Here is a 115,343-nt window from a genome sequence, read left to right as displayed (position 1 = left end):
CCGGGCAAAACGGCTCAAATGGAAATCACGGAAAGCCAGCTCAACATTGACTTCATCTTGGATGAGCGCAGCCGTGAGTTGGCCGGTGAACAGCTTCGCTGGTATGATCTGGTGCGCACGGGCAAGCTAATTGAGCGCGTAAAGAAATACGTGCCGGCCTTGGTTAACTCTAAGCCTTCGCCCATCCCCAACGTGACGGATAACTACGGCTCTAACGCTGCCATTAACATTCAGCCTTACCATGTGTTGCGTCCTATTCCGCGTCAGGAAATCGACCGTACGAGTGGTAAAATCACGCAAAACCCTGGCTATCCTCAATAGTCTGCGTAGTAGCTAGTCTGCTAAGAGTAATGCATTGCCGGCAGTGTACCCGAACCCGAATCCGTTCGGCTAAGGTGTGCTGCCGGCAATATATTTTCGCCGCGAAGGCTATGGGGGCTACGAATTGATTTATCTCACATAGGGTAGTATTCAGCCTCCGCAACGCTACTGGAGTGGCCTAGGCAACCAACTGACTACCGTTAATTCTCACCAGAGTATATGAGACGCACAAACATGAAAGCATTGCTGGGTATCACTACTGCTGTACTCATACAAAGCTCAAGTCTATTTGCACAATCGATTGAGTTGGTTAACCCTATTCTGACGGGTTTTTACCCAGATCCGAGTATTACTAAGGTGGGCGCGGATTATTACCTGGTGAACTCCACTTTCTCTTACTTTCCCGGTATACCGGTCATGCACAGCCGAGACCTTAAGAACTGGAAGCAGGTAGGGAACGTAATTGACCGGCCCTCGCAAATGACCTTTTTGGGCGACCGGATGACCCGTGGGTTGTTCGCGCCAGCCATTGAGTACCACAATGGCACGTACTACGTCACCTGCACGCTCATCGACCACAAGGGCAACTTTGTAGTGACGGCCAAAAACCCAGCCGGGCCGTGGAGCAATCCAACTTTCCTGCCCGAGGTGAAGGGCATTGACCCCTCCCTGTACTTTGAGGGCGATAAGGCCTACGTTATCTACAACAGCGACCCACCCGACAACAAGCCGCTGTATAGCGGTCACCGCTCCATCAAGATTATTGAGCTGAACCCCAAAACGTTGCAGACCGTGGGCGAGGCAAAGATTATAGTGAACGGTGGGGTAGACCTGAGCAAGAAGCCCGTCTGGATTGAAGGCCCACACCTGATGAAGCGAGGCGACTGGTACTACCTGTACGCGGCGGAAGGTGGCACATCGGTCAACCACACGGAGGTGGTATTCCGCGGCAAGGCGCCCCTGGGGCCCTTTGTGCCCTACGAGAAAAACCCTATCCTCTCGCAGCGCGAGCTGCCCAAAGACCGCAAGGATCCCATTACCTCGGCCGGGCACGCCCAGTTTGTAGAGGGCCCCGATGGCAAGACCTACGCTATTTTCCTGGCTGTGCGACCCTACGAGGAAAACTTCTATAACACGGGCCGCGAGACCTTCATTGTGCCCGTGGTGTGGAAAGATGAGTGGCCCGTCATGGACCCAGGACCAAACGGCGTGCAGTATTCCTACAGAGCCAACTTCCCCGAGGTAAAGCAGAAAGGCGCCCTGCCACAAAACGGCAATTTCGCCTATACGCTCACTTTCGAGAAGCAGCTCGACCCGGCGCTCTTGTTCCTACGCACGGTGGATAGCACCAATTTCTCCCTGAGTAAGGCAAAAGGCCTCACTCTGAAACTGAAGCCCGAAACGTGCGCCGAAACCGGCAACCCGGCCTTCATCGGCAAGCGCCAGCAGCACATGTACGGCAGCGCCGAAACCGAGCTGACGTTTGCGGCCAAGGCGGCCAACGAAACGGCGGGACTGGTGGTGTTCCAAGATGAGAAGCACTTCTACTACCTCTGTAAGTCGGTGGAGAATGGCAAGCCCGTTGTGCAACTGCTTAAGAGCACGGCCGATGCGAAGAACACCGAGCTGCTGGCAAAAGCGCTGCTGAAAGCGGCGGCCGGCAAGGTGCAGCTGCGCATTAATGCCGACGGCGACACCTATAGCTTCCGCTTTTCGGAGGATGGCAAAAAGTACACGGTGCTGAAAGACAAGGTAGATGCGCGCTTCCTGAGCACGCAGGTAGCGGGCGGCTTCATTGGCTGCCTCTACGGCATGTACGGCACCTCGGCCGGGCAGCCCACTACCAATACGGCCTCCTTCAAGTGGCTGAAGTACGAGGGCCACGACCCCATGTACAAGAAATAATACGCGGCCCGCTAGCTACGCTTCCACCTTTCCCGATATGCGCTTATTCCCACTCCTTTGCCTGCTCGTGCTACCCCTTGCCGCTGCCCAAGCCGCCAAGCCCATCCAGATTAGTAGCCCCGACGGGGCCGTACAGGTGACGGTAGACGTAACGGCCCAAGGCCAGCCTACCTACACCGTGCGCTACCGCCAGGCCGAGCTGCTACGGCCCTCGCACCTAGGCCTCCGCCTCGCCAGCGCCGACCTCACACAGGGCCTCCAGCTAACGAAAGCCTATAAGCAAACGGTTGTAACTGACGACTATCAGCTGGCCACCGACAAGCGGGCCAATTGCCGCTACCGGGCCAACCGGCGCGTGCTGCACTTTGCCGGGGCGGCCGGGGCGCCGCAGCTCAGCGTAGTGTTTCAGGTATCGAATGATGGGGTAGCGTTTCAGTATCTGTTGGAAGGGCCGAGCAAGGAGGTACAGCGCATCACGGCTGAAGCCACTTCTTTTCATTTGCCAACTAGCGCCAAGGGCTGGCTGCACCCGCACGCCAAGGCTCAAACCGGGTTTGCCAACACGCAGCCCTCGTATGAGGAAAATTACCAGCGCGGTATCGCGGCTGGCACGCCGTCAACTATCGGGCAGGGGTGGTCGTTTCCGGCGTTGTTTCAAACCAACGGGCACTGGGTGCTACTGACTGAGGCCGGCATGGGCCGAACCTACGCCGGTACCCACTTGGCCCACGAGTCGCCCGATGCGGAGTATGCTGTGGCATTTCCGCAGGCCCCCGAAAAAACGACGCCTGATGCGGCCCTGCTGCCCGAAAGCCGCCTGCCATGGAGTACGCCCTGGCGCGTGGTAGTGATAGGCAATTCGCTGGCGCCCATTGTAGAATCGACGCTGACGACGGATTTGAGCGCGCCCGCTAAAACGCCAGTGCTCACCGAGGCGCCCGGCAAATCGTCGTGGTCGTGGGTGCTAATGGGGGATCAGAACACCACCTACGACGTGCAGCGCCGCTTCATCGACTATGCCGCCAACATGGGTTGGCGCTACTGCCTGGTCGATGCGCTCTGGGACAAGCAAATAGGCTACGATAAAACGCAGGAGCTAGCCCAGTATGCGCGCTCCAAAAACGTGGGCCTGCTGGTGTGGTACAATTCGAACGGCCACTGGAACCAGGCCCCGCAAACGCCCACCAACGTGCTATTTGAGTCCGAAAGTCGCCGCAAGGAGTTTGCGCGCATCAAGCAAATGGGTGTGGCAGGAATTAAAGTGGACTTCTTCGGGGGCGATGGACAGTCGTTTATGAACTACTACCAGGACTTGCTCGTCGATGCCGCGCAAGCGGGTCTGCTGGTCAACTTTCACGGCACCACCATCCCGCGGGGCTGGAACCGGACTTACCCCAACCTGATGACGATGGAGGCCGTGAAGGGCTTCGAGTTCCTGACCTTCGACCAGCGCAACACCGACCAGGAGGCTACCCACTGCGCTACGCTACCCTTCACCCGCAACGCCGTGGGGCCGATGGACTTCACGCCCATGGCCTTCTCCGAGATTCGGGGCAAGGAGCGGCGCACGTCTAATGCCTTTGAGCTGGCATTGTCGGTGCTGTTTCAGTCGGGCATTCAGCACTACGCCGAGGTGCCCGAGGGCATGGCCGCGCAGCCCGCTTACGTGCAAGACTTCGTGAAGAAACTACCCCCGCGCTGGGCCGATGTGAAGCTGCTCGACGGCTTCCCTGGCGAGTACGCGGTACTGGCCCGCCAGGCCCCCGGCGGCGAGTGGTACGTGGCCGGCATCAACGCCACCGACGCGCCCAAAACCATCCAGGTTGACCTCGGCAAGCTAGGCCTCAAAAACGGCACGCTCATCACCGACGGCGACACCAACCGCAGCTTCAGCACGCGGGCCGTGGCGGGCAATACTGTCAGCGTGACGCTGCCGGCACGGGGCGGCTTCGTGGTGCAGCCCTAGGGCCTCTCAGCAATTCTTCCTACCCCCATACCGAGCGGAAAACCTGTGCAAAATGCCGCTCCACCGCCCTTTGTCTTCACTCTATGAATGCACGTTTCTCTTTCCTTCACCGCAGTTGGGTTGGCTTGCTGCTGCTAGGCTTGCAATGTGCTGGCCTAGGTAGTGCGTCTGCCCAGCGCACCTCCAAGCCCAAACTGGCACCCAACGCGCAAAAAGGAGCTTTTTACACGGGTAAGTACCCTAGTTTGCTACGGCAGGCAGGCTACAGCCAGGCCGCCATCGACCAGAAAGTAGCCCAGACCTACCACGATGTGTTTGAAGGGCCCAACAAGGTGTACTTCGAGGTGGGCGACTCGATGGCCTACGTGTCGGATGTGAAAAACCACGATGCCCGCACCGAAGGCATGTCGTACGGGATGATGGTGGCGGTGCAGATGAACAAAAAGGAGGTGTTTGACCGTCTCTGGCGCTGGTCAAAAAAGAACTTGCAGCACCAGAGTGGCCCGCTGGAAGGCTACTTCGCCTGGAGTTTCAGCACTACCACCATGAAGCTCAATTCGGAAGGACCCGCTTCGGATGGCGAGCTGTACTTCATCACCAGCCTGCTGTTTGCCGCCAACCGGTGGGGAAATGCCACCGGCATCAACTACTACCAGGAAGCTCGTCGCATTTTAGATGCCTCGTGGAAAAAAGACGGTACGGGCGGCGTGCGCAACCTCTTCAATACTGAGCACAAGCAAATCACCTTTGTGCCGGTAGGGGATATGTATAACTGGACGGACCCCTCGTACCACGTGCCGGCCTTTCTGGAAGTGTGGGCCACCTACGCCAAGGACGGGCACGAGCCGTTTTACCGGGCCTGCGCCGATACGGCGCGGGCGTTTCTGCACCGCGCCTGCGCCGCGCCCACCGGCCTCAACTACGACTACACCGAGTTTAGCGGCCAGCCCCACGCCACCAAGTGGGCGCCGCCCGCCTTCCGCTACGATTCGTGGCGGGTGCCCATGAACATTGCCATGGACTACGTGTGGTTTGGCAAGGACAAGGCCTGGCAGCAGCAGTATGCGCGGCGCTTCCAAGGGTTTTTGCGCAGCAAAGGGGTGAATACCTTCGAAGACCAGTTCAACGTGGACGGCTCACGGCCTGAGTTTATTCTGCAAGCCGGCGACGTCAAGAAGCTGCGGCACTCCCTGGGCCTGGTTGCCACCAGCGCCTCGGCCTCACTCATGCATCAAGACCGGGACCTGGCTTTCGTGCACGCCCTCTGGAACGCCAAGCTGACCCCCTACGAGGACGGCTACTTTGACCCCTACTACGACGGCCTGCTATATCTCTTCAGCTTGCTGCACTTAAGCGGCAAATACCAGGCTATCAAGCCTGCTTAAGTTCGATTCTCTACTCACCTCAGCGTTTGTGGCCTATGCCTTATTCTTTGAAACGGAGTGTTTTAGCTATTGGCGTGTTCTTCGCGGCGGCGGTAGTGGCGCCGCTGACAGCGCAGGTGAAGCAGGCGCAAAACCCCATCATCTTCGCCGACGTGCCGGACCTGTCCATGATTCGGGTAGGAGACACCTATTACATGAGCAGCACCACCATGCACATGACGCCGGGGGTGCCCATCATGAAATCGAAGGACCTGGTGAACTGGCACCTCGTGAGCTACGCCTCCGACACGCTGGGTACCCAAGATGAGCTGACGCTGCGCAACGGCAAGAGCACCTACGGCCGCGGGTCGTGGGCCAGTAGCCTGCGGTTTCACAACGGTACCTACTACGTTTCGACCTTCGCCCAGACCACGGGCAAGACCTACATTTATTCGACCAAGAACATCGAGAAGGGCCCCTGGAAAGCCGTGTCGTTCAAGCCGAGCTACCACGACCACTCCCTGTTTTTTGATGACGATGGCCGTGTGTACCTAGTGTTTGGGGCCGGTAAGCTGCAACTAATTGAGTTGAAGGCCGACGCCTCTGGCGTGAAGCCTGGCGCCACGGAGCAGGTGCTGATTGAAAATGCCAGCACCCCAGCCGGCCCCAACCTAGGTCTACCCGCCGAAGGGTCGCAGCTGTTCAAAATCAAAGGCAAGTACTACCTCTTCAACATCACCTGGCCCAAAGGCGGCATGCGCACCGTGGTGGTGCATCGGGCCGACAAGCTCACTGGCCCCTACGAAGGCCGGGTGGCGCTGCAAGACCTAGGCGTGGCCCAGGGCGGCCTCATCGATACGCCCGATGGCCGGTGGTTTTCCTACCTGTTCCGCGACTACGGCGCCGTGGGCCGCATCCCGTACCTAGTGCCCGTGACCTGGGCCGATGGCTGGCCGGTGCTGGGTAGCCCGGCTGGCAAGGTGCCCCAGACGCTGGCCCTACCCGCCAGTAAAGGCCTGATTCCGGGCATCGTAGCCTCGGATGAGTTTAGCCGGCGCAAGGGCGAGCCCGCCCTACCCTTGGTGTGGCAGTGGAACCACAACCCTGAAAACTCCCTCTGGTCGCTCACCGACCGTGCGGGCTACCTGCGTCTCAAAACCGGCCGCACGGACACTACCTTCCTGCTGGCCCGTAACACGCTCACCCAGCGCACCATCGGCCCGACTTGCGCCGGCACCACCGCCCTGGATGTGTCGCATCTGAAAGACGGCGACTTCGCGGGCCTGGCCCTCCTGCAAAAGCGCTACGGCCTAGTAGGAGTGGAGTCGCGCAACGGCCAGAAGTCCATCGTTATGGTTAGCGCCGAGACGGAGAAACCCGTGGAATTGCAACGCCTGCCGCTGACGCAGAATACGGTGTACTTCAAGGCGGAATGCGACTTTACGGAGCGCAAAGACGTGGCGACGTTTTTCTACAGCCTCGATGGCAAAACGTGGAAAGCCATTGGCGGCCCGCTCAAGATGGCCTACACGCTGCCTCACTTCATGGGCTACCGGTTTGGGCTGTTCAACTACGCCACGAAGCAGGCGGGCGGCTATGCCGATTTCGACTACTTCCGCATTACGGAGACACTTACCGGAGCTAAGTAGCTTTTACCCAACGGTCATGCTTCGGCTGCGCTCAGCATGACGACCTCTTTTGACTTCAAATCCTACTCGAATTCCTACCCACATATGCTGAAACACAAACTATACTGTATCCTGACTGTCCTAGCCTGCCTCGTGGGCGGTGCGGCCCAGGCGCAGAACCCGATTATTACCAACCAATTCACGGCTGACCCCACGGCGCGCCTGTTTAACGGACGGGTGTACGTGTACCCCTCGCACGATATTCCGGCCGCGCCCGGTCGGGGGCGGGCCGGCTGGTTTGTGATGGAAGACTACCACGTGTTTTCCTCCGCTAACCTCACCGACTGGACCGACCACGGCGTCATCGTCACGCAAAACAAAGTGCCCTGGGTGAAGCCCGACAGCTACAGCATGTGGGCGCCCGACTGCATTGCGCGCAACGGCAAGTACTACTTCTACTTCCCGACTACCCCCAAGGACACGACCATCAACAAGGGCTTTACGGTAGGAGTAGCCGTAGCCGATAAGCCCACCGGCCCCTTCATGCCGGAGCCCCAGCCCATTAAGGGGGTGCGCGGCATCGACCCCAACGTATTTATCGACCAGGATGGACAGGCCTACCTGTATTGGTCGCAGGGCAACATCTATGGGGCCAAGCTCAAAGAAAACATGCTGGAGCTGGCCTCCGAGCCCGTGACGCTGGGCGAGCTACCGACCAAAGGCCTGAAGGAAGGACCCTACCTATTCAAGCGCAACGGCACCTACTACCTCACCTACCCGCACGTGGCCAACAAGACCGAGCGGCTTGAATACGCTACCAGCACCAGCCCCCTGGGTCCGTTCACGGTGAAGGGCGTGCTAATGGACGAGTCGCCGACGGGGTGCTGGACCAACCACCACTCCCTGCTAGAGGTTAAGAACCAGTGGTATTTGTTCTACCACCACAACGACCTGTCGCCTACCTTCGACAAGAATCGCTCGGTGCGCATCGACAGCCTGTTTTTTGAGCCCGATGGTACCATTCGCAAAGTAGTGCCCACCCTGCGCGGCGTAGGCCTGACTGATGCCCGCCAGAAAATTCAGCTGGACCGCTACAGTCGCCTGAGCAGCCGTGGCGCTTCCATTGCCTTTCTGGACACGTCCAACACCTTCCAGGGCTGGAAAACGGTGTTTGCCAACAACCAGGGCTGGGTGCAATACAACGACGTGGCCTTCGGCAAGCAGGCCCTTAAAACAGTAACGCTGCGTGTGCAGGCTGCCGCGGGCGCCACAGTGCAACTGCGCACTGATGGGGCTACCGGCCCGCTACTAGCCCAGGTAACCGTGCCGAAGAGCAGCCAGTGGCAGGAGATAAAAGCACCTGTATCAGCCTTCAAGCCCGGCACGCATGCGTTGGTTGTGTCCTCCAAAACCAACACGCCTGTAGCTATTGACTGGGTCAAGTTTGACTAGAGACAAGAAGACTCTCGATTGCACTCTGTCTGATTTACATCCACTATCTGGCCTGCTAGGCCTCTTCCTGAGGTATGAGAAACATAGTCCCCGCCATCCTGAGTGTTGTGGTGCTGAGTGTAAGCAGCGCTTTTGCTCAGAAAATGGTCATGGAAGCTCCCAAGGGCTTCGACCAGCCCACGGCCGGCATTGCTGCGGGTAAAATTGACAGCATCAGCTACTCCTCAAAAACCGTGGGCACGGTGCGTAAGGCGCTGGTGTATACACCGCCGGGTTATTCCAAGCGGAAGAAGTATCCGGTGCTCTACCTGCTGCACGGCATTGGCGGCGACGAAAAGGAGTGGTTGAAGGGAGGGCGTCCGCAGGTGATTCTGGATAACCTATACGCGGCGGGTAAGCTCAAGCCCATGCTGGTGGTGATGCCCAACGGCCGGGCTATGAAAGACGACCGGCCCGTTGGCAATATCTACGGGCCGGATAAGGTAGCCGCATTTGCTAACTTCGAGAAAGACCTGCTGACTGACCTCATTCCCTACATTGAGAAGACGTATCCGGCGCTCAAAAACCGCGAGAACCGGGCCGTGGCTGGCCTGTCGATGGGAGGGGGGCAGTCGTTGAATTTTGGGCTGGGTAACCTGGATACGTTTGCCTGGGTGGGCGGCTTTTCGTCGGCCCCCAACACGAAACAGCCCGAACAGCTGGTGCCCGACCCCGAAAAGGCAAAAAAGCAGCTCAAGCTCCTCTGGATTTCGTGCGGCGACCAGGACGGCCTGCTGCCCATCAGCCAGCGCACCCACGACTACCTCTACGAGCACCGGGTGCCACACGTGTACTACCTCGAAGCTGGCGGGCACGATTTTAAGGTCTGGAAAAACGGACTGTACATGTTCTCGCAGCAGCTGTTTAAGCCCGTTGATGTTGCCGCGCTGCCCACCTACACCGTGCTGGGCACACCAGCCGCCACCAACGTGCGCAACGCCAAATACCCCCAGATTCTGCCCGATAACCGCGCCGTTTTTCGCCTGAAGGCCCCTGGTGTGCAAAAGGCCCAGCTGGACCTAGGCCGCAAGTACGACATGGTGAAGGACAGCAGCGGCACTTGGACCGTAACCACCGATACGCTGAGCCGCGGCCTGCACTACTATTCCCTGGTGCTCGACGGCCTGCCCGTAGCCGACCCCGCCAGCGACACGTTCTATGGCATGGGCCGCATGGCCAGCGGCATTGAGATTCCGGGCCGCGGCACCAGCTTTTACGCCCTGCGCGACGTGCCCCACGGCGAGGTGCGGGAGCGGCGGTACTTCTCTAAAGTCACCAACTCATGGCGGCGGTTTTTCGTGTACACGCCCGCCGGCTACGATGCCAGCACTACCACTACATACCCGGTGCTCTACCTGCTGCATGGCGGCGGCGAAGACGAGACCGGCTGGGCCAGGCAGGGCAAAACCGATGTAATTCTGGACAACCTGATTGCCGACAAAAAAGCCAAGCCCATGCTCGTGGTGATGCTCGACGGTAACATGGGTGGCCCCGGTGGCCTAGCGGGCTTCAACGAGGGTACGCTAAAGCGCTTTGAGGACGAGCTAAAGCAAACCGTGCTGCCCGTGGTGGAAAGCAATTACCGGGTGGCGGCTGGGGCTAATAACCGGGCGCTGGCAGGCCTCTCTCTGGGTGGCCTGCAAACGCTCTACGCGGGCATGAAGAACACGGACATGTTTGCTCACTTAGGCGTGTTCAGCTCAGGCTTCTTGGCCAACAACGCGGCCTTATCTGACCCCCAGTATGCCTACATGAAGGCCAACGCGGGCACCATTAACACCAACCTCAAGCAGCTGTGGCTCTCAATGGGCGGGCCTGAAGACATTGCCTACGCCAACAACAAGGTGATGCGCGCCAAGATGGATGAGCTAGGCATCAAGTATGTGTACAGCGAGTACCCCGGCGGCCATACCTGGCCCGTGTGGCGCCACGACCTGTACCTGTTTGCCCAAGGCCTGTTTTAGGTAGCCCGCCAACCGCACGGCCCTATCAGAGCCTCTATAGCCTTCCCAACCAGTATCCGACCCCAATGAAAAAGAACTGGCTCATTGCCCTGCTGACCCTGCTGGCCTACCTGCCTTCGCAGGCGCAAAACCCCATTATCAAAGATGTATTCACCGCCGACCCCGCGCCCTTGGTGTACCGCGATACGCTGTTTCTTTACACCGGCCATGATACGGCCTCAGTAAGCGAAACAAACTACAAAATGCCCGACTGGCGCATCTATTCCACCACCGACATGGTGCACTGGAAAGACTATGGCACGCGCCTCTCGCCCCGCACGTTTGCCTGGGCCACCGGCGACGCCTACGCGGCTCAGTGCGTGTACCACAACGGCAAGTTCTACTGGTTTGTATCCACGTTTCATAAGAAGGACGGCAACAGCCAGGGCGGCGCGGCAATTGGCGTGGCCGTGTCAGATAGGCCTACCGGGCCGTTCAGGGATGCTATTGGCAAGGCGCTCATCGTGAATGAGATGACCAAGGACAAGCCGCACGCCTGGGACGACATCGACCCCACGGTTTTCGTGGACGACGACAAGCAGGTCTACATGTACTGGGGTAACTTAAGCTGCCGCTGGGTGAAGCTCAAGGACAACCTGACCGAGCTGGCTGGCCCCATCAACTTCATTACGCCCAGAAACTACATCGAAGGCCCTTGGGTGTATAAGCGCAAGAACTTGTATTACCTCGTGTACGCCAGCGCCGGCACCAAGCCCGAAATGATAGAGTACTGCACGGCCCCCAGCGCCACCGGCCCCTGGACGTACCGAGGCATTATTCAGGAGAATGTGCCCAACAGCTTTACTACCCACCCCGGCATCATCGACTACAAGGGTAAGAGCTATTTTTTCTACCACAACGGCTCCCTGCCCACCGGCGGCAGCTACCGTCGCTCCATCTGCGTGGACTACCTGAAGTACAACGCCGATGGCACCATCCAGAAAATAGTGCAGACCACCGAGGGCGTGGCGCCGGTGAAATAGTGGCCTAGGCTGGCCTTCTGCACCTCAACTCCCGATTTACCCAATTCCCATCCATGAGAAAGCTACTTTTTATTCTGCTCCTCCTGAGCACCTCAGCCGGGTTGCGCGCCGAAGACGGGCACCAACTGTGGCTGCGTAAGCAACAGGCCGTGCCCGTTAAGGTAGTGTCCTCCGCGACAAACTCTCCCGTAGTGGCCATGGCCAAGCAGGAATTGCAGCAAGGCTGGCGAGGAAAAGCCGGCGCGTCGGTGTCGCTGACTCTCAAGAAGGATAAAGCCATTAAGTACGATGGGTTTCGACTTATCCCAAACGGGGTGCAGGCGACTACGGAGGCAGGCCTGTTGTACGGCGTGTTTGAGATGCTGCGGCGCCAGCAAACGGGCCAGGCAGTGTCAGAGGGTCTTTTGAATCCATCATATGAGCACCGCCTCCTCAACCATTGGGACAACCCCGACGGGTCGGTGGAGCGCGGGTACGCCGGGCAATCCATCTTCTGGCGCAAGGACAACGCCCTGGTGACTACCGCCGAGGATAAAACCCGCTGGCAGCAGTACGCTCGCGCTAATGCCTCAGTGGGCATCAATGGCGCCGTGATCAATAACGTAAATGCCTCACAGCTGATTTTGACGCCTGAGTACCTGGTCCGGGTGAAAGCCATTGCCGATGCATTCCGCCCGTACGGGGTGAAGGTGTATCTGGCGGTGAAGTTTACCTCGCCGGCGTTGCTGGGTGGCCTAAAGACCTCGGACCCGCTGGACCCAGCTGTGGCGGCCTGGTGGCAAAGCAAGACCAAGGAAATCTACAAGCTGGTTCCGGATTTTGGCGGCTTCCTGGTGAAAGCCAGTAGCGAAGGCCAGCCCGGCCCCCAGGATTACGGCCGCACCCACGCCGACGGCGCCAACATGCTGGCCGATGCGGTAAAGCCCTACGGCGGGATGGTGATGTGGCGCGCCTTTGTGTACAGCCCCAACGACAAGGACCGGGCGAAACAGGCCTACAACGAGTTTGTGCCCCTGGACGGTAAATTCCGCGACAACGTTATCATTCAGGTGAAAAACGGGCCGGTTGATTTCCAGCCCCGCGAGCCGTTCAGTCCGCTGTTCGGGGCGCTGAAGAAGACGTCCGTGATGCCGGAGTTTCAGATAACGCAGGAGTACCTGGGGCACGCCATTGATTTGGTGTTCCTCTCGACGATGTGGGAGGAGTGCCTGCAAAGCGACACCTACCAAGCCGGGACGGGCAGCACCGTGGCCCGCTGCACCGATGGCAGCGTGTACCCGCAAAAACATACGGCCATGGCCGGGGTATCAAACGTCGGCCTGGACACCAACTGGACCGGCCACGATTTTGCCCAAGCCAACTGGTATGCCTTCGGCCGACTGGCCTGGAACAACTCCCTGAAGAGTGCGCAGATAGCCGACGAGTGGCTGAAGCTTACGTTTTACGGTGCCACAGCTCCGCAAAGTGCCGCCCCGAAGTACGCCGCTGATTGGAACACCAATTTTCTGGCTCCGGTAAAGCAGATGATGCTGGATAGCCGCGAAACTGCCGTCAACTACTCCATGCCGCTGGGCTTGCACCATATTATGTCGGCCACCCGCGGGCACTATGGCCCCGGCCCGTGGTGGGCGCCGCCCAAAATGCGCGCCGACTGGACACCGCCTTATTACCACCAAGCTGACTCTACGGGGGTAGGCTTCAACCGAACCAGAACCGGTAGTAATGCGGTTAGCCAGTACCACGAGCCCTTAGCTTCTCAGCTCAACGACCCCCAAACCTGCCCCGATGAGTACCTGCTGTGGTTTCATCACTTGCCCTGGGACTTCAGGATGAAAAGCGGCCACACCCTGTGGGAAGAGCTAGGCTACCACTACGACAAGGGCGTGCAGCAGGTACGCCAGTTTCAAAAAGTGTGGGACAAAGCTCAGCCTTACGTAGACGCCGAGCGGTTTGCCGTGGTGCAATACAAGCTGCGGAGCCAAAGCGGCAACGCTGTGCAGTGGAAAGATGCCTGCCTGCTGTACTTCCAGCAGTTCAGCCATATGCCACTTCCCGCTGCCATAGAGCCGCCAGCGAGTAATCTGGATGCCATTATTGCTAATGACATGCGGCCAAGGAGGCAAGAGAATTAGTGGCCTGGCGGTATGAGTTGGCTGACACAGATTAGCCGCCATACCCCTTCAAGCCCGCTCCATTAACCAGGGGCAGGCACTGCCAGCCGCTAGCTAGGCCTGGTTACTTATTGCGCCGCCTGGCCCTAACCGTGGGCTACGTGGTAAATCAAACCTTATATGTATTAATCAACCCCCTCATATGATGCATTCACTTTTTTCTGGCTCTTTGGTTCCCAAGTCACTTACCCTGGGTCGGAAAGGCCTAGTGCTTGCGGTACTCGGCGGCTATTTGCTGACACCTACCGAAACAATTGCGCAAGTGCGACTGCCGAAGCTGGTCAGCAACGGTATGGTGCTGCAGCGCGACACGAAGGTAAATATTTGGGGCTGGGCCAAACCCAGCGAGAAAGTAGCCCTGAAGTTCAACGGAAAAACCTACCAGGCTACGACTGGCCCCGCTGGTAAGTGGCAGATCAGTCTGCCCGCCCTGAAAGCCGGTGGGCCGTACCAGATGGATATTACGGCCAGCAACAACATCACCCTGAAGGATGTGTATGTGGGTGACGTGTGGCTCTGCTCGGGGCAGTCGAACATGGAAACGCCCATGAGCCGGGTGCGCGACAAGTACCCGCAGGAAGTAGCGCAAGCCAATAACCCGCGCATCCGGCAGTTTACTGTGCCGCTAACCTACGCCTTCAAAGGACCACAGACTGACCTGACGGGTGGTTCCTGGGTGGGCGCTGATCCGCAAAGCATTCTGCAGTTTTCGGCAGTGGCCTACTTCTTCGCCAAGGAGATAAGCGCGAAATACCAGGTGCCGGTGGGTATTATTAAGGATGCAGTGGGCGGCTCGCCGGCCGAGGCCTGGCTGAGTGCCGAGGCGCTCAAGCAGTTCCCCACCTATGAGCAGCAGGGTGCCAAGTACCGGGACAGTGCCCTGGTAGCCGGTATCAAGCAGCGGGAGGGCGCCGCCGTAGCCGACTGGTATAAGCGCCTGCACCAGACCGACCAGGGCGAAGCCCCAGGCCAGACAAAGTGGTCGGCGGTGGGTTACGATGCCAGCAGCTGGGCCACTATGAACGTGCCGGGCTACTGGGCCGATCAAACCCCGCTGGGCCAGGTTAATGGCGTAATGTGGTTTCGGAAAGAGGTAGAGGTGCCCGCCAGTATGGTAGGCAAACCGGCCCGCTTGGAGCTAGGCACGCTCGTTGACGCCGATTCTACCTACATTAATGGCCTACTGGTTGGCACTACAGGCTACCAGTACCCGCCACGTAAATACGACTTTGGGCCCAATGTGCTGAAGGCCGGCAAAAATGTAATAGTAGTGCGCCTGATCAGCAACGGAGGCCGCGGCGGCTTCACAATGGGCAAAAATTACCAGCTCACGGGCGGCGGGCAAACCATTGACCTGCGCGGCCTGTGGCAGTACAAGCTGGGCGCCACCATGCAGCCCACGCCGGGCACTACCACCTTCCAGTACCAACCCGGAGGACTGTATAATGGCATGATTGCGCCCGTGCTGCCCTACGCCGTGAAAGGCGTACTCTGGTATCAGGGCGAGTCGAATGCTGGCCACCCCGAGGACTACCAGGCCCTGCTTACTAGCCTCATCACTGATTGGCGGGCACACAAGCAGCAGCCCAACATGCCCTTCATTTACGCGCAGCTGCCCAACTTTATGGCCGTGAAGAAGGAGCCCAGCGAGAGTGGGTGGGCTGCCCTGCGTGATGCGCAGCGCCGCACGCTAGCCGTGCCCAACACCGGTATGGCCGTGCTCATGGATGTGGGCGAGTGGAACGACATTCACCCCCTTGATAAGCAGACCGTAGGCCACCGCCTCGCGCTGGCAGCGCAATCAGTGGCCTACGGGGAGAAGAAGATTGTAAGCATGGGGCCCCTGTACCAGTCGATGCAGGTGAACGGCAACAAAGTCACGATTTCTTTCACCAACACCGGGAGTGGGCTGGTAGCCAAGGGCGGCGACAACTTGCAGTACTTCGCCATTGCTGGTGCCGATAACAAGTACGTGTGGGCTAACGCCAAAATTGAAGGCAACAAGGTGGTAGTGTGGAGCGACCAGGTGCCGCAGCCGGTATCAGTGCGCTACGCTTGGGCCGACAACCCCGAGGGCACGAAGCTCTATAACAAGGAAGGATTACCCGCCTCCACCTTCCAAACCAAGTAAGCCAGCACGACCTTATCCTCTCTGTGTGGCCTATTGCCAGGTATGCAGACGAAAGCCCCGGCAATAAATCTGAGGCTTCAATCAGCCTGTTCAGCCCGAAGTGGGCTTAATACTTCAGGTTGAACAGGCTGTTTCAGGCCACCTGATGCATAACAGTAATAGCGGACGCCATCAGCCCCTAATAGGCTTTGGTCGTGCCGGAGCACCTATTCTACCCCAGGCTTTGAAATTCCTTATCCATGAAAGCAAGAAACATTTTACTTACTACTGCCTTAGCGGGTGTGGCCCTGGGGTTTGTGCAAAAGGCGCAGCCCACGTTAAAAGACGCGTTCAAAAAGGATTTCTATGTGGGCGCGGCGCTCAACTACCGGCAACTCAACGGCCAGGATGCCAAGGCTACCGCTCTCATTAAGCAGCAGTTCAACACCATCAGCCCCGAAAACCTGCTCAAGTGGGGGCCAGTGCACCCGCAACTCAATACCTATAACTTTAAGCCTGCCGATGACTACGTAGCCTTCGGGCAGCAGAACAACATGTTTATCATTGGGCATACGCTCATGTGGCATCAACAAACGCCGAAATGGGTATTTGAGGATGAGGCCGGCAAGCCCGTAAGCCGGGAGGTGCTACTGAAGCGTCTGGAAGAGCACATCAACACTGTAGTAGGCCGTTACAAGGGAAAGATTGGCGGTTGGGATGTGCTGAATGAAGCCATTGATGACCAGCAGGGAGACCTGCGCAAAACCAAGTGGCTGGAAATCCTCGGTGAAGATTTCGCCGCCAAGGCCTTCGAATATGCTCACAAGGCCGACCCCAAAGCGGAACTCTACTATAACGACTACAGCCTCTTTCGGCCGGAAAAGCGAGAGGGAGTGATTAAACTGGTAAAAAGCCTGCAGGCGAAAGGCGTCAAGGTTACGGCTATCGGGATGCAGGGGCACTATGGCCTGAAACAGCCCAGTATTGAGCAGATTGAGGCCAGCATTGTGGCCTTCTCGAAACTGGGGGTGCACGTTAACTTTACTGAGCTGGACGTTGATGTGCTGCCGAAGCCTAGCCGCCGTCAGGGTGGGGCCGATATTTCCGAAAACTACGCCGCCGCTACCCAATATAATCCTTACCAGGCTGGCCTGCCCGACTCAGTGCAGCAGCAGCTGACCAACCGGTACGCCGACCTGTTTGCCCTGTTTCATAAACACCGCGACGTTATTGACCGCATCACGCTATGGGGCGTGACAGATGCGGATTCCTGGCTCAACGACTGGCCCATCAGAGGGCGCACCAGCTACCCGCTGCTGTTTGGCCGCAACTATGAGGCTAAGCCGGCTTTTCAGAGCGTTGTACAGGCAGCCGCCCAGAAGAGCAAGTAGTAAAGCACTACTGCCTGGTTAAGGGGGTAGCCCTGAGGAAGCCTCAGTCCGGTCTCACCTAAGATTGTTAGGCCACTAAGCCTTGGTATCTAGGGCACCAATGTGTCTATTTAACGGTAGATCTGCTCATGTACTGGCCTAGCGGAATAGAGTAACTATAGCAAATAGTACTATTTATAATAAAGGGCGAGCCGTTTGACAATGACTCGCCCTTTAGGCGTTTGATTATTTGAAGATATTCTACGAAAATAAAATTACAGCTTATTACCTACCGAAACCGTTTTCGGAAACGGTTTCGGTAGTTTTATTTAGATTTTAGCCATTTGAGGGCTTTTTCAATTGTCGTGCGGTATTAGTTGTTGCTGTATATTCGGTAACGAAATGAGGGTAAAGCGCCGGGTGAGTGGTTACACACTCCGGTAAGTCTGACGCTGGAACTTGTATCTAAAATATAACTTTATCATGGGAGTTGGCTGTGCCGCTCCCGTCACCGACGCTTTACTGCAGTTCCACCCATGAAATACCTACTCGGGTTTGATATCGGCAGCTCCTCTATTAAGGTGGCTTTGCTTAGCGCTGAAACGGGCACATGCCTGGCTAGCGTGACGTCGCCTAAAAAGGAGATGGAGATTACCGTGGAGGCAGCCGACTGGGCCGAGCAACGCCCCGAGCGGTGGTGGCAGGAAGCCATTAATGCCACCCAGGAGCTCAGGCACAACTACGGTTTCGATACTTCCCTGGTAGCTGGCATTGGCATTACCTACCAAATGCACGGCCTCGTGCTGCTCAATGAGCAGGGCAAAGTGCTGCGCCCCGCCATTATCTGGTGCGACAGCCGCGCCGTGGACCTGGGCAACCAGGCGTTTGCTGAGCTGGGCGAGGAGCACTGCCTCAGTAACTACCTGAACTCACCAGGCAACTTTACCGCTTCCAAGCTGAAGTGGGTAAAGGAAAACGAGCCCGCTATCTACGCCCAAATCCATAAGATTCAACTGCCCGGCGACTACATTGCCTACCAGATGACCGGCCAGATGCAGACTACGGTCTCGGGCCTATCGGAAGGGGTATTCTGGAACTTCCGGGAGCAGGCTATTGCCCAGGATTTGCTGGATTACTATGGCATCAGCCGCGACCTGTTGCCTGAAGTGGTAGCAACCTTCTCAGAGCAGGGCCGCCTGACGGCCGAAGCGGCGCAGGAGCTAGGTCTGCACGCTGGTACGCCCATCAGCTACCGCGCCGGCGACCAGCCCAACAACGCCTTCTCGCTTAACGTGCTGCACGCCGGCGAAATAGCCGCCACTGCTGGTACCAGCGGCGTGGTGTACGGCATCAGCGAAACGCCCACCGCCGACCCACGCTCCCGCGTGAATGCCTTTGTGCACGTAAACAGCACCCAAGAGCAGCCCAAAAATGGGGTGCTGATGTGCATGAATGGCACCGGCATTCTCAACAGTTGGCTGCGCAAAGTAGTAGGCGAGATACCCTACGACGAGATGAACCAGCTGGCCGCCCAAGCGCCGGTAGGAGCGGAGGGCCTCGTGTTCCTGCCCTTCGGCAACGGTGCCGAGCGCATTCTGGAAAACCGACCAACCAACGCTGAGCTGCGCGGACTGAACTTCAACGTGCACAGCCGCAGCCACGTGCTGCGTGCCGCCCAGGAGGGTATCGTCTTCGCCCTAAACTACGGCATTGACATCATGCGCCAGTCGGGCGTGCAGGTGCGCAAGGTGCGTGCCGGCAACGCCAACATGTTCCTGAGCCCCGTGTTTCGGGAGGCATTTGTGAACTGCGCCGGAGTAGAGCTGGAGCTTTACAACACCGATGCGGCCCAGGGCGCAGCCCGTGGCGCTGGTGTGGGGGCGGGAGTGTACGCCAGCACCGACGACGCCTTCATCGGCCTCGAGCGCATCCTGACGCTGGCACCGCAGCCCGAGCTGCAAGAGCAATACCAGGTGGCCTACGCCCGCTGGCAAGAAAATCTGAATTCTATTCTACCACAACAAACCACCCCACAGCATGTCCACCAACACGCTTTCTAAGACGGAGTTTTTCACCGGCATCGAACCCATCCGTTTTGAAGGCCGCGAGTCTGATAACCCGCTTGCTTTTAAGTGGTACGACGAGAACCGCATGGTAGCGGGTAAGACCATGAAGGAGCATCTGCGCTTTGCAGTATCCTACTGGCACACGTTCACGGGCACGGGCGGCGACCCATTCGGCCCCGGTACCAAGCAGTTTGCCTGGGACGCCCACAGCGAAATCATTGGCCGCGCCAAGGATAAGATGGATGCTGCCTTCGAGTTCTTCACCAAGCTCGGCACGCCCTACTACTGCTTCCACGATATTGACCTGGTAGACGAAGGCTCCTCCCTGCAGGAGTATGAGCGTAACCTCCAGACCATCGTTGATTACGCCAAGGAGCACCAGGCCGCCAGCGGCGTGAAGCTGCTGTGGGGCACGGCCAACGTGTTCTCGAACCCGCGCTACATGAACGGGGCCAGCACTAACCCCGATTTTCAGGTAGTGGCTCACGCGGGTACGCAGGTGCTGAATGCCCTGGATGCTACTATCGCGCTGGGCGGCGAAAACTACGTGTTCTGGGGTGGCCGTGAAGGCTACATGACCCTGCTCAACACCGACATGAAGCGGGAGCAGGCCCACATGGGGCGTTTCCTGACCATGGCCCGCGACTACGCTCGCAAGCAGGGCTTCACCGGTAAGTTCTTCATTGAGCCTAAGCCCGCTGAGCCCACCAAGCACCAGTACGACTTCGACGCCGCTACCGTAATTGGCTTCCTGAAGGAGCACGGCCTGGAGAACGACTTTATGCTGAACCTGGAGGTAAACCACGCCACGCTGGCTGGCCATACTTTCCAGCACGAGCTGCAGGTAGCGGCTGATGCCGGCATGCTGGGCTCAATGGACGCCAACCGCGGCGACTACCAGAACGGCTGGGATACCGACCAGTTCCCCAACAACCTGAACGAGCTGACGGAGTCGATGCTCATCATTCTGGAGGCCGGTGGCATCACGCCCGGCGGCATCAACTTCGACGCTAAAACCCGCCGTAACTCCACCGACCTGGAGGATATCTTCATTGCCCACATCAGCGGCATAGACACCTTCGCTCGGGCCCTGGTAGTAGCCAACGACATCCTGGAAAAGTCGCCTTACCGCAAGTTCCGCACGGAGCGCTACGCCTCGTTCGACTCGGGCGAAGGACAGGCCTACGAGAACGGTCAGCTCACGCTGGAAGACCTGCGCACTATCGCCCTCAAAACCGGCGAGCCAGTGCCTCGCAGCGGCAAGCAGGAGTGGCTGGAAGCCATCATCAACCAGTATATCTAACAGAATAAAACGAAACCGGCTGGCTGCTCAGGGGAAAGGGAATTGGGGGGCCGGCCGGGGCCGTTTTATCTGTAGAAAGTAGGGGTAGCGATACCCGCGAGTAACGTCATGCTGAGCGAAGTCGAAGCATCTCGCGTGCTGACGTTGGGATAGAACCTCAACTTCAGCTTGCCAGGTACCTCAACTTTGCTCAGCATGACGTTTTTTTACGCCCTTTGAATTTCATCCTGTCCATTCCACCCATGCCCTTATCATCTAGCCCATCCCCGACCACTTCTTCGATATCCGCTTTCCGCCGCGTAGGTCTTACGCTAGGCCTAGGCCTGGGCCTGGCCTACGGGTCCGCGGCCCAAACCGTGCAAATGACCGTGCAGCCCGGCGACCCGAAGGTGCAGGTCAGCAAGCACATTTACGGTCACTTTGCGGAGCACCTGGGCCGCTGCGTGTACGATGGGTTTTGGGTGGATGAAAAGCTGAATGTGCCCAAGCAGGGCCGCATTCGGATGGACATTGTGGAGGCCCTGCGTAAGATTAAGGTGCCTAACTTGCGCTGGCCCGGCGGGTGCTTCGCCGATACCTACCACTGGCACGACGGGGTGGGGCCCACGGCCCAGCGCCCCAACATGCTGAACATGTGGTGGGGCAATAATCTGGAGGACAATTCCTTCGGAACGCATGAGTTTCTGGAGCTGTGTAAGCTGCTCGGCACTGAGCCCTACCTGGCGGCTAACGTAGGCAGCGGCACCGTGCAGGAAATGGCCGGCTGGATGGAGTATCTCAACTCCAACAGTAACACGCCCTTGGTAATGGAGCGCCGCAAAAACGGCCACCCGGAACCGTACGGTGTTTCGTGGTGGGGCATTGGCAACGAAAGCTGGGGTTGCGGCGGCAACATGACGGCCGACTATTACACCGACGTGTATAAGCGCTATGCCACCTTCGCGCACAACTACCCCGGCTCACCACCGCTCAAGAAAATTGTGAGCGGTGCCAACGGCGACGACGCCAACTGGACGGAGACGTGCATGAAGAAGATTCCGCTGAACATGATGTGGGGCCTGACGCTGCACCAGTACACGCTACCCACCGGCAGCTGGACGGGTAGCAAGGGCAAGGCCACTGGCTTCAGTGAGCAGGAGTACTTCAACACCATGCGCAACTGCCTGCGAATGGAGGCTATCGTGACCAAGCACTCCGCCATCATGGACAAGTACGACCCTCAGAAAAAGGTGGCGCTGCTGGTAGATGAGTGGGGCGTGTGGACCGACGTGGAACCTGGCACGAACCCCGGCTTCCTGTTTCAGCAGAACAGCCTACGCGATGCGCTGGTGGCGGGCACTACGCTTAACATCTTCAACAATCACGCTGAACGAGTGCGCGGGGCCAACCTGGCCCAGGCTGTAAACGTGCTGCAAGCCCTCGTGCTGACGGACAAGGAGCGCATGCTGCTTACGCCTACCTACCACGTCTTCGACCTGTATCAGGTACACCAAGATGCGCAGCTATTGCCCTTGCAGTTTACTAGTCCCGAGTACGTGATGGGAGCTGAGAAAATCCCGGCACTCAACGCCTCTGCCTCTAAAGACAAAAACGGCGTAGTGCACATTTCCCTGGTCAATCTTGACACGCAGAAAAGCCAGAAGCTGGAAACGGCTTTAGCAGGAGTAAACTGGAAATCGGTTTCGGGCCGCATCCTGACTTCGCCTAAAGTCAATGACTACAACACCTTCGAGAAACCCAACACCGTGAAGCTGGCCAGCTTTAATGGTGCCAAAAAGCGCGGCGAAAAATTGGCTGTGGAGATTCCCCCGCAGTCGGTGGTGGTGCTGGAGCTGAAATAGAACATCAAGCCCATCATGGCAAGCGTGCCGAGACATCTCACATACTGAGGCCTGAACGATGTAGAGACGCAATATTTTGCGTCTCGTCGTTGAACGACTGGCCTAGAACGTCTCCAGGCAAACAACCTCAGCAACGAGCAAACGCAAAATGTTGCGTCTCTACATCACCTAACGTCAGCAGGCCAGCTGTTAAGCAAGCTGCCCCCTTGGCGTTCAGATAATTCTCCTCCTGACCGATATGACATCCACCCCGTTCCCTGTACGCAAACTTTCCCTGGCGGCCCTGCTGGTTGGTGGCCTGGGCCTGCTCAGCAGCCAGCGCCCAGTTGCCGAAAAAACACTTAAAGAGGCCTACAAAAATTACTTCCCGATTGGAGTAGCCGTAGGCGCAAAGCAGCTGAAAGGTGCCGAGGCGGAGCTGATTAAACAGCAGTTCAACAGCATAACGCCGGAAAACGCCATGAAAATGGGCCCGATTCATCCGGAGGAAAACCGCTACTTCTGGACCGATGCCGACGCCATTGTAGACTTCGCCCAGAAGAACAAGCTGCGCGTACGGGGCCACAACCTGCTCTGGCACGAGCAAACGCCCAAGTGGCTGTTCAAGGATGCGGAAGGCAAGCAGGTGAGTAAGGAAGTGCTGTTGAAGCGCCTGCACGACCACATCTTCACGGTGGTAAAGCGCTATAAAGGCAAAATCTACGCCTGGGACGTGGTAAATGAAGCCATTGCCGACAACCCCAACGAGTTCCTGCGCGACACCGAGTGGTACAAGATCTGCGGCGAGGATTTCATCGCCAAAGCCTTCGAATACGCCCACGAAGCCGACCCCAAGGCCGTGCTGTTCTACAACGACTACAACACCGAGCGCCCCGAAAAGCGGGAGCGGGTGTACAAGCTGCTCAAGAAGCTGAAAGACGCTAAAGTACCGATTGATGCGGTAGGCTTGCAGGGACACTGGTCGTTGCAGGAGCCCACGGAGGCCGAGTTGCGCAAGGCTATTGAGCAGTACTCTTCCCTGGGCCTGAAGGTGCAGATTACGGAACTCGACGTGTCTATTTATCCTTGGGAAAAGGAACGCCGCCAGAGACGCCCCGGCGAGTCAGATGCTTATACGCCGGCGCTGGAGCAGAAGCAGGCCGAGCAGTACAAGATGTTCTTCCGCGTGTTTCGCGACTACAAGAACGTGATGACCGGCGTGACCTTCTGGAATGTATCGGACCAATACAGCTGGCTGGATACCTACCCCGTGCCTGGCCGCAAAAACTATCCTCTGCTCTTTGACCAAAACCTAAAGCCCAAGAAGGCTTTTCAGGAAGTAGTGAACTTCTAGGCCTCTGGAATATAGCTTCTAACAGCATCCTCTTTTCCGCGCTTATGCCCACTCCACATTCCCATCTAACCCGTCTCATCAGGCCACCACGCTGGCTGTTTGGGGCCTTCCTATTACTCTTACTGGCCTACGCCCAAAGTTGGGCCGATACACCAACTGGCCTGAGCGAGCAGTACGTTTCGGCTAAGAAGAGCAAAGGCAGCTTTACCCTGGCGGCATCTGGCAAAACGGCGCCGCTGTTTGTCAGCTCCTCTGACTGGTCGGGCGTGCTACGGGCCGCTAAAGACCTGCAGGCCGACATCAACCGCGTAACCAAGCTGCAGCCTACCCTGACGACTGATCAGGCGCCGAAGGGCAAAGAGGTAGTCCTCATTGGCACGCTGGGCAAAAGCTCGCTCATCGATCAACTGGTGCAGAGCAAGAAGCTCGATGTGTCGGGAATTGCCGGGAAGTGGGAGGTGTCGTTGGTGCAGGTGGTGGAGAAGCCCCTGCCCGGCATCGACCGCGCCCTGGTAATTGCCGGCAGTGATAAGCGCGGCACCATCTACGGCATCTATGACGTGTCGCAGCAAATAGGAGTGTCGCCGTGGTATTGGTGGGCTGATGTACCAGTGAAGGAGCAGAAGTCCCTGTACGTAACGGCGGGCCGTCATTCGCAGGGTGAGCCGAAAGTGAAGTACCGTGGCATCTTCCTCAATGATGAAGCTCCGGCGCTTTCTGGCTGGGCAAAGGAGAAGTTTGGTGGCATCAACTCCAAAATGTATGTGCACGTTTTTGAGCTGATTCTGCGCTTGAAAGGCAACTACCTGTGGCCCGCCATGTGGGGCAACGCCTTCAACGATGATGATAAGCAAAGCCCGGTGCTGGCCGATGAGTACGGCATTGTGATGGGTACCTCTCACCACGAGCCCATGCTCCGCGCTCAGCAGGAATGGAAGCGCTATGGCGCGGGCCCCTGGAACTACCAGACCAACCAGAAGACGCTGCAGGATTTCTGGCGCCAAGGCATCGTGAATATGGGTACCCACGAGAGCATCGTGACCATTGGGATGCGTGGTGATGGCGACGAGCCTATGAGCGAGGAAAGCAACATCTCCTTACTGGAGCGTATTGTGGCCGACCAGCGCAAGATTCTGGCTGAAGCCACCGGCAAACCCGCCGAGCAAACGCCTCAGTTATGGGCTCTCTACAAGGAAGTGCAGGACTACTACGACCGCGGCATGCGCGTGCCCGACGACGTAACGCTGCTGCTCTGCGACGACAACTGGGGCAACATCCGGAAGCTGCCCAAGCAAACCGAAAAAGCGCGTAGCGGCGGTTACGGCATCTACTATCACTTCGACTACGTGGGTGGCCCTCGCAACTACAAGTGGCTGAACACGAACCCACTGCCGCGCATCTGGGAGCAAATGCACCTGGCTCATGAGTATGGTGCCAACCAGATCTGGATTGTGAACGTGGGCGACCTGAAGCCCATGGAGCTGCCCATCAGCTTCTTCCTCGACTACGCCTGGAACCCCGACCGGATCAAGGCTACCGACGTGGCGGCCTACACTCAGCACTGGGCAGCCCAGCAGTTTGGCGAGAAGAATGCCGCAGATATTGCCGACATCCTGGCCAAATACGCCAAGTACAACGCCCGCCGCAAGCCAGAGCTTCTGGACCAGAAAACCTACAGCCTGGCCACCGGCGAGTGGGCCACAGTGGTAGCTGACTACAACCAGCTTCTGGCCCGCGCCGAGGCTATTAATCAGAAGATTCCGGCCGCCTCCCGCGACGCCTACTACCAGCTGGTATTGCACCCCGTGCAGGCCTGCGCCAACCTCAACGAGCTCTACTACACGGTGGCGCTGAACCACGATGCTGCGCAGAAGGCGCAGGCTAACACCAATGAGCTAGCCGAGAAAGCCAAGGCCCTGTACGCCAAGGATGCGGAAATCACGAAACGCTACCACGCCGTAGCGGGAGGTAAGTGGAACCACATGATGGACCAGACCCACATCGGTTACACGTATTGGCAGCAGCCCAACGAGCAGAAAATGCCTGAGGTAAAAACCTTAACCAATGCTACTGTCGCAGCTACGCCAGTGGCAGCACCTGCCGCTAGGCCCGTAGCGGCACCAGTGGCCGGAGCTGCCTTCCAGGAGAGCAATGGCTATGTGAGCATGGAGGCTGAGCACTACACGAAGGCGGTGAATGGTGGATCTGTTACCTGGCAAAACCTGCCCGATCTAGGTCGTACGCTGGGCGCCGTAACGGCATTCCCGGTAACGGCCGCGTCGGAAGCTTCACCGGGTGGCCAGTCGCCCCACTTGCAGTATGCCATTACGCTGCAGCAGGCTGGGCCCGTTACGGTGCATGCGTACCTGGCGCCCACGTTGAACTTCACCGCTGGGCAGGGCCTGCGGTACGCTGTTTCTATCGATGACGAAGCGCCTCAGATTGTGAACCTGCATACTGGCCTAGCGGCCGAGAATGGCAACAGACCCTGGCAGCAAGCCGTGGCGGAAAGCATCATCATCAAAACCTCTCAGCACACCGTAGCGGCCGCCGGCACGCACACGCTGAAGTTCTGGCGCGTAGACCCCGGCGTGGTGCTGGAGAAGCTCGTGGTTAGCCGCGGTGAGCTGCCAGCCACCTACCTCGGACCACCGGAAAGTCCTGCAGCCGCCGTTGGCAAAGGCAGCGTAGGCCGCCGATAGTATGGTGTATATTTGAAAGCAGCTTCCGCTCAAATCTGTAGAGAATTGGGTGGAAGCTGCTTTCGCAATTTAATTGCCGGCAACGCCAGGCAGTTCGATGGTCAGAAACAAGTTGAGTGTTATGCAGAATAGGTGGTTGCTTTTGTGTGCTTGGTTAGCCCCGGGGCTCGTTGCTGGCCAGACGAAGTTGTTGGAAACCTTCCCGGTATCGGCAGTGCAGTTGCTGGCCAGCCCTTTTCAGGTGGCTCAGCAAACCGACAAAGCCTACATGCTGGCCCTAAACCCTGATCGGTTGCTGGCACCGTACCTGGCTGAAGCCGGTTTGCCCACCAAGGCTGAGCGTTATGGCAACTGGGAAAATACTGGCCTAGACGGGCACATGGGCGGGCATTACCTCTCGGCACTGGCCTACATGTACGCCGCCACCTCTGACGCGCAGGTGCAGCAGCGGCTCACGTATATGGTTGACCAGCTCGAGCGGTGCCAGCAGCAGAATGGCAATGGCTACCTGGGCGGCGTGCCCGGTGGCCGGGCCATGTGGCAGCAGGTGAAAGAAGGACGCATTAATGCCAATAGCTTCGGTCTCAACCAGAAGTGGGTGCCCCTCTATAATCTGCACAAAACCTACGCGGGCCTGCGTGACGCCTATGTGGTAGGCGGTAACGGAAAGGCGAAGGCAATGCTGATTAAGCTCACGGATTGGTGCCTCGATCTGACGGCCAATCTTTCCGATGAGCAAATACAGGAGATGCTGCGCAGTGAGCACGGTGGCCTAAACGAGATATTTGCTGATGTAGCCCAGCTGACAGGTGATGCAAAATACCTGCGCCTAGCCCAGCGCTTCTCACATCGGGTGGTGCTGGAGCCTTTGCTGGCAGGAAAAGACGTGCTCAATGGCATGCACGCTAACACGCAGATTCCGAAGGTTATTGGTTTTGAGCGAGTTGCGGAAGTGGGCGGCGACCCGGCATGGGCTAATGCAGCGGCGTTCTTCTGGAAGACGGTGGTAGAAAACCGTACGGTATCCATTGGCGGAAACAGCGTGAGTGAGCACTTCAACCCGGCTACCAATTTCACCTCCATGCTGGAAAGTACGGAGGGGCCGGAAACGTGCAACACCTACAACATGCTCAAGCTCAGCAAGCAGCTGTACCTCACTAGTGGCTCCACGCGCTACCTCGACTACTATGAGCGTGCCACCTACAACCACATCCTCTCGACGCAGCATCCGGGGCAGGGTGGGTTCGTGTATTTCACGCCCATGCGCCCCCGCCATTACCGCGTGTATTCGCAGCCGCAGGAAGGGTTTTGGTGCTGCGTAGGCTCGGGGCTGGAGAACCACGGCAAGTACGGCGAGCTAGCCTACGCTCACCGTGGGGAGGATGAATTACTGGTGAATCTGTTCCTGCCCTCGCGCCTCACTTGGCCCCAGCAAGGCCTGACCTTAACCCAGGAAACTACCTTCCCGAAGGAAGAACGCTCACACTTAAAGCTGCAGCTGAAAAAGCCGCGCAAGTTCGCGCTCAGCATTCGGCGACCCAGCTGGCTGCCAGCCGGCCAGATGCAGGTGCAGGTGAACGGCAAGCCGGTAGAAACGAGTATGCCTTCACCTGGCTATGTTACCGTGCAGCGTAAGTGGCGCACCGGCGACGTAGTGACCCTGGCCCTGCCCATGGAAACCAAAGCGGAGTACATGCCCGATCATTCACCCTGGGTCTCGTTCGTGCACGGGCCAGTAGTGCTAGCCGCCGTTACCGATACTACCGATTTGGTGGGGCTGCACGCGAACGGCCAGCGCATGGCCCACGTTGCCAGCGGGCCACTGTACCCGGTAGAGGAAGCGCCGATACTGGTATCGGCTGGGCAAGATGTGGCTGCGGGTATCACGCCCGTACCTGGCCAGGCGCTTACTTTTTCGGCTGCTGGGCTGATTGACTCTGATAAGTACCGCAACGTACACTTGGTGCCGTTTACGCAAATTCACGATGCCCGCTACATGGTGTACTGGCCCGTAACTACTCCCGAAGGCCTGGCAGCGCGCAAGGAAGAAATACGGCGTAAAGACGAAGAGAAACGGGCGCTGGAAGCTCGTACCGTTGACCAGGTGACCCCCGGCGAGCAGCAGCCGGAATCAGACCACGGGTTTCAGGGCGAGAAATCTGAATCGGGCAGCCACCGCAACCGGCACTGGCGGCACGCTACGGGCTGGTTCAGCTACAACCTGCGCAACCCCAACCGCGCCGCTCGCGCCCTGCGCATAACGTACTCTAGCGGCGATAAAGACCGGCGGTTTACCATTCTGCTAAACGGTACGCCGTTGACCAACGTGACCCTACAGGGCAACCCGCAGGGCGACTTTTATGACGTAGAATATGTACTGCCCAAAGCTCTGCAGCAGGCCAACGCACCTACTACACTGGTGGTAAAGTTTGAGGCAGCACCTGGCTCAACAGCCGGTGGCATATTTGATGTGCGCCTGCTGAAATAAGCGGGCGTTCTGCCTAGGCCAGTTGCCAGACGTGCCAGGCCCCCATAGTCCTGCAGTCCGTGCGCTATGCAGTCCAGGTGACTCCGCTTAGGATAATGGTCTTTGTGCCGGAAGCTAAAGCACAAAACGAAAAGGGCGACCAGCTAGCTGGTCGCCCTTTTCGTTTTGTAGAGACTTCTCGGAGTGGCCTAGGCCTGTGCCGACAGCTCTTCAATGAGCTTCTGCACGCCTTGCTCGGGGTTGGCGCCGAGGTCTACGCGCAGGGTGCGGCGGTCATAGTCGCGCAGGGCCTGCAGGTCGCCCTGGGCCTGGGCGTTCTTCAGCGTACCGAAGGTGTACGAACGGCCGGGGAGGGGCAGGTCGTTGGGGTTTTCGGCGGTCAGCTGCAGGAACAGGCCGGTGTTGGGGCCGCCCTTATGGTACTGGCCGGTTGAGTGCAGGAAGCGGGGGCCGTAGCCGAATGTGGTAGCCACGTGCAGGCGCTTCTGCAGCAGGGCACGCAGCTTGTCCATGGCTTCATTCAGGGCCGGAGACTCCGTCAGATACGCCTGGATAGAAACGTAGTCGCCGGGGTTGGTTTGGAAGAACTGCGTGAGTAGCTCGCTTGCTTTACCCGCAGCCGGCACACCGTAGTACGACAAGCCATCGGCTGATAGCGCCTTCTCTTCCTCGGGCAGCTGGCCTTTCTCTGTTACCTCCTTCATGAGCCGGTCGGTAGCAGTTTTGGCGGCCTGCACGTTGGGCTGGTCGAAGGGATTGATGCCGAACACGGCGCTGGCCACGGCCGTAGCCACTTCCCAGCGGTAGAACTCCTGGCCCAGGTCAAGGGGCTCTTGCATCCGGATGCTGATAACCGGGTGGCCAGCCTGCTGCAGGGCCTGCAGCTTTTGCTGGTTGGCTTCGTCGGCTTCGTTTCCATAGCCCACATACACGAATACGCGGTCCTGGCCGTAGAGGCTGGGCTCAGTGAGCGGCTCGCCTGCTACGGGCAGAATACCCTTGCCCAGCTTACCAGTGCTTTCGGCAATAAGCTGCTCCAGCCACAGGCCTAGGTCGTGCAGTGACTGCGGCACTACCAGCGTGAGCTTGTCGCGGCCTTGCTCGGCCAGTACGCCTAAGGCGGCACCCAGCTCCAGGCCGGGGTTCTCCGTTACGGGGCCGTATGCACCACACGCACGCATCATCCGGATGGCGCGCTCCAGCACCTCGCCCACGGAAATACCGTAGAGGGCGGCAGGCACCAGCCCGAAGTAGGTGAGAGCCGAGAAACGACCACCTACTTCCGTGAAGTTCAGGAAGATTTTGCGGTAGCCCTCTTTCGTGGCAGCCTCAATAAACTTGGAACCGGGGTCAGTAATGGCCACGAAGTTCTCGCCGGCTTTGTCGCCTTTCAGCTCCTTGAGGCGGTTGTAGAAGTAGTCGCCGAAAGCCAGGGGCTCCGCCGTGGTGCCCGACTTGCTGGCGACAATGAACAGCGTTTCGGTCAGCGGCACGCTTTCCTCAATCTGGCGAACAGTGCCAGGGTCGGTGGTATCCAGGATCGACAGCTCCAGGCCGTCGGCGCTCCGCTCAAACGACTTCTGGAACACAATAGGGGCCATAGAGCTGCCGCCCATACCCATCACTACCACGTGCTTGAAACCGGCAGTGCGCACTTCCTGCACAAACTGCTCAATTTCGGGCACGGCGCTTACCATGGTTTCAGCTACGCGCAGCCAGCCCATGAAGCTGCGGATGCTCTCCTGCGCTTCGGCATCCTGAGTCCACAGCGAAGCTTCTTTCTGCCAGAAGCCTTCGGTGAAGTTCTGCTCGTTGAACTTCTTGATTTGGGCGTTTACATCTGCCTGGTACTGGCCTAGCTCATAGGTAGCGGGGGCTACGGTTTCGGCTAGCGCTTCTTGGCGCTTCTTCTCCAGGGCAGCCATCAGCTTACCGAAGGGCTCCTTGAATTTCTGGCCACCTTCGTGCTCCAGCTGGTTGGTCAGCTCCTCCAGGTTGATACCAAGTTCGGGCAAGCGACGAATTACGTCGGCGGCTTTGTCGGTGCCTTCTTCCAGGCGAACGGCGGGTTTGCCTTTCTCACGGAAGATATCCATAGTTTCAACCGGAATAGTGTTCACGGTGTGGGGGCCGATCAGCGACTCCACGTACTTCAGATCGTCGTACTTGGGGTTCTTGTTGCCGGTGCTGGCCCACAGTAGGCGCTGGGTGCTGGCATCTTTCTGCTGCAGCTTTTCCCACCGCTCACCGGCAAAAATCTCTTTGTAAATCTGGTAGGCCTGCTTAGCGCTCGACAGGGCTACTTCGCCCACGAGGCTCTGCGCCAGCTCACCTTTCTCGCCGCCTTCGGCCGCCAGCTTTTCCAGCATGGGGTCAATCAGTACATCAATCCGCGAGAGGAAGAAGCTGGCTACGGAGGCAATGTTATTGATGGGCAAGCCGGCCGCGGCGCGGTCTTCCAGGCCCGCGATGTAGGCCTCGGCCACAGCGCGGTAGCGCTCCAGCCCGAAGATGAGGGTCACGTTTACGTTGATGCCCTCTGCAATGAGGCGCCGGATGGCAGGGAGGCCTTCCAGCGTGGCGGGCACCTTAATCATCACGTTGGGGCGGTCTACGGCTTTCCAGAAGCGCATGCCTTCCTCAATGGTACCCTCGGTGTCGTTCACCAGCTCCGGCGATACTTCCAGGCTCACGTAGCCGTCGCCGGAGTTGTCGTTGCTGTCGTAAAGCGGACGAAACAGGTCGCAGGCCAGCTGCACATCGGCAATAGCCAGCTCGGTGTAGATTTCATCAACCGACTTGCCCTGCAGGGCCAGGGAGCGGATGGCCGCGTCGTAGTCGTCGGAGCCGCCAATAGCTTTTTCAAAAATGGCGGGGTTTGACGTCACACCCCGCAGGGAGTCTTCGGAGATGAGCTTCTGCAGCTCGCCATTAACCAGAATCTTGCGACGAATGAAGTCGAGCCAAATGCTTTGGTTGAATTGGCGAATTTCTACTAGTGCGTTCATTAGGAATGAGGTATGTAGGGCAAGATCAAATTACAATACAGAATGCCGGGCAGCGGCCAGGGCAGTAGGTAAAACTCAACCGCCCACGCTATATGGCAAAAAGCCGATTTTCGGCGGAAAGCTACAAAAGTTCAGGGCACTAAAGGAAGCTAAACACGCTCCAATACCCTTTCAACGACTTCTTTGCTTTCAGATGAGCTTGCTTAGAAGCATCAAAACAGCCAACACATAACCGAGTAGGTTTCCTTACCGCTGCCCCCGCTTTTCAGGTGGCTTGGGCAGTTAAGGTACGTGTGGCACGGTGGCAAGTACGCAAAATAACTGGCTAATGTTCACAATCGATTGTGTAATATTAAACGGTTTTATTCAGTAGCCAGCTACCAGCCTACTCATACCTTCTTTCAGACTGGCTGACACGGAGCTAAGTGCTACGGATCTAACTCGTATTTTTGACTTCGGCATAAGCGCTTTACTAAGCCAAAACCGATGCCTGCGTGCATGGTTACCCTGAGCTAAGAGTGTGCGAATAGTGATTTTTGCTCCCTGGGCCACTCCTGCAGCCGAAGCCTTGTCTTCATGAAACACCCGCGTCTATATTTTTCAGTGCGTACCCGGTGAGAGAGTTCCTGCTGTTTGTTGATACCGAAACCACGGGCCTGCCCCAGCGCTGGGACAAGCCCTACACGGCGGAGCGCAACTGGCCCCACATTGCCCAGCTGGCCTGGGGCGTATACACGCCGGAAGGCGAGCTGATAAAATCCGAAAACCACTACCTGCGGGTGCCTGCCGGCCGGATGCAGGCTTCCGCGGTAGCCATTCACGGGCTCACGCCGGAGTTTCTGCAGGAGCAGGGCCAGGAGCCGCGCGAGGTGCTGGAGCGCCTGCGCCAGGACTTGCTGACGTATCAGCCGCTCGTTGTAGGCCACTATCTGCAGCTCGATTTCCATGTGATAGGAGCCGGGTTTCACCGCGCAGGCCTAGAAAATCCGTTGGTTACCTTGCCCACCCTCTGCACTATGCAACTCACGCATATCACCCCACCCAGGCCAGGTCGGCGCTTCCTGCGGTTAGGTGAGCTGCATGAGCAGTTGTTTCATAAGCCCATGGTGCTGCAGCATGATGCCTGGGCCGATGCGCAGGCCACGGCCCACTGCTACTTTGAGATGCAGCGCCAGCACCTGCTCACCGAGGAGCTACTGCAGCAGCAGCGCCCCTTAGTTGTGCCGCTCCCAGCGACGCCGCTAAGGCGCTGGGCGCTGCTAACTGCCGTGCTTACGGCTGTTATAGTGGTTGTACTTTACCTGATCTATGGATAATCGCCTGGCCTTTCTCAAAACCGTAGAACCCTTCAGCCTGCTACCCGAAGAGGTATTGGATGGAGTTGTGGACCTGCTGCAGGAAGTGCAGTACCCCAAAGACGCGCTCATATACCAGCAGGACGTGTCGAAGCTGCGGGGGCTGGATATCATTGTGGAAGGGGAGTACGAGACGTTTTTCTACGACAGTGAGCAGCAAAAGCGTCTGCCTGAGGTGTATGGCCCCGGCACCTGCTACGGGGGCATGTCGATTCTGCTGAATAAGAAACGCTCCCTGCGCACCGTGTTGGCGCACAAGGGTACCAAGGTGCTCTCCCTGCCGCGCCGCGACTTCCGGGCGCTGTGCCTGGCCTACGAGCCCTTCTTTCACTACTTCACGGCCCGCTACGGGCAGCGCATGCTCAATGAGGAGTATGCCCACTTCGTGAAGCCCACGCCCGCCCCCGAGCAGAACTTTATTGCCGCCGACCAGCTCTACTCGCGGCGGCTGGAAACCCTAGAGGCCCGCGACGTTGTATCATGCCCCGGTACCACACCTATTTATGAGGCCGCCCGGCGCATGGCATCCGGCAAGGTCAGTTGCCTGTTCGTGACCGATGAAGCGAGCAAAATTGTGGGCTACGTAACTGATATTACCCTGCGCGACAACGTGGTAGCGCGCCAATTGGATGCCGCTAGGCCAGTCTCGGAGGTCACGGACACGCCCATCGTGTCCATTCGGCGCGATGCCTACGTGTATGAGGCCATCCTGCTGATGTTCCAGACCAAAACGCGCTATTTGCTGGTAGAGCAGGCAGGGGAGTACGTGGGCTTTCTGAGCCGCAACAAGCTGCTGAGTGATTTGGCCCAGTCGCCGTTTATGTTCATTCAGGCCGTGAAGCTGGCTCAGAGCACCCGCGAGCTGAAGCGCCGCTGGGGCATGGTGCCCGACATGGTAAACCAGCTCCTGAGCCGCGGCGTGAAGCCTGAAATCGTGAACCAGGTGATTACCACCGTGGCCGATACCATTGCTCTAAAAGTGATTGAAGGCGTGCTGGCCGAGCAGGGCCCGGCCCCAGCCAAGTTCGTGTTTATAGTGCTGGGCAGCGAAGGCCGCAAAGAGCAGACTCTGGTTACTGACCAGGATAACGCCATCATTTACGAGGACAAGGCCAACGAGCAGCGCGAGCTGGTGCGGGAGTACTTCCTGCGCTTCGCCACGTCGGTTTCCGACCAGCTCAACGACATTGGCCTACACTTCTGCTCGGGGGCTTCATGGCCAAAAACCCCAAGTGGACACATTCTCTCTCGCACTGGAAGCGCAACTACCACCAGTGGATGAGCGAGTCGAACGCCGAAACCGTGATGAAGTTCTCCACCTTCTTCGACTGCCGCTACCTCTACGGGGAGGCCAGCATCATGGAAGAGCTGCGCGAGTTTCTGCACGAGGAGCTGCAGGGGCCGCTTGATCGGTTCCTGTTCCTAATGGCCAAAAACGCCCTGCAATATGAGCCGCCGCTCACGTTCTTCCGCGGCTTCCGCACGTTCACGCAAGGCACCCAGCAGGTGTTCGACCTGAAGAAAACCATGTCGCCGATTGTGGACCTAGTGCGGGTGTACGCCCTAAAAAAACCAGATTTTCGCCACTAACACCGGCGAGCGACTGGCCCAGCTTCGCGACAAAGGCGTGTTCACCACGAAGGAGTACGAAGAACTGCTCCAGGCCTATTACTACCTCATGGGTATGCGCCTCAAAAAGCAAGCCCGCCAAATCAGCGACGACCACACGGCCCCCACTAATTACCTTGACCCCAAACAGCTCACGCAGGTAGAGCAAGTAACGATTAAGGAAATCTTCAAAGTCATCTCCGATTTTCAGCTGAAGATAAAAGTGAGCTTCACGAAAGCACTGTAGGCATAGCCCTCTAACACGTGATATTGAGCACAGCGAAGGATCTTATCAAGCCAGAACGACTGGCCTAGGGCCTCGTGCTGACGTGGTAAAATCCTTCGCTCCGCTCACAAAATGACGTGCCGGGAAGTTGGTAATGGTGACTTTACTTAACCGCCGGTTGGCAAACCGGGCAGGTGTAAGTGGCGCGGCCGCCTACGTAATTCTTGATAATGGCCGTGTCGGGGTGCCGGGGGCAGAACAGGTGCTTATCGGAGCCAGGAGTGGCGGAATCGTCCCACTCGCGGGCATGGATGAGGAAGCTGGCGGGGAAGTGCCGGTAGGTGGCTTCGTGCCTGATGGCTGTAGTCAAGACCAGTTGAATGGCCGCGTGCATGGCTTCAAACTCAGCATCAGTGAGCGTGTTGGCAACCCGCTCCGGATGAATTTTTGCTTGGAATAGCACCTCATCCACAATCCAGTTGCCGAGGCCTGCCGTGATGCTTTGGTCGAGCAGCAAAGGCTTGATGAGCGTTTTGCGGTGGCCTAGCTTGGCCTTGAGCTGCTCGGTGGTAATGTCGAGGGCATCGGGGCCCAGCTTCTTGGCTTTCTGGTAGGCCTCTACGCTTTCTGCCAGCCGGATGCGGCCAAACTTGCGCGGGTCCACGAAGGCCACGCGTAGCCCGGTGTCGAGGTGCAGGGCTACGCGGGTGAAGCGCGGGGCATCGGGCTCGTCGCGGTAGGCACCCACGTCGCCGGTCATTCCGAAGTGCAGCACCAATACCTGGCCGGTGCTTAGCTCCAGGAAGCAATTCTTGCCGAGACGGCGCGTGCCGGTAACCCGGCTCCCCACTACCCCTCGGCGGAGTAAGTCTTCGCTAGCGGCCAGCACGTGCGCGTCCTTTACTTCAAAGGCAACAATGGTTTGCTCCACCACCAGTTCATCAATAAAACGGCGGTAGGTTTCTACTTCGGGTAGTTCGGGCATAACGGAATCTGCATGAGAGGCGGGGCCCTGGCAATACGGCAAAGCGCCCACCGAGGTGGCCTAGAGCGACAACTTGCCCTCCACCACCACCACGCCGGTACCGCCAATCTGTACGCCCTCCATGGCGTTGGGTGGGCCCAGTACCGATACCTGCACGGTGCCGGGGCGGCCCAGCCAGTGGCCCTGTTCAGCTACAAAGTTTGGCCCCGGTAAGTGCCCGTAATGCCACAGATACGCTGCCATTCCGCCGGTGGCCGAGCCTGTTACGGGGTCTTCGGCAATATCGGGTGGGGTGCAGAAGTGGCGGGCAAATGTCTGGCCAGCCGGGGTGGCGCCCTCCAGGCAAAACAGGTGAGGGCTGAAGAAGTCGGAACTAGCGCGGTAGGCGTCTAGGGCGGCGGGGGCGGGGAGGTAGGCGCGGCGTAGCGTGGCGGCATCGCGCAGCAGTACCATGAGCTGGGGCGTGCCGGTGCTTACCGTTTGTACCGGAGCGCCGGGCAGCACGTCATCAGGCGTGAGCCCAAAGAGCGGTAATACCACGGCGGGGTCATGTAGTTGCCCAAACACGGGCTTGCGCTGGGTCATGATGACCTGCGCTAGGCCACTCGGAGCGGCCGGTGGCAGCACATCAATGCGGATGGGGCCTTCCAGAAGTTCCAAGTGCAGCGTGAGCGGCTGATTGGCCGAAGGAGCCAGCCGACCTGAGTGGAGCAAAGCCGTGATGGTAGCAATGGTAGGATGGCCGGCCAGCGGGATTTCCTCGGCTGGCGTAAAGTAGCGCACGCCAAACTCGGTTACTTCGGAGCGGCGCACAAACGCAGTTTCCGACTGGTTGAACTCACGGGCCAGGCGCTGCATCTGCTCCGTGGTGAGGTCGTCGGCGTCTAGCACTACGGCACAGGGGTTGCCGCCCAGCGCTACATCGGTGAAAGCATCAACCAACAAGAAAGGATAAGAAGCCATACGGAAATGCTAAGTGAAGCCCCGAAGGTACACTTCAAGGGCCATTGGGGCAGTTTTACATAGCACGAATGCCGTTGCGGTGAAAGTAAGAACTGCCCTTCCTTGCCTACCACAACAGAAGTGGCCTGGCGCAACAGGCTGAGTACTTTAACTCAGCAGGCCGCGCATCTGGGTAGCAGATTAATACTATCTACATGAATCGACACAAGTATCTGCCCAGGTATTCTGGAGTGATGGGACTTGACTAGCACACGCTGCTTCATTACTGCGCTTAACGAACGGCACCCTATGTCTAGGCCAGGTATAAAAGCAAAACTGCCTGCCTTCCGAGGAAAGCAGGCAGATAAGTCAAGTCATGTATATACAGATTAGGAAGGATCAGAGAGCATGGCCACCTGCCGGCCGGAGTTATCAAAGATGCCCCGTTTTTGCTGATGTAAAGGCGACGCTGCTGGCCATCAACCAACACGTAAGGGTAGTTAATGCTCTCGGAGCGGGTAATGCGGCCAACCACTTGGGCGGTGCGCTCCTCGGGGTCAATCTTTACTACGTTCAGGCGGTTGGTGAGGTAAAACGGGATGTTGGGGTTGTTACGGAAAGTAATCTTGCCGAGAATATTAACCGGAGAGGCGGAAGTAGCCACGGTCCGGACGGGAGCGGTGGTGCGGTTAGCCAGCACTGCGGGTGTTGCAGAGGGAGCCGGTATGCGGGCGCTGGCTACAATCTGCTGGTTGGCGCGTTGCCAGCCTTCGCCAATTGCAGTTAAGCGAGTGCTACGGCCGGGGTGAGTAGGAGAAGCCTCATCATCCGATACAATGGCCATGGCTGCCTGGGCCTGAGCCATGCTAGCCCCCATCTTCCGCAGCACAAAGCCTGAAAACTCGTCGGCTTCCAGCTCGTCGGTGGGGTTAGAGCCGCCGGGCTTCAGGGTGTGCCCATTCAGGTGATGGCCCATCTCGTGGGCCAGAATGCTGATACCTGCCCAGTCAGTACGACCAGCCCGGTTTACAGCCCCCACAAATTGCGGGTTATATAAGAGATAACGCTTGCCGCCATACACCACGGCAGCAGCATTCTGCACTTCAGAAGTAGCCTGTAGCTCAAAGCGAGGCTTCAGACCTACCACGTCAGTAATCTCGCGAAGCACGTCGCGCTGGCCGCTGGCCGACTGGGCCGATGCTGAACCAACGGCCAGCCCCAGAACCATCAGTAAGCTCGCAATCTGGCGATATAAACGGAATCGTTTCATGAAAATGTCCTGTTGGAGTGTAATAGCTAAAAGACAAGAACCTTGCCGAAATAGGTTGCTGTATTTTTGCCGCTAAGAAGATTTATTTGCAGCTTCAGTAGTCGAGATAGTTGAGCCTATAGCAACTTTCACTGCTGCAGGCAGCACCTTATGATGTCTTCTTGTTATTTGTTAAACACAATTACAGAGTCATGCGTTCCAAGTTGTGACTAGGGGTTATTATATGGGCCTAGGCTTCAAGCTTTGGATTAGGCAACTTAACTATTGCGTTGTTACATGCCGTATCAACGCGTAGGAACAGGCGTATAGTATGGCGATGTGGGATTGTTGTTTCTGCTGACAATCTGTCTGTCAGGGGTGTCTCCATTCGGGGCTTTTTTTAACTTGATGCCCCATTCTCTCAGCACAGGCCTTCCGCATCCGGTACTGAACTTTCTACTCCTTTCTCAACCCCGCTGCTCTCCTTTGGGAGCTTCAACCCATTCATCCGCATGAGTAACCTCACCATCCGCAGCCTCGCCGAGCTTCAGCAGTACGAAGGGCAAGAATTAGGCGTCTCGGAGTTTTACACCATACCGCAGCAGCAAATCAATCAATTCGCCGATACTACGCTCGATCATCAGTGGATCCATGTAGACGCGGAACGCGCCAAAACGGAGTCGCCGTTTCAGGCCACCATTGCCCACGGCTACCTCACAGTATCGTTGCTGCCTTACTTGTGGTCACAGATTGTCTCCATTGAAAACCTGAAAATGCAGGTGAACTATGAGATTGAAAGTCTGCGGTTTAACCAGGCGGTTACGGTTGAGAGTGCAGTGCGGCTACGGGCCAAGCTGCTCTCGGTAAAAGACCTGCGGGGCATTGCCAAGGCCCGGATTGAGGTAACACTGGAAATACAGGATAGCAAAAAGCCGGCGTACACGGGCGTTATTACCTTCCTCTATCACTTCAGCAGCTAGCCCCTAGCCGTACTACACTGGCCTACTAAAACCACGAGCCCGCCCTGTAGCAGCAGAGCGGGCTCGTGGTTTTAGGAGCAGTTGGCTGGCGCTAGATGGTAGCCAGGGTTTGCTCAGGCGTAATTTCTCCCTGATGACGTTCACCAATCTGCTGCCGCCACATGGCATAATAGAGGCCTTTTTTAGTCAGTAGCTCGTCGTGACGGCCTTGCTCGGCAATGTGGCCGCGCTCCAGCACGTAAATACGGTCGGCGTGCAAGATGGTGCTCAGGCGGTGGGCAATTAGGATGGTAATGTGCTGGCGGGAACCCGATAACTGTCGCACCGTCTGGCTGATTTCTTCTTCCGTCAGGGAGTCAAGGGCAGAGGTGGCCTCGTCAAACACCAAGAGGGTTGGCCGGCGCAGCAGGGCACGGGCAATGCTGAGGCGCTGTTTTTCACCACCCGATACTTTTACGCCGCCTTCGCCAATCACGGTATCCAGGCCCAGTGGGGCGCGGGCCAGCAGCGTATCGGCGGCGGCTTCGTGCAGGGCCCGTAGGCACTCTTCATCGGTGGCGTTAGGGGCCACAAAAAGCAAGTTTTCTCTGATGGTACCCGCGAAGAGCTGCGTATCCTGGGTTACGAAGCCAATTTGCTCGCGCAATTGGTCCAGGTCGAGTTTATTGCCCGGTATGTTATTGTAGCGGATCTGGCCGCTGGCGGGCGGGTAGAGGCCTACGAGCAATTTCACCAGGGTAGTCTTGCCCGAGCCCGAGGGCCCCACGAAGGCTACGGTTTCACCTAATTTGGTTTCGAAGGAAATACCATCCAGGGCGGCGGTGGCGGCGGTGAGGTGCTTGAAGCGCACATCATCAAACGTGAGCGTCTGAATCTGTTTAATGACCTGGGGCTGAGCAGGCTTCACCTCCTTGGGCGTTGCAAGAATCAGCTGGAAGTTAGCCAGGGAAGCTTCCGTTTCGCGGTACACGTTGATAATGGTACCCATCTCCTGCAACGGTCCAAAAATGGCGAAGGAGTAAATAAAGAACGAAAAGAACTCACCCACGGTGATTTTCTGCTGCACCACCAAGAATAGCAACATCAGCAGAATAAGGTTGCGCATCAGGTTCACAAACGTGCCCTGCACGAAGGATAATGAGCGCAGGTAACGCACCTTTTTAAGCTCCAGCTTCAGAATTTTGCGGGTAGTAGCGTTCAGGCGCTGGGTTTCCTGCTGGGCCAGGCCCAGGCTTTTGATAAGCTCAATATTGCGGAGGCTCTCGGTGGTAGAACCTGCCAGGGCCGTGGTTTCAGCCACAATGGTTTTCTGAATTACCTTAATGCGCTTACTCAGAAACAGGCTCAACGAACCCAGCAGCGGAATGGTGAGAAAGTACACCACCGCAATAGGCCAGTACACGCTAACGGCATACCACGTCACGAAGATGATGCCCACCAACGAAATGAACAGCACGTTTACAAAGCTCTGGATAAGGCGCTCCACATCGGTACGCACCTTCTGTAATTTGCCCAGCGTTTCACCGGAGCGCTGGTCTTCAAATACCTGGTAAGGAAGCTCCAGGGAGTGACGCAGCCCATCAGAGTACAGCTCCGCTCCAAGGCGCTGCGTGATGACGTTGGTATAGTAATCCTGAAAGTTCTTGGCAATGCGCGACACCATAGCTACGCCCATGGCCTGCAGAATGAGCAGCCCCGCTCCGCTCTGCAGAAACGCCCAGAAACCGTTGTGAAAGGCTGTAGCACCGGCCTTTACCACGTGCCGGTCAATGATCTGCCGGAAAATATAGGGATCAAGAAGTGAGAAAACCTGGTTGATAGCGGCCAGCAGCAGGGCCAGGGCTAGCAGGCCCCAATAGTTGCGCAGGTAGCCGTAGAGCAATTTCATACAAGAGAGGGGAGAAGTTCAGATGATAAGCGCACCCGTGGCAGAAAGTTTTGGCGGATTACATTTCCTCCTCTACTTTCTACGGCTTACCATTATGACAGACACGTAGGCGCGGGCCAAAACTACCGTATTTGCGGCACCAATGCGGTAATGAGCCAGCGCCTTTTGGGTATTTAGTGTCACAGTTTTCTGCTTACTCAGGCAGTGGCCTCGCCGGCGGTGCCAGCCACCAGGCGGGTGCTGCCCGGTACCATTACCGGCTCCACTGATGATGGGGTGTCATGTAGGGCCAATAAGTGAGAAACTACCGGCGGCTCGGGGCCTAAGTGAAACTGGCGGGCCTGCTTCTTGAGGGTGTCCTCATCCTGGCCTACACCGCGCTCATGCTGCTGGGCGTGCTCCTCCCACGATTCTACCATGAAATATTCCACCAGCCGCGTGGGGTCGGCCATGTCGGCGTAGGTACCCACCCGAATAGCCCCTTCCCGGCGGCGGATGCGCGCCAGCTGCTCCATTATGGCCAGGAAAGCGCGCTGGTTGGCGGGGGCCACCCGGTAAATGGTGGTGATGATGACGGGCCCATCGTTGGGCACCGGCTCCATGGCCAGCACCGGCTCCAGCCGGGCACGAGCGGGGGTGAAGTCGAGAGTATCACCACTAAGCAGCGAATACCGGAAGACCAGCAAGGTGCTGAGCAGGAGCCAGCCAGTGGCCCCAGCCAGAGTAGGGGCCAGGCCTACGCGCTCAGCCACTGTGCCCCACACCACGCTGCCCAGGGCCATGCCGCCCTGTATGGTGAGCAGGTACAGGCTGATAGTACGGGCCTGCACCCAGCGCGGCACCACAGTTTGTACCCCTACACTAAACGAGTTCAGCACCAGCATCCAGGCCAGGCCCACTAGGGTAAGCAACCCATACAGCACCCAGTGAGCAGCAACAAAGGCCAGGCCCGCCAGGCCACTGGCAAACGCTATGGTAGCCAGGGTAACGCGCGCATTTATAGTTAGCCGCCGGTTGAGACGGGGCAGTATCACGGCACCAATTACGGCGCCCAGGCCCATGCAGGATAGGAGCAAAGAGTAAAAGGAGGTAGGCTCCTGCAGGCGGTGTGCTACTACCGCCGGCATCAACGCAAACAGGGCGCTGGCTCCAAAGGTGAAGCTCACGCCCCGCACCAGAATGTTCTGGACGGGCGGCGCAAACCGGGCATACCGGATACCGCCGCGAATAGCCGCTAAAATTCGCTCTCCCGCCAACGCTGAGGTAGGCTGTGGGGCCCGCTTCCAACTCCACACCATGTAAATGGTAGCCACGAATGAAATTCCATTGAGCAGGAAAGCCGCCCCCGAGGAGAAGTAACCGATTACCAGGCCTCCCAGCGCCGGCCCAAAGGCCCGGGCCAGGTTAAAGCTCACGCTGTTCAGGGCAATGGCCTGGGGCAGCTCGGCGCGGGGTACCAGCTCCGGCGTCACGGTTTGCCACACCGGGTTGTTGAGCGCCCCGCCCAGGCCCAGCATAAACGTAAGCGTGAGTAGGAGCCAGGGCGTAGTGTAGCCTATCAGCGTTACCGCGGCCAAAACCAGCGCCGTAGCAGCCATCCAGGTTTGGGTGAGCAGCAGCATCTTGCGCCGGTCGACTAGGTCGGCGAGGGCGCCGGCGGGCAGGCTCAGCAGAAACACGGGCAGCGCCGAAGCCGTCTGGAGCAGGGCCACCAGCACGGGCGAGGGTGTCAGCTCGGTCATCAGGCCCACGGCGCCCACGTTCTGCATCCACGTCCCGATGTTTGAGACGAAGGAAGCAATCCACAGCATCCTAAAAAACGGAATGCGTAGCGGGGCAAACGGGGAGGTGCTGGCAGGCGGCAGAGAGGATGCAGTAATGGGCGCGGACATACGGGGCAACAGCGAATCGCAGGGAGTGGCCTAGGCCACTCCCTGCGATGTACGGATGCCAGTACTTACGCAGCCGCTGCTAAACTGATAGATCTGCTGGGTTAACAAGCGTAGCAGAGTGGCCTGGCGCGGCTTATAGTGGGCAGTAAACACAACAGCTCCGGCTACAAGTACCGGAGCTGTTGCGCAAGGCAAGCGGGTAGGTGCGCTATAATCGAACCCCAATGCCAGGCCCAAATAGGAAGAATGCTTTTCCTGCGTTCATCAAATATCCCCCTCCTAAGTACAAAGGAAAGGTAAGCTTGGCATCACTGCGGGTAGGGTAAACAGAGCCTAGAATAACCAGGCCCAAGTCGCGCGACTTATTAGCGTCCTGACTGAGGTTGAAAGCATTCAACGCAACAAAGCCTGCCCCAATTTTATAAGGCCGCAGCTTGTTGATCTTGTTGGGGTTATAGAAGCTGAACTGGGCTAGAGTAGCCAGGCTAATACCACTGAAGGCTGTGTAGTTATTACTTTCTCCAGCCTTCGGATTCAGCTGTTTGGTGAGCAGGCCAGCCGGAAAGCTAATGTCAATATCAAACTTTACGCGGCGCTGCAATACCAATTCAAGCCGTTGGGTGAAACCTGCTTCTTGATATTGTGCCTGATTGTGTTTGATGGTGATGATGATTTTGCTCCAGTCATCAAGGTCATAGGTTTTGCGGGCACTCAGCAGGTTGTTGAGGCTGATGTTGCCCACCTGGCACTGCTTATCCTGGTAGAAGGCCGCGCGCACAGAACTGCCATCCGGGCACACCACTATGTTGTCAACGGTGCGCATTTCAATCAAATCCCCTTTCGCATTCTGGGTCCTGATTTCAAACGTCAGGTACTGCTTGCCATAGAGCTGCTGCTCCGAGTCAATAGCGCCCGAGTTGAAGCTGAACACTACATCCCGGATGGTCTGGTCGTACAGGATAGGGCCATTCAGGCGAGTGACTGGCCTAGGTGCCTCCCCAAAAGTAACGCCCACAAAATCAAGCGGGTGGGGGCGCTGGAACTCCCGCACGGGCAGGCCAAACCCGGTAGGCTGGCCGGCATTGAAAATAGTGATGCGCTTCTTATCAATGGTGATAGGTACCTGTACCCGGTACACCACCGAGGCGTCGGAGCGGATGCTGGAGTCGGAGGGAATGACCTGCACATCCTCAAAATGGAAGCGCGCCCGCGATAACGATTCGCCATCTAGGCGCACATCCACGGTTTCGCCGGGGTTTACGGTGGTATTGGAGTTCCAGTCGCCGCCGCGGTGGCGCACGCTCACGGAGGTGATGTTAGTTTTAGGCGTGATGTTGAAGTTGGTGATGTACTTGGCCTGGTCGTTCTCCTTAATGTAGAGGTAGCTTTCGGTCTGGCGGTGCAGGTTATACACGCGCAGCCAGCACAGTACCCGGTCGTTGGTGAGGTATTGGCGCGTAAACAGCTCCGCAATCAGAGCACCCCCGGCTTCCTCCTGGCTTTCAATACGGTAGGTTTTCTTCAGGTCGAAGGTGCGGCCATTGTCCAGAATCAGTTCTACCCCTCTCATGCGCGAGGCGTCATCTAGAGTCAGCTCTTTCTTGTCAACGCTCAGGAAGCGCAGGCGTGTTGCTTTCACCGTGAATTCCTGCCTGATAGGCGGTAGCGCATAGCTCACGCGGCGGTTGTTATCCGTTAGAAAGGGCCGTTCAGTTTGGGGGCGCAGCGTGAGCAGGCGCGTGCCCAGCGCGTTGGGCAGCACATGGAGCCGCAACGTGCCATTTTCCTGGTCGAGGCGGTAATCAATATCCTGTCCCTTCGTCCATTCCGGAGAGAGGCGGATGTTCTTGGGGTAGTTGCTGGTGAGCGTAAATACTTTCTCCTCCCCAATGAACAGCTCCGTGTCGGAGGGTCGGAAATCCAGCGTGGTGCGCGTAACGGGCAGCAGGTTGATGGTTTGCGTTTGCGCCGCCTGGCCTGCACTATCAGGGGCTTGGCGGAAAGTAAGCCGCAGGTAGCGGGTTGCGCCCAGGTCTTTAAAGCGCAGCTTAGCCCGGTAGTACTGGCCGCCATCCACAGCCATGAGCGAATCGAGCAGAGTAAAGTCGGCGGAGCGAACCAGGCGCAGCGAGGGGCCCCGTCGCGTATCCTGCGGGTACACCAGTAGCTCGGCCGTTTCGTCGTCCTGGCGGTAGTAGAAATACAGGCTCGGCTCATTCTGGACCTGCACCGTGTTTCGGCTCAGGGTGTAGCTCGTAGTATCGGTGCGCAGGCTCAGGTCGCGGATGAGCAGCGGGTTTTGAGCGGTAGCGGTAAAGGCGCAGAGAAGCAGCAGACTTGTGGCCACGGCGCACAAGCTGCGAAACCAGGATAGAAACAGCACAGCAAACAAAGGAAACACAACCTCCGAACCCCCCGAAGGCCCGGCAAAGGTACAGACCCCGCCCAGCCATCCGAATACTTATGTATGGTTTTTCCAATTGAGTTTGCATTGACTGTCCTCTATGGTTCAGGAAAACATGCAGTTTTGGCAGGGTAATGCTTATTCCCGGCAACGTACCGCGTGTAAGATCCAGGTGAGTCTAAACCATTAGGGTAGGTGCCCTCATAAAATCACTACTCAGGCTAGTTATTGGAAATTCCTGCTAGTTCATTTGAGTGTTGTTACCTGTGCTGAGTTCTGGAAATGTATGCCAGCTAAGTGGCTTACCAAGTCCGCCTGAAAACACCCCATTTTTTAAAGCGCAAGAACGGCACCACCGAAATAGTGAAGTCGCAGGAAAATGCGTGCGGCCTAGGCTTTGAGTAGCCTATGTATTTCAACAGCTCTTTTTAAGAAGCCCACCGGCGCCGCGCCACTCACTTTTCGCCGCACAGCCACTTTAGCCGTATAGAGCGGCTATGAAAAAACCACATGTAATCTGCCACATGATGTCCACGGTAGACGGAAAGATTCTGTCTGCTAACTGGAAAGATGAAGACATCACCAACACTTTCTCCGGGTATTTCGAGAAGTACCACGATACTTTCACCAGCCAGGCCTGGATGTGCGGCCGTATCACCATGGAGCGGGATTTCTCGGGTGGCGTGCAGCCGGAGCCGCAAACGCCCCCGCAGCCCATTGCTCGGCAGCCATTTATTGGCGATAAAGAGGCTACCTCCTTCGCCATTGCCGTTGATGCTCACGGCAAGCTAGGATGGGACAGCAACGAAACCGGTGGCGACCATATCGTTGAAGTGCTCACGGAGCAAGTCAGTGATGAGTATCTTTACTACCTGCAGCAAAAGAAAATATCCTACCTGTTTGCCGGGGCGAAAGAAATTGATTTCAGGCTGGTACTAGAGCAGCTCGCTGCACTCTTCCCTATTCAAACACTTATGCTGGAAGGTGGTGGTCACCTGAATGGCTCGTTATTGAACGCCGGGCTTATTGATGAGCTGAGCTTGCTGCTGCTGCCCCTGGCCGATGGCACACCTAAATCAACGACAACCTTTGAAGTGAGTGAGTACCTCACGAAAGGACCCGCCACGCGGCTGCAGCTCACGCAGGTGCAGCAGCTTGATAATGATGTAGTGTGGTTGAAATACCGCTTCAATCACTAATAAGTCAGCCGTAGGTACTTCCGCGTGGCAAGCAGTGCGCGAAAGTACCTACGGCTGGTTTGTGTTCTATAGGCCGTAAAACTATGCGGAGGGTCCAAAAAACAAAAAAGCCACTCATTGCTGAGTGGCTTTTGTAGTCCGTAGGGGAATCGAACCCCTGTTGGTAGAATGAAAATCTACTGTCCTAACCCCTAGACGAACGGACCAGTTAACACGGAGCGTTTTCCGTTTTGGTGGTGCAAAGATACAGCTCGCCTGATTCGGCGCAATACCTGGCTGTTAATTTTTTTGCCTAAATAAGGTAAGTGCTGCAGAATCAGGGGATATAATTTGCTGACTGCGTATTCAAGCTGAGCGCGAATTCAACTTGAAGAAACTTGTAAGCAGCCAGAAAGTCAGGCTAAAGTAAGGTAGAGCTGCCTGCCCTTGACAGTAGGAGAGGCCTGAGCGGCAACCTCAACGCCCCCAATGGGGTACTAGCTACTTCAGACCTTGCTGCAGCGCTTTGCTGTAGCCGCGCCTCCAACTTACCCTTCTGATGACAAAGCATACCTACGACCTGGGCCTGATTGGCAATTGTGCCTTTCTGGGCCTGATTGGGAAAGACACCGCCGTACGCTGGCTCTGCTGGCCCCGTTTTGATAGCAGCTTCGTATTCGGGAGCTTACTTGACTCCAAGAAAGGCGGTGAGTACCGCATTAGCCCTGCCGAGGGCGATTTTGAATCGCACCAGTACTATCTGCAGAATACCAATGTGCTCTGCACCGAGATAACTACGGAAAACGGCAGCTATCGTGTTACGGACTTTGCCCCGCGCTTTCCGCAGTATGAGCGCTACTACAAGCCGCTGATGTTTATCCGGAAGGTGGAGCCCATTTCTGGCACACCCCGCATACGGGTGGCGTGCCAGCCCGTAGGCCAATACGGGGCCCTGCAGCTGAGCCGCCGCCGCAGTTCCAACCACATTGCGTTTCTGGGGCTGGAGGAGGAGATACGTCTTACCACCAATATCCCACTTACCTACGTGCTGGATGAGGAAGACTTTGTACTGAACGAGACGAAGTACCTCGTGCTGACTTACGGAGCTCCATTAGAAGCCCCTTTGGAAAGCACCGCCGAGCGGTTTCTGCTTTCTACCATTGACTACTGGCGCAAATGGGTGAAAAGCACCAGTATCAGCAGCTTCCACCAGAGCCAGGTGATTCGGTCGGCCTTGGCCCTCAAGATTCATCAGTACGAAGACACTGGGGCCATTATTGCAGCCAGCACCACCTCCTTGCCGGAGGCGCCGGGCAGCACCCGCAACTGGGACTACCGCTACTGCTGGATGCGCGACACCTTCTACATCCTCACGGCCTTTAACAACATTGGTCACTTTGAGGAGATGGAGCGCTATTTCCATTACATCGCCAATATTTCCAGCAAGATCAAAGGTAAATACCAGCCCCTCTACGGTATTAGCGGAGCTTCTGACCTGATTGAGCAGGAACTGGACCTGGAAGGCTACATGGGCAACCAGCCCGTGCGCATTGGCAACGATGCCTACACCCACATTCAGAACGATGTGTACGGGCAAGTGCTGGTGGCGCTGCTGCCGCTCTACGTTGACTGCCGCTTCCTCGACCCCGACAAAAACAACCCGGAGAAGCTCATTTATGAGGCGCTGCACCTGATTCAGGCCACCATGGACCAGCCCGATGCTGGCCTGTGGGAGTTCCGCAATTTAGCCCAGTACCACTGCTACACCTACTTGTTTCACTGGGCCGGCAGCCACGCCGCCCGGCAGGTGGCGCACAGCCTTGGTAACACCGAGATGGAGGCCCTGGCTACTACGCTTATGCACGAGGCCCGCAACCGCATTGAGCAGTGCTTCAGTGAAGAACGACAGGCCTATACCAACGCCATCGGCTCGCCTCACCTCGATGCCAGCACCATGCAGCTTATCCTGATGGGCTACCTCGATCCGGCTTCGGAAATTGCCAAAACCCACCTCGAAGCGCTGGAAAAAGAGCTTAAAACGCCCGAAGGCCTGTTTTACCGCTACCGCCACGCCGACGACTTCGGCACGCCCGAAACTACCTTCCTGATCTGCTCTTTCTGGTACGTAGAGGCGCTGGCCTGCGTGGGCCGCGTAGATGAAGCCATTGTGGAGTTCGAAAAGCTCATCACCTATACCAACCACCTGGGCTTACTGTCTGAGGACGTAGACGCCAAAACCGGTTCGCAGTGGGGCAACTTCCCACAGGCCTACAGCCACGTAGGCCTCGTAAATGCCGCCTACCGGATTGCTAAAAAACTGGACAAGCCTAACTTCGTTTCTGGAGCCGCCGCCACGGCATAGTGCTACCCGCTACCACTAAAAAAGGCCTCTCGCACGAATGCGGGAGGCCTTTTTTAGTGGTAGGCTGTAATGTTACAGAAGGCTTCGCAGCAGCTTCCTAACATCAGTGGTAGAGGCCACGTGGTAGCGGGCCAGGGAGCGGGCGCCCGTTCCTACTTTGATGGTGTAGGCCTCTGGCGGCATGGCGCCAAAGGTGTCCTCATCGGTACGGTCGTCGCCGATAGCCAGCACGAAACCCGGCGTGTATTGGCTGAGCCAACGGGCAGCGGCGCTGCCTTTGTGAATGCCAGCGGTTTTTATTTCTACCACTTTGTTGCCCTCCAGCACCTGAAGGTCGGTATTGGACGTCAGGAAGGTGAGGTGGCTCAACAGCTCCCGGGTTCTTACAGCCGCCAACTCGTTATCAGCACGCCGGTAGTGCCATACCAGGGAATATTCTTTATCCTCGATGAAGGAGCCAGCGGTACGGGCCACATACGTTTCCAGAATCGGGCGAATTTCCGTCTTCCAGTCGTTGCGCAGAGCCTGAAACATGTGCCAGTCTTCGCCGGCCGTACGCAGCCATACGCCGTGCTCAGCAATGAAATCAAGCGGCAGGTGGCCTAGCCAGTTTTGGAGCGTAGTCCGGTCACGGCCACTGATGATAACCACCCGGTTTTTGGGGTTGGCCGTGAGAGCCTGCAGCAAAAACAACATCTCCGCATCAGGCTTGGCTCGTTGAGGCTGTGGGTTAAAGGGAGCCAGTGTGCCGTCGTAATCCAGTAGTAGCAGGCGCTCGTCGGCGGCCTCAAACTGCTCGTGCAGCTCCTTAAGCACAACAGGCCCGAGGGTTTCAGTAGCCATAGTGAGTTGCTTGATTTTGCTGTAGGCCAGCCGATCCATGAAGAGTTTAGTCCAGGCGAATACGTCGTACTGCCGCACCAGGGCCTGCATGGCCGTCATGCGCTGCGTCTGCTCTTCTTCTGGCATCACCAGCGCATCATGCATGGCCTCGGCCAGCTGCCCGGCATCGGTAGGGTTAATAATGATAGCGTCGGAAAGCTCCCGGGCAGCGCCGGCCCGCTCACTCAAAATCAGCACCCCGCGCTGGTCAACCTTGCTGGCAATAAATTCCTTTGCCACCAGGTTCATGCCGTCACGCATGGGGGTTACCAAGGCTACTTCGGCCAGGCGGTACAGTGCTACCAGCTCCTCCAGCGGGAAGGAGCGGTAGAAGTAGTGAATAGGGTTCCAGCTGATGGTGCGGTACTGAGCATTGATGCGGCCTACCAGTTCATCAATCTCTTCCTTGAGCGCCGCGTACTGCGGCACCTGGTCGCGGGAAGGTACTACCAGCATTACCAGGCTCACCTGCTCGCGCCACTCAGGGTAGCGCTGCAGCAGCAGCTCAAATGCGCGCAGGCGTTGGGCAATACCCTTCGTGTAATCGAGTCGGTCGATGGACAGGATAACGCGGGCCTCCCGCAGTGCTTCGCGGTAATCCTGCTCGTGCTGCTGGGCTGTTTCAGAGGAGGCCGTTTGCTCGTAGCGCTTATAATCAATTCCCATCGGGAAAGCATCTACCAGCACCGTGCGCGTAGGCGTTTCTACCTGCCCATTGAGACTGGGAATACCCAGGATCTGCGACACAGCACTGAGGAAGTGGCGCATGTAGCCAAAGGTGTGGAACCCAATCAGGTCGGCACCCAGCATGCCACGCAGCAGCTCGGCGCGCCAGGGCAGCACCCTGATCAGCTCATGCGAGGGGAAGGGGATGTGCAGAAAAAAGCCAATGGTGCACTCAGGGCGCTGCTGGCGCAGCATTTCGGGGAGCAGCAGTAGTTGATAGTCGTGCACCCAGATGGTATCATCGGGGCCGGCCAGTTCCAGTACCGCCTGGCAAAATTTCTCATTTACTGCTACGTAGGCCTCCCAGTGCTCTTGCTCGTAGGTGGCGTACTGGGCAAAATAGTGGAAGGTAGGCCAGAGCGTAGAATTGCTGAAACCCTCGTAGAAATCCCGGATTTCAGCCTCCGTCAAAAATACCGGCGCCATGCTATCAGCCCGCAGCTGTTCGGCAATGTACTCTTCTTCCTCGGTGGTCTCTACGAACAGCCCCGGCCAGCCAACCCACACGTTGTCGTCTTCCCGGTAAATGGAGCCTAGGCCAGTAGCCAGCCCGCCTTCGCTGGGCTGAAACGTGAGGCTGTCATCAGTGCGCTGGACTTTGGTTGGGAGACGGTTGGAAACAATAATCGTTCGGGACATGCCTGTTGTGAATGGTAAACTCTCAAGCTTACGGGAGAAAGCTGGGTTTAGCCATTATTTTTTTATCTGGTTTTTGCTAATAGCGCGTGCATCCTGACGCTGCCAGATGGCGGCGGCGAGATAGTAGAAGTAGGCAAACCGCCTGAATGTTTCTCGTTTCAGCGATTAAGGCCTTGGCACTGCTATGGTGGCCGGTGGAAGCTTGCCGGCTGCAAGGCAGTTATACGGGGCGCTTATCCGCAGCTTATGGTACACGGTGGGCGTGCATGGGGCGGGCAGTACTGAGTAGGTAGTAATGTGCTGACTACAGTAGAAGCCTCTAACCGCTTTTCGGCACTGTAGGAGCTAGCCTTTCTCGTGGCTCTGCTATTTCCGGCTGACTGCGTAATGGCTGGTTGGCTCAAACGCGTTTACGGCAGAAGTAATGGGGGCAATGGACTTGGCAAACCCGGACCTCCGAATGCTTAAGAAAAGCTACTGCCACTGCTAAAAAGGAGGGCACGGGCCAGCACGCGTACAATAGCGAAGCCGCCCCGCGTATCCTGCCATTGGGCAAAAAAGAAAACCCGCTCGTTGGGGGCAACGAGCGGGTTTCAGGAAGTTACCAAAACGAGTGGCGAGTAGTCCGTAGGGGAATCGAACCCCTGTTGGTAGAATGAAAATCTACTGTCCTAACCCCTAGACGAACGGACCATGTGACGCGGCCTTGTTTCGTTTTGATGGTGCAAAGATACAGCCCGCTTGATTCAGCGCAAGCGCTGACAGAAAGAAAAACGGCCTACGTAGAAAAACAGGCTGATTTTCAGCCGCAAAAATTTTCAAACCGTTTCACGGTGGCCTTGGTTTGTATCTGATTTGGCGAAGTACCCTGAGCCCGTTACCTTCGCCACGCGTTTTCACTCGGCCCTCTCAGGACCGATAACCTTCCCATTTCCCCAACAACTATGGCTAAAATCAAAGTTGCCATCAATGGCTTCGGCCGGATTGGCCGCCTGACGTTCAAAGCGCTCCTGCAGCGCGAGAACGTAGAGGTAGTAGCAATCAACGACCTGACGGATAACAAAACGCTTGCGCACCTGCTCAAGTTTGACTCAGTACACGGCCGCTTCAACGGTACCGTATCGTACGACGAGGAGAGCCTGACCGTAAATGGGCAGCGCATTGCCGCCCTCGCTGAGCGCGACCCCAAGCTGTTGCCCTGGGGCGACATGGGCATCGACGTAGTGCTGGAATCTACGGGCCGCTTCGTTGACGAGGCTGGCGCTGGTCAGCACCTCACCGCAGGCGCTAAAAAAGTAGTAATCTCGGCTCCCGCTACCGGCAACATCCCAACGGTTGTGCTGGGCGTTAACGAAGACATTCTTACCGGTGAGGAAACCATCCTCTCCAACGCTTCCTGCACCACCAACTGCCTAGCCCCGATGGCCAAGGTGCTGGATGATGCTTTCGGCATTGAGAAGGGCTACATCACTACGGTGCACGCCTACACCTCCGACCAGAACTTGCAGGATGCACCCCACAAAGATTTGCGTCGGGCCCGGGCTGCTGCGTACAGCATTATCCCTACCAGCACTGGTGCTGCCAAGGCCGTAGGCCTGGTGCTGCCCCAGCTGAAGGGCAAGCTGGATGGTATCGCTATGCGCGTTCCAATTCCAGACGGCTCTACCACTGACCTGACCGTGATTCTGAAGCGTGAGGTGACCAAGCAGGAAATCAACGACGCCGTGAAGGCTGCCGCTGAAGGCCCGCTGAAAGGCATCCTGGAGTACAGCACCGATCCGCTGGTAAGCATTGACATCGTGGGCAACCCCCACTCGTGCATCTTCGACTCGGAGCTGACTTCGGCCAACGGTTCGCTGGTGAAAGTAGTAGGCTGGTACGACAACGAAACCGGCTACTCTACCCGCACCGCCGACCTCATCCAGAAGCTGGGCGAAAAAATGAACGGCTAAGCTCTCAAGCTTTGGCGCTGTAAACTGCCCGTCTGAGCAATCAGGCGGGCAGTTTTTTGTGTCATTTGAGTAACCATGGCATAAAAGGTTGGTGTAAAACCCGCCACCACGGCTAAGGCACGGGCGGGTGCATCCGTTGGGTAAGGACAAATGGCACCACCTGCCGGCATAGTGGCCGGGGCGGGAGAAGGGCCAGGTAGATTCTGTACGCTGCCTTCGTTGCACCTATATTTACCCGCCATTCCACTATAACACCCTCTCACCGCTCGTGCGCATCTGTTTCATCCTGAACCCGACATCTGGCACCAACCGCACCCAGGATGTGCCGACGCTCCTTACGCGCTACGCCACAGCCGCTGGCGCCGATTTTATGATTCGGCTAACCCAGTATGCCGGGCACGCCGAAGAGCTGGCCCAGCAGGCGGCGCAGGAAGGTTGCCGGGTGGTGGTAGCCGTGGGCGGTGATGGTACCGTGAATGAGGTAGCCCGCGGGCTGCTGGGCACCAGCGCTGCTTTAGGCATTGTGCCGCGGGGGTCCGGCAATGGGCTTGCCCGGCACCTGCACATTCCCCTGGACTTGCCCGGCGCCGTAGCTCGGGCTTGCGCGCCCGCTTTTCAGCGCATGGACGTAGGCTACATCAACGGCCGACCGTTTTTTTTGTACCGCAGGCCTGGGGTTTGATGCGCACGTGAGCAAGATGTTTGCCCGCGCCGGTACCCGTGGCCTGAGCACGTATGTGAAGGTGGCTCTGCGCGAATACCGCCGTTACCAGCCCACCCCCATTGAGGTAGAACTTAATGACCAGCACCTCGAGACCAACTGCTATGTACTGGCCTTTGCCAATGCCGCTCAGTACGGCAACAACGCCTACATCGCGCCCCGCGCTGATATCCAGGATGGCCTCCTGGACCTGTGCCTGATTGATGGGCTCTCGTGGCCGCGGGCGGTGCGCGTAGGGCTGGGGTTGGCCTTAGGTACATTGCCTACTTCGGGCGGTGCCGTTTACCACACTAGCTGCCACATCACCGTAAAAGCCGCTAGGCCACTCGGCTTTCACGTTGATGGCGACTACGTAACCGATGAGACCGACTTTGTGGTTAGCCTTGCGCCGCTGGCGTTGGAAGTAGCGGTATAGACCGTAGTAAATTGATGAACAGGCGACGTAGCACCCAGCTAGGGGCACATCTTTCCCATCGATTTCACCATTTCGCCTTTCATAAATTCTCAACTTGCACCCATGAAAGCTGACAAGAACCGCCGCGAAGGTGTGGTATATTCCACTAACCCCGATTTTGAGTACCAGCAGAACGGTAACGAGGAGGCCGTAACCCTCCCTCCGCAACAGCAAAACTTGCGCGTGCAGCTTGATAAAAAGTCGCGGGGGGGTAAGCAGGTAACGCTCATCACCGGCTTTGTGGGCCAGGATGCGGATCTGCAAACCCTGGGTAAGTTGCTGAAAACCAAGTGCGGGGTGGGTGGTAATGCCAAAGACGGAGAAATCCTGATTCAGGGCGACTTCCGCGATAAGGTGCTGGCCGTATTGCTGGAGCAGAAGTATAAGGCCAAAAAGGCGGGGGGCTAGGCCACCCGAAAGTGGCGCCAGGGTTGTAACCCCCTGCACCCTAATGGCCACAGCCCGCGTAGGGAAGGTATGCCTGACTCTCAACCGCTAGCTGCTGCTGCTGATGCACTTGGGCCGGGTCGCCCGCGGCTGAGGCGCAAGGGTGAGTTGCTGCTAGCCTTATTGCCCACTGCCACCGTGTTGCTGATGCTGTGGCTTCTGGAGTTGCTCAGCAACCAACGCTTGCTGTTTGCTGCCCTCGCGTCGAGTGCCTTTCTGATTTACCTTGACCCGGGGCACCACACGAACAGCACGCGCACCCTGGTGGTAAGCCAAATGGGGGCGGCGGCTATTGGGTTCGCGCTGCACGCCTGGATGGGCCCCGGCTATGTAGGGGCTGCAGCCTCTATGGTCCTGACCATTGGGCTTATGATTGGGCTCGATGCCATGCACCCACCCGCCGTAGGTACCGCGCTGAACTTTGCCTTTCGGGCCGGGGGCGGAGAAGGCAATTTGTTATTATTTGGGCTAGCGGTGGGGTTGGTGGTGGTGTTGGTTATTGTGCAACGAGGAACGGTGTACCTGTTAAAACGCCTATCCGCTAGGCCAGTCGTCTCCACCTAAATTCCCCTCATGGAAAAACAGACTATTCACTCTCTCGCTGAATACGGGGTAATTGAAGCCGTGCAATGGCTCAAGCTGGGCGTAGAGACCATTGGGGCATTTATTATAGGCCTTGGAATTCTGGTGTCGGCGTGGCTTTTTCTGAAAGCCTTGCTAGCGCGTCGAACGGCAGATTTCACGGCTATTCGGCTTACCCTGGCCCGGTACCTGGCCCTAGCGCTGGAGTTTCAGTTGGGCGCCGATATCCTTTCTACGGCCATAGCTCCTAGCTGGGAGCAGATTGGCAAGCTCGGGGCCATTGCCGTAATCCGGACGGCGCTGAACTTCTTTCTCTCCAAAGAAATGAAAGACGAGCGCGCTGTGACCTCAGAAAAGCATATAAACCGGCGTGCAGAAGGAAGTACAGCGCAGGAGTAGCCTCCATTCCTAGGCCACTGTTTGCAGTAAGAAGGATTAAGTCAGGTGGTCTCCGCACCCCATCGGGTTGTGTTTGAAGCGGCAGCCCGCGTTTAACAAGACTATGAAATCTGGTTACAGCCGGTTTATGATTGTTGGGCCAGGTAGCGTAGTGCCCGCTCCACGTCCTCGGGCGTATCAATGCCTATTGTTTCCAGCTCCGTTTCGGCCGTGAGGATGCGGTAGCCATGTTCCAGCCACCGGAGTTGCTCCAGGCTTTCAGCGAGTTCCAGCGGCGAGGGAGGGAGTTGGGTGATTTCGGCCAGCACATCAGGGCGGTAAGCATAGAGGCCGATGTGGCGCAGGTAACGGTGGTGCTCCCGCCACGCCGGCTGCGGCTGCTGGCGCTGAAAGGGCAACGGATGGCGGCTGAAATACAGGGCGTGGCCTGTGGTATCGAGCACTACTTTGGGCAGGTGGGGGCTGAAGAGTTCCTCATCAGTAAGCACTGGCTTTACCAGCGTAGCCAATTGTGGGGGCTGAGCCAGCGTAAAAAGCTGGATCAGGGCATCAATTTGCGCTGGATGAATGAACGGTTCATCTCCCTGGATATTAATAACGCAGTCGGCCTGCACATCGAGCTGCTGGTAAGCATCCCACACGCGGTCGGTACCGCTGGGGTGGTTGGGTGAGGTAAGCACGGCCTCGCCCCCAATGCTGAGTACATGCTCCAGAATTCGCTCATCATCAGTGGCTACTACCACCCGGCTGAGGCCTGATTGCTGGGCCTGGCCAATTACCCGCTGAATCATGGATTGGCCTCCCAAATCAACCAGAGGCTTGCCAGGCAGGCGGGTAGAAGCAAAACGAGCCGGAATGATACCAATTGCGTGCATGGGCAGTGAGTAGAAGGCGAGGGGAATAGGAGCGCAAAAAAGGCGAAAATTACCGACAGACGCCTGTATTGCGCCGAAGTACATGAATAGTGCCGGGCCGCCCCGCTACCTCTGGATAATGACCAATAAAAAACTGCTGCTATCCTAAATGGTGTCGGGGACTTGGCAGGATTCGTTAACTTTCGGCAGTATTTAGGCAGTTGGCAGCTTTTCTTAACCTACTGTGCTGTTCTGCCGCCTTCCGCGCTTTGTGTCTATGTCCAGAATTTCGTTGCTGTCTGTTGCCTTTGTTTTTTCAGGTTTCTCCGCTTTGGCTGGCCCCCGGCTGGTAGCCCCTCCAGACTCCATTGGGGTTGAGTACCGTAACAACAAGATTCTGATTAAGCACCGCGTAGCGCCCGGCGAAACCCTCTATGGATTATCGAGGCGCTATAAAGTGCCAGTTGATGAAATCGTAGAATTTAACCCCACAGTGAAAGGCGCTCTGGTGACCGGCCAGGTGGTGCTGGTGCCGCGCAACCGTGTGGTGTTGACGCAGCCCGCCACGGCGGCAGCTGCTCCGGCCATTTCGGCGGCAGCTCGGGCCTTACCTACCGATGCTCACGGCAACCACATCTACAAGGTAGGGGCGGGGCAAACGCTTTACGCTGTGGCGCGGCGGTTCAGTACTACGCCCGCTGAGCTGGCTCGGCTCAATGGCTTTGCGCCTAACTACAACGTGCGCACTGGCCAAACCCTGATTATAGCGGCCGGCACTGCCCGACAGGCGGCAGCTAATCCGGCTTCGCGGCCCGCCCCTCCGGTAGCCACCCGTCCGGTTCCGGCGCCAACAGCCCGCCCAGAGCGCACTGATGATACCCGCGACGCCCAGGAACGTGAGAACCGGGCTCGCGCCAAAGACTCTGCCATAGCAGCGCGCCAGCCCGCGGTTCCGAAAGAAGCACCAGTGAAGGAAGCTCCCGCCCGGGAAGTGCCGGAAGAGAAGGAGCGGGCCCCTGAGCGCGCCAGTGAAGTAGTGCGACGGGTGTCAGAAAGTGGCCTAGCTATGGTAATTCCTACCGATGCCTCCGATAAGTACCTGGCCCTGCACAAAACTGCTCCGGTGGGCACTATTATGGAAGTGCGCAACATCATGAACGGCATGTCAGTGTACGTGCGCGTGATTGGCAAACTGCCCGACACGGGTGAAAACTCCAACGTACTTGTGCGCCTTTCTAAGCGGGCAGTGCAGCGCCTGGCCACTCCCGATCAGCGCTTTCGGGTAGAAACCAATTACGTGCCATAGCGGTGAAATGGTGGGGTAGTAATTTAGTGAGTTTGACGTTCGGCTTGTTCTACTTGTGCGGTCTAGGTCACTGGAGCATCAAACTAGCCAACTTACCAAATCACTATTTCACCAACACCCTAGTATGAATCACGCGCAAGTCCGTGCCCTACTCGACGACCGCTATCAGCACTACGATCAGCCGGCTTTTATTCAGGCTGACCCCATTAGTATTCCGCACCGGTTCTCGCAGCGCCAAGATGTGGAAATCAGTGGGCTGTTTGCGGCGCTGCTGGCCTGGGGGCGTAGGCCTACCATCATAAGCAAGTGCCTGGAGCTAATGCGCCGCATGGACGACGCGCCCTATCAGTTCATTACCCAGCACCAAGATGAGGACCTGAAAGGCCTGTTGGGCTTCTGCCACCGCACTTTTTGCGACACTGATCTACTCTATTTCGTGCACTGGCTGCGCTGGTTTTATGGCCAGCACGACACGTTGGAAGATGCTTTCCTCATCGGTAGCACCCAGAAGGAGCGCCTCGAAAATTTCCATAACCTGTTTTTCAGCCTGGATGACGCTCCTCAGCGCACCCGCAAGCATGTAGCTACGCCGGCCCGGGGCTCAGCCTGCAAACGCGTAAATATGTACTTGCGCTGGATGGTGCGCCCCGACAACCGTGGTGTAGATTTCGGCCTCTGGACCCGCCTCTCGCCCGCCGACCTCATCTGCCCCTGCGACGTGCACGTGGAGCGCGTTGCCCGCCGCCTAGGCCTGTTGGACCGCAAGCAAATGGACTGGCTGGCCGCCGAGGACCTGACGGCTCACCTGCGCAGCTTCGACCCCACCGACCCCGTGAAGTATGACTTCGCGCTGTTTGGACTGGGAGTAGAAGGAGAAATGTAGCCCCTAATGAGGAGATAATAAAGAGAGGACGTGAGGTTGTATAGATGTACACCCTTGACGCCCGTATACCTCTCGCTTTTACCTTTATTACCTCATATCCCATTTATTGAATCTTTCCCGCCCTCCGGAGTGTTTATCTTCGCATTCTCTTCTGAACACATTGTCCTAAACAAGGAACACCTGATTTGATTCTTCCTAATAATTTCGAGCAGAAAATTGGCTTCACGCAGCTGCGTGAGATGCTGGAGGGCTTGTGCCTCAGTGCTCTAGGCCGTCAGTTTGTAGCCAAGATGAGCTTTCAGTCGAAAGCCGATCAGCTCCAGAAGCTTTTGCTCCAGACGGATGAATTCCGTCAGCTGCTGAGCAGTGGCGCTGATTTTCCCAGCCAACACTACCACGATGTTCACCCGTACCTGGTGCGGGCCAATATACCCGGCAGCTACCTCGATGTATCCGCCTTCTTCGCCGTGAAAATGAGCCTGCGCACCATCCGGGAAGCGCTGACGTTCTTTACCCACGCCGAGGAAACCCTCTACCCAACCCTGCGCCTGCTGGGCATTGGCGTGCAGGTAGACCGCAACCTGCTGGCCGCCCTCGACAAAGTAGTGGATGACGAAGGGCAAGTGCGCGAAAATGCCTCGCCGTTGCTCAGCCAGATTCGGCAGGAGCTCATTAACCGCCAGGGCCAGCTGCGCAAACAGATTGCGGGCATCCTGCGCCATGCCCGTCAGGAAGGCTGGGTGCCGGAAGGGGCTGAGCCCACTATTCGGGGTGGCCGTTTGGTGCTGCCGGTTATTGCCGAGCACAAGCGCCGCGTGAAGGGCCTGATTCATGACGAGTCGGCAACGGGGCAAACGGTGTTTATTGAACCGGAGGCTGTATTCGAGCTCAACAACGACATCAAGGACCTGGAAAATGCTTTCCAGCGGGAGCTGATCCGCATTCTGACCCAACTCACGGCCCAGTTGCGGCCCCATATTCCGGACCTGCGCAAGGCGTACCAGTACCTAGGCCTGCTTGACTTCATTCGGGCGAAGGGCCGCTTAGCACAGCAGCTGGAGGCTTCGTTGCCGGAGCTGCATCCGCGCCCGATGATCCGCTGGAAACAGGTGCGCCACCCGTTGCTCTACCTTACATTCTTAGGCCACTCCAAGGACGACCCACGCGAAGTAGTGCCCCTGGATATTGAACTGACGCCGGAGCAGCGCATTCTGCTTATTTCGGGTCCTAATGCCGGGGGTAAATCGGTGAGCATGAAAACGGTAGGCCTAGTGCAGTACATGCTGCAGTGTGGCCTACTGATTCCGGCCGGTGATGGCTCAGAGGCGGGGGTGTTTGAGGATGTTTTCCTGGATATTGGGGATGAGCAGAGTCTGGAAAACGACCTAAGCACGTACTCTTCGCACCTGCTGAATATGAAGCAGTTTGTGACCCTGGCCAACAAGCGCAGCCTCATTCTCATTGACGAGTTTGGCACCGGCACCGAGCCGAGCCTGGGCGGTGCCATTGCCGAGGCCGTACTGGAGCAGCTCAACCGCGCCCGCGCTTTCGGGGTCATCACCACGCACTACACCAATCTCAAGAACTACGCTGAGCGGACCGAAGGCATTGTGAACGGAGCCATGCGCTACGACCCCGACCAGCTGCAGCCGCTCTACCGCCTGGAAATTGGTAAGCCGGGCTCCTCGTTCGCCATCGAGATTGCGCGCAAGATTGGCTTGCCCAAGCAGCTGGTAGAACGTGCTACCCAGCTCGTGGGGAAGGACAAAATCCGCTACGACCGGCTGCTGGAAGGTCTGGAGAAGGAGAAGACTGAGCTGGAACAGCGCACCGCTGAAGCTGGAAAAGCCGAGAAGCGTCTGAAAAAAGCTGCTCAGGAATATCAGGACCTGAAAAAGTACCTCGACGATACCACGCTGGAGGTGTTGCGCGATGCTAAGGCCAAGGCCAAAATGCTGCTCCGCGACACAAATCAGCAAATCGAAGCTACTATTCAGGAAATCCGGTTAGGCCAGGCGGAGAAGGAGCGCACCAAGGAAGCCCGCGGCAAGCTGGATACGTTTGTTCGTGAGAAGCTCCAGATTGAGCCACCCAAGGCCCGGGCAACCCGTGAGCTGGCTGATGCCACCTCGCTCAAACCCGGCGACAAAGTAGCCCTGATTGGCCAGGAAGGGCACGGTGAAATCATGAGCGTGAAGGGCAAAACGGCGGAGGTTTCCTTTGGCGGCATGAAAACGCTGGTGAAGATAGGCCAGCTGGAGAAGCTCACGCGCTCGGAAATCCGGGAGCGGGAAAAGGAGGCTGCCCGTCGGGCCCCGGCTCAATATTCCGGCTTCGATACTACCGGTAAGATGTCGAGCTTCAGCCCCACGCTGGATTTGCGCGGGGAGCGGGCCGAGGATGCCTTGAACAAGATCATGGCTTACGTGGATGATGCTGTAATGCTGGGCGTGCCGGAAATAAAAATCCTGCACGGCCGTGGCAACGGCGTACTGCGCCAAGTAGTACGAGACTACCTCCACCGCATCCGCGCCGTAGCCAGCGTAGCCGACGAGCACGCCGACCGCGGCGGCGACGGTGCTACAATTGCCGTATTGAAGTAAATTTGCTGATTAGCTAGCCTAAATTCATTGTAGGCCAGTCTGCAAGCAAAATAGAACGTCATGCTGAGCTTGCCGAAGCATCTCTACCTCTGGCTAACCATATGCTAGGCCAATATGAGGTAGAGATGCTTCGGCAAGCTCAGCATGACGTTCTTGTATATCTAAAATTCCTGTTTCTGAACATATGCACCCCCGCAACCCCCACAACGCCCGCTACGACTTCCCTCAGCTCCTGAGCACCAGCCCGGAGCTGGCCGCCTTCGTGGTGCCCAACCCAACCGGCGACAGCAGCATTGATTTCGCTAACCCGGCCGCCGTAAAGGCCCTGAACCGGGCGCTGCTGAAGCAGTTTTACGGGGTGGCTTCCTGGGATGTGCCCGCGGGTTACCTCTGCCCACCCATCCCCGGCCGCGCCGACTACATCCACTACGCCGCCGACCTGCTGGCGGCTGACCATGGTGGCCTAGTTCCCCGTGATAAGGCAGTGCATGTGCTGGATGTGGGTGTGGGGGCCAACTGTGTGTACCCCATCATTGGGTCACAGGCCTATGGCTGGCGCTTTGTGGGTTCAGAGGTTGACCTGGTGGCGCTGAAATCAGCCAGAACAATGGTGGCCGTAAACCCTAAGCTTGCGGGGAAAGTTGAGCTGCGTCAGCAAACCCACGCTGCGTTTGTATTCGAGGGTATTGTGAAGGCGCGCGAAGAGTTTGACCTCGTAATATGCAACCCGCCATTTCATGCCTCAGCCGCCGATGCTGCCGCGGGCAGCCGCCGCAAAGGGCGCAACCTGGGTTACGCGAAGTCGCCGGAGCCGGTGCTGAACTTTGGCGGGCAGAATACGGAGCTGTGGTGCGAAGGCGGTGAAGAAGGATTCCTGCGCCGTTTTGTGGAGCAGAGTGTGCCTTTAGCGGCACGCGTGTTGTGGTTTTCTATTTTACTATCGAAGAAGGAAACCCTGCGCAGTGCCTATTACTTCCTCCAAAAGGCTGGCGTGGATGAGGGTTCTATCCGAACCATCGAGATGAAGCAGGGCCAGAAAACCAGCCGCATTGTAGCCTGGACGTTTCAGGATGACGAGCAGCGCCAAGCCTGGACTCAGCGCCGTTGGAAAACGGTAGCCTAGGCCAGTCTGCATTCCTATGAAACGCGTCATTCCGAGGGCAGCGCGGAATCTGAGTAGGCCTAGAGGCTAACATCAGATTCCGCGCTGCCCTCGGAATGACGCGTTTCGAGCAGCTACTAAAGAATGTTTACCTCGGGATGCAGCTCAATACCAAACTTCTCGCGCACAGAAGCAATAATTTCCTGGGCCAGGTCGCGGATATCAGAGCCTTGCGCGCCGCCGTGGTTTACCAGCACCAGCGCCTGCCGGTCATGCACGCCATGGGCGCCGCGCCGCTGACCCTTCCAGCCACACTGCTCAATTAACCAGGCGGCGGGCACCTTCACGCCGCCCGGCACAGGGTAACCCGGCAGGTCGGCGTAGCGAGCTTTCAGCTCGTCAAACTTTTGCTGAGAGATTTCGGGGTTCTTAAAGAAGGAGCCAGCGTTACCAATCTGGGCTGGGTCGGGGAGCTTGCTGCGGCGGATGTGCATGACGGCCTCGCTTACATCGCGGGGCGTGGGCTCACCACCAATACCCAGATCTTCGAGGGTAGTTTGGATGGCGCCGTAGCTCACGTTAAGGCGGGCCTGGCGGTGCAGCCGTAGCACCACACTCGTGACGATGTACTGGTTTTTAAGCGGGCCTTTAAACACGCTTTCGCGGTAGCCAAAGCCACACTCTTCCCGGGAGAAGGTACGGAGCTGGCCCGTGTGCACTTCCAGTGCCTCCAGCTGCTCAAATGTATCCTTCAGCTCTGCACCATAGGCCCCAATGTTTTGCAAGGGGCCGCGCCTACGGTACCAGGGATAAGGGAGAGGTTTTCAATTCCGCTCAGCTCCTGGTCTAAGGTGTATTGCACCAGCCCGTGCCACGACTCACCGGCCCCGGCGCGCACCAGCGCGCTGTCTTCATCCTGGCTTAGTATCTCCAGGCCCCGAATCTCATTCTTGAGCACCACACCATCAAAATCCTGCGTGAACAGCAGGTTGCTGCCGCCGCCCAATACCAGCTTCTCCGTTTGCTGCACCTCGGGCATTGCCAGCAAGGCCCGTAACTCATCGGGGGAGGTAAAGCGGGCAAAGAGCCGTGCTTTCACGTCCAGGCCAAACGTGTTGTAAGGGCGCAGGGAAACGTTTTGTTCGAGAAGGGGAGCCGAAGCCATAGTAAGGGAGGAGAATGATGGGCTGGCAAAGGTACGGTGTCGAAAGCAGGAAACAGGTAGCTAGGCCACCACTGGAGCGGCCAGGACAAAACACGGCAATATTTAAGCAAGTTGTAACCCAACCCCGGCTACAGGTGCGTATGTACGCTTAGCTTCCATTGTTTTATCACTAACTAGAGTCCTGTTCCTGCCGATGGTCTACTTGCCACCGACGGGGGCTGCTACTTCGCTCTTCCCCTGGCACTCATGCATCTCCACGAAGTCGTTAGTCCTGCCCAGGAGCAGGAGTTTCTTTCGTTTCCTGTCCGGCTCTATCAGCACGATCCTAACTATATCCGGCCGCTTGACCGAGACATTCAACAGGTTTTCAATCGGGAGAAAAACAGGTATTTCCGGCATGGTGAGCTAATCAGGTGGCTACTGGTTGATGAGAGCGGAAAAACGATTGGCCGGGTGGCTGCCTTCATCAACGAGCGCACGGCCCGCACCTTTGAGCAGCCTACCGGCGGTATGGGTTTTTTTGAATGCATAGATGATCAGCGGGCGGCCAACTTGCTGCTGAATGCGTGTCGTGAATGGCTGGTTGCCAGGGGGATGGAGGCCATGGATGGGCCCGTTAACTTCGGCGACCGGGACCAGTGGTGGGGGCTGCTCATTGATAACTTTGGGCCGCCGCTATACGGCCAAAACTACAATCCCCCCTACTATCGTCGTCTGCTCGAGGCCTATGGGTTTCAACTCTACTTCAACCAGTTTACCTATTTCAGAAAGGTAGCGGCGCCGCTCTCGCCCCAGTATCAGCAGCAGGCCCAGCAGTTGCTTGATAACCCAGCATACAGCTTTGAGCACATGCGCCTGCGTAACCTGCCCAAATATGCCGAGGACTTCCGCCAGGTATATAACAAAGCCTGGGTGAAGCATCAGGGAGTAAAAGAGATGACTGTGGAGCAGGCGCACAACATTATGCGCAAGCTGCGCCCGGTTCTGGATGAGAAAGTGTGCTGGTTTGCATACTTCCGGGGCGAGCCAATAGGCTTTTTCATTGCTCTGCCGGAGCTCAATGAGCTGTTTCGCTACGTAAATGGCAACCTTAACTGGCTGGGGAAGCTTCGGTTTGCCTTTTACCGCTGGCGGGGCGCCGTGCGTACGCTTACGGGCATCGCCTTTGGCATTACGCCCGAACACCAGGGCATAGGCCTGGAAATGACCTTTATTTTGGCGGCCAGCAAAGTAGTTCAGGACCGGCACAAGGTGCAGTACGAAGACTTTGTAATGAACTGGATCGGTGACTTCAACCCCAAAATGATGAGCGTGGCTGAAAAAATAGGGGGCTCTATTTGGCGTACCCACGCCACGTTCCGCTGTCTGTTTGACCGAAGCAAGGAATTTAAACGTGCCGAAATTATTTGAGGTGTTACCAGTTGAGGTAGTCGTCAAGACAGCCTCTTTAGTGGGTTTCAGCCCAGAAACAGAAGGCCCTACTCGCTAGCGAGTAGGGCCTTCTGTTTCATCAAAATATCTCTGGCCTTGGCTGACTATCAGCCGGCCGAAGACCTACTAGAACCGGTAGGCCACACTGGCAGTGATATTACGCGGCAAGATAGGGCGAACCAGGTTATAGGCGTTTTGCGCGTTGGTGTTGCCGTTGGCCGCGGTGGCGTTGAGGTAGGTGGTGGAGAAGTTCTCGCCATTACGGGCGGCGGCGTCGCCAAAGCCAATCTTGTTCAGCAGGTTCGCGCCCTGCACGCGCACCTCCAGACCTTTTAGCAGGTTCTCGCCCCCAAATACGTAGCCTAGGCCACCATACAGCACCCCATAACTAGGCAGCTCAATGGTGTTGCGCTTGGTAGCATAGCGCTTACCAAACCAGCGGTAGTTGCTAAACACCGTGAAGCCGCTGCGCGTGTACTCTCCGCCCCCCTCCAGCAGCAGATCAGGAGTGTCTTCCAGGCGGTTGCCTTTAAGGTTGACGGTCTGGCGCTGGGCCTGCATGGGCGGATCAAGGGGCACTGTGATGTTGAAATCCTGGTAGCGGGGGCGCTGAGCCGTGCCAATGCCACGCAACGTGAGGCCCTGCACTGGCGAGTACGTGGCTTCCAACTCCAGGCCCCGGTTGTCTACTTTGCCGCGCTGCTGCACCAGCGTAAAGCTGCCATCGGGGTTCGAGACCTGGACCGTGAACGGGATGTTGTCGTTCTGGCTGTAGAAGGGCACCAGCGAGACACCTACCTGCTTGGTGGCTACTTTTAAACCGGCCTCGGCCTGCAACACGCGCTGTACTTCGCCCCGTAGCGTACTATTGCCGGATGCATCGTTCAGGTCAACCCCGTAGGCCCACTGGTCGTTGGTGGGGGCTACGCCGGCTTTGCTGAAACGAGCGTAGGTAGCCAGTTGGTCAGAGAACTTGTAGTTGGCGCCCAGTGAGTAATTGAACGTGCTAAAGCGGTAGTCCCAGGTGCGGGCGTCGCTGGTGTTCTGCAAAAAGCGGTTGTCGTAGAGCGTGCGGTACTGCCCGTCTAGGCCACCATTAGAGCCACCATACCGGTTAGCTGCCGAAGGAGCACCTACGAAGCGGGTGAACTGAGCATCGGGGTTTACCAGAATAGCAGTTTTAGGCGAGCTGCCCTCGGCGTGGCTGGTTTCCAGGCGGATGCCGCCATCTATGCGCAGCTTTTCAGTGGCCTGCCATTCATCACCGGCGTAATAGCTCAGTACCTGCGTAGTGTTGCGGGAGTTGAACAGAATGCCATCGGCGTAGCTGTAGTACAGAAAGCCGTTATTGGTGACCTCAATGGGCTGGCCCCCAAACAGTGCCTGTCCGGTGGGGCTGGCAGTACTTAAGGTTAAGTTCAGCAGGCGCGGACGGTTTGAGACTTCCTGCACCACCAGGTTATAGCTCAGGCGCTCCTTTATGGTATACCGGCTGGCGTAAAAGCCGCCGGTAAGCTGGTGTTTGCCCACACTCTTTTGCAGACGCAGGTTGTTAATGGCGTTGGTAGCGGGCTTATCATCGGGGAATATACCCGCCAGATTCACCAGCCCGTTGCCATTCAGGGTGTTGATGTCGACGGGCTGTCCATTGTCGGCGTAAGTGAACTGGTAGCCGGTGGCCCCCAAGGGACGGTAGCCGGCCAGAAACTGGTTAGCAAAAGCTGCGCCCGAAACCGGAGGCTGCAAGTCATACACGCCATCGGTGCTCAGGTTGGCATCGAGCAGGCGGGCGTTGTCGGTCAGGGTAAAGCCGTTGCCCAGCTCAATGAATACCTCCGATGAAATAGACTTGTAGCGCGTATGCTGCCCATCAGCCAGGTCGCGGGAAAGACTACCCTGGCCGTTGTTGAAGGGGTTAGGAATAGTGGTGCGGCGCTGGTACTGCGACTGCATAGTGCCGTACCGGAAGCCGGGGCCGCCCGGAATCTGTTGGGGGTCGTTGAGGTTCTGGTAGGGTACGCTGGTATAGTAGGCCACCCGATCGTTGAGGTATTTGCCGTATAGCCGCACGTAGCCGTTTTTGAGGCCGTAGGTCACGTTGGCTTTCACGCCGCCGCCCACGTTGGCGGGGTAGCCAGCATACTTCTGGCCCACGTCGTAGCGGTAGAAGCCCCCAATGTTGAACTTAAGCGGAGTGCCCGCAATGGGGCCGCCCACGTTGGCATCAACGCGCTGCAAGCCAAAGAGCTGGCTGGCGCCGGTGCGGTCGGAGTGGAAACCCTGGTCGCCGCCCGTGAGCTTCACGATGCCGCTAATTTTGGGCGTATTGCCGGTTTTACTTAGAAAGTTGACGATACCGCCGGGGGCGTTGTTAGCAAAAATGCTGGCCGAGCCTCCGCGCACCACTTCCAGCCGACTGATAGTTTCATCGAGGCGAAAGTGAATGTCGGTTTTGGCGAAGGTCAGGGAGCCTACTTCTAGCAGCGGTAAGCCATCTTCCATCAATTGCAAAAAGCCAAAACCTGCTTCGGCATTAACTGGCAGGCCGCGCGGCGACACGCTGTTGGCTGCTTCGCCACCGTCGGAGTTTACCCGGAAGCCTGGCACAGCCATGAGCAGGTCGGCGGTGCCCCGGGCTACCCGGTTCTCAATTTGCCGGTTGCTAAGGGTAGTAATAGCCGTGGAGCTTTCCAGCTTACTCTGGGGGTTGAAAGTGCCGGTTACTACCACGCCGCTCATCTGCAGCGGGTCTACGCTGAGGGTGGCATCAGCCGTTACCGATTCATTGCCAGGCCCGATGGTAATGCTTTGAGACGCATTGCGGTAGCCAAGGTAGCTGGTAACCAGCATGTAAGTGCCCGCAGGTACCCCACTGATTTCGAACTGCCCTTGAGCGTTGGTGGCCGTGCCTTTGCTCAAGGGCTGGAGCAGTACAGTTACACCCACCAAGGGCTGGCCGGCCTCATCCCGGACTTGGCCGCTAATGCGACCTGCATTCTGGGCCTGCACCGTGCCTAGTGTGAGGCCAGCCAAGGCCAAGGAGGGAAGCAGGCGCGGAAGGATAGTAGAGGCTTGGAACATGCAAATAGGGTTGGGTGAGAAAAGTGAAAGTGGCACTATTTAGCCGCCAGCAGGTACGCGACAGGCAGGCCTGCGGATTGCGCTGGAACTGAAAAGAGGACTGGTTTTTTGTCAACGTCAATCAGATGTTGAGGTTGCTTCTCATTACGTTTAAGTAAGTGGCGGACGTTCATGGTTTTACGCACGAGAAGATAATGAAATCCGGAACCCCGCGCTTTGCGTAAATTCACGCCGGCCAAGTGGCCGGATAATTCTCCCTCTGTTGCATGAAACTTCTCTCTCGTTTTGCCTTTTTGGCTCTGCTCTTTCTGCTTCCTTTCACTGGAGGCTGCCAATATGTGCGCTATTTTACTCCGCTCAATCCTTCCAATTCCAGCAGCAAACCCGTTAGTCATGCCGCTTTTGATGCTCTGCTGAAAAAGTATGTTGATGCCCAGGGCATGGTAAACTACTCCGGTTTGCGCGCCGATAGTGCTGCCCTGAATGGCTACCTCAAAACCGTCAGCGACAATCTGCCCAACAACACGTGGAGCAAGCAGGACCAACTGGCCTACTGGCTTAATGCTTATAATGCTTTTACTCTCCAGCGCGTGTTGCGCGCCTATCCGCTCAAGAGTATCAAAGACCTGGGTGGCGATAAAACGCTGGTAAACACCGTCTGGGACCAGAAGTTTATTCGGCTCGGCAAGGATAAATACACGCTCAATGACATAGAGCAGCGTATTATCCGGCGGCATTTTGATGATTACCGGGTGCATTTTGCGCTGGTTTGCGCAGCCATGTCGTGCCCGAAGCTGCGGCGAGAGGCCTACGTGGCCAGCCGCCTGAACCAGCAACTGGATGAGCAGGGCGTGGATTTTGTAAACGACCCCACCAAGAACAAGCTGATGAATTCTAAAGCGGAAATCTCCAGCATCTTCAATTTTTATCCCGGCGACTTCAAGAAGGATGGCAACTCCATCCAAAAGACCATTAACCGCTACGCCAAGCAGAAGATCAGCCCCGAAGCCTCGTTAACTTACATGAACTACAACTGGGCGCTAAACGAACAAAAATAGAAGCGGCGTACCTGTAAAACAGTAAAAAGGCTGCCCTCCAAGTAGGGTAGCCTTTTTTTGTGGTTGATAAGCCATGGGTTTACCGCTGGTGTTGTTGTTTACCCCAAGGAAACAGGCGTGGTACGCGCTGCTGATAACGGGCATAGGCTTCGCCGAATTGGCGCAATAGCTTACGCTCTTCCAGGTTGGTGCCAATCAGTAAATAAAGAAAGGTGCACCCTACAAAGGAGGCCCGCGCAGTAGTAGGACCCAGGAAAAGAAATCCTGTGAGCCCCAACACCAACCCTAAGTATAACGGGTGGCGGACTACACCATTTAGGCCGTTAGTAGATAAAGCGGGTGGAGGCAGTTTGCCTCTCACGTAGCCCCAACCCAGAAACTCACTTAGGTCGTAACCCCGTAAGGCGGCTATGGCCACTAGTAGCCCGAGCCCTAGCAGGAAGTAGCCAACCCCTAAAAGCAGCGGGTCGGGCCGAATAAGCCAGGTTTCTGGCAAGCTCAGCTGGTAGCGAAACACCAAGAGAAACAGCCAAACGGAAAGCTGATTGTAGGCGAGACGATAGAAGCGGAAGGCACGCGGCCAGCGCTTTTCCACGGCTTGCTTCACCCACAGAGTGGCCAGCGCACTATGGAGAGCATAATACAGCGCCCAGAAAAGTGTGAGAAGAAGCATCAGGGGGTATAGTAAAAAGGTGCAAGTCAACATTGATACCGCTACTGCACAGAGGTAGCTTGCTGAGATACTCCTAACAGTTCAGGTAGTTGTAGCTACTTGAGCGTTGACTGCTGGGTTTGCTTTTTCTGATCTTAAGAACATAGCTGTTAAGCGATACACAGCTGGGTCAGTTTAAAAAGCCTCTCCAATACTGAAGTAGACCCCCGAGGAGCCAGCTCCGCGCCCGTAGTCCAGACGGATGTTGAGGCGGTCTTGGCGGTTGAAGGCAAAGCGTAATCCTGCGCCAGCGCTGGCTTTGGGAGCCCGTTGCACCAGTGCGCCCACTGTGTTGCCTACCTGGCCTAAGCCACCAAACACCACCCCATTAAAACGCCAGAACAGGTGACGGCGCAGCTCTGCCTGCACGGCCAGTAGTTGCCGGTCGCGGAAGCGCCCTTCGTAGTAGCCGCGCAGGGTTTTGTCGCCGCCCAGGTTGGCTAGCTCCCGGAAAGGGGTGTCACCACTCTGAAACTGCCCGATAATCTGCGTGGCCAGAATGGTGCGGGTGCCTTCACCCAATGGCTGAAAATGGCGGGCATCAACTACAAACCGGCTAAAGCGAAAGTCGCTGCCCAGGGCCCGGCCATTGAATAAAGCACCAAGCTCCAAGTAGTTGCCTCTGTAGGTGCTCAGCACATTATCGCGGCCATCATACAAAAACGAGGGCCCGATGCCTGAAATGCGGGTATCCTGCGTGTATTCTCGCGCGGGGCGGTCGAAGAGGCGGCTGCGGTTGGGGTCCTGGTCAATGCCTTCGTTCAATTGCACATCGCGCAGGTTAGTAAGGCGGTACTGCCCGCCCACAAACACATTAGGCGCTACTCGCTTTAGAACCCGCTCATTGAAAATGAAGACTTTGTACTCAATAATAGACTTATCGGCCAGGCGGGTGTCAGGCCCGAAGCCGTAGTAGTTAATAGGAAACTTGTAATAGTAGCTGGCTTCGCCGGTGAGCAGGAAGGCCTCGCCCAGCGTAAAAACGTTGTGAGTGAGCTGCAACAGGCTCTGGTTTTTCTGAGTGCGCCAAGCTACCAGCCGGGCGTTGGATTTGCGCACGGCAGTGTCTTGCCCGAAACGCCACACAGGCAGCACGGCCAGGCCATAGCCCAGGCCAGTTTCGGGTTGCGAAAACACGATGGGCAGCGGAATAAAGCTGGGCTTCTCGCGCCGAGGCTGGGCTGGAGCAGCGGCCGAATCGGGGAGGGTGGGAGCCGGCACTACCTGAGCCTGAGTGGCGCTAGCTATTCCCAGAAAAATGAGCGAGTAAATGTAGCGCATGGAGAGGCGTAAAGCGAGAGGGAAAAGTGCAGAAGCTACGCTAAGACCGGGCTCAACGGATTGGGAAATTCGGAGAAAGGGTGAGCCGCTTAAAGCCACAGTGGGCAGCCGAAGTCTCAAGAACACGACTTCGGCCGCCCACTGTGGCTACTTCGCAAAGGGAATTGCTACCGCACCCGGTATCCGCTCAGGGAGTAGAACAGCAGGTAGGCATAGCACAGTGCAGGCAGTACAAAAGCTACCCGTAGGCCACCTCCGTGCGTAGCAATAAAGCCCATGAGTGGCGGAATAATGGCCCCACCTACAATAGCCATGATCAGGTAAGACGAGCCCTGCTTTGTGAACTTGCCTAAGCCAGTAATAGCCAGCGGAAACACCACTGGCCAGATGATGGAGTTGCAGACCCCGCAGAGCACCACCAACCACAGAGCGGTTTCGCCGTGGTTGAAAATAGACAGAAGCACGAACAAAGTACCCGCGGCACATACACCCACGAGGAGTTTGCGGGCATCAAAGCGCGTGAGCAGCGGAATTCCAATGATACGGCCCACCATAAGCCCAAACCAGTAGGAAGAAACCAGCACGGCGCCCACGGCTTTCGTGAAACCCGTGGTGGTATCAATAGGGTCGGGGTTGTTGCCGAACAGGGCCGCGGCCCAGTTGGTGACTACACTCAGGCCGCGCACCAGCTCTTGCGTGAAGCCGCTTAGCTGGCTGATGTTCTGCGACTCGCCGTAGCGGATAATGAAGGAGCCAATACCCACTTCTACGCCCACGTACATAAAAATAGCCACCACCCCCAGCGCCAGATGGCGGAAGCTGAGGGCCGAGCTACGGCCTGTTTCGCTGGCAGCCTGGGCGGCGGCAGCTTCTTCATCGGCGGGTATGCTCTCAATTTCTGGCAGGCGCACCAGGAAAAACAGTGCCGCTAATACCGCCAGGAACACAGCCAGCCCGAGGTAAAGCGGCTTAACCAGGGTAGCCTCCTGCGTCAGGCGCTGCTCAAGGGGCAGCTGAGCCAGGCGCGCCTTCAGCACCGCCGAGCCACCGAACAAAATCAGGCCTCCAATAAGTGGCGAGATGGTACCACCTAGCCCGTTGGCCACCCCCACAATGCTCACCCGGCTTGCTGCCGTGCGCGCCGGCCCCAGCACCGATACGTAGGGGTTAGCTGCCACTTGTAGTAGGGTAATACCCGCTCCTAGTAAGCTTAGCGCCAGCAGAAACAGCCCAAACGTGCGGGAGTTAGCCGCCGGTACAAACAACAAGGCGCCCAGGCCCATTACCAACAGGCCCAGCACAATACCACGCTTAAACCCGAGCTTTTCCAGCAGCCGGCCTGCGGGCAACGACATCAGAAAATACGCCCCAAAGAAAGCCGACTGCACCGCCGACGACTGTAAGTCGGTGAGCTGGCAGACGTCCTTGAGGTAGGGCATCAGCACGTCGTTGAAGTTGGTGACGGCCCCGAAGAGAAAGAACAGGGTGGTCATCAGCACCATGGGCCCGGTGTACGACTGGGTGGTGCTGGGTGCCGTGGTGGGAGAAGAGGTAATGGGAGCAGCCATATGAGGCGGGGTTGAGAGAAAAAAAGCCGACCATGGGGCCGGCTAAGCAATGCTACGGAGTTTTTGTGAGAAATGCAGCGAGCAGGCAAATGCCAAGGGCAAGCCCGTTCGGTAGGAAATACTGACTTAAAGAGAAGCTTTGGTGGCTTCAGCCGCAGTGGCAGGCTGCGTCAGAAACTGCCAGGTAAATACGGCGGCCAAAGCGCCCAGCGTAGGTGCCACTAAATACAGCCACAAATGCTCCAGGTGCCCTGAAAGCAGGGCGGGTGAAAAGGAGCGGGTCGGGTTCATGGAGGCGCCGCAAATAGGCCCCGCAAACATGGCTTCCAGCAGCACCACTCCACCAATAGCCACGCCCGCGAACAGGCCCTGCTCTTTCGAGCCGTAGGCCACATTCATGATAACCAGCATCAGGAAATAGGTTAGAATAAACTCCAGCACAAACGACTGCAGTTCGGAGCCAGCCGGAAGGGTAGCGCCCAGCAGGGCGTTAGCGGGGAACAGAAACCGCAGCGTAGCGCTAGCCAGCACTGCTCCCAGCAACTGACTCAGAACATAGGGTAGTAACTCCCTGACTGGAAATTTGCGCGCTGCCGTGAAAGCAATGGATACTGCCGGGTTAAAGTGAGCTCCTGAAATTGGCCCGAAGGCGTAAATCATAGACGTGACAATGAGCCCAAACGTGATGGCAATGCCCACGTGCGTTATAGCGCCATGGCTTTCCTGATTGATAACAATGGCCCCGGTTCCACAAAAAATAACAGCAAAAGTTCCGAGTACCTCGCTAACGTATCTCCTCATGAATCTTGCTCTTTGACACAGGATTGGATAGAAATGGCAACAGAAATATGGTGGCACTCCACCTAAAAGTGGTGAGATGCGGCTACCGCTACCTATGCGCGCAGAGTTTTTACGCTACACCTGCTCAAAGTGGATTTCTTGGGTTACCAGCTGCAAATACGGGGTTTTCTGGCTACAGCGGAAACTGCCGGCGCAGCTGTTGGTAACCAGGGTGGTCGTCGAGGCTGGTGAGGCTCTCAAACATGCTGATGAAAGTGCGCACCAGCTCCGGATCAGCAGATTGCATAGCGCGTGTTTCGGCCACCCTATCAAGGTTATACTGGCCTAGGAACACTACCAGCGCCCGAAACGGCTCTTTGGCCTCGGCATTGAAGCGGATGAAAAGCTGCAGCGGGAGCACCGGCAGGTGCTGGTGCGGCTCTAGGCCAGCAGCCCACTGCTCTTGATGTTCTGAAAGGGAGGTGAACATTTCCTGAATCTGGCGCAGGGTAGAAAGGTGCTGCTCCCGGTGCTCGTTCCAGTACTCTTCCGTAACCGGGCTTTCAGGATGGAACTGCTGCCATACACCCTGCACAAAATAGTGCAGGTGGCCATGCTGGTCACGGGTAGGGGGCACGGCATCGGGCACCTCATCGGCGGCGAGGGTGGCTAAGTAAAACTCCCGGGCATCGCGGGCGCGTTGCAGCAGCAGGTCGTGAATGCGGTTGGTGAGGGCCCGCATTTCCCGCTGATTAAGTGGCGGATGATGGTGCCGAGCGTAGAAGCTGCCAATGGCCGCCGAGTCGGTCATGATGGCCAGGTATTCGCTGTCAGCGGCCTCCGTTAGAAACGCCTCTATTTCGCACATAATCGGCTGGAAGCCCTTGTACATCTCCCGCGTGGCGTCGCTGATGGTCACTACGGCGGTTTTGATCTGCTCTTCCACCGTGTTGCTGCTCACCACCAGCTGCCGGGTTTCATGCACCAGCTCCTGCATCTGGTGCATAGCCTGATCTGTTTTGCGGGAGGCATCATCCGCCGATTTCCAGCTCTGAAAAGCCACAAACAGGGCCAGAAAGGAGGCCACGCTACCCACAATGGAATATTCGCCGCTTAGTGCTTCATGCGCAGTAAGCCCCACTACGGCCAGCGTCAGAAACAGAATGAGGTAAAAAAGGGAGCTTTTGCTCGGATCAAAGAGGAAGGAGGGGCGCACAGGCCTAGAGACGCAAAAGGTGCTCCTAGCGTTGGAGTAGTTACCTAATGTAAGTAGGTGGTTGGCCCGCCTATTTTCGGCACACGCCATAGCACTGCGGTTTCACCCGCTACTTTCCCGACCTTTGCGGCTTCACTTCGTCAATTTCATTTCCCTCTCATGGCCGATAACCGCCGCTCTGCTCCCTTTTACATGACTGCCACCACCCAGTTTGGGCTGGAAGAGGTGCTGGCGGAGGAGCTGCATCAGCTGGGCGCCACCATTGAAAACGTTGGGCAGCGGGCCATTGAATTCAGCGGCGACACGCAGCTGCTTTACGAGGCCTGCCTGTGGTGCCGCACCGCCATGCGTATCCTCAAGCCCTTTGCCGGTTTCTACGCCCGCGACGAAAAAGCCTTGTACCGCGAGGTGGGCCGCATCGACTGGGCCCAGTACATCCGGCAGGATCAGACGTTTGCCATCACGGCCGTAGTCAACAAGTCTACGTTTGAACACTCCCTGTTCGTGGCTCAACTCACCAAGGATGCCATCGTGGATCAATTCCGGAACCGCACCGGTGAGCGACCGAGCGTAGACGTGAAGAATCCTGATATCCGGCTGCACCTGCACATGATTGAGAATGAGGTGATTTTGAGCCTTGATGCCTCCGGCGAGTCGTTGCACAAGCGCGGTTACCGCCAGCAAACCAACGTGGCGCCCCTCAATGAGGCCTTGGCTGCCGGTCTGCTGCTGCTCAGTGGCTGGGATGGTAAAAAGACCCTTATAGACCCGATGTGTGGCTCCGGCACCCTGCTCACCGAGGCCGCCATGATTGCTCAGCGGGTTGCGCCTGGCCTTTATCACCAGGGGAAGTTTGGTTTCGAGAACTGGCCCGATTTCGACGCCGCCCTCTGGGAGTCAGTGCAACTGGATGCGCGCCAGATGCGCATCGAGGAGCCCCAGGCCTACATTGCCGGCTCCGACCTCTCGAGGGAGTTTATTGAGCTGGCCCGCCAAAACGTGGCCGCTGCTGACCTGGAAGACTTCATTCGCCTGGGGGTGCGCGACGTGAAGGAAGCCAAAGCCCCCGCCAAGGAGGAGCCCGGCATTGTGATTATGAACCCACCCTACGGAGAGCGGATTGGGGAAGAAGCGGAGATGGATGCCTTGTATAAGGCCATCGGGGATACGCTGAAATCCGGGTTTCAAGGCTATGATGCCTTCATTTTTACTGGCAACCTGGAGGCCGCCAAGCGCATCGGCCTGAAAACCTCCCGCCGCATTCCGCTCTACAACGGCCCCATTGATTGCCGCCTGCTCAAATACGAACTCTACCAGGGCACCCGCAAAATCAGCAAGCCGGAGTAATGCCTGAGGAGAGTGGCCTAGAACAGGCTTTGCCTGTAAGATCTACCTCACCTGGGTAGCGCCGAAGCTAAAGAAGCAAACCCGCCCGCCATCTTGAGCTTGCTCAGGACGGCGGGCGGGTTTGTACTGTGGGTGGGTATGCTATTGCGCTGTTATACGCTACACTACTTTACAGCTAGGCCTGTCCGGCGTACTGCTGGCAAGCCTCAACGCAGGCGCGGCAGGCGGCGGCGCACTGCTGGCAATGCTCATGCTCGTGTTTGCCACATTCATCGGCGCACTTCCGGCAAATCTCAATGCATTCCTTGAGTACATGCTTTGCATGATCAGAGCCGCGGGCAATGAAGGCGGCGGTAAGGCGACAAATGTCGGCGCAGTCGCGGTCGAGGCGAATGCAAGGCACCATCATCTTAACGTTTTCTTCGTGCAGGCAGGCATCGGCGCACATCTCGCAGGCTGCAATGCAGCGGCTGAGAGCGTCAAGAATAGATTGGTTTTGGGTGTAGGATGCGGTTGAAGTAGCCATCAGGTAAGGGGTTTGGTAAATGAAATGCTATACCCTGGTATACGAGGCAGCTGACCCCTTGGCCGTTCAGGATTCTGGAAGAGAAGTGCACGATTTCCGCCTGCAAATGGTTAATTTCACCGGTCCATTGCCGCTCACCTGCGCTAGTTGCCTACTATGTTATTTGCTGCCGAACCTCTTGCTCCTACCATCGAATCTGCCCGCCGGGTACTGAAAAAGTACTACGGGTATGACTCGTTCCGTCCCATGCAAGAGGATATCATTCAGAACATTCTGAGTGGGCAGGATACCGTGGTGCTCATGCCCACCGGCGGCGGTAAGTCGGTTTGCTTTCAGGTGCCGGCTGTAGTGCAGGAAGGCGTGTGCGTGGTTGTGTCGCCGCTGATTGCCCTGATGAAAGATCAGGTAGAGGCCCTGAAAGCCAACGGCATTTCTGCGGCCTACATCAACAGCAGCGTAGGCCAGAGCGAGCAGAACAATATTGCCGCCGACTGCCTCAACGGCTACCTTAAACTGCTTTATGTCTCGCCCGAAAAGCTGCTCTCCGAAGGCTTCCTGAATCTGCTGCGGCGGATGCGCATCAGTATGTTTGCCATTGATGAGGCGCACTGCATCAGCTCCTGGGGGCATGATTTCCGGCCCGAGTACACCCAGCTGCGGGTGCTGCGCGAGCAGTTTCCGCAAATTCCCATTATTGCCCTTACCGCCACCGCCGACCGCCTCACCCAGCGTGATATTCAGCAGCAGCTGCGCCTGACGGAGCCCCGGGTATTCCTATCGTCGTTTGACAGGCCCAACCTGAACCTGATTGTGCGGCCGGGCCAGGACCGGGTAGGGGGTATTCTGGAGTTTCTGGAGCGTCACCAGGGCGAGTCGGGTATTATTTATTGCCTCTCGCGTAAGCAGTGCGAAACGCTGGCTCAGAAAATTCAGGCTAAAGGCATTAAGGCCGGATTTTACCATGCCGGCATGACGCCTAACCAGCGCGCCGCCGTGCAGGAGGGCTTCCTGAAAGACGACCTGCAGGTGATTGTGGCCACCATTGCTTTTGGCATGGGCATCGATAAGAGCAACGTGCGATGGGTGATTCACTACAACCTGCCCAAGAACATCGAGGGCTACTACCAGGAAATTGGCCGTGCCGGCCGCGATGGTAGCCCCGCTACGGCCGTGTTGTTCTATTCCTTCGGGGACGTGATGAGCCTGCGCGACATGCTCACGAAGGAAAATCCCAACCTTACCCAGCTCAACCTCACCAAGCTGGAGCGCATGCAGCAGTTTGCGGAAGCTGCCAGTTGCCGCCGCAAAATTCTGCTCAACTACTTCGGCGAGACGCTGGCCCAGGACTGCGGCAACTGCGACATCTGCCGTAATCCGCCTACTACGTTCGATGGTACGGAGCTGGCCCAAAAAGCCCTCTCGGCGGTGGTACGGAGCCGCGAGCGGGTAAGTATCAGCCTACTCATTGACGTGCTGCGCGGCATGCGTAACCAGGCTGTGCTTAGTGGTGGCCTAGACCAGATCAAAACCTATGGTGCCGGCCGCGACCTGCCTTACCTCGACTGGTACAGCTACGTTCATCAAATGCTGAATGATGGCTTGGTGTACATTGCCTACGAGGAAGGCTACGCGCTGAAAATCACGGATATTGGTAGGGAGGTACTGCAGGGGCAGCGCACCGTGCCCATGAAGAAGTTTCAGCCAGCGGAGAAGGCGGAGAAGGCACCTCGTGGCCGGAAAGCAGCAGCAGCGGCGGCAAAAGCACCTCCCGTCACCCGCGAAGCCCAGCTTTTTGAGGCCCTGCGTACTCTCCGCAAGCGCATCGCCGATGAGCAAGGCGTGCCCCCGTACGTAATCTTCACCGATTCTACTCTGCAGGAAATGGCGGTGGAGCGGCCAGTTAACCGGGTAGCTATGCTGGGTATTTCCGGGGTTGGTATGAAGAAGTTTGAAACTTACGGCGAAGCTTTCATTCGGGAGGTACTGGCCCACGGCGGCAACCCCGCTGCCCAGGCCGAGCTGGATGAGGACGGCCTGCCGGATCATCTCGACCCCGACGATTTTAGCTCCGCTCGTACGGTACGCAAAAAGCCCGTGAAGGAAGCAAAAGAGCCTAAGGCCACCACGTCGGAGGTGAATGGCACCGCGGAAACTACGCACCAGCTGCACCGCATGGGCTTGAGCGTAGAGGCCATTGCCCAGCGCCGCGACCTGGCCATTTCCACCGTGCAAACCCACCTGACGACGTGCTACGCTAAAGGGCTGGAGCTGCGGATTGAAGAATTCCTCAAGCCGGAAGATCTAGCCGAAATCCAGACGGCCCAGGCCCAGCTCGGTAGCAGCCCCATGCTCCGCGACCTATTTGACCACCTGCGTGAGAAGTACGATTACTTCAAGCTCCGTCTGGCTCTTATGTATTTTAAGAAGCTACGCGGGGAGTAGAGGTAAAATTGTGAAGTGGCATAAAGGCTCTGTTATTGCGAGCGAAGCCGCCTTTCCTGTGCCGTCGGCAAGCTTTGACTTAAAAGGCGCTTGCTTCTGCGCAGGACGTAGGAGCTCCGCTGAATATGTTGCTTTCACGCATTAAGCAGGAAAGATTGCTTCGTCGGGCCTCCTCGCAATGACAGAAACGGGCCAAATATTTTTAGTAAAAATTTCAGCTAATTGAATTAGTATTCGCGTAGAAGCGTTCGTATCTTCGTGAGCCGGTAAATCTTTACCGATAAAGCCTTCTCCCGGCTCCCTGCGCTATGATCAATACTAATCTAAAATTCTGGCGGCGCGAACTGGCCCTGACGCAGGCCCAGATGGCCGAAAAGCTAGGTATCAAACGCTCCTTGGTGGGCGCGTATGAAGAAGGCCGCGCTGAACCTAAGCTAGCCACGTTGGTAAATATGGCTCGCCTGTTCAATATTTCTCTGGACGCGCTGGTTACCACTGACTTTAGCAAAAAGAAGAACGCAAAAGCTGCGCTTCAGCTTCAGGCCCAAACCGCTGCCACTACCGAGACCACCGCAAACCGCCCCGGCGGCAACCTGCGTATTCTGGCTCTGACCGTAGATAAAGAGCAGAACGAAAATATTGAGTTGGTACCCCAGAAAGCGGCCGCCGGTTACCTTAACGGTTACGCCGACCCCGAGTACCTGGAAGAGCTACCGAAGTTCCGCCTGCCCATGCTGGGCACGGGCGGTACGTACCGTGCCTTCGAAATTGCCGGTGACTCTATGCTGCCCATTGCCAGTGGTACCGTAATCGTGGGCCGCTACGTGGACGACTGGATGAACCTCAAAGACGGTACCCCCTGCATTGTAGTGAGCAGCAAGGAAGGTATCGTATTCAAGCGCGTATTCAACCGCCTGAAGGATAATGCCATGCTGGCCCTGCACTCTGATAACCCCCTGTACTCTCCTTATCAGATTGATGTGGAAGATGTGGTGGAGATCTGGGAGGCTAAAGCTTATATCAGCAGCACCTTCCCCATCGCCGACCTTTCGCTCAACCGCTTAGCCAGCATAGTGCTGGACCTGCAACAGCAGGTAAGCACTATGAAGAAAGTATAACGTGGATATGGCCTAGGATACTTTAAAGGCCTGATTACTTGAAAAGCCCCGGTACTATTACTAGTATCGGGGCTTTTACTTTATGCCTAATTGTATATAAAAGCCTAGCTCTCTACCCGGTACCCTGCCCACTTACTGAAGGCTGTCAGGCTGAGTAAGGTGGAGGGGCGCCTGGAGGGAAATAGTGGCATAGCGCTATATTGCCCTTAACTAACGTCTGCTGCTACGCGTAAGCCATTAGCAACAACTCAACTCTACGCACGATGCTCAAGCTCATTCCCGCCACCGACCGCCACCATGCCGCTCCGGTGCAATGGCTCAATAGTTACTTCCTGTTCAGCTTCGCCGACTATTACGACCCTAATAATACACAGTTTGGCCCGCTACGGGTATTCAACGACGATACCATTCAGGGCAATTCCGGCTTTCCGCAGCACCCGCACTCCGAGATGGAAATTGTGACGCTGGTTCTGGAGGGCGAGTTGGTGCATAGTGACACCGCCGGTAACAAGGCCACTATTAAGAAAGGAGAGGTGCAGCGCATGACTGCCGGCACTGGCCTGGCGCACTCCGAAACCAATAGCACCAATAAAGCGGCTCACATCTATCAGCTATGGTTTCAGCCTAACCAGCGGGGCCTCTCACCCAGTTACGAGCAAAAGGATATAGATTTCCTGGATAAGAAAAATATGCTGGTGCCGCTGGTATCGGGGCAGAAGGTGCTGGAGGATGTGGTATACATGAACTCCAACTCTACTATTTACTGGTGCAATCTGAGCGCCGACAAAACCGTCACGTTCAAGACCTTCCCCATTCGCAATACCTTCCTGTATGTGAAAGAAGGCAGCCTATATATCAACGGCATTGATATTGGGCCTAATGACCAAGTGCGGTCTACCGATGAAAACGTACTGGAAATCAGGGCTTCAAAAGATGCGCAGTTCATCCTGATTGATTTACCCAGCTCAGAGGCAAACTACTAGCTACCTCTGTGCGAAATAGGCTGCGTTGCATCTACTGCAAGGATAGATGCAAGCGCAAAAAAGAGCCAGGGGGTACAGTCATAAAGCAAATGACTGTACCCCCTGGCTCTTTTTTGCGCGAAAGGCTACATGACTATTCTTCGTAGAAAGTGACCTTACCCGTTTCAACGTTATAGATGCCACCAATTATTTTTATTTGTTCGTCGGCTACCAGTTGCGCGATAACGGGGCTGTCTCGTTTGATTTGAGCAATCGTCAGGTGCACGTTGTTTTCAGTTACCCGATTCACAAAGTCGGGGTTGGTACCCGTTCTATGTTCTGCGGTAGTTTCTTTTTCCGCATCAATAGCGGGTTGTATTTTTTCCAGCAGACTGGTTAGGTTTCCCAATTGCACGTGGTTGCACGCTCCCACAATAGCTCCGCATTTGGTATGGCCCAACACTAGAATCACCTTGGTTCCTACCACTTTAGTGGCATATTCCATGCTGCCCAAAATGTCCTCGTTCAGGATATTGCCGGCAATCCGAATGCTGAAAATGTCGCCCAGCCCCTGATCAAAAATCAGCTCAGCAGAGGTGCGGGAGTCCATGCAGCTCAGAATAGTAGCAAATGGGTGTTGCCCATTCATTGTTTCATTTACCTGCTGCAGCAGGTTTCGGTCTGCTTTCAGGTTGTTAACAAACCGATCATTTCCTTCCTTCAGAATTTCGGCGGCTAGATCAGGGGTGAGGCTGTTTTGGGTTTCTTTAGTGTGGGTGCGCATACGGTGGTGCTTTGAAAACTGGAGGTTGATGGTGGTACTAACTTGTGCGGCTGCTTTTAGGCGGCAACCTAGGCATTAGACGTGAGGTAGACTCTTAGTGAGACAAACGAGCTGCCAGGGTGGTGGTTGAACTGGCTCTAAACCAACAATTGGAGCAGAAGCCCGCTCCCGCACTGCGGTAACGGGCCTAGGCCTGCCTACACGCACTACATAGTGTACTTACGGCCTTTGTTCTGCTGCTTCAGGTAAGCCATCAGGGGCTCAAAATACTCCACCATCGCGCGGGCCGACAGGTCTTCGCCGGTTTTCTCTTTCAGCACCAGGCGCCAATCTTTGCTGGCACCGGGGCGCATGATATCAGCCAGGAACTGGCCCACCTCTTTGCTGCCGTAGTAGTTAGTGGCGTGCGGGTCCTGCTTCAGAATTTTCTTGGCAATATGGTCGTGGAGCTGAAACAGGATGACGTACGAGAGGGCATAGTCGTAGTACTGGGCCGGGTCGTCGTTGATGTGGGTCTTGGTGGCGGGGTCGAGGTACTGCTCGCCGCGCGTGGTGGGTGGCACAATGCCTTGATACTGCTTAGCTAGCGCCCACCAACGCGCGTTAAGCTGGTCGGCGGGTAGCTTATCGGCATAAAAGCTGTTTTCCCATTCGCTCATCACGCCCGAAGCAAACGGGATGAAGACAGCGTAGTTCAGGGCTTCCTTCAGCAGAGTTTGGGTCTGGTCGGTTTTAGCGTTGGGGTCAATAAGGCCCAAGCCTGCCAGGAAGGGCTTTTGCGTAGCAGCCAAACCCATTAGAGAGCCCATAGCTTCGTGGTAGCCGCGGTTAGCACCCTGGCGCAGAAGCACGGGCACGTCGGGGTTGGTGTAGGTGAGGTAGTAGTAGATGTGGCCTAGCTCGTGGTGGGTCGTTTCGTACCACTCCGTGTTGCCTTCCACGCTCATGAGGCTGCGCACGTCCTGGTTCAGGTCCATATGCCAGGCCGAGGCGTGGTTGTTCTTCTTATAAGTAGCGCCCTTAGGCAGGGGATAGAGGCTGCTCTTTTCGTAGAAGGAGGCTGGCAGGGCCTGAAAACCCAGGCTCTGGTAGAAGCGCTCCGCCTGTTTCACCTGCCACTCAGCGCCTTTTTTGGCTAGCACTGGGTCGAGGTTAAGGCCTTTCACCTCTACCATGGCGCTCCAGTCTTGGCCCCAGCGGTTGGGTAGCCAGGAAGCGGGCAAATAATCGGGCACTTGCTTCACGCCGTATTTCTTGGCCAGCTCATAGCGGGCGTAAGTATGCAGCTCGCGGTAGAGGGGGCGCAGCTCCTCATTGATTTTGCGCACCAGCGTCATCATCTCCTCCCGGCTCATACCGTAGTCAGAGGCCTGGTAAGAGAAGTAGTCGGGGTAGCCGAGGGCCTGCACAGTCTGGTTGCGCAGGTCGCGCAGATTCAGCAGGCCATCTTTTAACGTGGGGCCGATGGCCTTGCTGGCCTCCCAAATCTGCTGACGCTTCAGGGGGTTATTCTCTTTACGCAGCAGCTCATCGAGGTCATTCGTCGTGACGGATTTGCCGTTGTACTTGTAGTCGAAACCGTAAAGCTTTTCGGTTTGCTGGGTTTCGGCCTTAATGCGGCGCTTCACCACATCAGCAATGGTCTGGGGAGAGTTGGCGGCATTGTAAAGCGCGGTTTGCAACTGCTTTACCTGCAGCTCCGTGAGGTCCTGCTTGTGCTCCAGCAGTTCCCGCAGGCGCTGTATATTGGCGCTGGAGCCAGTGAAGGCTGCCATGCGCTCATTGGCCCGGGCCGTAGCGCCCGAGTTGGCAGTGTCGCCGGCCACAATATGGGTGTTGGAGCGCCACTCCGCCTCGCTCGACTGCGTGTAAAGGCGCTGGAACTCCGTAGAGTATTCTTTTAGAAAGGTCTCTGCCTGCTCCTGCCAATTGGGAGCGGCCGGTTGGGTAGTAGGGGCGGGAGTAGATGCGGTAGGAGTGGTTGAGGGCGTATTGGCGGTGGGGGCGCAGGCCGTAAGCACGGCAGCCGTGAGAGTAGGGAGGAGGTATTTCTTCATGGAAACAGAAGGGGTGAAACTTGGGTGAGTACCAACCGTGAAGGTACGCATCTGGCCGGTTTCCTGCGTCGAACTAACCGCTGGCTATTGTAGTTTCGCCGGTATGCAAGCTGCACTCATTACCCCCACGCAGGCCGGCCTGGTATACGCCGCCGACTTGCTCATGCTGCTCCTGCGCTACGGACTGTTCGCAGGGGTGGCCTATTGGGTTTTCTGGCGCTGGAAAAAGGCTCGTTGGCAGCACCGCCGTATTCAGCCGCGCTTCCCCGAGGCCAAGCACATCCGTACTGAAATTCGCTATTCCATTCTTACGTGCCTAATTTTCGCGGCCGTGGGTGTGTGCATTTTTGCGGCGCGGCAAGCCGGTTACACGCGCATCTACACGAGCATAGGCCAGTATGGATGGCCGTACGTAGGGGGTAGTACCCTCCTTGCCATTCTCGCCCACGACACGTATTTCTACTGGACCCACCGATTTATGCACCTGCCGGGCGTATACCATCATGTTCACCGGGTACACCACCTGTCCACGAATCCATCCCCGTGGGCTGCGTTTGCCTTTCACCCCTTAGAGGCAATAGTGGAAGCGGGTATATTTCCGCTGTTGGTGTTTGTGCTGCCCTTGCACCCCGTTGCAATAGTAGCCTTCCTTACGTATATGATGGCCATGAACGTGCTAGGCCACCTTGGCTACGAGCCCTACCCAGCCAGGTTCTTGCGCACGCGCTTCGGCCGGCTGCACAACACCAGTACCCACCATAACATGCACCACCAGTTGGTAAAGGGTAACTACGGCTTGTACTTTAACTGGTGGGACCGGCTTATGGGCACCAACCACACGAAATACCAGGAGCGGTTTGAGCAGGTAGCTAACCGCCAACGGGAAACCCAAAAAGTGTGAGCTGACCAACGTCAGTAGCTTCGCACATCACCCTGGTTAGGGTGGCCTAGAATGCTATAAACCAGCTAAAAGCCCGTCATGTCTCGCTTATGCTTGACATGACGGGCTTTTGTGCCGGATACCACATGAATGCTAGCTGAAGGGGGCTTAAGCGGCTTGTGACTGTTGCTGTAAGTGGCAGTCTTTGTACTTCTTGCCGCTTCCGCAGGGGCAGGGGTCGTTGCGGCCGAACTTGCGGCGGGAGCGGAGGCTCCGGATCCACTCGCGCGGGTCAATGGCAAAGCGCAGGAAGCGCTTCTTGGGATTTTGGCGCAGAGCCCGGCTCAACAGCTGATAAAGTTCGGGGTGGTGCTCCTGCAGCTTTTCGGGTTTCTCAAAGAAATATTCCGTTACCACCGCAAAGAACTCTGCCTCATTGGTGCCCGCGTAGTTGTTTATTTCAGAGTTGCCCGCCCTGATGGCGGCTATTTCGCGCTGCATCACGGCCTCCCATTCTGGCCGCAGCTCGGCGGGAAGCGCTACGCCGGGCACCCCATCAATTACACCATCGGCCTCATCCAGCAGGTGCGCAAACTCATGAATGCCTACATTCTGCTTATCGAGGGCATCTTTGAAGCCCTGCTCTAAAGAGGTTTTGGAAAGACGCATGTAGTGCGAAGTCTGGAAACCCTGTACGCTGCCAAGCAGGGTGCCTTCCAGGCCTGCATATTCCTTATTAGGGTCGCGTTGCTGAGTCCAGGCGTCGGGCACTACCAGCACTTCGCTTAGGTTGCCATACTCCCAATCAGGAAAGCCGAACACGGGAATGATAGCCGAAGCTGCCACCAGCACTCGGGTGGTATCATCAATTTCAGTCTCGATTCCTGTTACGCGGGTTTGAGCCAGAAATACTTGGATTTTCTTCTCGAAACGTTGTCTGTCGTTGGCCGTGAGGGACAGATAGAAAGCTACCCTTTCCGAGAGAATCTGCCGCCAGCTGACGGGGAAATCTTCGGATAGCGCCTGCTGTTTCACCCGCGATTCTCGGGTGACGTAGCGGTAGAATAAAAAGGCCACCACCACGACGATAATAGCAAAAATCATGTACTGCATGAGCCGCTAAACGAGCCCCAGGCCTAGAGGTTGTGCAAGCGCAGCATGGCCTGGCGTTGCTACAACGCATCAGGCCCGATATGTTCCCGCACTCGCTCCCGGAGCAGGTCTTGCAGGATGTGATCCATGAACTGAAACTTGTCGGGAATACGCAGGTTGATGATAAGCTTGCCGGCCAAGGCATCGCCAAATTTTTGCCGCAGAATATCAGTGTGCTTGCGTTCCATTACCAGCACCACATCGGCCCAGCCCAGGTGCCCGGCCGTAACCCGCACGCGGGCACCCGGCTCAGTACCCGCCGAGCGGGCTTCGTAGGTGGGGTGGCCGTCAAAGAGCCGTTCTGCCGTGAGGCTGCGCCAACGGTTTTGGCTGCAGATGAACAAGAGTTTAGCGGGTGCTAAGGAGGTAGGCAACGCGTAATAAGTAGATAAGCAGGGCAGCAAGTTAGCTGGTGCAAGTCGCTCCCGTATAACCAATTTTTCAGGAGCCAGCCCTGCCGGCACCAAACTACCGGGTTGCCCCGTATACATCCGGCAACGACTACAGCTGCAGGCTTGCAACCGGATTTGGGTAGAGCCTGCTGAGAAGTATGCTACGTTTGTCTTGCCGCGCGCCCATGCCTTCGTCCCAACCTCCATCACTCAAGCCCCACCAGTTGTACGCCGCCTGTACCGATGAGGCCCTGGTGCGGGCATTGCGGGCAGATGATAAGCAGGCCTTTGCAGAAATTTATGCGCGGTATTGGGAGCAGCTGCTGGCCGTGGCCTACCGCAAGCTCAGCTCCCGGGAAGCCGCCGAGGAAATTGTGCAAGACTTATTTGCCGCACTCTGGCTCAAACGGCACACCCAGGATATCCAGACCCTGCAGCCCTATTTACTAAAGGCAATAAAATACCGGGTGATAGATGTGCTCAAGGCCCGGCTCACGCAGGTTAACTACCAAGAGCGCACCCGCCTGCAAGTAGCGCCCGAAGACCACAGCACCGAGGAAACCGTAGCGGCCGACGACCTTTCTCTGGCCCTGGTAAACAGCCTGATGCGGCTGCCCGAGCACACCCGTGAGGTGTTTCGGTTGAGCCGGCTGGAGCACCAATCGGTGCCTGAAATAGCCGTGCGCCTCAACATCTCCCGCAAAACCGTGGAGTATCACCTCACCCGAGCCCTGAAGGTATTACGGGTGAGCCTGCGCGATTTTCTGGCGGTACTGCTGCTGGTAGTGATGTTATAAGACAAGTGACTGATGTTGAAGGAATTAAATAAGGATATTTAGGGCCTTTGCCAAGCAAATGGCTGCCCTGCTGGGGTATAGCTGCATCTTTTTTAGAAAAAATTTAATTGCAGACTAGGGATACAGCCGAGTTAATCGACTGTATCAATAACCCGCTGCCTGTGTTTCGCTGATACGCTATGAAGCAAACTGACTTTCTCTACCTTCTGCAGCGCTATCAGCAAGGTGAATGTACGCCCGACGAAAGGCGAGTGGTGGAGCAATGGTATAGCCTGCTAGGCCACCAGCAGCCTCCGCTTACGCTCAGTCCGGCTGAGCGCGAACAGCTGCGGGCAGAGCTCTGGCAGCGCATTGAAGCCCAGTCTCTCGACGCTGAAGATTCGAGTCAGCCAACCAGTCGGCGCTGGTACGCGGGTGGCATCGGGTGGGCAGCGGCGGCGCTGCTGGCGTTGGGCCTTGGGGTTGGTGCTCAGCAGTGGCTTACCCGGCCCACTACAGGTCCTGCTGCTGTAGTTCAGCAAGCAGCTGATTGGCAGTTATTTGTAAATACTACGGCGCAACCCCAAACCATTCACCTCACCGATGGCAGCACTGTGCAAGTGTCACCTCAGGGCCAGCTAAAGTACCCGCGCCGTTTTGCAGCGGCCCACCGCACCGTATACCTGAGAGGGGAGGCCTTCTTCGATATTCACCCTGATAAAGCGCATCCGTTCCGGGTATACACCAACAACGTGGTGACAACGGTGCTGGGTACCAGCTTCCTGGTGCGCGCCCCCGATGGGGCTGAACCGGTAGTGGTGAAGGTAAGAACTGGCCGGGTGCGCGTAAACCCGCTGGCCGCGACATCGTTAGGGGGGGGCAGCTTACCTAAGGCGGTGGTGGTGTTGCCCAACCAGCAAGCAGTGTACTCGCCGGTGCGCCATGAGCTGCAGCGGCAGCTGGTGGCCCAGCCAGTGCAGATCACTCCGCAATCGTTTGTATTCGATGACCGACCGGTGACGGAGGTGCTGTCAGCCCTGGAAGAGGCCTACGGCGTTGATATTCAGTATGACCCTGCCCAATTGGCTAACTGCACCGTTACCCTGAACCTAAGTGATGAGTCGCTCTACCATAAGCTCAATGTGCTTTGCAAAACTATGGGCGCTTCTTATAAGAAATCTGAAACCCATATTCTGTTCCGCAGCCCCGGCTGCGTAGTTCGCTAGGCCACCTGCAGCTCACTTTTTTCTTGCCTATGAGTATATAAAACCCTCATTGTACCCGCAACTACGGAATCGTTAGTGGCCAGCTGAGTTGCCTGAGCTGACACGTGGTTTCCGGTTTCCCCGCGACCTGTTCAGTGCCGTGAGTTTTCCCAATCCCACCTTACGCATGAAAAATCCCCTACACTTCCCCCCACCTCATTTACTTACCCGCGCTGCCCTGTTGCAGCCCCTGTGCATCACGCTGCTGAGCAGTATGGCTACCGCCACGGCCTTGCCCACTAGGGCGCAAGACGTATTGGAGCAGCCCATCACGCTGGTTGCCCAGGACGAAACCGTGCATTCGGTACTCAACAAGATTGAGAGCCAGACCAACGTACGCTTTCAGTACAGCCGGCAGCTGATTGGCGCCGGGCGCCGGGTGTCTATTACGGCCGCCGGCCAACCACTAGGCCAGGTGCTGCACACACTCTTCACCCCGTTAAACATTGCCTACGAGCCCTTTGCCAGCGGTATTATTCTGCGGCCAGCTGCCCTCGCCGACGTTACCATAACCGGCCGGGTAGTGGATGAAAAAGGAGCGGGGCTGCCCGGCGTAAACGTGGTAGTGAAAGGCTCAGCCACGGGTACCCAAACCGACCTGGAGGGGCGCTACACCCTTGTTGCCCCTGATAATGGGACCCTGGTGTTCTCCTTTATTGGCTACACCTCTCAGGAGGTAGCAATAGGAGGGCGCACTACTGTTGATGTAAACCTGGCCCCCGACTCACAAGCCCTCAGCGAGGTTGTGGTAGTGGGCTATGGCACCCAGCGCAAGCAGGACGTAACCGGGGCCGTGGCGCGCATTGAGGGCGAGGAAATTGTGAACCAGCCGGTGCAGACACCAACCCAGGCGCTGCAAGGCAAAACGGCCGGCGTGCAAATCACCACCGACGGCACGCCTAATGCTCAACCCGTAGTCCGGATACGAGGCACGGGTACGCTGCTGGCCGGCGCCAACCCCTTGTACGTGGTAGATGGCGTGCAAACCACCGACATCCGTAACCTGAGCAACTCCGATATTGAGACGATTGACGTACTCAAGGATGCCTCGGCGGCGGCTATCTACGGGGTGCGCGGCGCCAACGGCGTTATCATCGTAACCACCAAAAAGGGCAAGCAGGGCAAGCCGGTGTTAAGCTATAACACCACCATTGGCTTCAAGCAAGCCGCTCACCTGGTGAAAATGGCCGATGCGGGGCAATACATAGAGTACCTGCGCAGCACTTCCCCCAACGTAACGATACCCACCACCACCGCCGACACCGACTGGTACGACCAGCTTCTGCGGCGAGCCATGTACCAGAACCATAATCTGGCAGTATCGGGAGCGAACGAGAGCGTGAGGTACTACTTCAGCGGCAATATTTTGCAGGATGATGGCCTGGCCATCAACAACAAGTTTTCCCGCCTGACCGTCCGCTCCAACACCGACTTTACCATCTCGCCTAAGTTCAGCATCAACTCGCAGGCTTCATTTAGTCGGGCCAATACCCGGGATGTAAACTTCGGGACGGCCTTCCAGAATTCGTACCGCGCGGCGCCCATTATTACGGCCAAGGAGGGTGGCCGCTACGGCAATACCTCCGCCTTTGGCAACGTGGGCAACCCCCTTCTCGACATTGAGAAGAACAATAATCGCTCCTACGAGAATCGCCTGCAAGGCAACGTAGGCCTGAATTTTCTGCCCATTGAGGGGCTCACACTGCGCTCAGCTATCAACGTTGACCTGAGTTTCAACAACCGGCGCGTTTACAACTATCAGTACCTCAATGATGAGCAAACGTTCCTGGCCGCCGGGGGCAACCAGCGCAATCCGCAGAGCTCTCTCGATGTAACCCAGATCAACAGCAGCCGCTACCTCTGGGAAAATACGGCCACCTACCAGCGGGTTTTTGCTGAGAAGCACAACCTGACGGTGCTGGCCGGTACCGTGATGGAAGAGGGAAACACCAACTCCCTTTCTGGCAGCCGGCGCAACGTGCCCGAAGACCCGAACCAGTGGTACCTTGGCACCGGCGACCCGAATACGTCCGTCAACGGCTCACCCGTGCTGGGGAAAGATCGGCGCCTTTCGTTCCTGGGCCGCATCAACTACGCCTTCGCCGATAAGTACCTGCTGACAACGAACGTGCGCTACGATGGCACCTCTAAGTTCAACTCCAGTCAGCGCTGGGGGCTGTTTCCCTCGTTAGGCCTGGGCTGGGTACTGACTGAGGAGGGATTCCTGAAAGATCAGAACGTACTGAACTTCCTGAAGCTGCGCGCCAGCTATGGGCAGCTCGGCAACGACCAGATTGATGCCAACGCCTACATCACCACGGCCGATGTGAACATCCCGTATGTGTTCAACAACGCGCCTGTGCTGGGGGCTGTTATCAGTCAGATTAAAGACCGGGATGTACGCTGGGAAGTAACCACGGAGTATGATGCGGCCGTGGAGTTTGCCACGCTAAACAACCACCTGACCGGTGAGCTAACCTACTACCGCAAAACCACCACCGACGCCCTGATTCCGGTGAACATTCCGGCCCTGTTCGGTGACCCCAACAACCAGTACATTACCAACGCCGCCGACATCAGCAACCGTGGCGTGGAGGCGGCCCTTACCTGGCGCAACAACGTAGGTGACGACTTTTCCTACAACTTTGGGGTGAATGCCACTTTCAACAAGAACCGTATTGAGGCTCTCAACGGCGGGCAAGCCTTGTTTGGCGGTGCCAACAACGTAACACGCTCCGGTAACGGGGTAGCTGCGGGCAGCTTCTACGTGCTGAAGGCAGTAGGAGTATTTCAGAACCAGGCCGAGATTGATGCCTATCCGAAGTATACCTTCCTGACGCCCCAACCCGGTGACCTGAAGTACGCTGACACAAACGGCGACGGCGTGATTGATCCTAACGACCGGGTATACGCGGGCTCGTACCAGCCGCCCATGTACTTTGGCATCAACGGCGGGCTCAACTACAAGGGGCTTGATTTCTCGTTTGTGTTTTCGGGCAACGTGAACAATGACGTGTACAACTACAAGCGGCAGGCCAGCAACGCCGTGACGGACAACATTGAATCGGACTTCGCCAATAACCGCTGGACCCCGACTAATCCGTCGCAGACCGACCCGTTTGCTATTCGCAGCAACACGCCAAATTCCACGTATTTCATTGAGTCGGGCTCCTACATTCGGCTGAACAACCTGGTACTGGGCTACACCATTCCCGCCGACCTCACCAAGCGGGCGCACATTTCCTCGCTGCGGGTGTTTGCCACGGGCCAGAACCTGTTCACCATCACCAACTACTCGGGCTTTACGCCGGAGCTGCCTGGTGGCCCCTTGGATGCGGGCATTGAAGCTACCACGTACCCCACCAGCCGCACGCTCGCGCTCGGTCTCAATGTTAATTTCTAAGTCCGTCGCCTCATGAAAGCCATAGCAACTACTATTTCCCGGCGCTTCTACCTGGCGGCGCTAGGCCTGGCGCTTACGGCAGGTGCCGTAGGCTGTAAAGATTTCCTGGAAGTAGCTCCCCAGGGCCAGCTCACCGAGGACCAAATCCGCACTGACCCCGCGGCGGCACAGAAGCTCGTTGATGGGGTGTACAACACCATGTATCTGGGTGGTTTTGGACCCGATATTCACGGCCTGCAGTTCGTGATTCTGACGGATATTGCCTCCGACGACTCCGACAAAGGCAGCACGCCCCAAGACTACTCCGCCGCCGCTGAAGTTGACAACCTCACCCTGAATGCAACCAATGGGGTGGTCAACAATGCTTGGAAGGGGTATTTCCAGGGTATCAACCGGGCAAACCAGGCCCTTGATAAGATTCCGCTGAGTCCTGCCCCGGAAACCACCCGCAACCGCCTGATTGGCGAAGTAAGGTTTCTGCGCGGGTATTTCTACTTCAACATGGTGCGCCTGTTTGGCGGCGTGCCGAAGCTAGACCGGGTGCCGGCCGCCTCAGAGCTGAATAACCCCGAGCTACAGAAGCGGGCCACCGCCCAGGAAATTTACCAGCTCATTATTGATGACCTGCAGTTTGCGGCCAACAACCTGCCCCTGAAGGGAGCCACCGAAACCGGCCGCGCTACCAAAGCTGCCGCGCAGGCTATGCTGGCCAAGGTGTATCTCTACCAGAAAAACTACCAGCAGGCCTACGCCCTCACCAATGAAATTATCACGGGCAAATCGGGGGCATACGGTCTGTATCCTAACTATGAGGGGATTTGGCGCGAGGTAGGGGCCAACAGTCAGGAGTCGATTTTTGAGGTGCAAACGGGCATTAACTCCGCCTGTAACAACTCGGCGGTGGAGCTCTACACCGTAAGCCAGGGGCCACGCTCAGGCGGCCGCGGTGGCTGGGCCGACCTGGGTTTTGGATTTAATACTCCTACCCAGCAGTTGGCCGATGCCTACGAACCCGGCGACAAGCGCCGGGCGGGCAGCATCATCTTTATCACCACGGCCCGCACGGGTACGGTGCTCTGGGATGGCTTCCGCATTCCGAGCAAAGACTCAGTAGAGAACTTCCGGTACAGCTATAAGGCTTACCACAGCCGCACCCAGGAGAAAAACTGCGGCAACAACGATTTTCTGCCCAAGAACATTCGGGTGATGCGCTACGCCGAGGTGCTGCTCATTAACGCCGAGGCCGCTTTTCAAACGGGTAACACGGCCGTTGCGCTAACTAATCTTAACCTGGTTCGGTCACGGGCTGGCCTGCCCGCCCGCACTACCGTTACACTGGCCAATATCTGGCAGGAGCGCCGCGTAGAACTGGCCCTGGAGCATGACCGGTTCTTTGACCTGGTGCGCCAGGAGAGCGTGCAGCCTGGCCGCATTGTGCCCATTTTCGCGGCGCAGGGCAAAACGTTCACGAAGGGTAAAAATGAGCTATTCCCCATCCCGCAGGAGCAAATTGACTTGAGCGGCGGTCAGCTCACCCAAAACCCTGGGTACTAAGTGGCCAGGTAAGGTAAAGGTCGTTCTGCGAATCTGCCGTGGGGCGGCCTTTCCTTCTCGGGGCCCGCTAAACACTACTATATGAAAACACGCTTTCTGATATTTTTCTGGCTGCTGCTCCCTGGCCTAGTGGGGGCTCAGCAAAAGCCAGCCGCTAAAAAAGCGCCAATCACTGCCACTACCTTCGACCCCAGGAAACGCCCCAAGAACCTAACGGATGAGCAGCTGCTGGACCTGGTGCAGCGGCAAACCTTCCGCTACTTCTGGGACTTCGGGCACCCCGTATCCGGCATGGCCCGCGAGCGGAGCAATGTGGCCTACGAGTACGGCAATGAGGTAGTCACCACGGGGGGCACGGGCTTCGGAATTATGGCCATTATCGTGGCCGCCGAGCGCAAGTGGATTCCAAGGGAAGAGGCGGCCGGCCGCATTTTCAAAATCGTGAAGTTTCTGGAGAAGTCTGATTCCTTCCACGGCGTGTTTCCGCACTGGCTGAATGGAGCTACGGGCAAGGTTATTCGCTTCAGCCAGAAAGATGATGGCGGCGACCTGGTAGAAACTTCCTTTCTGTTTGAGGGCCTGATTTGCGCCCGCCAATACTTTACCGGCGCCAGCAAAACCGAGCAGGACCTACGCAACCACATTCTTTGGATGTGGGAAGGGGTGGAGTGGAACTGGCACACCCAAGGCGGCCAAAACGTGCTGTACTGGCACTGGAGCCCCAACAACGGCTGGAGCATGAACCACCAGATTCATGGCTGGAATGAGTGCCTGATAACCTATGTACTGGCCGCATCATCGCCTAAGTACGCCATCGATAAGAAGGTGTATGACCAGGGCTGGGCTACCGGCGACTACTTCAAAAACGGCAAGGAGTTCTACAACATCAAGCTGCCCTTAGGCTTTGACTACGGTGGGCCGCTGTTTTTCTCGCACTACACGTTTCTGGGCCTTGACCCCCGCGGTCTGAAAGACCAGTACGCCGATTACTGGCAGCAAAACCAGGCGCACACCCGCATCAATTACGCTTACTGCGTTGATAACCCCAAGAAGTACAAGGGCTACGGCCCCAATAGCTGGGGCCTAACGGCTTCTGACAGCTACAAAGGGTACGCAGCCCACTCGCCCACCGAAGACTTAGGAGTGATTTCGCCCACTGCGGCGTTATCGGCTATGCCGTATGCCCCCCAGGAGTCTATGGCGGCTATGAAGCATTTCTACAACGACCTCGGCGACAAGATTTGGAGCGAGTACGGGTTTGTTGATGGCTTTAGTGAGCACCACAACTGGTACGCTAAGTCGCACCTGGCCATTGACCAGGGCCCCATTGTGGGCATGATTGAAAATCACCGTTCGGGCCTGCTCTGGAAGCTTTTCATGAGCAGCCCCGATGTGCAGCGCGGCCTCACGAAGCTGGGCTTCGAAAGCCCACAAGTAAAGAAGTAAGCTGTTTACTAAAAGGCAGACCATCATGCTGAGCGCAGTCGAAGCCGCTTTGCTGCTGGCCAGGTCAACTGGCCTAGGTATCGGCATTGAAGCGGTAGCGTTGCTTCGACTGCGCTCAGCCTGATGGTCCTCTTAAGTACTATCCTCCACCATGCCCCGAATCCTGCTCCTGCTTCTTTCCGCGCTGCTAGGCCTCTCTGGTCCAGGACAGGCCCAGCCAGCCTCCAGCCCAGGCCAGCGTACGTATTGCAACCCGCTGAACCTGGATTACGGCTACACGCCCATCCCGAACTTTGCGGAAGCGGGCCGGCACCGCGCCACCGCCGACCCGGTTATTACCCTATATAAAGGAGAGTATTACCTATTCAGCACTAACCAGTGGGGCTACTGGTGGAGCAAGGACCTCTACAACTGGAAGTTTATTTCCCGCTCTTTCCTCAAGCCCCAACACAAGGTATATGATGACCTGTGCGCCCCCGCCGTGTTTGTGCTAGGTGACACGCTGTTGGTTTTTGGCTCAACTCACGAGAAAAACTTCCCCATCTGGATGAGCACCAACCCCAAGGCCAATGAGTGGAGGGAGGCCGTGGAGCCATTCCAGATTGGCGCCTGGGACCCGGCCTTTTTTCTCGATGATGACGGCAAATTGTATCTGTATTGGGGCAGCAGCAATGAGTTTCCGCTTTATGGCCAGCAAATCAGCCGCAAAACCTTCCAGCCCATCGGGCAGCCCAAAACTATGTTCGGGCTCAACGACAAGCAGTTTGGCTGGCAGCGCTTTGGTGAATACTTAGATAACACGTTCCTGTCCCCCTTTATGGAGGGTGCCTGGATGACTAAGTATCAGGGAAAGTATTACTTGCAGTATGGAGCCCCGGGCACTGAATTTAGCGGCTACGCCGATGGGGTGCAGATAAGTGACAAGCCGCTAGGCCCCTTTACCCCGCAAAAGCACAACCCATTTGCCTATAAGCCCGGTGGTTTTGCCCGTGGGGCGGGCCATGGCAACACCTTTCAGGATACCTGGGGTAACTGGTGGCACTTGTCTACCATGGTGATATCGGTAAAAAACAATTTTGAACGACGGCTAGGCCTATGGCCCGCGGGTTTTGATAAAGACGGCGTGCTGTACGCCAATACTGATTTTGGCGACTATCCGCACTACCTGCCCACCGGTCCCGAGGACCACCTCAAAAGTCGGTTCACAGGCTGGATGCTGCTTAACTACCAAAAGCCCGTGCAGGTGTCATCTACGCTTGGTGGGTATGAGCCCAATTATGCCGTTGATGAGAGTATAAAAACGTGCTGGAGTGCTGCTACGGGCAATAAGGGCGAGTATCTACAAACTGACTTAGGTAGTTTGAGTACGGTACATGCCATCCAGATTAACTATGCTGACCAAGATGCAGCATTCCTGGGCAAGCAGCAGGGAATTTATCATCAGTACAGGCTGTGGGAGTCGAAAGACGGCAGGAAGTGGAAGGTGCTGGTAGACAAAAGCCGCAACCAGACTGATGTGCCCCACGACTATATTGAGCTAGCTAGGCCAGTACAAACGCGCTACCTTAAGCTTGAAAATATCCATATGCCCACGGGTAAGTTTGCCCTGAGTGGCCTACGAATTTTTGGGCTTGGGAGTGGTTCACCACCCAACCAAGTAAAAGGTTTTGTAGTATTGCGCACCGAGAAGGACAAGCGCAGTGCCTGGTTAAATTGGACTCCTTCTGCTGATGCCTACGCCTACAACATTCACGTAGGAATAGCGCCCGACAAGCTCTACAGCTGCATAATGGTGCACGGAGCCGCCGAATATTACTTCAAAGGCATGGACAAAGACCTGCCTTATTACTATACCATTGAGGCTATCAACGAAAACGGCGTTTCGTCGCGCACTTCTGTGCTGGCAGTGAAGTAGCGTTACGTTTTGCTGTTGTTGAAGCGAGGTAAGTAGAAACAAGTCGTCCTCTGGGCCGCGCTGTCGCATCTCTGTAGCTCCAGGTTTCTGCTATGAAGCGGTAGCGTTGCTTCAACTCAGCTCAGTAAAGGGGGTGCAGATTGCTCACCTCACTGACTTGCTCTGATTCTTAATTCCTTTCCATTCCCATATGAAACGTGTTTTCCGAACTGCCCTGCTTATGTCGTTGGGGTTGCTAACGCCGCAGCTGCAAGCGCACAACGCCGACTCCACTACCGCCACTGCTCCGTCGGCCGATGATCAGAAGATGAACAAGTTCATCAGCGACCTGATGCAGAAGATGACGCTGGAAGAAAAGATTGGCCAGCTCAACATGATTACGGTGGGCTTTGACGTGACCGGGCCCGTAGTAAGCAAAGACGTGGATGCCAACATCCGCAAGGGCAATGTGGGCTCGGTGCTGAACACCTTCACGCCTAAAGCCGCGCGCAAGCTGCAGGAAATGGCCGTGAAGGAGTCGCGCCTGCATATTCCGCTCATTTTCGGCTACGACGTAATTCACGGCCACCGCACCATTTTCCCGATTGCGCTAGGTCTGGCCTCCAGCTGGGACCTGCAGGCCATTGAGCGTAGTGCCCGCATTGCTGCCGAAGAGGCCTCTGCCGACGGTATCAACTGGGTGTACTCGCCCATGGTAGACATTGCCCGCGACCCGCGCTGGGGCCGTATCTCTGAAGGCTCGGGCGAGGACCCTTATCTGGGCTCTCAGATTGCCCGCGTAATGGTGCGCGGCTACCAGGGCTCTGACCTGACCAAAAACAACACCGTAATGGCCTGCGTGAAGCACTTTGCCCTCTACGGTGCCGCCGAAGCCGGCCGTGACTACAACACCACCGACATGAGCCTGGTGCGCATGTACAACGAGTACCTGCCGCCCTACAAAGCCGCAGTAGAGGCCGGTGCGGGCTCCATGATGTCGTCGTTTAATGACATCAATGGCATTCCGGCTACCGGCAACAAGTGGCTGATGACGGAGTTGTTGCGGAATCATTGGGGTTTCGATGGTTTTGTGGCCACCGACTATACCGCCATCAACGAAATGAGCGCCCACGGCATGGGCAACGATGCTCAGGTGTCGGCGCTGGCCCTGAACGCAGGCATCGACCAGGACATGGTGGGGGAAATATTCCTCAAGAATCTCGCTCAAAACCTGAAGGATGGCACCGTGAAGCAGGAGCAGATTGACCTGGCCTGCCGTCGGATTCTGGAAGCCAAGTACAAGCTAGGCCTGTTCCAAGACCCCTATCTCTATACCAATGAGAAGCGGGCCAAGGCTACCATGATGAAGAAGGAGTACGTAGCCGATGCCCGCGACATTGCGCGCAAAAGCATGGTGCTGCTTAAAAACAGCAACAACACCCTGCCCCTCAAAAAAGTGGGCACTATTGCCTTGGTTGGTCCCCTAGCTACCCGCCAGCGTGATATGATTGGCTCCTGGAGCGGCGCCGGCGACTGGAAGCAGGCGGTTTCACTGGAGCAGGGTATCCGCAATGTAGCCGGCAACAGTGTGAAAATCGTGACGGCTCAGGGGGCCAATTTCACCGACGACCAGCAGATGATTGACCGCCTCAACGCGCACGGCGGGGAACTGAATGTGGATAAGCGTAGTGCCGAAACCCTGATTCAGGAAGCGGTGCAAGCCGCCCAGGGAGCCGACGTGATTGTGGCAGCAGTAGGAGAGAGCCAGGGCATGACTGGCGAGGCGGCCAGCCGCGCCGACATAGGCCTGCCGGGCCAGCAGCTGGAGCTACTGAAGGCGCTAAAGAAAACCGGTAAGCCATTGGTAATTGTGCTGATGAGCGGCCGCCCCCTAACGCTGCCCTGGGAAGATCAGAATGCTGATGCTATGCTGGAAACCTGGTTTGCCGGCAGCCAGGCTGGCAATGCCATTGCCGATGTATTGTTTGGCGCCTACAACCCTTCCGGTAAGCTCACGGCAACCTTCCCGCAATCGGTTGGCCAAATTCCGTTGTATTACAACCACAAAAATACCGGTCGCCCTTACGGCGGAGTATCACTTGATAAGTACAAGTCGCGCTACCTGGACGTGACCAACGACCCGCTGTACCCGTTTGGTTACGGCCTGAGCTACACCACGTTTCAGTACGATAAGCCAGAGCTTAGCACCAACACGCTTGCCATGAACGGCACGCTGGAGGTAAAGGTGAACGTAAAGAACACCGGCAATTATGATGGCGAGGAGGTAGCTCAGCTTTACATCCGGGATATGGTGGGCTCTATCTCTAGGCCAGTAAAGGAGCTGAAAGGCTTCCAGAAAGTGATGTTGAAGAAAGGGGAGAGCCGCACCCTCACGTTCCGCCTAACCCCCGATGATCTGAAATTTTACAACAACGACCTAAAGCTGGTAGCTGAACCCGGCGACTTCCAGGTGTTCGTGGGCGGCAACTCCCGCGACGTACAAATGGCATCGTTCAAGCTGCAATAGGTACTCTGAGTGCAGACCGAATATTGCAGCAGTATTGCCCCATGCAGGGATAGGTAAAGCATAAGAAGAAGGCAGGCTCATATAGTCTGCCTTTTTTTCGGCTTTTGGGTAGCAGCCCCATGCTACACCTTTAAGCAGGCTAGATTTTAGTGGAGTCCTCAGCTTTTTTTCGTTGTTTCTTATCTGGAGTAACAGGATATGGCTTCACGATGATTGTGTGCTTAACGAGAGCATAAGTAACTTTCTGGCTTGTGTGCTAAGTGTATAGGTTAGATGTCAGGTAAATGAAAAATGCGGCCTATAGGCCATAAATGAAGTTTTTGAACTTGCTTTTTACTGCCAAGGTCCAATATATTTGATCACAACTAAGGCTTGTTACGTCTCTGTACTCTGCATTGAGTTTGCGTAAATTCCTCGGCTGTTCCGCTCAATTAGGCCCGGCAAAGCGGCTCCCTGTTCCTGCCCGGCATCCGCCCTGTTTACCACCCCAGTTGCTTAATGCAGCGACGCGGGTGGCGTCTGAACCCTATTCCTTACAAATCCCACCCCCCCCATGAAAATAAGCCTTACTACTTCAGGCTAGGTTTGCTGCCTAGGCCAGGTATTGTTAGCAAGAGCAAGCAAGGAGAACAACTCGCTCACTCCTCTGCTCTAGTAGTAGAACCTTAGTCTGAGCCAACATCGCTCGGCGGCGCTAGGCTTATCTACTCCGCATACTTGGCGCTTTGCCCATACGGGCTTCCCCTTCTTCTTGGTCAGTCTGCTACACCCTAACAGCTGGTATCTCTGTGCTACCTGGCAGGGGAAGAACCCCGTAGGCCCCTCCACCGAATTCTGCTCACTGCCTCATCACCCAAGGGCAGCAAGAAGATTATATGCGTGCAATGAAGTGTGATAAAAGCGGAAACGGGGTGGAGTATCTCCTCCCCGTTTTTTTCACTACGCTATTCCCATCCACCCCAAGCAAGTAGCTCATATGAATGGCCCCAGCCTTTCGCCGCCGCGAAGCAGTACGCTTCGTGCTACCATTTTTGTTGTTCTGCTGCTAGCGGGTACCTCGATATTTTCATTGCCTGCAAGTGCCCAGCAGCTAAGCTTCTTGCAGGCCAAGGGTACCCACATGGTAAATGCCAGTGGGAAAGAGGTAGTGCTGCGAGGTTTTAATGTAGGAGGGTGGCTGCTCCAGGAAAGCTACATTCTGCAAACCGATTCTCTTAATTGCCAATGGCGCATAAAGCAAGGGTTACTACGCACCATGCTAGAAGCCCAGATGGAGGAATTCTACCGGCAGTACCGCGCTAATTTTATCACGAAGGCAGATATTGATTTTATTGCCAAGCAAGGTTTCAACTGCGTGCGTCTGCCTTTTCATTACGACTTGTTCCTGACGGCGGCCCAACGAAAGGCACGCACCCAGGCAATGCTGAGCCCTAAAAATGTAGATGGGTATGTGCAGCAGTTAAGCACCTGGTACGACCAGAACCAGCTGTTCACAGACCCGAAAAGCCTCGATGGGTTTCGCTTCATTGATGACGTGCTGAAGTGGTGCGCGGCCAATAAGCTGTACGTGATTCTGGACTTACACGCCGCGCCCGGCGGACAAGGCACTGACCGCAACATCAACGACAACTTTGTGCCGCTGGACCTGTGGAAGCGCCACGATGCTAAAGGCCGCCTTATTTACCAAGATGTAACGGTGCGTCTCTGGGAGAAGCTTTCGGCTCGTTACAAAAGCGACCCGCGCGTGGCGATGTACGATCTTATTAATGAGCCACATAACTTAAATGTGGCTAACGGTATGTCGGCCGATAACCAGGAGCTAAGGAGTTTGTACTCCCGCCTCATAAACGCCGTGCGGGCGCAGAATGATAAACACTTGCTGTTGCTGGAAGGTAATGGCTACGGTAACGAGTACACCAACCTCACGCCCGATAAGCTGACTATTCAGGATAAAAGTAACCTGGCCTACAACGCCCACCGGTATTGGTGCCCAAATACCCCGGAAACTGCTGACCCTAATCCCAACCAAATCAACCTGCTACATAATCTGGCGGCTTTCCGCGACCAGTGGCAGGTACCGGTTTGGGTGGGAGAAACCGGCGAGAACTCTAATGAGTGGTTTGTTGCGGCGGTGCAGGGGCTGAATGCCCAAAACATAGGCTGGTGCCATTGGACCCTCAAGCGGGTTGATGGCCCCACTAGTTTACTACGCGTTAAACCCTACGGCAGTATTCTAACGCCCGAAGGACGAGCGGCTTTGCTCCGCAACGTGCAATACACTAACTGTGTACCCAACCGCGACGTTATTGCCGCTCTCACGCAGCCAGCTACTTTTCAGGCGCCTTTTGTGGCGCACTCAATTCCAGGCACAATTCAGGCCGCCGACTATGATTTAGGACGGGCAGGAGTGGCCTACTACGATGATTTTTCGGCGAAGATCGACTACCGAGACAATACTCCCTGGAACCAAGGCGGCGCCTATCGTAATGATGGGGTTGATATAGAAGTGAATACTGACTCACCGCAGAAAAAATATGTTGTAGGCCATCTTTCCGCAGACGAGTGGTTGAAGTACACGGTGAAAGTAGCGGCGGTGGGGCCTTACACTTTGCAGATGCGGGTACGGAAGGGAGCTGCTCCGGGCCAGCTAAACCTGCAGTTAGATGGCCATGCAATAGCGTCGGTACCAGTAGGCCAAGCTGTTACGGCAGGGGAGTGGATTACAGTAACTGTGAAAACGCCACCGCTCCCGTTGGGGCAGCACCAGTTGATGCTGTTGGTAAAACAGCCGGTAGACCAAATCAATTGGCTGCGTTTTGAGCCAGCCGCAGCAACCTCAGCAGGTGGCCAGTAAGGTCACTGCTCTACTTTTTCTTACCTTGGAAAGTACGATGAGGCTCATTTCTCACAATTTCTCTCAGTTTAGGAGTGGTTGCACAACGGCTCTGTTCCTGCGCACCTTGCTCTTGGTTTTCTTGTGCAACTCCTCAACTTTTGCCGCTACCGGCCCCGATACCCTGCGGGTACGGCCAAATCTGGAAGAGCTGTTCATTGAGCCTCGCTTCTACAGTGTGCTGGAAGACCCCTCAGCTCAGCTGACGCTGACTGATGTGCAGCAGCCTATTCATGCCGCGGCTTTTGAGCGCGGCGACAAAGTGCCAACCAGTATGGAACACCCCGGAGCTGCCTATTGGCTTCGGTTGGTAGTACGGGCCGAAGGCTCGCTGGCCCAGCACTGGTACTACGAGCTCTTCGACTCTCACCTCAATGATATCACCTACTTCCCGGCTACGGACGGAGGCAGGAACAGCATTCATACCGGCGCCGACCAACCTCTCACGTCGCGCCGGTTTCCCTACAAAAACTTCCTCTTTCGCTTAAGCTTAGAGCCCAACCAGACCCAGGTTTTCTACCTGCGGCTCCGTTCAAATTCTAAAACCAGCTTTTTGAGCCGGTTGCGCACTGAGCAGATGCTGGCCGAGCATTTTCAGGCCGAGTACGGGTTGCTGGGTGGGTTTTATGGCATTCTCCTGATTATGGTTATCTATAATCTGTGCCTCTATGTATTCATCGGTGAGCAGACCTACCTTCGCTATGTGCTGTATGTGCTAAGCTCAAGCCTTATCTTTCTCTCGGAAGATGGCCTAGGGTTTCAGTATTTATGGCCGGATTATCCTACTCTGAATCAGATAATTATTGCTGGGTCGCCCATCCTGCTGCTGCTCACCTTCAGTTATTATGCCCGGCAGTTTCTGGATGCCCCCCAACGCCTGCCACACTACGACCCCTGGGTGCGCGCAGTGGTACTGCTAAGTGTAGCTGCATTGCTTCTGGATGCCATCTGGCTAAACTCAGGGTGGGGTTTTTGGCTGTATCTGCTGCCATATAGCATGATTTACTACCTCGCTATTCGTATCTGGCAGCGTGGGTTTAGACCGGCCGGATATTTCTTACTGGCTCACGCAATGGTAGCAGTAAGTGTGGGCTTCCTCATCCTGCGCAAAATAGGAATTGACACCTTCACGAATACCGCCACGGTATATAGTATGAATGCGGCGTTTGTGGTGGAAGTAGTGGTACTGTCTTATGCCTTAGGTGAAAAAATAAAGGGCATTAAAGACCTGACTATTAGGGCTCAGGAGAAGGTTGTAAAGCAACTGCGCAAGAAACACCTGGCTCAGGACCGGCTAGTGGAGCAGTTAAAGCGCAATCAGGAGCTTAAAGACCAGCTGAATACGGAACTTGAAAGCTTAGTAGCTCTGCGAACAGAGGAGCTGCGGCGGCAGAGCGATACAATTAGTGCACAAAACCGCGAGTTACTACAGGCCAATGGGCTGTTAGCTCTGCAATCGGCGGCAATTGAAAAGCTTAATACTGATTTGCAACGCGATTTGCAGGAGGCCAAAACGGCTCGTGTGCTCTCCAAGGAGGTGAATTTCGGTGAGTTCAGTCAGATTTACCCTGACAAGGAGGCGTGCCTTACATACCTAGCCAACCTGAAGTGGGCTGACACATTTCAGTGTCGTAAATGTGGGCACGAGAAGTATTGCGACGGCCGTGAGCCACACTCCCGGCGCTGTACCCGGTGTCGCTACGTAGAGTCGGCCACAGCTTACACGTTGCTACAGAAGTGTAAGTTCTCCATCATCAAGGCTTTTTATGCCGTTTTCCTGATTTACACTCACAAGGGCAGCTACACTTCCCAGGAGCTGTCAAGGGTACTAGACCTGCGCCAGGGCACCTGCTGGAGCTTTAGCCAGAAGGTAACGGAAGCTATGCGCCGCCGCCGCCAAGCCCCTGACTTTGACGACAATGAGGACTGGACACATATACTGTTAGATGCCACGGGCTTTGCAGAAGAAGAGGGCATTGAGGCTGATAAAAGTGTAGTAGCCAGCTCGTCAGGCAAAAAGGTGGTACTATAGGATAATGCCAGTTAATTTTTTTCAAAAAAGTAGCCAGATGGGTCTGTTTTTTTGATTGTTTTTTACGTGAAGCTTACAGCCCGGCTAAATGGCACTAGCATAACTACAGGGCATACTATACTGCTTTTTGCGTGTGTAGTAAGTGTATAATTAACTTGTTAATAACATGAAAAAATGGCTTTACGGCGCTTTGAGGGCTATTTCGCTCTTGCATTTGCCAAACAAGGTCGGATATATTTGAGCATTCCCACAACCCCATGCTACCATTCCCACCTTTACTGTCAGCTCTTATACGAGCTATGCCTGCAACTTCAGGCCACTTCCCGCACGGCACACCTTATAGGGGGTGTTCCCTTAAGAAATGCCACCGGGTAAATCTATCTGCTCGCTCCTAAGGAAAGAAGTAGTGTTCTGATTTAGGTGTACCCCAGCTCAGTAGCCTTCATTACCAACAGGATTGCCTCCCACGCAACCCTATTGCTTTAGCAGTACAAAAAGCTATACCGCCTTTGGGTTACCTGTTGCTAGGGCATTTGGCCAGGCCAAGCTTGAGAAGTTACGCAGGCTAGGCAATTCCTTAAATTGTAGCCCTTTATAACAGGCCTAGTCTTGCTTGGCCCTTCACGGTAGCTGCAGCCTTGGTATAATTTGTAACTACTTCCCAACAGCTGCCCCACTACACTGCCCTTGCCAGAGCAGTTTTGCCCCCAGCAAGCCTTAAGCTTGAGTGCAGGTTTACTAGGGCTTGCCTTCCAGTGTTCTTACCCCACAATTCCCACATTCATATGAACCAACCTTTCTACACCAACGCATTGCTGCGGCGGGCCGTGTGGCTGTCTGCAGCCGGCTTACCGGTGTTAGCGGCCCCGGCCGCCGCCGCCGTTTCCCCGCTGGCAAGTACGGCTCCAGAGAGCACTGCTTTCGCCGATGTGCCCGTATCAGGGCGGATTGTTCAATCCAATGGCGACCCGTTGCCTGGGGTAACCATCGTAGTAAAAGGTACCACCGTAGGTACCTCCACTGATGCCAATGGCAACTTTTCTCTGAACGCCCCCGAAGGCTCAACGCTAGTAATCAGCTACGTAGGCTTTACTCGGAGAGAGGTGCCAATCACCGGTGCCAACAGCAACCTGAACGTAACCCTGACGGAGGACTCCCGGGCACTTAGTGAAGTAGTTGTAGTTGGCTACGGTACCCAGGAACGCGGGAGCGTAACGGGTGCTATTTCATCAGTAGGGGCGGCAGATATTGTTCGCCAGCCAGTGCCGGATGTTACGCAAGCCATTCAGGGGAAAGTATCGGGGGTAACAATTACCTCCAACGGTGGTACGCCGGGTGGCGCTGCCGGTACGGCCATTCGGGTGCGCGGTATCACTTCTGCGGGCAATAACAACCCGCTGTACGTTGTGGACGGATTTCCGCTGCCAGACCGCGGCGACAACCAGCTTAGCGCCATCAGTCCCAATGATATTGAGTCGATTGATATTCTGAAGGACGCTTCGGCCACGGCCATTTACGGGGTTCGAGCCGCCAACGGGGTAGTAATCATCACCACCAAGCGCGGCAAAGCAGGCAAAACCACCTTTAATCTGGATGCCTACCGTGGCGTGCAGACGGTAGCCCGCAAGCTGGATCTGCTCAACGCCGAAGAATACGCAACCATCAACAACGAGTCGTTACTGGCTGCCGGTAAGCCTATTGCGCTGGATAAGCTCCGTGACCCTTCTTCTTTAGGAGAGGGAACTGACTGGCAGGATTTGGTATTCCGCCGCGCCAAGATTCAGAACTACTCTGTATCGGCAACCGGAGGCAGCGAAAAAGCGCGGTTTGCTTTGTCAGGAGCTTATTTTCAGCAAGACGGTATCATCATTGGTACTAACTTTGAGCGCTTTACTCTGCGTGCCAACGGCGACGTGCAAATTGGCCGCATGCTGAAAGTAGGTACCAGCATTGCCTTGTCGCATGCAAGTGACCGGCAGGTGACCAGCAACAACGGAGAGTACGGTGCCGTGCAGCAGCTGCTGCGCATTCCGCCCACCGTACAGGCCTACCGCCCCGATGGCTACTGGTACCAGCCCAACAGTGCCAATGACAACTTCACGGAAGAAAACCCTTTGGCAACTTCCCTGCGCGTAAATCAGAGGTTTACTCGCAACCGGGCTATTAACACTTTCTTCGCAGAATTAGAGCCGCTGAAAGGTTTACGCTTCCGCACCAATGTGGGGGCTGACATGATCTTTGAGAACTTTAACAGCTTCGCTCCGCGTGGCCCTGAGCTGGCGGGTTATACCCAGCGCTATATCACAGCTGGTGCCTCCGCGACGTCCGGCTACGCTCCGTCGTACCTGATTGAGAACACCGCCACCTACGACCACCTGTTTGCCGATAAGCACCAGGTGACGTTGCTGCTAGGCCAGTCGGCGCAGGAGTTTAACTACAGCAACGTGGAGGCCTACCGCTCTGGCTATCTGCGCAACGACCTGCAGACTATCAATGCGGGCCCCATCAATACGCTGCTTGGCAACGCGGGCACGCTTGACCCTACGCCTCGGCGCCTAGCCAGCTATTTCGGCCGCCTCAACTATGAGTTTGCCGGTAAGTACATCTTCCAGGCCATTGCCCGTTACGATGGATCTTCGCGCTTCCAGCCCGGTGAGAAGTTTGGCTTCTTCCCCGGTGCTTCCGTTGGCTGGCGCATTTCTGAGGAAGACTTCCTCAAAGGCAACAGCGTAGTTAGCAACCTAAAGCTGCGCGCCGGCTACGGCCGGGTAGGTAATGAGCTCAATGCCGGTCGGTTTGCTTACCTGTATTCCATCAACTTCGGTATCACCTACCCCTTGGGGCCAGATGGTGCTATCAACACGGGTGGTGCCCCCACTCGCCTAGCCAACCCGAACCTGCGCTGGGAGTACAACGATCAGGCAAACATTGGTCTGGACATGGGCTTCCTGGACAACCGGTTTGAGGCCAGCATTGACCTCTACAACCGTAACTCGCCCAACCTGATTGCGGGCGTGCCACCATCCCTGGTATCTGGTACCTACGAGTCGGTGAATGCCAACGCGGCCTCCGCCTATAACCGTGGTATCGACTTTTCCTTTACCTCACACAACTTCACTGGCCTCGACCAAGCGCTAAACTGGACTACTACATTCAACTTCTCGGCTTTCAAAACCAAGCTGGAGTCGTTGGGAGCAGGCGTGCCGTACAACGGCCTGGGCTCACTGAGCGGCACTATCGTTCGCTACGATATCAACCAGCCCTTCGGCTCGTTCTATGGGTACGTGGCTGATGGCTTGTTCCAGACTGCGGAAGAAGTAAAGAATGCACCTACCCAACAGCCCGGTACAGCCCCCGGTGATATTCGCTTCAAGGATATCAACGGCGATGGGGTGATTACTGACCTGGACCGCACGTTTATTGGTAATCCAAACCCCAATTTCTCGTTTGGTCTGACCAACACACTGAACTTTAAGAACTTTGATCTGAGTTTCTTTATTCAGGGAGTGCAGGGTAATGACGTGTACAACCTCAACCGCTACATCACGGAAAGCGCTCTGTACAGCACCACCAACGGTACTACCCGCATCCTGAACCGCTGGACCGGCCCCGGCACCAGCAATGACATCCCACGTGCCATTAACGGTGACCCCAACAACAACCTGCGGGTATCTACCCATTACATCGAGGATGGCTCTTACGTGCGCCTCAAGAACCTCACGTTCGGCTATACACTGCCTAAAACCCTGATGAGCCGGATTTCGGCAACTCAGCTGCGCGTGTACTTCACGGCTCAGAACCTGGTAACGCTGACCAAATACACCGGCTACGACCCGGAGGTAAGTGCCAGCGGCGTTGACCTGGGTATCTATCCGCAAGCCCGCGTATTCATGGGCGGCCTGAACATTGGGTTCTAATCCTTACTAATTCCCACCTACCTAGTCATGAATATTTCCAAAATTACTTGCAGTGCCTTTCTGCTTTCGCTAGGCCTGTTGGTTGGCTGTACGGAGAAGTTCCTCGAAGAAGCTCCCGCCGACCAGGTAACCGACGCAAACTTTTACCAGACCCAGCAAGACGCTATCCAGGCCGTAAATGCGGCCTACAGCGAGCTAACCAAAGAGGGCCAGTATAACTTGGCCATGTGGGCCTTCGACATCATGGCCGATATTTCCGTTACGGGCGGTGATGATGGCAATGACGGCATTGAGTACAAGCAGCTAGAGGCCTTTAGTATTCCCTCTACTAACCTGGTAGTGAACCGGTTGTGGGGTGGCTCTTTCATTGGAGTGCAGCGCGCCAACCTGGTACTGCAAAAGGTGCCAAACATCCCCAACATGGACCCCGCCATTCAGAAGCGGAGCTTGGGTGAAGCACAGTTTCTGCGGGCCAAATATTACTTCGACCTGGTGCGGGCCTACGGTGACGTACCCCTGTTTACGGCTCCTCCTGCTGGCCCCGAGGCAGTAAACATTCCGCGTACACCTGCCGCCGAAGTATACAAGCAGATTGAGCAGGACCTGAAGGATGCCTACGATAACCTGCAGCCCTCTTACAGCGGCGCAGATTTGGGCCGGGCCACCAAGTGGGCCGCAGCTGGCCTACTGGCCAAAGTGTACATCACCGAAGGCAAGAAACCCGAAGCTGCTCAGTGGGCGCGTGAGGTAATCTCCAAGTCGGGGAAAACCATGTGGGCCAACTACGCCGATAACTTCAAAGTCGGGAATGAAAACCGCAACGAGAAGGAGTCGTTGTTTGAGGTGCAGTATGTGAACGGCCGTAACCAGTACGACCGTAATAACGTGGGCTCCTCCATGAACGAGTTCTTCGGACCTCGGGGTGCCAACCAAACTCCTGGTAGCGGCTACGGCTTCAACATTCCTGAGCCCGATTTCGTGAACGGCTATGAGGCGGGCGACACGCGCAAAGATGCTACAATCTGGGTACCCGGCGACGTGTTCCCCGATGGATCAAAGCAGTCGGCTAAGGCTACTGGCTCACCCTTCGGCTACAACTGCAAAAAGTGGTTTGTGGGCAAAGTGAATACCAACATCTGGGATTCGCCCCTTAATGTACCCGTAATGCGCCTGGCCGAGGTGTATTTGATTCTAGCGGAGGCTGTAGGACCAACTCCCGAAGGACTGGAAGCCATCAATAAGGTTCGTCGTCGGTCATTTGGCTTAGACATCAATGCTCCTTCTGCCGCCCACGACTTAACGGCTGGTACTCCCAACTTCATTGATGCTGTTATCAGGGAGCGGAAGTATGAGCTGGCCTTCGAGTTTGACCGGTGGTTTGATCTGAAGCGCACCGGGAAGCTCATTCCCGTAATGACGGCGCAAGCCGCCTACCTGCGCACCCTGGGCATCACCCAGCGCGGTATCCCTACCGAGAAGAACCTGGTGCTGCCCATTCCGCAGTCTGAGCTGGATGCTAACCCCGGCCTGAAACAAAACCCTGGCTACTAGGCCACTTCCCACCGACGCGTATAGCTCACAAACCCATGAGACATATCTGGAATAAGATGGCGCTGGCACTACTGGCCAGTTCGCTACTGATTACTGCCTGCGATAAAGACGACGACGGCCAGCTCGAAGGTCCTAAGCCCACTATCAGCTTCACCGCCTCCACGCCCAAAGTGGTAGGCCTCACCTCCGAGGTGACCTTTACCAGCACCAGCTCCGATGCCTTCCTGTATCAGTGGGACTTCGGCGATGGTACTATTGGCTCGGGGGCAACGGTGACGCACGTGTACACCAAAGGCGGCACCTTTACGGTGCAGCTGATTGCAGCTGGCCGCGGTGGCACCAGCCCTTCCGTAACCAAGCAGGTAGTGATTGTATCACCCCTCAACACGGTAAACCAATTGCTCACCGGAGGCTCATCCAAAACCTGGATGCTCGATAACAGTGTGAGTGCCACCATTGTAGTAGGTCCCAGTGATTCTGATCCTACGAGCTATTACGCCGGCGGACCAGCGGGTGCCCTGCCAGCATGCCAGGCCGACGATGAGTTTACCTTCAGCAGCGCCAATGTGTACACGTACAATGCTAAAGGCGAAACTCTGGTAGCTGGTAATGGCGGATGCCAGGCACCCCGTTCCGGCTCTACGCCCTATACTTTTGGTGCCGCCACAGGCGCTGGGGTAGCCCAGCTTACGCTGGCGAATGCCGGCTCTTTTATCGGTATCACCGACGCGCCCGACCTGGTGTACCGTATTCTCTCCATTGATGAGAAGCACATGGTATTGCGCGCCGGTAAGCCTAATGCCGGAGTGGTATTCACCCTCAAATTGGTGGCGAAATAGCATTTCTATTGCCGCTGCTTAGTAGCTGCTTGAGCCTGCAAGGGCATACTTACATGCGTAAAACTTTCACAGGTATCTCCCTCCGTCAGAAAGCCGGGGCCAGCTATTTGCTGGCCCTGAGCTTACTGGCCTGCACGGAAACGAAACCCCAGGTCATACCAGCTCCGGCGCCAGCACTCGTAAACTCCGAGGCACGTGAGCCTAATCAGTACACGGAACTCAAGTGGAGTGATGATTTCGATGGCAGCGCCCTTGATCAGACCAAGTGGGTATACGAGCAAGGGGCCAGCGGCTGGGGCAACCAGGAGCTTCAGAACTACACCAACTCTCCCGAAAATGTATTTACGGAGAGCGGAAACCTCGTTATAAGAGCTAAACAGCAAACCCCGGGCACTAATTCGTACACTTCAGGACGCATTATTACCAAAGGCAAGCAAAGCTTTCAGTTTGGCCGCCTAGATGTGCGGGCCAAGGTGCCCAAAGGCAAAGGAGTGTGGCCCGCCATCTGGATGTTGGGCTCTGATATAGACCAGAACAACTGGCCTGTCTGCGGAGAAATTGACATCATGGAGCTGCGCGGCAGCAAACCCCGGGAAATGCTTTCCACCATGCACTATGGCACGGGCTCTGCTGACCACCGCTACACCGGAACCACCGAACGACTGGCTTACGACCTCTCCGACGACTTTCATGTATTTAGTGTGGTGCGCAGCCAGAATCTCATGCGCTTCTACCTCGATGGGCGGGAGTATTACCGCTTCAGCAACAGCGACGCCAGCCCATACCCGTTCAACAATCCCTTTTTCGTGATTTTGAACTTAGCCATAGGAGGGAATTTTGATGGTAACCCCGACGCTACCACCACCTTCCCGCAGCAGATGCAGGTTGATTACGTGCGCTTCTACCAGTATAAGTAATACCGGGACTCGGCCCGGCACTGCCGAGTGGGATGAGGTGCGTATCCAGAAAGCTTTTGGGGATTAGCTTTCTGGCTTAAGTGGGCCGGACCTAGCCACAAGCTAGGTCCGGTTACTAGGCACCAGCTGGTTGTCTGTTACAAACTCAGGCAACCCCACATTACCACAGGAGCGTCTTATCAGCGTCTCCTGATTTACAGTTGCCAGTATCTCGCTGCGGAAGCTAGAAACCAAAGCGGGAGTGTAATGGGCCGGCTTGTCTTTAGGGGGACAGGCTGGCCCTTCTTTTTTAGTGGCCTACAACGGTTGAGTTGTCGGTCCCTGTGTGCGAGAGCTACGAATGCTAACGGTGCAGTTCAGGTACATACCGACTGATGCGTAGGCCAGTGCTTCCATGAACTTACCTGGAGTGTGCCCTATACGTGCTATTGCACTTATCAAGAAAGGCTCAGAAGCAGTACGCCCCAGCTGCCTTGTGCACGTGCACAAGGCAGCTGGGGCGTATTGTCAATTGTTTAAGACTGGCCTAGGGTGGGCTAGTTCACGAGCAGGGTCATGATGGAGTGGGGGCGCGAGGTGGTGGGGGCCGCCTGGCCCCTGATCCAGAGTTGAAAGGGCTGCTGCTGGTCGGTCTGGTTCATCACCACCACCGCAACGGTGCCATCGGGGTTGCGGAAGGCCGTGGTCTGCAGCACGTCGCGGCTGGCCGTGGTGGCAATACGCCGGGCCCCGGGCCGGATGAACTTGCTGAAGTGGCCGATGTAGTAGTAGCTGTTGGTGTAGAGCAGCCGGCCGCTGCGCGTGTCCCCGATGATGGGGGCGTAGCAGAAGTTGCCCACGTGGTTGGGGCCGCCGGTCTGGTCCAGCAGGATGTTCCAGTCGGTCCAGGCCTCGGTGCCGGCGTTGAAGTCATTGATCATCGAGTGGCCGTACCGCTCACCCAGCTGCCAGTCATTCACGTTCGAGAAGTCAAACTTCTCGATGCAGCCCTCGGTGAAGATTAGGTGCTTGTCGGGGTAGGTCTCGTGCACGCGGCGCAGGTTCTCAAACTGCATGCCCGAGCCGGTCCACGTCTCGTACCAGTGGTAGCCCAGACCCCAGTAATACGTACTGGCCTCCGGGTCATCGAACAAGGTAGCGGCGCGCTGGTACATCAGGTCGCGGTTGTGGTCCCAGCCAATGAGCTTCCGGTCGCCCAGGCCCCCTTTCTTCAGGGTGGGGCCCAGGTAGCCCTTCACGAAGTCGCGCTCCTCTTCGGCCGTGAAAATGCACGACTCCCACTTCTGCACGGCCATGGGCTCGTTCTGCACCGTCAGGCCCCAGATAGGGATGCCCTGGCGCTCGTACGCCTTGATGAACTTGACGTAGTAGTCGGCCCAGAGCTGGCGGTACTCGGGCAGCAGCTTGCCGCCCTTGAGCATACTCTGGTTGGTCTTCATCCAAGCCGGCGGGCTCCAGGGGCTCACGTACATCGTCAGCTGGCCGCCGGCGGCCGCAATGGCCTGCTTGATGAAGGGAATGCGGTACTGCTCGTCGTGCTTGACGCTGAAGGTCTGGAGCGTCTTGTCGCCGTCGGCCACGTACGTGTAGGGGGCCGTGGAGAAGTCGGTGCTGTGGATGGTGGTGCGCGCCAGCGTGTAGCCGATGCCCTGGGTGGGGCTGTAGTAGGCGCGCAGCAACTCCTGCTGCTGGGCTGTGGGCAGCTTGGCGAAGGTTTCGGCCGCGGCATCGGTCAGGGCCCCGCCGATGCCGAGCAGGGCCTGGAACGAGTGGTTGGGGTCGACGAAGACCGTGGGCTGGGTTTCCAGGGGCTGGGGCTGGGCCGAGAAGCTGAGCTTATCAGTGGCCGACAGGCGCAGCTCCGAGTTAGCGGCCGTGGTGTAGACCTGCACCTGTTTGCCCACCGCCGAGTAGGAGGAAGGGGAGGAGGAAGCCTTGGATTTGGAAGAAGAGGCTTTTTGCGCCGTAGCAGTATGAAGGCTCGCCACAAATATGGCGGCCAGAACTATTCTTTGCATGCAGGAGAGATAAGAAGGGGTGGGAATACACAAGCTCAGGGTGGCCAGAAGCGCCAGAAATGCCAACGGCTAGTAAACGAGTAGCCAAGGGGCCCACGACTTGACGCAAGACTTCAGCCAAGATATTTGGGCTATGCCAATGCTGCATAGGCATTGGCTTGAGCAGCATAGTAGGGAGTAGACACTCAGCCGCTAAGCCAAAGATATCATCACTCGTTGCGAGAAAAAAGTGCGAAATAAAGCCATTTATGCATCTTTTACAGCTCGCAAACGCTTACAGCACACGCCCAAAATTGATTTAGCAAGGGCCAAAAGGGTAATTGTGGCTTACATGCGTAGCCCTTTTAGCAGATAAGAAACAATAAAAAAGTAAGGCTGGGCAAGCGAGGAAGTTATGCTTGCAAGGAAGCCTAAGGAATGCCGAGGCTGCTTCTTCAGAAGGCAGATCAGAACTCTTTTTTCGGGTGCTTTAGCCTCAACAGGTGAGCAAAGCTACTTGTGAAGCAGTTCAAGTAATGGCGTACTAAATCAAAATCCCCTGCTCAGCTGGTAACACACCAGCTGAGCAGGGGATTTCATTTGAAAGTGACGGATGCGCAGAAAGCCGCTACTCTACTAGCGAAACCCTGATTTTCCGACCTTTGATTTTAGCGCCGGTTACGCGTTCGGCAATGTCTTTGGCCTGGGGCCGGGGTACTGCCACGTAGCTATAATGGTCGAAGACTTCGATATGACCCACCTCGGAACGCTCTAGGCCACCTTGCGCCACAAACGTACCCACCAGATCGTGGGCACTGACTTTGTCTTTGCGGCCCGCAGAAACGTGCAGTGTTACGTTCTCAGGGCGAGCCGTTTTATGAGCCGCTGGAGGAAGCTTGGGCGCATATAGGGGCTTCCACTGAATGCTGGCGGCCACAGGCCACTTCTTTACGTGGGCCATTTCTTTGTCGGTCACCAAAATGTGCGCTGTGCCTTCGGCGCCAGCCCGTGCCGTGCGGCCCGCCCGGTGCTGGAAGGCATCGGCTTTGTCAGGGGAATCAAATTGCACTACCGTATCGAGGGCCGTCACGTCAATACCGCGGGCAGCTACATCGGTAGCTACCAGCACCTGGCTGGAGCCGTTGCGAAGCTTCATGAGGGCTTTGTCGCGCTCGGGCTGGGGCATTTTACCGTGCAATACTTCTGCTGCTACGCCACGTCCCTGCAGGAAGCGGGTGAGCTCTGAGCACCGCTCCCGAGTGTTACAAAACACCAGGGCCCGCCCGGTTTCCGGCTGTTGCAGCAAGTGAAGCAGAGCGGCGGGCTTCTTCTCTACCGTACCGTAGTGGCCTACGAGCTTCAGGTTCTCAGGTAGCTCATCAGTGTCCTCGCCGGCATTCACTACCCGAGGACGCGTGAGGTTCTTCCGAATCAGATCCAGCACCTTATCCGACATGGTGGCCGAAAAAAGCAATGTCTGGCGGCGGCGGGGCAGGCGCTTGATAATCTCCACCAGCTCATCCTGAAACCCTAGTTCCAGTAATTTGTCGGCTTCGTCGAGAATGAGCACTTTCAGCTGGTTCGGGATGATGCTACGCCGCTCAAAGTGGTCGAGGAGGCGGCCGGGAGTGGCTACTACAATGTGAGGAGCCTGCTGCAGCGAGGCCGTTTCATCACGGAAGGCGTGGCCCCCGTAGAAGGCCGCTAC

78 protein-coding genes and 2 tRNA genes (2 of these 80 only partly in view) are annotated in these 115,343 nt (G+C 56.6%); 54 read left to right on the top strand and 26 right to left on the bottom strand.

Features of this window, described 5'->3' with window-relative positions:
• The 17 genes from HMJ29_RS19345 to HMJ29_RS19265 form a co-directional block, all read left to right on the top strand.
• On the top strand, positions 1-321 hold the 3' portion of the coding sequence (locus tag HMJ29_RS19345) for a RagB/SusD family nutrient uptake outer membrane protein (RefSeq protein WP_171593033.1). 1,443 nt of this gene lie to the left of the window's left edge; the window shows 321 of its 1,764 coding nt (coding positions 1,444-1,764); its start codon lies off the left edge, out of view; its stop codon occupies positions 319-321.
• 234 nt (positions 322-555) lie between these two features.
• Positions 556-2,226, top strand: a complete 1,671-nt coding sequence (locus tag HMJ29_RS19340) for a glycoside hydrolase family 43 protein (protein WP_171593418.1) — start codon at positions 556-558, stop codon at positions 2,224-2,226.
• A gap of 37 nt (positions 2,227-2,263) precedes the next feature.
• The gene (locus HMJ29_RS19335) at positions 2,264-4,192 is read left to right on the top strand and encodes a glycoside hydrolase family 97 protein (RefSeq protein ID WP_171593032.1); all 1,929 of its coding nucleotides are present in this window, start codon (positions 2,264-2,266) and stop codon (positions 4,190-4,192) included.
• 83 nt (positions 4,193-4,275) lie between these two features.
• Positions 4,276-5,577, top strand: a complete 1,302-nt coding sequence (locus HMJ29_RS19330; protein ID WP_171593031.1) for a family 8 glycosyl hydrolase — start codon at positions 4,276-4,278, stop codon at positions 5,575-5,577.
• Between the two features lie 74 nt (positions 5,578-5,651).
• Positions 5,652-7,205 (top strand): glycoside hydrolase family 43 protein, encoded by a 1,554-nt coding sequence (locus HMJ29_RS19325; protein WP_244679380.1) that lies wholly within the window; start codon positions 5,652-5,654, stop codon positions 7,203-7,205.
• Positions 7,206-7,289: 84 nt separating this feature from the next.
• Positions 7,290-8,636, top strand: coding sequence for a family 43 glycosylhydrolase (locus tag HMJ29_RS19320; protein ID WP_171593029.1), 1,347 nt, complete (start codon positions 7,290-7,292; stop codon positions 8,634-8,636).
• 74 nt (positions 8,637-8,710) lie between these two features.
• Complete coding sequence (locus HMJ29_RS19315; RefSeq protein WP_171593028.1) at positions 8,711-10,639, top strand: alpha/beta hydrolase-fold protein; 1,929 nt, start codon at positions 8,711-8,713, stop codon at positions 10,637-10,639.
• 65 nt (positions 10,640-10,704) lie between these two features.
• Positions 10,705-11,661 (top strand): glycoside hydrolase family 43 protein, encoded by a 957-nt coding sequence (locus HMJ29_RS19310; protein WP_171593027.1) that lies wholly within the window; start codon positions 10,705-10,707, stop codon positions 11,659-11,661.
• Between the two features lie 53 nt (positions 11,662-11,714).
• Complete coding sequence (locus HMJ29_RS19305; protein WP_171593026.1) at positions 11,715-13,793, top strand: alpha-glucuronidase; 2,079 nt, start codon at positions 11,715-11,717, stop codon at positions 13,791-13,793.
• A 181-nt stretch (positions 13,794-13,974) separates the two neighbouring features.
• Positions 13,975-15,963, top strand: a complete 1,989-nt coding sequence (locus tag HMJ29_RS19300) for a sialate O-acetylesterase (protein WP_244679017.1) — start codon at positions 13,975-13,977, stop codon at positions 15,961-15,963.
• 239 nt (positions 15,964-16,202) lie between these two features.
• Positions 16,203-17,333: an endo-1,4-beta-xylanase gene (locus HMJ29_RS19295; RefSeq protein ID WP_171593025.1), complete on the top strand. Its 1,131-nt coding sequence runs from the start codon at positions 16,203-16,205 to the stop codon at positions 17,331-17,333.
• 515 nt (positions 17,334-17,848) lie between these two features.
• Positions 17,849-19,372 carry a xylulokinase gene (locus HMJ29_RS19290; protein WP_171593024.1) on the top strand — a complete coding sequence of 508 codons (1,524 nt, stop codon included), beginning with the start codon at positions 17,849-17,851 and terminating at the stop codon, positions 19,370-19,372.
• Positions 19,350-20,681, top strand: coding sequence for a xylose isomerase (gene xylA, locus HMJ29_RS19285; RefSeq protein ID WP_171593023.1), 1,332 nt, complete (start codon positions 19,350-19,352; stop codon positions 20,679-20,681). The genes HMJ29_RS19290 and xylA overlap by 23 nt, the downstream gene beginning before the upstream one ends.
• 242 nt (positions 20,682-20,923) lie before the next feature.
• Positions 20,924-22,522 carry an alpha-N-arabinofuranosidase gene (locus HMJ29_RS19280; protein ID WP_171593022.1) on the top strand — a complete coding sequence of 533 codons (1,599 nt, stop codon included), beginning with the start codon at positions 20,924-20,926 and terminating at the stop codon, positions 22,520-22,522.
• A 238-nt stretch (positions 22,523-22,760) separates the two neighbouring features.
• Complete coding sequence (locus tag HMJ29_RS19275) at positions 22,761-23,855, top strand: endo-1,4-beta-xylanase (RefSeq protein ID WP_171593021.1); 1,095 nt, start codon at positions 22,761-22,763, stop codon at positions 23,853-23,855.
• 44 nt (positions 23,856-23,899) lie between these two features.
• Positions 23,900-26,557 (top strand): glycosyl hydrolase 115 family protein, encoded by a 2,658-nt coding sequence (locus HMJ29_RS19270; RefSeq protein ID WP_171593020.1) that lies wholly within the window; start codon positions 23,900-23,902, stop codon positions 26,555-26,557.
• Between the two features lie 190 nt (positions 26,558-26,747).
• Positions 26,748-29,045 carry a glycoside hydrolase family 127 protein gene (locus HMJ29_RS19265; RefSeq protein ID WP_244679018.1) on the top strand — a complete coding sequence of 766 codons (2,298 nt, stop codon included), beginning with the start codon at positions 26,748-26,750 and terminating at the stop codon, positions 29,043-29,045.
• A 188-nt stretch (positions 29,046-29,233) separates the two neighbouring features.
• Here the strand turns inward: HMJ29_RS19265 and HMJ29_RS19260 are convergent, their stop codons facing one another.
• The gene (locus HMJ29_RS19260; RefSeq protein ID WP_171593018.1) at positions 29,234-32,053 is read right to left on the bottom strand and encodes a bifunctional transaldolase/phosoglucose isomerase; all 2,820 of its coding nucleotides are present in this window, start codon (positions 32,051-32,053) and stop codon (positions 29,234-29,236) included.
• 614 nt (positions 32,054-32,667) lie between these two features.
• Here HMJ29_RS19260 and HMJ29_RS19255 point away from each other — a divergent pair.
• From HMJ29_RS19255 to HMJ29_RS20555, 4 genes are read left to right on the top strand one after another with little or no spacing between them, the layout of a single operon-like run.
• The gene (locus HMJ29_RS19255) at positions 32,668-33,369 is read left to right on the top strand and encodes a 3'-5' exonuclease (protein WP_171593017.1); all 702 of its coding nucleotides are present in this window, start codon (positions 32,668-32,670) and stop codon (positions 33,367-33,369) included.
• Positions 33,362-34,690: a DUF294 nucleotidyltransferase-like domain-containing protein gene (locus tag HMJ29_RS20565; RefSeq protein WP_253805657.1), complete on the top strand. Its 1,329-nt coding sequence runs from the start codon at positions 33,362-33,364 to the stop codon at positions 34,688-34,690. The genes HMJ29_RS19255 and HMJ29_RS20565 overlap by 8 nt, the downstream gene beginning before the upstream one ends.
• Positions 34,624-34,998, top strand: coding sequence for a putative nucleotidyltransferase substrate binding domain-containing protein (locus HMJ29_RS20560; protein WP_366670801.1), 375 nt, complete (start codon positions 34,624-34,626; stop codon positions 34,996-34,998). Before HMJ29_RS20565 ends, HMJ29_RS20560 begins: the two co-directional genes overlap by 67 nt.
• Before the next feature lie 37 nt (positions 34,999-35,035).
• Positions 35,036-35,263, top strand: coding sequence for a putative nucleotidyltransferase substrate binding domain-containing protein (locus HMJ29_RS20555; RefSeq protein ID WP_253805656.1), 228 nt, complete (start codon positions 35,036-35,038; stop codon positions 35,261-35,263).
• A gap of 142 nt (positions 35,264-35,405) precedes the next feature.
• Here the strand turns inward: HMJ29_RS20555 and mutM are convergent, their stop codons facing one another.
• From mutM to HMJ29_RS19235, 3 genes are all read right to left on the bottom strand, one after another.
• Positions 35,406-36,227, bottom strand: coding sequence for a DNA-formamidopyrimidine glycosylase (mutM, locus tag HMJ29_RS19245; protein ID WP_171593016.1), 822 nt, complete (start codon positions 36,225-36,227; stop codon positions 35,406-35,408).
• A 60-nt stretch (positions 36,228-36,287) separates the two neighbouring features.
• Entirely contained in the window at positions 36,288-37,190 is a 903-nt protein-coding gene (locus HMJ29_RS19240) for a PhzF family phenazine biosynthesis protein (protein ID WP_171593015.1), read from the bottom strand.
• 292 nt (positions 37,191-37,482) lie between these two features.
• On the bottom strand, positions 37,483-38,439 hold the full coding sequence (locus HMJ29_RS19235) for a M48 family metalloprotease (protein ID WP_171593014.1): 957 nt from the start codon (positions 38,437-38,439) through the stop codon (positions 37,483-37,485).
• A gap of 491 nt (positions 38,440-38,930) precedes the next feature.
• Here HMJ29_RS19235 and HMJ29_RS19230 point away from each other — a divergent pair, with 491 nt between their 5' ends.
• Positions 38,931-39,398: a MaoC family dehydratase gene (locus tag HMJ29_RS19230; protein WP_171593013.1), complete on the top strand. Its 468-nt coding sequence runs from the start codon at positions 38,931-38,933 to the stop codon at positions 39,396-39,398.
• 91 nt (positions 39,399-39,489) lie between these two features.
• Here HMJ29_RS19230 and HMJ29_RS19225 read toward each other — a convergent pair whose 3' ends face one another.
• From HMJ29_RS19225 to HMJ29_RS19215, 3 genes are all read right to left on the bottom strand, one after another.
• Positions 39,490-41,286, bottom strand: a complete 1,797-nt coding sequence (locus HMJ29_RS19225; protein WP_171593012.1) for an ABC transporter ATP-binding protein — start codon at positions 41,284-41,286, stop codon at positions 39,490-39,492.
• 197 nt (positions 41,287-41,483) lie between these two features.
• Positions 41,484-43,178, bottom strand: a complete 1,695-nt coding sequence (locus tag HMJ29_RS19220) for an MFS transporter (protein WP_171593011.1) — start codon at positions 43,176-43,178, stop codon at positions 41,484-41,486.
• Between the two features lie 208 nt (positions 43,179-43,386).
• On the bottom strand, positions 43,387-45,561 hold the full coding sequence (locus tag HMJ29_RS19215; protein ID WP_171593010.1) for a hypothetical protein: 2,175 nt from the start codon (positions 45,559-45,561) through the stop codon (positions 43,387-43,389).
• A 518-nt stretch (positions 45,562-46,079) separates the two neighbouring features.
• Here HMJ29_RS19215 and HMJ29_RS19210 point away from each other — a divergent pair.
• Positions 46,080-46,781: a dihydrofolate reductase family protein gene (locus HMJ29_RS19210; RefSeq protein WP_171593009.1), complete on the top strand. Its 702-nt coding sequence runs from the start codon at positions 46,080-46,082 to the stop codon at positions 46,779-46,781.
• A 134-nt stretch (positions 46,782-46,915) separates the two neighbouring features.
• Here HMJ29_RS19210 and HMJ29_RS19205 read toward each other — a convergent pair.
• Positions 46,916-46,987, bottom strand: a tRNA-Glu gene (locus tag HMJ29_RS19205).
• Between the two features lie 332 nt (positions 46,988-47,319).
• Between HMJ29_RS19205 and HMJ29_RS19200 the strand changes: the two genes are divergently transcribed.
• Positions 47,320-49,122: a glycoside hydrolase family 15 protein gene (locus HMJ29_RS19200; protein ID WP_171593008.1), complete on the top strand. Its 1,803-nt coding sequence runs from the start codon at positions 47,320-47,322 to the stop codon at positions 49,120-49,122.
• A gap of 72 nt (positions 49,123-49,194) precedes the next feature.
• Here the strand turns inward: HMJ29_RS19200 and HMJ29_RS19195 are convergent, their stop codons facing one another.
• Both HMJ29_RS19195 and HMJ29_RS19190 read right to left on the bottom strand, forming a co-directional pair.
• The gene (locus HMJ29_RS19195) at positions 49,195-51,369 is read right to left on the bottom strand and encodes a bifunctional alpha,alpha-trehalose-phosphate synthase (UDP-forming)/trehalose-phosphatase (protein ID WP_171593007.1); all 2,175 of its coding nucleotides are present in this window, start codon (positions 51,367-51,369) and stop codon (positions 49,195-49,197) included.
• A gap of 621 nt (positions 51,370-51,990) precedes the next feature.
• Positions 51,991-52,062, bottom strand: a tRNA-Glu gene (locus HMJ29_RS19190).
• A gap of 251 nt (positions 52,063-52,313) precedes the next feature.
• Here HMJ29_RS19190 and gap point away from each other — a divergent pair.
• The 6 genes from gap (at position 52,314) to HMJ29_RS19160 (ending at position 55,924) form a co-directional block, all read left to right on the top strand.
• The gene (gene gap, locus HMJ29_RS19185; RefSeq protein ID WP_171593006.1) at positions 52,314-53,321 is read left to right on the top strand and encodes a type I glyceraldehyde-3-phosphate dehydrogenase; all 1,008 of its coding nucleotides are present in this window, start codon (positions 52,314-52,316) and stop codon (positions 53,319-53,321) included.
• Between the two features lie 268 nt (positions 53,322-53,589).
• Positions 53,590-54,003 carry a diacylglycerol/lipid kinase family protein gene (locus HMJ29_RS19180; protein WP_171593005.1) on the top strand — a complete coding sequence of 138 codons (414 nt, stop codon included), beginning with the start codon at positions 53,590-53,592 and terminating at the stop codon, positions 54,001-54,003.
• Between the two features lie 16 nt (positions 54,004-54,019).
• Positions 54,020-54,457: a diacylglycerol/lipid kinase family protein gene (locus HMJ29_RS19175; protein ID WP_253805680.1), complete on the top strand. Its 438-nt coding sequence runs from the start codon at positions 54,020-54,022 to the stop codon at positions 54,455-54,457.
• Between the two features lie 102 nt (positions 54,458-54,559).
• Positions 54,560-54,904 (top strand): translation initiation factor, encoded by a 345-nt coding sequence (locus tag HMJ29_RS19170; RefSeq protein WP_171593003.1) that lies wholly within the window; start codon positions 54,560-54,562, stop codon positions 54,902-54,904.
• A 69-nt stretch (positions 54,905-54,973) separates the two neighbouring features.
• Complete coding sequence (locus HMJ29_RS19165; RefSeq protein ID WP_171593002.1) at positions 54,974-55,507, top strand: HPP family protein; 534 nt, start codon at positions 54,974-54,976, stop codon at positions 55,505-55,507.
• A gap of 9 nt (positions 55,508-55,516) precedes the next feature.
• Complete coding sequence (locus tag HMJ29_RS19160) at positions 55,517-55,924, top strand: DUF1622 domain-containing protein (RefSeq protein WP_171593001.1); 408 nt, start codon at positions 55,517-55,519, stop codon at positions 55,922-55,924.
• A gap of 125 nt (positions 55,925-56,049) precedes the next feature.
• Here HMJ29_RS19160 and kdsB read toward each other — a convergent pair whose 3' ends face one another.
• Positions 56,050-56,799, bottom strand: coding sequence for a 3-deoxy-manno-octulosonate cytidylyltransferase (gene kdsB / locus HMJ29_RS19155; RefSeq protein WP_171593000.1), 750 nt, complete (start codon positions 56,797-56,799; stop codon positions 56,050-56,052).
• 256 nt (positions 56,800-57,055) lie between these two features.
• On the opposite strand from kdsB, the gene HMJ29_RS19150 reads away from it, so the two are divergent.
• From HMJ29_RS19150 to rlmF, 4 genes are all read left to right on the top strand, one after another.
• Entirely contained in the window at positions 57,056-58,084 is a 1,029-nt protein-coding gene (locus tag HMJ29_RS19150; protein WP_171592999.1) for a LysM peptidoglycan-binding domain-containing protein, read from the top strand.
• A gap of 124 nt (positions 58,085-58,208) precedes the next feature.
• Entirely contained in the window at positions 58,209-58,967 is a 759-nt protein-coding gene (locus tag HMJ29_RS19145; RefSeq protein ID WP_171592998.1) for a TIGR02757 family protein, read from the top strand.
• A 185-nt stretch (positions 58,968-59,152) separates the two neighbouring features.
• A complete protein-coding gene (locus tag HMJ29_RS19140; protein ID WP_171592997.1) occupies positions 59,153-61,570 on the top strand; it encodes an endonuclease MutS2 in 2,418 nt (805 codons plus the stop codon).
• 184 nt (positions 61,571-61,754) lie between these two features.
• A complete protein-coding gene (rlmF, locus tag HMJ29_RS19135) occupies positions 61,755-62,693 on the top strand; it encodes a 23S rRNA (adenine(1618)-N(6))-methyltransferase RlmF (RefSeq protein WP_171592996.1) in 939 nt (312 codons plus the stop codon).
• Between the two features lie 116 nt (positions 62,694-62,809).
• Here the strand turns inward: rlmF and murB are convergent, their stop codons facing one another.
• Positions 62,810-63,457 (bottom strand): UDP-N-acetylmuramate dehydrogenase, encoded by a 648-nt coding sequence (gene murB, locus HMJ29_RS20760; protein WP_366670793.1) that lies wholly within the window; start codon positions 63,455-63,457, stop codon positions 62,810-62,812.
• Positions 63,424-63,837 (bottom strand): FAD-binding protein, encoded by a 414-nt coding sequence (locus tag HMJ29_RS20755; protein WP_366670791.1) that lies wholly within the window; start codon positions 63,835-63,837, stop codon positions 63,424-63,426. Before HMJ29_RS20755 ends, murB begins: the two co-directional genes overlap by 34 nt.
• A gap of 246 nt (positions 63,838-64,083) precedes the next feature.
• Here HMJ29_RS20755 and HMJ29_RS19125 point away from each other — a divergent pair, with 246 nt between their 5' ends.
• A complete protein-coding gene (locus HMJ29_RS19125) occupies positions 64,084-65,247 on the top strand; it encodes a hypothetical protein (protein ID WP_171592995.1) in 1,164 nt (387 codons plus the stop codon).
• Between the two features lie 147 nt (positions 65,248-65,394).
• Here the strand turns inward: HMJ29_RS19125 and HMJ29_RS19120 are convergent, their stop codons facing one another.
• Positions 65,395-68,349 carry a TonB-dependent receptor gene (locus HMJ29_RS19120; RefSeq protein WP_171592994.1) on the bottom strand — a complete coding sequence of 985 codons (2,955 nt, stop codon included), beginning with the start codon at positions 68,347-68,349 and terminating at the stop codon, positions 65,395-65,397.
• Between the two features lie 266 nt (positions 68,350-68,615).
• On the opposite strand from HMJ29_RS19120, the gene HMJ29_RS19115 reads away from it, so the two are divergent.
• Entirely contained in the window at positions 68,616-69,407 is a 792-nt protein-coding gene (locus tag HMJ29_RS19115) for a DUF547 domain-containing protein (RefSeq protein ID WP_171592993.1), read from the top strand.
• A gap of 79 nt (positions 69,408-69,486) precedes the next feature.
• Here HMJ29_RS19115 and HMJ29_RS19110 read toward each other — a convergent pair whose 3' ends face one another.
• From HMJ29_RS19110 to HMJ29_RS19090, 5 genes are all read right to left on the bottom strand, one after another.
• Positions 69,487-70,080 carry a methyltransferase family protein gene (locus tag HMJ29_RS19110; RefSeq protein WP_171592992.1) on the bottom strand — a complete coding sequence of 198 codons (594 nt, stop codon included), beginning with the start codon at positions 70,078-70,080 and terminating at the stop codon, positions 69,487-69,489.
• A 174-nt stretch (positions 70,081-70,254) separates the two neighbouring features.
• Complete coding sequence (locus tag HMJ29_RS19105; RefSeq protein ID WP_171592991.1) at positions 70,255-71,400, bottom strand: BamA/TamA family outer membrane protein; 1,146 nt, start codon at positions 71,398-71,400, stop codon at positions 70,255-70,257.
• A 167-nt stretch (positions 71,401-71,567) separates the two neighbouring features.
• Positions 71,568-72,968 (bottom strand): sugar MFS transporter, encoded by a 1,401-nt coding sequence (locus HMJ29_RS19100; RefSeq protein WP_171592989.1) that lies wholly within the window; start codon positions 72,966-72,968, stop codon positions 71,568-71,570.
• Between the two features lie 126 nt (positions 72,969-73,094).
• Positions 73,095-73,826: an aquaporin gene (locus tag HMJ29_RS19095; RefSeq protein WP_262922240.1), complete on the bottom strand. Its 732-nt coding sequence runs from the start codon at positions 73,824-73,826 to the stop codon at positions 73,095-73,097.
• Positions 73,827-73,941: 115 nt separating this feature from the next.
• Complete coding sequence (locus HMJ29_RS19090) at positions 73,942-74,964, bottom strand: hypothetical protein (protein ID WP_171592986.1); 1,023 nt, start codon at positions 74,962-74,964, stop codon at positions 73,942-73,944.
• A gap of 159 nt (positions 74,965-75,123) precedes the next feature.
• On the opposite strand from HMJ29_RS19090, the gene HMJ29_RS19085 reads away from it, so the two are divergent.
• A complete protein-coding gene (locus HMJ29_RS19085; RefSeq protein WP_171592984.1) occupies positions 75,124-76,311 on the top strand; it encodes a THUMP domain-containing class I SAM-dependent RNA methyltransferase in 1,188 nt (395 codons plus the stop codon).
• 175 nt (positions 76,312-76,486) lie between these two features.
• On the opposite strand, the gene HMJ29_RS19080 is transcribed toward HMJ29_RS19085, so the two are convergent.
• Positions 76,487-76,837 carry a four-helix bundle copper-binding protein gene (locus HMJ29_RS19080; RefSeq protein WP_171592982.1) on the bottom strand — a complete coding sequence of 117 codons (351 nt, stop codon included), beginning with the start codon at positions 76,835-76,837 and terminating at the stop codon, positions 76,487-76,489.
• Positions 76,838-76,993: 156 nt separating this feature from the next.
• Here HMJ29_RS19080 and recQ point away from each other — a divergent pair, with 156 nt between their 5' ends.
• The 3 genes from recQ (at position 76,994) to HMJ29_RS19065 (ending at position 81,380) form a co-directional block, all read left to right on the top strand.
• The gene (gene recQ, locus HMJ29_RS19075) at positions 76,994-79,279 is read left to right on the top strand and encodes a DNA helicase RecQ (protein ID WP_171592981.1); all 2,286 of its coding nucleotides are present in this window, start codon (positions 76,994-76,996) and stop codon (positions 79,277-79,279) included.
• Positions 79,280-79,587: 308 nt separating this feature from the next.
• Positions 79,588-80,397, top strand: coding sequence for an XRE family transcriptional regulator (locus HMJ29_RS19070; RefSeq protein WP_171592980.1), 810 nt, complete (start codon positions 79,588-79,590; stop codon positions 80,395-80,397).
• Between the two features lie 263 nt (positions 80,398-80,660).
• Positions 80,661-81,380, top strand: a complete 720-nt coding sequence (locus HMJ29_RS19065) for a pirin family protein (RefSeq protein WP_171592978.1) — start codon at positions 80,661-80,663, stop codon at positions 81,378-81,380.
• 133 nt (positions 81,381-81,513) lie between these two features.
• Here the strand turns inward: HMJ29_RS19065 and HMJ29_RS19060 are convergent, their stop codons facing one another.
• Positions 81,514-82,143, bottom strand: a complete 630-nt coding sequence (locus HMJ29_RS19060) for a carbonic anhydrase family protein (protein ID WP_244679023.1) — start codon at positions 82,141-82,143, stop codon at positions 81,514-81,516.
• 206 nt (positions 82,144-82,349) lie between these two features.
• Positions 82,350-84,200, bottom strand: a complete 1,851-nt coding sequence (locus tag HMJ29_RS19055; protein WP_171592977.1) for a M2 family metallopeptidase — start codon at positions 84,198-84,200, stop codon at positions 82,350-82,352.
• A gap of 103 nt (positions 84,201-84,303) precedes the next feature.
• Between HMJ29_RS19055 and HMJ29_RS19050 the strand changes: the two genes are divergently transcribed.
• A complete protein-coding gene (locus HMJ29_RS19050; RefSeq protein WP_171592976.1) occupies positions 84,304-85,101 on the top strand; it encodes a sterol desaturase family protein in 798 nt (265 codons plus the stop codon).
• Positions 85,102-85,248: 147 nt separating this feature from the next.
• Here the strand turns inward: HMJ29_RS19050 and HMJ29_RS19045 are convergent, their stop codons facing one another.
• Positions 85,249-86,184: a zinc-dependent peptidase gene (locus HMJ29_RS19045; protein WP_253805655.1), complete on the bottom strand. Its 936-nt coding sequence runs from the start codon at positions 86,182-86,184 to the stop codon at positions 85,249-85,251.
• 68 nt (positions 86,185-86,252) lie between these two features.
• Complete coding sequence (locus HMJ29_RS19040) at positions 86,253-86,606, bottom strand: low molecular weight protein tyrosine phosphatase family protein (RefSeq protein WP_171592974.1); 354 nt, start codon at positions 86,604-86,606, stop codon at positions 86,253-86,255.
• 203 nt (positions 86,607-86,809) lie between these two features.
• Between HMJ29_RS19040 and HMJ29_RS19035 the strand changes: the two genes are divergently transcribed.
• From HMJ29_RS19035 to HMJ29_RS18975, 13 genes are all read left to right on the top strand, one after another.
• A complete protein-coding gene (locus tag HMJ29_RS19035) occupies positions 86,810-87,421 on the top strand; it encodes an RNA polymerase sigma factor (RefSeq protein ID WP_171592973.1) in 612 nt (203 codons plus the stop codon).
• Positions 87,422-87,600: 179 nt separating this feature from the next.
• Complete coding sequence (locus HMJ29_RS19030; protein WP_171592972.1) at positions 87,601-88,626, top strand: FecR family protein; 1,026 nt, start codon at positions 87,601-87,603, stop codon at positions 88,624-88,626.
• A gap of 166 nt (positions 88,627-88,792) precedes the next feature.
• The gene (locus HMJ29_RS19025) at positions 88,793-92,068 is read left to right on the top strand and encodes a SusC/RagA family TonB-linked outer membrane protein (RefSeq protein ID WP_171592971.1); all 3,276 of its coding nucleotides are present in this window, start codon (positions 88,793-88,795) and stop codon (positions 92,066-92,068) included.
• Between the two features lie 12 nt (positions 92,069-92,080).
• Positions 92,081-93,622 (top strand): RagB/SusD family nutrient uptake outer membrane protein, encoded by a 1,542-nt coding sequence (locus HMJ29_RS19020; RefSeq protein ID WP_171592970.1) that lies wholly within the window; start codon positions 92,081-92,083, stop codon positions 93,620-93,622.
• Positions 93,623-93,703: 81 nt separating this feature from the next.
• Positions 93,704-95,068 (top strand): glucoamylase family protein, encoded by a 1,365-nt coding sequence (locus HMJ29_RS19015; RefSeq protein WP_171592969.1) that lies wholly within the window; start codon positions 93,704-93,706, stop codon positions 95,066-95,068.
• 151 nt (positions 95,069-95,219) lie between these two features.
• Positions 95,220-96,983: a family 43 glycosylhydrolase gene (locus tag HMJ29_RS19010; protein WP_171592968.1), complete on the top strand. Its 1,764-nt coding sequence runs from the start codon at positions 95,220-95,222 to the stop codon at positions 96,981-96,983.
• Between the two features lie 190 nt (positions 96,984-97,173).
• Positions 97,174-99,489, top strand: a complete 2,316-nt coding sequence (gene bglX, locus HMJ29_RS19005; RefSeq protein ID WP_171592967.1) for a beta-glucosidase BglX — start codon at positions 97,174-97,176, stop codon at positions 99,487-99,489.
• Between the two features lie 1,069 nt (positions 99,490-100,558).
• Positions 100,559-102,343: a cellulase family glycosylhydrolase gene (locus HMJ29_RS19000; RefSeq protein ID WP_244679027.1), complete on the top strand. Its 1,785-nt coding sequence runs from the start codon at positions 100,559-100,561 to the stop codon at positions 102,341-102,343.
• Positions 102,344-102,380: 37 nt separating this feature from the next.
• Positions 102,381-104,414: a 7TM diverse intracellular signaling domain-containing protein gene (locus tag HMJ29_RS18995; RefSeq protein ID WP_171592965.1), complete on the top strand. Its 2,034-nt coding sequence runs from the start codon at positions 102,381-102,383 to the stop codon at positions 104,412-104,414.
• Positions 104,415-105,199: 785 nt separating this feature from the next.
• Positions 105,200-108,331, top strand: coding sequence for a SusC/RagA family TonB-linked outer membrane protein (locus HMJ29_RS18990; RefSeq protein ID WP_171592964.1), 3,132 nt, complete (start codon positions 105,200-105,202; stop codon positions 108,329-108,331).
• Positions 108,332-108,358: 27 nt separating this feature from the next.
• The gene (locus HMJ29_RS18985) at positions 108,359-109,882 is read left to right on the top strand and encodes a RagB/SusD family nutrient uptake outer membrane protein (protein ID WP_171592963.1); all 1,524 of its coding nucleotides are present in this window, start codon (positions 108,359-108,361) and stop codon (positions 109,880-109,882) included.
• Positions 109,883-109,917: 35 nt separating this feature from the next.
• A complete protein-coding gene (locus tag HMJ29_RS18980; protein WP_171592962.1) occupies positions 109,918-110,721 on the top strand; it encodes a PKD domain-containing protein in 804 nt (267 codons plus the stop codon).
• A 53-nt stretch (positions 110,722-110,774) separates the two neighbouring features.
• A complete protein-coding gene (locus HMJ29_RS18975) occupies positions 110,775-111,638 on the top strand; it encodes a glycoside hydrolase family 16 protein (protein WP_171592961.1) in 864 nt (287 codons plus the stop codon).
• Positions 111,639-112,174: 536 nt separating this feature from the next.
• On the opposite strand, the gene HMJ29_RS18970 is transcribed toward HMJ29_RS18975, so the two are convergent.
• Both HMJ29_RS18970 and HMJ29_RS18965 read right to left on the bottom strand, forming a co-directional pair.
• A complete protein-coding gene (locus HMJ29_RS18970) occupies positions 112,175-113,656 on the bottom strand; it encodes a glycoside hydrolase family 30 protein (protein WP_171592960.1) in 1,482 nt (493 codons plus the stop codon).
• Positions 113,657-114,263: 607 nt separating this feature from the next.
• A protein-coding gene (locus HMJ29_RS18965) for a DEAD/DEAH box helicase (protein ID WP_171592959.1) crosses the window boundary here: on the bottom strand, positions 114,264-115,343 show its 3' portion. Its footprint extends 315 nt past the window's final position; 1,080 of the gene's 1,395 nt are visible here — the last part of the coding sequence; its start codon lies beyond the right edge, outside the window — the gene reads right to left on this strand; it ends in the stop codon at positions 114,264-114,266.

It is taken from the genome of Hymenobacter taeanensis (assembly GCF_013137895.1).
Lineage (GTDB): Bacteria > Bacteroidota > Bacteroidia > Cytophagales > Hymenobacteraceae > Hymenobacter > Hymenobacter taeanensis.
This window is presented reverse-complemented; position numbering and strand designations above follow the sequence as displayed.

Coding starts and splice junctions, on each gene's coding strand:
- HMJ29_RS19340 (WP_171593418.1), top strand. CDS start 556: ATGAAAGCATTGCTGGGTATCACTACTGCTGTACTCATACAAAGCTCA.
- HMJ29_RS19335 (WP_171593032.1), top strand. CDS start 2,264: ATGCGCTTATTCCCACTCCTTTGCCTGCTCGTGCTACCCCTTGCCGCT.
- HMJ29_RS19330 (WP_171593031.1), top strand. CDS start 4,276: ATGAATGCACGTTTCTCTTTCCTTCACCGCAGTTGGGTTGGCTTGCTG.
- HMJ29_RS19320 (WP_171593029.1), top strand. CDS start 7,290: ATGCTGAAACACAAACTATACTGTATCCTGACTGTCCTAGCCTGCCTC.
- HMJ29_RS19315 (WP_171593028.1), top strand. CDS start 8,711: ATGAGAAACATAGTCCCCGCCATCCTGAGTGTTGTGGTGCTGAGTGTA.
- HMJ29_RS19310 (WP_171593027.1), top strand. CDS start 10,705: ATGAAAAAGAACTGGCTCATTGCCCTGCTGACCCTGCTGGCCTACCTG.
- HMJ29_RS19305 (WP_171593026.1), top strand. CDS start 11,715: ATGAGAAAGCTACTTTTTATTCTGCTCCTCCTGAGCACCTCAGCCGGG.
- HMJ29_RS19300 (WP_244679017.1), top strand. CDS start 13,975: ATGATGCATTCACTTTTTTCTGGCTCTTTGGTTCCCAAGTCACTTACC.
- HMJ29_RS19295 (WP_171593025.1), top strand. CDS start 16,203: ATGAAAGCAAGAAACATTTTACTTACTACTGCCTTAGCGGGTGTGGCC.
- HMJ29_RS19290 (WP_171593024.1), top strand. CDS start 17,849: ATGAAATACCTACTCGGGTTTGATATCGGCAGCTCCTCTATTAAGGTG.
- xylA (WP_171593023.1), top strand. CDS start 19,350: ATGTCCACCAACACGCTTTCTAAGACGGAGTTTTTCACCGGCATCGAA.
- HMJ29_RS19280 (WP_171593022.1), top strand. CDS start 20,924: ATGCCCTTATCATCTAGCCCATCCCCGACCACTTCTTCGATATCCGCT.
- HMJ29_RS19275 (WP_171593021.1), top strand. CDS start 22,761: ATGACATCCACCCCGTTCCCTGTACGCAAACTTTCCCTGGCGGCCCTG.
- HMJ29_RS19270 (WP_171593020.1), top strand. CDS start 23,900: ATGCCCACTCCACATTCCCATCTAACCCGTCTCATCAGGCCACCACGC.
- HMJ29_RS19260 (WP_171593018.1), bottom strand. CDS start 32,053: ATGAACGCACTAGTAGAAATTCGCCAATTCAACCAAAGCATTTGGCTC.
- HMJ29_RS20565 (WP_253805657.1), top strand. CDS start 33,362: ATGGATAATCGCCTGGCCTTTCTCAAAACCGTAGAACCCTTCAGCCTG.
- HMJ29_RS20560 (WP_366670801.1), top strand. CDS start 34,624: ATGGCCAAAAACCCCAAGTGGACACATTCTCTCTCGCACTGGAAGCGC.
- mutM (WP_171593016.1), bottom strand. CDS start 36,227: ATGCCCGAACTACCCGAAGTAGAAACCTACCGCCGTTTTATTGATGAA.
- HMJ29_RS19240 (WP_171593015.1), bottom strand. CDS start 37,190: ATGGCTTCTTATCCTTTCTTGTTGGTTGATGCTTTCACCGATGTAGCG.
- HMJ29_RS19235 (WP_171593014.1), bottom strand. CDS start 38,439: ATGAAACGATTCCGTTTATATCGCCAGATTGCGAGCTTACTGATGGTT.
- HMJ29_RS19230 (WP_171593013.1), top strand. CDS start 38,931: ATGAGTAACCTCACCATCCGCAGCCTCGCCGAGCTTCAGCAGTACGAA.
- HMJ29_RS19225 (WP_171593012.1), bottom strand. CDS start 41,286: ATGAAATTGCTCTACGGCTACCTGCGCAACTATTGGGGCCTGCTAGCC.
- HMJ29_RS19220 (WP_171593011.1), bottom strand. CDS start 43,178: ATGTCCGCGCCCATTACTGCATCCTCTCTGCCGCCTGCCAGCACCTCC.
- HMJ29_RS19210 (WP_171593009.1), top strand. CDS start 46,080: ATGAAAAAACCACATGTAATCTGCCACATGATGTCCACGGTAGACGGA.
- HMJ29_RS19200 (WP_171593008.1), top strand. CDS start 47,320: ATGACAAAGCATACCTACGACCTGGGCCTGATTGGCAATTGTGCCTTT.
- HMJ29_RS19195 (WP_171593007.1), bottom strand. CDS start 51,369: ATGTCCCGAACGATTATTGTTTCCAACCGTCTCCCAACCAAAGTCCAG.
- gap (WP_171593006.1), top strand. CDS start 52,314: ATGGCTAAAATCAAAGTTGCCATCAATGGCTTCGGCCGGATTGGCCGC.
- HMJ29_RS19175 (WP_253805680.1), top strand. CDS start 54,020: ATGTTTGCCCGCGCCGGTACCCGTGGCCTGAGCACGTATGTGAAGGTG.
- HMJ29_RS19170 (WP_171593003.1), top strand. CDS start 54,560: ATGAAAGCTGACAAGAACCGCCGCGAAGGTGTGGTATATTCCACTAAC.
- HMJ29_RS19165 (WP_171593002.1), top strand. CDS start 54,974: ATGCCTGACTCTCAACCGCTAGCTGCTGCTGCTGATGCACTTGGGCCG.
- HMJ29_RS19160 (WP_171593001.1), top strand. CDS start 55,517: ATGGAAAAACAGACTATTCACTCTCTCGCTGAATACGGGGTAATTGAA.
- kdsB (WP_171593000.1), bottom strand. CDS start 56,799: ATGCACGCAATTGGTATCATTCCGGCTCGTTTTGCTTCTACCCGCCTG.
- HMJ29_RS19150 (WP_171592999.1), top strand. CDS start 57,056: ATGTCCAGAATTTCGTTGCTGTCTGTTGCCTTTGTTTTTTCAGGTTTC.
- HMJ29_RS19145 (WP_171592998.1), top strand. CDS start 58,209: ATGAATCACGCGCAAGTCCGTGCCCTACTCGACGACCGCTATCAGCAC.
- rlmF (WP_171592996.1), top strand. CDS start 61,755: ATGCACCCCCGCAACCCCCACAACGCCCGCTACGACTTCCCTCAGCTC.
- HMJ29_RS20755 (WP_366670791.1), bottom strand. CDS start 63,837: ATGGCTTCGGCTCCCCTTCTCGAACAAAACGTTTCCCTGCGCCCTTAC.
- HMJ29_RS19125 (WP_171592995.1), top strand. CDS start 64,084: ATGCATCTCCACGAAGTCGTTAGTCCTGCCCAGGAGCAGGAGTTTCTT.
- HMJ29_RS19120 (WP_171592994.1), bottom strand. CDS start 68,349: ATGTTCCAAGCCTCTACTATCCTTCCGCGCCTGCTTCCCTCCTTGGCC.
- HMJ29_RS19115 (WP_171592993.1), top strand. CDS start 68,616: ATGAAACTTCTCTCTCGTTTTGCCTTTTTGGCTCTGCTCTTTCTGCTT.
- HMJ29_RS19110 (WP_171592992.1), bottom strand. CDS start 70,080: ATGCTTCTTCTCACACTTTTCTGGGCGCTGTATTATGCTCTCCATAGT.
- HMJ29_RS19105 (WP_171592991.1), bottom strand. CDS start 71,400: ATGCGCTACATTTACTCGCTCATTTTTCTGGGAATAGCTAGCGCCACT.
- HMJ29_RS19100 (WP_171592989.1), bottom strand. CDS start 72,968: ATGGCTGCTCCCATTACCTCTTCTCCCACCACGGCACCCAGCACCACC.
- HMJ29_RS19085 (WP_171592984.1), top strand. CDS start 75,124: ATGGCCGATAACCGCCGCTCTGCTCCCTTTTACATGACTGCCACCACC.
- HMJ29_RS19080 (WP_171592982.1), bottom strand. CDS start 76,837: ATGGCTACTTCAACCGCATCCTACACCCAAAACCAATCTATTCTTGAC.
- recQ (WP_171592981.1), top strand. CDS start 76,994: ATGTTATTTGCTGCCGAACCTCTTGCTCCTACCATCGAATCTGCCCGC.
- HMJ29_RS19070 (WP_171592980.1), top strand. CDS start 79,588: ATGATCAATACTAATCTAAAATTCTGGCGGCGCGAACTGGCCCTGACG.
- HMJ29_RS19065 (WP_171592978.1), top strand. CDS start 80,661: ATGCTCAAGCTCATTCCCGCCACCGACCGCCACCATGCCGCTCCGGTG.
- HMJ29_RS19060 (WP_244679023.1), bottom strand. CDS start 82,143: ATGCGCACCCACACTAAAGAAACCCAAAACAGCCTCACCCCTGATCTA.
- HMJ29_RS19055 (WP_171592977.1), bottom strand. CDS start 84,200: ATGAAGAAATACCTCCTCCCTACTCTCACGGCTGCCGTGCTTACGGCC.
- HMJ29_RS19050 (WP_171592976.1), top strand. CDS start 84,304: ATGCAAGCTGCACTCATTACCCCCACGCAGGCCGGCCTGGTATACGCC.
- HMJ29_RS19045 (WP_253805655.1), bottom strand. CDS start 86,184: ATGATTTTTGCTATTATCGTCGTGGTGGTGGCCTTTTTATTCTACCGC.
- HMJ29_RS19035 (WP_171592973.1), top strand. CDS start 86,810: ATGCCTTCGTCCCAACCTCCATCACTCAAGCCCCACCAGTTGTACGCC.
- HMJ29_RS19030 (WP_171592972.1), top strand. CDS start 87,601: ATGAAGCAAACTGACTTTCTCTACCTTCTGCAGCGCTATCAGCAAGGT.
- HMJ29_RS19025 (WP_171592971.1), top strand. CDS start 88,793: ATGAAAAATCCCCTACACTTCCCCCCACCTCATTTACTTACCCGCGCT.
- HMJ29_RS19020 (WP_171592970.1), top strand. CDS start 92,081: ATGAAAGCCATAGCAACTACTATTTCCCGGCGCTTCTACCTGGCGGCG.
- HMJ29_RS19015 (WP_171592969.1), top strand. CDS start 93,704: ATGAAAACACGCTTTCTGATATTTTTCTGGCTGCTGCTCCCTGGCCTA.
- HMJ29_RS19010 (WP_171592968.1), top strand. CDS start 95,220: ATGCCCCGAATCCTGCTCCTGCTTCTTTCCGCGCTGCTAGGCCTCTCT.
- bglX (WP_171592967.1), top strand. CDS start 97,174: ATGAAACGTGTTTTCCGAACTGCCCTGCTTATGTCGTTGGGGTTGCTA.
- HMJ29_RS18995 (WP_171592965.1), top strand. CDS start 102,381: ATGAGGCTCATTTCTCACAATTTCTCTCAGTTTAGGAGTGGTTGCACA.
- HMJ29_RS18990 (WP_171592964.1), top strand. CDS start 105,200: ATGAACCAACCTTTCTACACCAACGCATTGCTGCGGCGGGCCGTGTGG.
- HMJ29_RS18985 (WP_171592963.1), top strand. CDS start 108,359: ATGAATATTTCCAAAATTACTTGCAGTGCCTTTCTGCTTTCGCTAGGC.
- HMJ29_RS18980 (WP_171592962.1), top strand. CDS start 109,918: ATGAGACATATCTGGAATAAGATGGCGCTGGCACTACTGGCCAGTTCG.
- HMJ29_RS18975 (WP_171592961.1), top strand. CDS start 110,775: ATGCGTAAAACTTTCACAGGTATCTCCCTCCGTCAGAAAGCCGGGGCC.
- HMJ29_RS18970 (WP_171592960.1), bottom strand. CDS start 113,656: ATGCAAAGAATAGTTCTGGCCGCCATATTTGTGGCGAGCCTTCATACT.